The 115,343-nt window shown below is 59.5% G+C and carries 84 protein-coding genes and 1 pseudogene; 36 read left to right on the plus strand and 49 right to left on the minus strand.

Annotation, left to right across the window (positions count from 1 at the left end; genetic code table 11):
* Positions 1 to 158 precede the first annotated feature (158 nt).
* The 3 genes from H5P28_RS16965 to H5P28_RS16975 are packed head-to-tail and all read left to right on the plus strand — an operon-like array spanning position 159 to position 1,973.
* A complete protein-coding gene (locus H5P28_RS16965; protein WP_185676881.1) occupies positions 159 to 893 on the plus strand; it encodes a hypothetical protein in 735 nt (244 codons plus the stop codon).
* 1 nt (position 894) lies between these two features.
* A complete protein-coding gene (locus tag H5P28_RS16970; protein ID WP_185676882.1) occupies positions 895 to 1,389 on the plus strand; it encodes a paraquat-inducible protein A in 495 nt (164 codons plus the stop codon).
* Between the two features lie 32 nt (positions 1,390 to 1,421).
* Complete coding sequence (locus H5P28_RS16975) at positions 1,422 to 1,973, plus strand: hypothetical protein (RefSeq protein WP_185676883.1); 552 nt, start codon at positions 1,422 to 1,424, stop codon at positions 1,971 to 1,973.
* A 96-nt stretch (positions 1,974 to 2,069) separates the two neighbouring features.
* Here the strand turns inward: H5P28_RS16975 and H5P28_RS16980 are convergent, their stop codons facing one another.
* The 9 genes and pseudogenes from H5P28_RS16980 to H5P28_RS17015 all read right to left on the minus strand — a co-directional run bounded on the left by H5P28_RS16980 (position 2,070) and on the right by H5P28_RS17015 (position 15,463).
* Complete coding sequence (locus tag H5P28_RS16980) at positions 2,070 to 2,963, minus strand: primase-helicase family protein (RefSeq protein ID WP_425504486.1); 894 nt, start codon at positions 2,961 to 2,963, stop codon at positions 2,070 to 2,072.
* A 354-nt stretch (positions 2,964 to 3,317) separates the two neighbouring features.
* Positions 3,318 to 3,422, minus strand: a pseudogene (locus H5P28_RS20160) (IS1595 family transposase); the annotation flags it as partial.
* A gap of 477 nt (positions 3,423 to 3,899) precedes the next feature.
* On the minus strand, positions 3,900 to 5,291 hold the full coding sequence (locus H5P28_RS16985) for a tyrosine-type recombinase/integrase (protein WP_185676885.1): 1,392 nt from the start codon (positions 5,289 to 5,291) through the stop codon (positions 3,900 to 3,902).
* A gap of 541 nt (positions 5,292 to 5,832) precedes the next feature.
* Positions 5,833 to 6,570 carry a hypothetical protein gene (locus tag H5P28_RS16990; protein ID WP_185676886.1) on the minus strand — a complete coding sequence of 246 codons (738 nt, stop codon included), beginning with the start codon at positions 6,568 to 6,570 and terminating at the stop codon, positions 5,833 to 5,835.
* Between the two features lie 27 nt (positions 6,571 to 6,597).
* The gene (locus H5P28_RS16995; protein ID WP_185676887.1) at positions 6,598 to 9,945 is read right to left on the minus strand and encodes a hypothetical protein; all 3,348 of its coding nucleotides are present in this window, start codon (positions 9,943 to 9,945) and stop codon (positions 6,598 to 6,600) included.
* A gap of 7 nt (positions 9,946 to 9,952) precedes the next feature.
* Entirely contained in the window at positions 9,953 to 12,325 is a 2,373-nt protein-coding gene (locus tag H5P28_RS17000) for a heparinase II/III domain-containing protein (RefSeq protein WP_185676888.1), read from the minus strand.
* 60 nt (positions 12,326 to 12,385) lie between these two features.
* Entirely contained in the window at positions 12,386 to 13,018 is a 633-nt protein-coding gene (locus H5P28_RS17005) for a type II secretion system protein (RefSeq protein ID WP_425504484.1), read from the minus strand.
* 139 nt (positions 13,019 to 13,157) lie between these two features.
* Entirely contained in the window at positions 13,158 to 14,537 is a 1,380-nt protein-coding gene (locus H5P28_RS17010; RefSeq protein WP_185676890.1) for a family 20 glycosylhydrolase, read from the minus strand.
* Positions 14,538 to 14,545: 8 nt separating this feature from the next.
* Positions 14,546 to 15,463: a helix-turn-helix transcriptional regulator gene (locus H5P28_RS17015; RefSeq protein WP_185676891.1), complete on the minus strand. Its 918-nt coding sequence runs from the start codon at positions 15,461 to 15,463 to the stop codon at positions 14,546 to 14,548.
* Between the two features lie 154 nt (positions 15,464 to 15,617).
* Between H5P28_RS17015 and H5P28_RS17020 the strand changes: the two genes are divergently transcribed.
* From H5P28_RS17020 to H5P28_RS17030, 3 genes are all read left to right on the plus strand, one after another.
* Positions 15,618 to 16,253 carry a hypothetical protein gene (locus H5P28_RS17020; RefSeq protein WP_185676892.1) on the plus strand — a complete coding sequence of 212 codons (636 nt, stop codon included), beginning with the start codon at positions 15,618 to 15,620 and terminating at the stop codon, positions 16,251 to 16,253.
* Positions 16,254 to 16,321: 68 nt separating this feature from the next.
* Positions 16,322 to 17,038: a hypothetical protein gene (locus H5P28_RS17025; RefSeq protein WP_185676893.1), complete on the plus strand. Its 717-nt coding sequence runs from the start codon at positions 16,322 to 16,324 to the stop codon at positions 17,036 to 17,038.
* A 220-nt stretch (positions 17,039 to 17,258) separates the two neighbouring features.
* Complete coding sequence (locus H5P28_RS17030) at positions 17,259 to 18,983, plus strand: sodium:solute symporter family transporter (RefSeq protein ID WP_185676894.1); 1,725 nt, start codon at positions 17,259 to 17,261, stop codon at positions 18,981 to 18,983.
* A 53-nt stretch (positions 18,984 to 19,036) separates the two neighbouring features.
* Here H5P28_RS17030 and H5P28_RS17035 read toward each other — a convergent pair whose 3' ends face one another.
* From H5P28_RS17035 to H5P28_RS17065, 7 genes are all read right to left on the minus strand, one after another.
* Complete coding sequence (locus tag H5P28_RS17035; protein ID WP_221773467.1) at positions 19,037 to 20,386, minus strand: MFS transporter; 1,350 nt, start codon at positions 20,384 to 20,386, stop codon at positions 19,037 to 19,039.
* 116 nt (positions 20,387 to 20,502) lie between these two features.
* Positions 20,503 to 21,186 (minus strand): rhamnogalacturonan acetylesterase, encoded by a 684-nt coding sequence (locus tag H5P28_RS17040; RefSeq protein WP_221773468.1) that lies wholly within the window; start codon positions 21,184 to 21,186, stop codon positions 20,503 to 20,505.
* 139 nt (positions 21,187 to 21,325) lie between these two features.
* On the minus strand, positions 21,326 to 23,050 hold the full coding sequence (locus H5P28_RS17045) for a TolB-like translocation protein (protein ID WP_185676896.1): 1,725 nt from the start codon (positions 23,048 to 23,050) through the stop codon (positions 21,326 to 21,328).
* A gap of 265 nt (positions 23,051 to 23,315) precedes the next feature.
* Positions 23,316 to 24,086 carry a hypothetical protein gene (locus tag H5P28_RS17050; protein ID WP_185676897.1) on the minus strand — a complete coding sequence of 257 codons (771 nt, stop codon included), beginning with the start codon at positions 24,084 to 24,086 and terminating at the stop codon, positions 23,316 to 23,318.
* 54 nt (positions 24,087 to 24,140) lie between these two features.
* A complete protein-coding gene (locus tag H5P28_RS17055; RefSeq protein WP_185676898.1) occupies positions 24,141 to 24,797 on the minus strand; it encodes a helix-turn-helix domain-containing protein in 657 nt (218 codons plus the stop codon).
* A 206-nt stretch (positions 24,798 to 25,003) separates the two neighbouring features.
* Positions 25,004 to 26,239, minus strand: a complete 1,236-nt coding sequence (locus tag H5P28_RS17060) for a Gfo/Idh/MocA family protein (protein WP_185676899.1) — start codon at positions 26,237 to 26,239, stop codon at positions 25,004 to 25,006.
* A 127-nt stretch (positions 26,240 to 26,366) separates the two neighbouring features.
* Positions 26,367 to 28,304 carry an oligogalacturonate lyase family protein gene (locus H5P28_RS17065; protein ID WP_185676900.1) on the minus strand — a complete coding sequence of 646 codons (1,938 nt, stop codon included), beginning with the start codon at positions 28,302 to 28,304 and terminating at the stop codon, positions 26,367 to 26,369.
* 598 nt (positions 28,305 to 28,902) lie between these two features.
* Here H5P28_RS17065 and H5P28_RS17070 point away from each other — a divergent pair.
* The 4 genes from H5P28_RS17070 (at position 28,903) to H5P28_RS17085 (ending at position 30,668) form a co-directional block, all read left to right on the plus strand.
* Entirely contained in the window at positions 28,903 to 29,619 is a 717-nt protein-coding gene (locus H5P28_RS17070; protein ID WP_185676901.1) for a type II secretion system protein, read from the plus strand.
* An 83-nt stretch (positions 29,620 to 29,702) separates the two neighbouring features.
* Positions 29,703 to 29,957 (plus strand): IS3 family transposase, encoded by a 255-nt coding sequence (locus tag H5P28_RS20165; protein ID WP_185676902.1) that lies wholly within the window; start codon positions 29,703 to 29,705, stop codon positions 29,955 to 29,957.
* A gap of 206 nt (positions 29,958 to 30,163) precedes the next feature.
* Positions 30,164 to 30,439 carry a BrnT family toxin gene (locus H5P28_RS17080; RefSeq protein WP_185676903.1) on the plus strand — a complete coding sequence of 92 codons (276 nt, stop codon included), beginning with the start codon at positions 30,164 to 30,166 and terminating at the stop codon, positions 30,437 to 30,439.
* Complete coding sequence (locus tag H5P28_RS17085; RefSeq protein ID WP_185677044.1) at positions 30,414 to 30,668, plus strand: toxin-antitoxin system HicB family antitoxin; 255 nt, start codon at positions 30,414 to 30,416, stop codon at positions 30,666 to 30,668. Before H5P28_RS17080 ends, H5P28_RS17085 begins: the two co-directional genes overlap by 26 nt.
* Before the next feature lie 230 nt (positions 30,669 to 30,898).
* Here the strand turns inward: H5P28_RS17085 and H5P28_RS17090 are convergent, their stop codons facing one another.
* From H5P28_RS17090 to H5P28_RS17135, 10 genes are all read right to left on the minus strand, one after another.
* Entirely contained in the window at positions 30,899 to 31,279 is a 381-nt protein-coding gene (locus H5P28_RS17090; RefSeq protein ID WP_185676904.1) for a hypothetical protein, read from the minus strand.
* Between the two features lie 608 nt (positions 31,280 to 31,887).
* Entirely contained in the window at positions 31,888 to 33,447 is a 1,560-nt protein-coding gene (locus tag H5P28_RS17095; protein WP_185676905.1) for a sodium:solute symporter family transporter, read from the minus strand.
* Positions 33,448 to 33,563: 116 nt separating this feature from the next.
* On the minus strand, positions 33,564 to 34,694 hold the full coding sequence (locus H5P28_RS17100; protein ID WP_185676906.1) for a LacI family DNA-binding transcriptional regulator: 1,131 nt from the start codon (positions 34,692 to 34,694) through the stop codon (positions 33,564 to 33,566).
* Between the two features lie 105 nt (positions 34,695 to 34,799).
* Positions 34,800 to 35,471, minus strand: coding sequence for a type II secretion system protein (locus H5P28_RS17105; protein ID WP_185676907.1), 672 nt, complete (start codon positions 35,469 to 35,471; stop codon positions 34,800 to 34,802).
* A 43-nt stretch (positions 35,472 to 35,514) separates the two neighbouring features.
* The gene (locus H5P28_RS17110; RefSeq protein WP_185676908.1) at positions 35,515 to 36,333 is read right to left on the minus strand and encodes a type II secretion system protein; all 819 of its coding nucleotides are present in this window, start codon (positions 36,331 to 36,333) and stop codon (positions 35,515 to 35,517) included.
* A 42-nt stretch (positions 36,334 to 36,375) separates the two neighbouring features.
* Complete coding sequence (locus H5P28_RS17115) at positions 36,376 to 38,088, minus strand: arylsulfatase (RefSeq protein ID WP_185676909.1); 1,713 nt, start codon at positions 38,086 to 38,088, stop codon at positions 36,376 to 36,378.
* A 38-nt stretch (positions 38,089 to 38,126) separates the two neighbouring features.
* On the minus strand, positions 38,127 to 39,707 hold the full coding sequence (locus H5P28_RS17120; RefSeq protein WP_185676910.1) for an autotransporter-associated beta strand repeat-containing protein: 1,581 nt from the start codon (positions 39,705 to 39,707) through the stop codon (positions 38,127 to 38,129).
* A 50-nt stretch (positions 39,708 to 39,757) separates the two neighbouring features.
* On the minus strand, positions 39,758 to 40,783 hold the full coding sequence (locus H5P28_RS17125) for a dihydrodipicolinate synthase family protein (protein ID WP_185676911.1): 1,026 nt from the start codon (positions 40,781 to 40,783) through the stop codon (positions 39,758 to 39,760).
* A 90-nt stretch (positions 40,784 to 40,873) separates the two neighbouring features.
* Positions 40,874 to 43,984, minus strand: a complete 3,111-nt coding sequence (locus H5P28_RS17130) for an FG-GAP-like repeat-containing protein (protein ID WP_185676912.1) — start codon at positions 43,982 to 43,984, stop codon at positions 40,874 to 40,876.
* A 38-nt stretch (positions 43,985 to 44,022) separates the two neighbouring features.
* Positions 44,023 to 44,751 carry a LamG-like jellyroll fold domain-containing protein gene (locus H5P28_RS17135; RefSeq protein ID WP_185676913.1) on the minus strand — a complete coding sequence of 243 codons (729 nt, stop codon included), beginning with the start codon at positions 44,749 to 44,751 and terminating at the stop codon, positions 44,023 to 44,025.
* Between the two features lie 435 nt (positions 44,752 to 45,186).
* On the opposite strand from H5P28_RS17135, the gene H5P28_RS17140 reads away from it, so the two are divergent.
* Positions 45,187 to 47,313: a sialate O-acetylesterase gene (locus H5P28_RS17140; protein ID WP_185676914.1), complete on the plus strand. Its 2,127-nt coding sequence runs from the start codon at positions 45,187 to 45,189 to the stop codon at positions 47,311 to 47,313.
* 997 nt (positions 47,314 to 48,310) lie between these two features.
* Positions 48,311 to 49,603 carry a carbohydrate porin gene (locus H5P28_RS17145; protein ID WP_185676915.1) on the plus strand — a complete coding sequence of 431 codons (1,293 nt, stop codon included), beginning with the start codon at positions 48,311 to 48,313 and terminating at the stop codon, positions 49,601 to 49,603.
* A 91-nt stretch (positions 49,604 to 49,694) separates the two neighbouring features.
* Here the strand turns inward: H5P28_RS17145 and H5P28_RS17150 are convergent, their stop codons facing one another.
* The 4 genes from H5P28_RS17150 to H5P28_RS17165 all read right to left on the minus strand — a co-directional run bounded on the left by H5P28_RS17150 (position 49,695) and on the right by H5P28_RS17165 (position 57,630).
* Positions 49,695 to 50,000: a hypothetical protein gene (locus H5P28_RS17150; protein ID WP_185676916.1), complete on the minus strand. Its 306-nt coding sequence runs from the start codon at positions 49,998 to 50,000 to the stop codon at positions 49,695 to 49,697.
* A gap of 144 nt (positions 50,001 to 50,144) precedes the next feature.
* On the minus strand, positions 50,145 to 52,205 hold the full coding sequence (locus H5P28_RS17155; RefSeq protein WP_221773469.1) for an alpha-L-rhamnosidase-related protein: 2,061 nt from the start codon (positions 52,203 to 52,205) through the stop codon (positions 50,145 to 50,147).
* A gap of 52 nt (positions 52,206 to 52,257) precedes the next feature.
* Positions 52,258 to 54,777 (minus strand): sodium:solute symporter family transporter, encoded by a 2,520-nt coding sequence (locus H5P28_RS17160; RefSeq protein ID WP_185676917.1) that lies wholly within the window; start codon positions 54,775 to 54,777, stop codon positions 52,258 to 52,260.
* 24 nt (positions 54,778 to 54,801) lie between these two features.
* Positions 54,802 to 57,630: a heparinase II/III family protein gene (locus H5P28_RS17165; RefSeq protein WP_185676918.1), complete on the minus strand. Its 2,829-nt coding sequence runs from the start codon at positions 57,628 to 57,630 to the stop codon at positions 54,802 to 54,804.
* Positions 57,631 to 57,899: 269 nt separating this feature from the next.
* On the opposite strand from H5P28_RS17165, the gene H5P28_RS17170 reads away from it, so the two are divergent.
* Positions 57,900 to 58,787, plus strand: a complete 888-nt coding sequence (locus H5P28_RS17170) for an AraC family transcriptional regulator (protein ID WP_185676919.1) — start codon at positions 57,900 to 57,902, stop codon at positions 58,785 to 58,787.
* A 48-nt stretch (positions 58,788 to 58,835) separates the two neighbouring features.
* On the opposite strand, the gene H5P28_RS17175 is transcribed toward H5P28_RS17170, so the two are convergent.
* Positions 58,836 to 60,083 carry a Gfo/Idh/MocA family protein gene (locus H5P28_RS17175; protein ID WP_185676920.1) on the minus strand — a complete coding sequence of 416 codons (1,248 nt, stop codon included), beginning with the start codon at positions 60,081 to 60,083 and terminating at the stop codon, positions 58,836 to 58,838.
* Between the two features lie 256 nt (positions 60,084 to 60,339).
* Between H5P28_RS17175 and H5P28_RS17180 the strand changes: the two genes are divergently transcribed.
* The 3 genes from H5P28_RS17180 (at position 60,340) to H5P28_RS17190 (ending at position 64,085) form a co-directional block, all read left to right on the plus strand.
* A complete protein-coding gene (locus tag H5P28_RS17180; RefSeq protein WP_185676921.1) occupies positions 60,340 to 61,149 on the plus strand; it encodes a type II secretion system protein in 810 nt (269 codons plus the stop codon).
* Positions 61,150 to 61,230: 81 nt separating this feature from the next.
* Complete coding sequence (locus tag H5P28_RS17185) at positions 61,231 to 62,862, plus strand: sialate O-acetylesterase (RefSeq protein WP_185676922.1); 1,632 nt, start codon at positions 61,231 to 61,233, stop codon at positions 62,860 to 62,862.
* A 215-nt stretch (positions 62,863 to 63,077) separates the two neighbouring features.
* The gene (locus H5P28_RS17190) at positions 63,078 to 64,085 is read left to right on the plus strand and encodes a hypothetical protein (protein ID WP_185676923.1); all 1,008 of its coding nucleotides are present in this window, start codon (positions 63,078 to 63,080) and stop codon (positions 64,083 to 64,085) included.
* 465 nt (positions 64,086 to 64,550) lie between these two features.
* Here H5P28_RS17190 and H5P28_RS17195 read toward each other — a convergent pair whose 3' ends face one another.
* Entirely contained in the window at positions 64,551 to 65,972 is a 1,422-nt protein-coding gene (locus H5P28_RS17195; RefSeq protein WP_185676924.1) for a sulfatase-like hydrolase/transferase, read from the minus strand.
* Between the two features lie 52 nt (positions 65,973 to 66,024).
* Positions 66,025 to 67,365, minus strand: coding sequence for a BNR repeat-containing protein (locus H5P28_RS17200; RefSeq protein ID WP_185676925.1), 1,341 nt, complete (start codon positions 67,363 to 67,365; stop codon positions 66,025 to 66,027).
* Between the two features lie 481 nt (positions 67,366 to 67,846).
* Here H5P28_RS17200 and H5P28_RS17205 point away from each other — a divergent pair, with 481 nt between their 5' ends.
* From H5P28_RS17205 to H5P28_RS17225, 5 genes are all read left to right on the plus strand, one after another.
* Positions 67,847 to 68,641 (plus strand): hypothetical protein, encoded by a 795-nt coding sequence (locus H5P28_RS17205; protein WP_185676926.1) that lies wholly within the window; start codon positions 67,847 to 67,849, stop codon positions 68,639 to 68,641.
* A 154-nt stretch (positions 68,642 to 68,795) separates the two neighbouring features.
* Positions 68,796 to 70,202 (plus strand): sulfatase, encoded by a 1,407-nt coding sequence (locus H5P28_RS17210; RefSeq protein ID WP_185676927.1) that lies wholly within the window; start codon positions 68,796 to 68,798, stop codon positions 70,200 to 70,202.
* 130 nt (positions 70,203 to 70,332) lie between these two features.
* Positions 70,333 to 71,226 (plus strand): AraC family transcriptional regulator, encoded by an 894-nt coding sequence (locus tag H5P28_RS17215; RefSeq protein ID WP_185676928.1) that lies wholly within the window; start codon positions 70,333 to 70,335, stop codon positions 71,224 to 71,226.
* Positions 71,227 to 71,479: 253 nt separating this feature from the next.
* Entirely contained in the window at positions 71,480 to 75,109 is a 3,630-nt protein-coding gene (locus H5P28_RS17220; protein WP_185676929.1) for a hypothetical protein, read from the plus strand.
* Between the two features lie 23 nt (positions 75,110 to 75,132).
* On the plus strand, positions 75,133 to 75,933 hold the full coding sequence (locus tag H5P28_RS17225; RefSeq protein ID WP_185676930.1) for a hypothetical protein: 801 nt from the start codon (positions 75,133 to 75,135) through the stop codon (positions 75,931 to 75,933).
* 147 nt (positions 75,934 to 76,080) lie between these two features.
* Here H5P28_RS17225 and H5P28_RS17230 read toward each other — a convergent pair whose 3' ends face one another.
* From H5P28_RS17230 to H5P28_RS17240, 3 genes are all read right to left on the minus strand, one after another.
* Positions 76,081 to 78,210, minus strand: a complete 2,130-nt coding sequence (locus H5P28_RS17230) for a glycoside hydrolase family 36 protein (RefSeq protein WP_185676931.1) — start codon at positions 78,208 to 78,210, stop codon at positions 76,081 to 76,083.
* A gap of 93 nt (positions 78,211 to 78,303) precedes the next feature.
* Complete coding sequence (locus tag H5P28_RS17235; RefSeq protein ID WP_185676932.1) at positions 78,304 to 80,064, minus strand: exo-alpha-sialidase; 1,761 nt, start codon at positions 80,062 to 80,064, stop codon at positions 78,304 to 78,306.
* Between the two features lie 54 nt (positions 80,065 to 80,118).
* The gene (locus H5P28_RS17240) at positions 80,119 to 81,117 is read right to left on the minus strand and encodes a nucleoside hydrolase (RefSeq protein WP_185676933.1); all 999 of its coding nucleotides are present in this window, start codon (positions 81,115 to 81,117) and stop codon (positions 80,119 to 80,121) included.
* A gap of 355 nt (positions 81,118 to 81,472) precedes the next feature.
* Here H5P28_RS17240 and H5P28_RS17245 point away from each other — a divergent pair, with 355 nt between their 5' ends.
* From H5P28_RS17245 to H5P28_RS17275, 7 genes are all read left to right on the plus strand, one after another.
* Positions 81,473 to 82,237, plus strand: a complete 765-nt coding sequence (locus H5P28_RS17245; protein WP_185676934.1) for an AraC family transcriptional regulator — start codon at positions 81,473 to 81,475, stop codon at positions 82,235 to 82,237.
* 202 nt (positions 82,238 to 82,439) lie between these two features.
* Positions 82,440 to 83,387: a hypothetical protein gene (locus H5P28_RS17250; RefSeq protein WP_185676935.1), complete on the plus strand. Its 948-nt coding sequence runs from the start codon at positions 82,440 to 82,442 to the stop codon at positions 83,385 to 83,387.
* Positions 83,388 to 83,491: 104 nt separating this feature from the next.
* Positions 83,492 to 84,331 (plus strand): type II secretion system protein, encoded by an 840-nt coding sequence (locus tag H5P28_RS17255; protein ID WP_185676936.1) that lies wholly within the window; start codon positions 83,492 to 83,494, stop codon positions 84,329 to 84,331.
* A 327-nt stretch (positions 84,332 to 84,658) separates the two neighbouring features.
* Entirely contained in the window at positions 84,659 to 85,600 is a 942-nt protein-coding gene (gene rbsK, locus H5P28_RS17260; protein WP_185676937.1) for a ribokinase, read from the plus strand.
* A gap of 180 nt (positions 85,601 to 85,780) precedes the next feature.
* On the plus strand, positions 85,781 to 86,587 hold the full coding sequence (locus H5P28_RS17265) for a glucosamine-6-phosphate deaminase (protein WP_185676938.1): 807 nt from the start codon (positions 85,781 to 85,783) through the stop codon (positions 86,585 to 86,587).
* Between the two features lie 13 nt (positions 86,588 to 86,600).
* Entirely contained in the window at positions 86,601 to 87,512 is a 912-nt protein-coding gene (locus tag H5P28_RS17270) for an N-acetylglucosamine-6-phosphate deacetylase (protein WP_185676939.1), read from the plus strand.
* A gap of 109 nt (positions 87,513 to 87,621) precedes the next feature.
* Positions 87,622 to 88,740, plus strand: coding sequence for an ROK family transcriptional regulator (locus tag H5P28_RS17275; RefSeq protein ID WP_185676940.1), 1,119 nt, complete (start codon positions 87,622 to 87,624; stop codon positions 88,738 to 88,740).
* 54 nt (positions 88,741 to 88,794) lie between these two features.
* Here the strand turns inward: H5P28_RS17275 and H5P28_RS17280 are convergent, their stop codons facing one another.
* Both H5P28_RS17280 and H5P28_RS17285 read right to left on the minus strand, forming a co-directional pair.
* Entirely contained in the window at positions 88,795 to 89,181 is a 387-nt protein-coding gene (locus H5P28_RS17280; RefSeq protein WP_185676941.1) for a sensory rhodopsin transducer, read from the minus strand.
* 163 nt (positions 89,182 to 89,344) lie between these two features.
* Complete coding sequence (locus H5P28_RS17285; protein ID WP_185676942.1) at positions 89,345 to 90,250, minus strand: hypothetical protein; 906 nt, start codon at positions 90,248 to 90,250, stop codon at positions 89,345 to 89,347.
* Positions 90,251 to 90,794: 544 nt separating this feature from the next.
* Here H5P28_RS17285 and H5P28_RS17290 point away from each other — a divergent pair.
* The 4 genes from H5P28_RS17290 (at position 90,795) to H5P28_RS17305 (ending at position 97,470) form a co-directional block, all read left to right on the plus strand.
* A complete protein-coding gene (locus H5P28_RS17290; protein WP_185676943.1) occupies positions 90,795 to 94,181 on the plus strand; it encodes a beta-ketoacyl-ACP synthase 3 in 3,387 nt (1,128 codons plus the stop codon).
* Between the two features lie 112 nt (positions 94,182 to 94,293).
* A complete protein-coding gene (locus H5P28_RS17295; RefSeq protein WP_185676944.1) occupies positions 94,294 to 94,815 on the plus strand; it encodes a PEP-CTERM sorting domain-containing protein in 522 nt (173 codons plus the stop codon).
* Positions 94,816 to 95,185: 370 nt separating this feature from the next.
* Positions 95,186 to 96,793: an aspartate:alanine exchanger family transporter gene (locus H5P28_RS17300; protein ID WP_185676945.1), complete on the plus strand. Its 1,608-nt coding sequence runs from the start codon at positions 95,186 to 95,188 to the stop codon at positions 96,791 to 96,793.
* Between the two features lie 125 nt (positions 96,794 to 96,918).
* Positions 96,919 to 97,470 (plus strand): GNAT family N-acetyltransferase, encoded by a 552-nt coding sequence (locus H5P28_RS17305; RefSeq protein WP_185677040.1) that lies wholly within the window; start codon positions 96,919 to 96,921, stop codon positions 97,468 to 97,470.
* A gap of 55 nt (positions 97,471 to 97,525) precedes the next feature.
* Here the strand turns inward: H5P28_RS17305 and H5P28_RS17310 are convergent, their stop codons facing one another.
* Positions 97,526 to 98,344, minus strand: coding sequence for a helix-turn-helix domain-containing protein (locus tag H5P28_RS17310; protein ID WP_185676946.1), 819 nt, complete (start codon positions 98,342 to 98,344; stop codon positions 97,526 to 97,528).
* Positions 98,345 to 98,528: 184 nt separating this feature from the next.
* Here H5P28_RS17310 and H5P28_RS17315 point away from each other — a divergent pair, with 184 nt between their 5' ends.
* The gene (locus H5P28_RS17315; RefSeq protein ID WP_221773471.1) at positions 98,529 to 99,785 is read left to right on the plus strand and encodes a tagaturonate epimerase family protein; all 1,257 of its coding nucleotides are present in this window, start codon (positions 98,529 to 98,531) and stop codon (positions 99,783 to 99,785) included.
* Positions 99,786 to 99,902: 117 nt separating this feature from the next.
* On the opposite strand, the gene H5P28_RS17320 is transcribed toward H5P28_RS17315, so the two are convergent.
* The 5 genes from H5P28_RS17320 to H5P28_RS17340 all read right to left on the minus strand — a co-directional run bounded on the left by H5P28_RS17320 (position 99,903) and on the right by H5P28_RS17340 (position 104,665).
* Positions 99,903 to 100,073, minus strand: a complete 171-nt coding sequence (locus H5P28_RS17320) for a DUF1328 domain-containing protein (RefSeq protein WP_185676947.1) — start codon at positions 100,071 to 100,073, stop codon at positions 99,903 to 99,905.
* A 151-nt stretch (positions 100,074 to 100,224) separates the two neighbouring features.
* On the minus strand, positions 100,225 to 101,874 hold the full coding sequence (locus H5P28_RS17325; RefSeq protein ID WP_185676948.1) for a Na+/H+ antiporter NhaC family protein: 1,650 nt from the start codon (positions 101,872 to 101,874) through the stop codon (positions 100,225 to 100,227).
* A gap of 140 nt (positions 101,875 to 102,014) precedes the next feature.
* Entirely contained in the window at positions 102,015 to 102,269 is a 255-nt protein-coding gene (locus H5P28_RS17330) for a DUF3253 domain-containing protein (protein WP_185676949.1), read from the minus strand.
* A gap of 125 nt (positions 102,270 to 102,394) precedes the next feature.
* On the minus strand, positions 102,395 to 103,408 hold the full coding sequence (locus tag H5P28_RS17335) for a hypothetical protein (RefSeq protein ID WP_185676950.1): 1,014 nt from the start codon (positions 103,406 to 103,408) through the stop codon (positions 102,395 to 102,397).
* Between the two features lie 117 nt (positions 103,409 to 103,525).
* Positions 103,526 to 104,665, minus strand: coding sequence for a hypothetical protein (locus H5P28_RS17340; RefSeq protein ID WP_185676951.1), 1,140 nt, complete (start codon positions 104,663 to 104,665; stop codon positions 103,526 to 103,528).
* Between the two features lie 168 nt (positions 104,666 to 104,833).
* Here H5P28_RS17340 and gluQRS point away from each other — a divergent pair, with 168 nt between their 5' ends.
* Positions 104,834 to 105,709, plus strand: a complete 876-nt coding sequence (gluQRS, locus tag H5P28_RS17345; RefSeq protein WP_185676952.1) for a tRNA glutamyl-Q(34) synthetase GluQRS — start codon at positions 104,834 to 104,836, stop codon at positions 105,707 to 105,709.
* 420 nt (positions 105,710 to 106,129) lie between these two features.
* On the opposite strand, the gene H5P28_RS17350 is transcribed toward gluQRS, so the two are convergent.
* The 3 genes from H5P28_RS17350 to H5P28_RS17360 all read right to left on the minus strand — a co-directional run bounded on the left by H5P28_RS17350 (position 106,130) and on the right by H5P28_RS17360 (position 110,495).
* Positions 106,130 to 107,512, minus strand: coding sequence for a hypothetical protein (locus tag H5P28_RS17350; protein WP_185676953.1), 1,383 nt, complete (start codon positions 107,510 to 107,512; stop codon positions 106,130 to 106,132).
* Positions 107,513 to 107,759: 247 nt separating this feature from the next.
* Complete coding sequence (gene purU / locus H5P28_RS17355; RefSeq protein ID WP_185676954.1) at positions 107,760 to 108,611, minus strand: formyltetrahydrofolate deformylase; 852 nt, start codon at positions 108,609 to 108,611, stop codon at positions 107,760 to 107,762.
* A 132-nt stretch (positions 108,612 to 108,743) separates the two neighbouring features.
* Positions 108,744 to 110,495, minus strand: coding sequence for an ABC transporter ATP-binding protein (locus H5P28_RS17360; RefSeq protein WP_185676955.1), 1,752 nt, complete (start codon positions 110,493 to 110,495; stop codon positions 108,744 to 108,746).
* Positions 110,496 to 110,635: 140 nt separating this feature from the next.
* Between H5P28_RS17360 and H5P28_RS17365 the strand changes: the two genes are divergently transcribed.
* Both H5P28_RS17365 and H5P28_RS17370 read left to right on the plus strand, forming a co-directional pair.
* On the plus strand, positions 110,636 to 111,097 hold the full coding sequence (locus tag H5P28_RS17365) for a DUF5069 domain-containing protein (protein ID WP_185676956.1): 462 nt from the start codon (positions 110,636 to 110,638) through the stop codon (positions 111,095 to 111,097).
* Positions 111,098 to 111,200: 103 nt separating this feature from the next.
* Complete coding sequence (locus tag H5P28_RS17370; protein WP_185676957.1) at positions 111,201 to 112,061, plus strand: tetratricopeptide repeat protein; 861 nt, start codon at positions 111,201 to 111,203, stop codon at positions 112,059 to 112,061.
* A 243-nt stretch (positions 112,062 to 112,304) separates the two neighbouring features.
* On the opposite strand, the gene H5P28_RS17375 is transcribed toward H5P28_RS17370, so the two are convergent.
* Entirely contained in the window at positions 112,305 to 114,560 is a 2,256-nt protein-coding gene (locus H5P28_RS17375) for a hypothetical protein (RefSeq protein WP_185676958.1), read from the minus strand.
* Between the two features lie 246 nt (positions 114,561 to 114,806).
* A complete protein-coding gene (locus H5P28_RS17380) occupies positions 114,807 to 115,319 on the minus strand; it encodes a hypothetical protein (RefSeq protein ID WP_185676959.1) in 513 nt (170 codons plus the stop codon).
* Positions 115,320 to 115,343 lie beyond the last annotated feature (24 nt).

Below are 115,343 nucleotides of genomic sequence, written 5' to 3' on the forward strand. Positions count from 1 at the left end.
GCGGCCCAGACTGGCAGGCGTGCCGCGATCATCCTCATCATTGAGAAACCGTCCCACCAGAAATACCTCCAGCGCCTGGAGGGAGTCATCGAGAGCCATGCCTTGCCGATAGTGGTTCTGCCGTACCGGCAGGGGCATTGCTTCCCCTGCGACAATCCATGAACACGCCACCTCTTCAAGAACACGATCCATCGTCAGAGCCCGAAGCTCCGAACCCGGTAGAGTCAGGTACTTGGAACAAGCTCGCTGGGCTTTGGGAACACGAACGGCTTAAACGCTTCAGGGAGAGTGGCTGGTATATTCCGCTGCTGGTTGTGCTGGGGATTGCGCTCTTTGCCGGTCTGTGGGGAGACAACCACGATGAGGAAACCGGCTTCATCGCCGGGCAGCCCTTGAAATCAGGGGCAACCTATTACGTCTGGATCAGCGAGGTCAACCTGTTCTCCCGTCCGGGAGGCTGGGACCTGGATGGGAGTGCCCCGGATATCGCTTACGAACTCTATACCGGGCACGGCAATGAGCGCATTTTTAAGAGCGATGTACGCCATGATACCCTGCTGGCCCAATGGTCCGAGATCGGGCTGAGGTACTCGGGCGAGATACTCGGCTTTGCGACAAGCGGAGCGGGCACGGTATCGCCCGAGGAAATGATTCAGGCCGCGAGGCTATTGGCAACAGACGGGGCAAGCCTGACCATCAAGGTGCTTGATAAGGACCTGACGACAGACGAAGTCGCGGGTGCCTATACGCTGGCCCTGGATGAACTCCACACTGGCAGTAACGCCTACACCGGGCAGCGCATGGACGGGGTGAGCGAGGTCTCAAGCCTGAGCCTCGAAATCGTCCCCACCGAACTCCTGACCGATTACCTCAAGCAGAAGTATGCCCGCTGAGATGAGACGACGTAAGCTGGCCGGTATCCGCAGGCTACTCCTTTTGAGCGCGGTTACGCTTGGACTGGGGCTTGTTTTGCCGTGCCTGAGAATGAAGCCCGGCTTTTGGGGCGTGGAGAATTACCTCCCGGTCGGTGAGCCCGAGAGCAAGTCCATCCTCTCGGGCATCTGTCACCTGGCCCTCTCCGGGGATCTCTTTCTGGCCAGTCTTCTGCTGGGGTTCTCAGTGCTATTCCCTGTCTGGAAGCTCTGCGTATTTTACAGCGCTGTCTATCGACTGGAGCATGGGCTTCCGGCTACGCAGTCGCTCAAGTTTGCCGGGACGCTGGGGAAGTTCTCCATGCTGGATGTGATTGTCATGGGCATGCTCGTCCTGGCCTTTCAATCCTTCCCCGGCGGTACACGCATTCATATCGAATGGGGCATCGGATTTTTTCTGCTCTCCGTCATCCTGAGCATCGTCGCGTCTATCCAGATCAAGCCCCTGACGCATTAGGCTTCCCTTCATTAACCCTGACCGAACAGAACATGATCGTACAGCTCCTGACATCACTGGGCATCGCACTCGCGTGCTGGGCCATGAATACACCGTTGCATGCCGATGACACATTGGGAATCGACCCCACTTATGACGACGATCGCTACATCACTTCCTTCGAAATCACTCAGGGCGGGAAGACTATCCACACCATCCGTCCACGCTACGCTGATGTGCTGAAGGAAAGCACCTGTCTGGAGTTGCAGTATGAATGGATGTCCCACTTATCCCCGTTAAAGCCGTGGGATGCTATCACCTCACCGGCAGTTCCAGCGCTGGTCGTTATGGAACGCGAGCGGGAGTTTCCAGTCACAGGTGCCCCCGAGTGGGTCATGCGTATTTTCCTGCTCGAAGATGGCCAGATGCGTGAGCTTCCCCCCATACGCGGTGGGGGTGAGGTCTATTACTTCTGCGACTTTGACTCGGACGGCACGCTGGAGTTTGTCAACGAGGAAGGTCATTCCGTCAGGGCCGATGGCACTGTGCCGCAGTCAGAGAGGGTCTATAGGTTCGATGGGGAGCAGTACAGGCCGACGAGGTGAGTTCGTCGCGGATCGTATCGTGGGTTGTGGTATTTTGGGGGATAAAAAAACGAGCCCGAAATTAGCTGAGCTCGTTGGAATATGCGGGGATCTGCTTTAAACCCTTTGTGGGGATTGGCCGTTTTTGATGGCCTCGAAGGTTTCCTCTACGTCCACGCCGGGTTTAAGGTAGATCGTGATGTTGCGCTTCTCGCCTCCGCTCAGCCGAACAGAGCGCTTTTCTGATACGGTGTAGCCGAGCAGTTTTAAGTAGGTCCCGAGCTTTTTGTCGTTGGGCAGCGAAGCAAGCTGGGCAGCGGTATGTCGGGTGTGTGGGTCCGACTCGATCCCATGTTTTTCCTTCAGAGCCTGGAGGTACACAATGCGGTCGTTGATCCACGGCCCTTCCCACTCACTGATCCAATTCTGCAACTCAACGGCCCCGGCGGGTATTGCTTCCTCAATCATGCGGATCGTTCCACGGGTTCTGGGAGCTTCGTAGGTCTCCAGGAAGCTATCGCTCACCAAGTGTCCCATGAGGGCTGCGCGGAAGGCCGCTGGCTCTTCGCGAACCATCCGGTAGAGCCTGGGATAATAATCCGGGTTCTCCAGCACCCATGCCCGCAGTTCGTCCTTGTGGTTTACCCACTGGCTGGTCAGGACGCAGAAGCGACGTTCGTTATCCGAGACCGGCAGGCTGTCGGAGTGGTTGGTGGCCGCTAGGTAGTTCGCGGTAGCGCGGGCCTCGCGGGGGGCTTTACGCATTTCGCGCAGGCTGATACGACGGTTGCCGATCAGGCTCTTCAACCGTTCCAGCGTGTCGTACTTGCGGACGTTGTCCAGTTTCAGCTCCTCGACAAAGGTCAGGCACTTCCCGTAGGCGGGGGAGGCGAACTTGTCTTCAAGGTTGCTGGACTGGAGGACGCCGACATTGGGCTCCCCGAGTGCCGCCTCCATCAGCTCACGGAACCAGCTCTTTCCGTCGCCCTGGACCCCGTACAGGATTATCATCCAGGGCCTAAGCTGGCCGGGGTTCTGGACGCACCACGCGAGATAATCCAGCAGGAGCGCAGCCTCTTGCTCATCTGAAAACAGATGGTTGATGTGTCCGACAAGCAGTTCACGGGCGAGATCGACCCTGTCGGGAAGCGCGTCCTTGGGATACTGGACGGGCCGATACTGATTCAGTAGACGCTCCCCGTTCTCGTGCACGAAGACCGGGCGTGCTTCAGCCGGGGCATACTCCCTGCCAGCCACTTCTGGGCAACGTTCGATTGTATAGGTGCTCGGGGACTCGGTCGAAACCTTGTCCCCGTTACGGACGACCGGGCGGTCACTGGCATACTTGAGGTCGAAACCTCTGCGCGTGCGGGCAGTCCCGCTGTGGACATCGACGATCTCATCGGCCACAAAGTGCTCAATCAATCGCTGCTGCTTGTAAGAGCTGAGCCTGCTTTTTCTTTCATACATTGCTGATAAACTAAGAAGGTTTTACGTCCTTAGCTAGTGTCGTGTTAGCTAAGTTCTTAACAAATGTTAATGGCCACAAAAAGGCACAAGAAGCACAGAAAACTTCGTGGATACAGAGTTCGCTCTGCGTCTTTGCGCCTCTGCGGTGAAAATATTTTTATCAGGAACTAAGCTAACGGGACACTAGGTCAGCCCCTTTATTTTTTAGCTCATGTCCCCTCTGTCCCTTGATTGTCCCCTGATATTTTTCAGCAGGGGACATCCGATAACCATGATGAATAAAGGGATTAATGGCTTTTGTCCCCTTGTCCCCTCACAACACATCATTTAGAAAAAAACAGCAGACATACGAATGACAAGGGAGAGAGGGGAGAAGTAAACGAAGCTAAAATCATCGGGGGACAGGGGACAGAGGGGACAATACGGTTAAAGCAGAGATTCGGCTCTGACGCTCAGGGGGGCATACAAGAGAAAACATTACTTTCTCCTTTCTCGCTGCCAGTGCCCATTCTTTGGCAGCTCTATCCCGCGCTTGAGGCAGCGTTTGCGGATAGCCTGGTCTGACACCCCGAAATCATCGGCCAGGCGCGATAAGGGCTTTTCCCAGACCAGCACCTTAAGGTCATGGTCGGAGGGCCAGTTGTTGAGGCCCTGTCCCATTGGAAGATGGACTTTGATGGTTTTCAGCGATTCAGGAGAAATTTCCCAGTAGGCATCGACGGACTTGGGATCATCGATGACGTCGCGGTAATGGCGCTCGATCATCGTTCTGGATGTGCCATTGTTGAACGCCGTATAGGCGTCATCCTTGTCACGCTCCAGTTGAAAACTAATCGAGGTGTGCCGGATAATGTCCTGCACCCAATGCTCGGCTTGAGTGGCTACCTTGAGAATCTTCATCTTATATGCTGCGCCCTTGGGCTGACCTGTAAATGGAAACTTTTTCAGCCAGGCGGAAAGTATCTCTGGCTTGGGAACCCGCCTGTTCATCTGACGACGTAATTTTCCCCCTGTGACAACGATGTATTCGTCCTTAATGTTTTTGGTCTCCAGGTCGTCGATCTCACTGGGACGTAATCCCGCAAAGAGCCCAAGTGCAATGGCCGGGGCCATGGCTCCATCACTGTAGATCATGGACGCGCGGAGCAGGCGCTTAGTTTCATCGAGGGACAGGATTGAAACCTGGGAGTTGTCGGCTGGCAACTGGTCGAGCCTGGCACACGGGTTTTCAACCGCATAGTGATGACGAACACACCAGTTGAAGAAGGTGCTTAGGCTGCGCCTGTAGGTTCGCTGCGTGTTGTTATTCTTGTACTTGGACAGCAGTGGCTCAATGACTTTCAGTCCGATCTGATGCACCAGCGTATTCGGATCCATACGCTGGAGGAGTTTCAGGCCTGTCGTGTAGTAGGCGTGGGTCCTCTTACGATGTCCCTCTTTGCTTTTCAGAAAGCGTTCAATCGCAGCCCCGATGGCAATATCTTCGAGCTCAGGCTTATAGTGTTGGATGAGGAAATGAACAGCCCCGTCCAAAGATAATCCTGTTTTGTCGTGGACTATGGTTTCCAGCTTTCGGTAGTGGGCTACAATCTCAGCCACTGACGTCCCCGATCCTAAGTTGATAGCACTCTCTGCATCTGCCAACTGCTCACGGGATAAAGCAGTGCGTTGGAGTTGATAGTTGATGGCAGCCCCCTCAGCCTCGGTTTCTATGCGTGCTCTGTGTTCGACAGCATCGGCTTTGTAGCGGAAATTCTTCCGTTCTCGCTTCCCATCGGGCCAGTAACCAGACACTTTCCAAGATGTGGTGCCGCTATCGTTAGTGTACGCTTTGACCTGAAAACGCTCAACTCTCTTGGGCCGGGACATAATTCATACTGGTCAACTATTTGGACAACTGCCAATTGCATTACTATTGAGACCAATATAAGCTAAAGTAGAACAAAAAGTTACGCTTTAAATATTAACGTTTTACACCCAGTAGGTCTCAGGTTCGAGCCCTGCAGCGCCCACCATTACTTTTCAACACGTTACGCTGTGTTTGAGCAGCTTACGAAATTTAAGCGAACAAGCCCGAGTGTAGTCCATGCCTTGGAGGTTGGTTTCGAAGGGATCGGGTGCGATTTCTTTTGCAGCTCCTTGAGTTGCTTGGCCTGATTGATCTCAAGCATCCCGAGCTCGCGCTTCCAACGATAGAAAGTCTGCTCGCTGAGCCCTGCCTCCCGCAGACATCAAGGATGGGTTTGCCCGCATCGGTAGCCCGTAATATCCGGATTTTTCTGTACTGTATCGCTTGCCTTTCATACCCTGAGTCCTTCCCAGACGAACGACGCAAGCGGACCAGTTTATGTGGACACGGTCACCGTTGTTGACTCCGTTAAGACAAGCGAAGATGCCCGCCCGGCCTCATTCAGCTTTCTTGAGTAGAAGTGTTTCTCAGGAGATTAAGGTTGCGAAAAAAGCGCAGGCGGTAGTTTTCACGACGACCTTCATTTAGATACAATATGCCGATGTAGGGACGATCATCAGCGATACGTGTCGATGTGCTGTAAATCATTTTCCAGGCACCGCTATCCCAGGTGGCGATCTTGACGGGCAAGTTTGGCGTATCGCTTTTGGGGATTTTGAAGATCATCGACTGGGAAGGCTGCAGCATCTGCTGTGAGCCACGCAGCTCCGCTGCCATCTGACGAGATGTCAGATTAATGAGCATCACATCCCCGTCCGGGATATGCTGGGGAGAGGCATCGACCGCAATCGATCTCAAACCACCCTGCTCAGCGACGATAAAAATGATAAACTGCTGGCTAGCCTGCGGAATTTGGCAGTCCATAATGGGCCGGTACTGCGGCTGCCCGTCCAGTGCCGACATCTTGCGATAGATCGGCATGGGGTTGGGGCCGTTATAGCCTTGGGGCTCCCCCAGTTGGCAGACTCTGTACTTGAGCGGCACGTAGTCCGAACCATTTTTGTAATACAGGTCAACCGGCAGGCCCTTCTCAGGCAACGCCGCCGACGACGACTGATTCCACAGCATCGCCACAAAGCTGGCCTTGGCCGACGTGAGGGGTTCAGCAGCGGCAGATACCGCCACCGTCAGGGTCGAGGGCAACAGCAAAAGAGAGATAAGCCTGCATAGGTTTCGCATGATGTTTTGGTGTTGAGGATTGAGAGATTAAATTTCGCTGGGGTTCAGCCAACGGAAGCTCACGATCTCGAAGCGACGCCCGAACGCTTCATTTACCGCGCTGAGGGAGCTCGGCTCGGTATCGGGGCTTTGCGAGTCGTCCACATAGTCGGTGGTGCGCTGCACGACAGCCTCGGCGTAAGCAGTCCCCATGACCTTTCCATAGCGGTCTTCACTCTGTCCGGCCACGCGAATGACAAAGGTGTCGGAGCGCACCGTCATCGCCGAGCCAAGCGCGGATAGCACATCGACCTGGGAAAGATAGCCGGGGAGGTTCAGTCCGACCGGCGCGAGAAAGCCCTTGTTCTTGTCAAAGTCGGTCGAGACAAGGTCGCTGGCATCGACCAGCAGGCTGGCATCGGCGTAAAAAGGTTCGTTAACCTGCGAAAGCTCGAGCGCCGCAGCCAGTGCTCCGCGCAACTGCACCATGGTCCCAAGCGTGTACGCGCTGTCATGATAAACTGAATACGGGTCAGGCGCGCGGGAGGAAAGCCCGCCGCGATGATAAAGGCTGTCGGTGTCGAGCACGCGATTAACAAAGGCACTCATGGAGGGGAACGGCCCGCGCAGGCGTACCTGATCGACGATGCGCTCGGCCAGGTCTCGGATCTGATCGTCACTGATCCGGCGGTAGCCTTTGACCGATCCGCTCTCATCCGCCCCGAGGTCGCCGGTGTCGAGCGCCGAGCCCACGGCGGTATCCAGCCGGGTGTAGAGACTACCCTCCCCGCTTTCCCCGTCAAAATCGACCCCGCGCAAGCCCGCGAGAAAGGCCGCCCAGGCATCGACCGAAGTAGAGTTTACATTAAACCCGCCGACGAGTTGGAGGCCCTCCGCCGCCCGGTCATAGTTGCGAAGATCACCGGCCAGAGCATCCGCATCGACTGCCAGCAGCGGATTAAGCGGATCGGTATCGGCGCCGCTCTGCGGAATCGTGGAGAAGAAGTACCGGTCAAAGAGCACATCGTTAAGCAGGTAGGAGAAATCCCAGATGTACTGGTCAAAACGGGTTGTGCCAGAGGGTTGGCTGAAGTAGAGGGTGTCGCCTAAATTCCGGATATACGGGTTGGCGTAGGATGAACCGATCGCATAGGCGGGCGCGTGACCGTCTCCGGCCGCGTTCCAGGTCTCGGTGTTTCTGGGCAGCTTGACCGGGGCCGTGATGTTCGCCTGACTCAGTTGGGCGAGAGAAAAGAGCGGTCCGTGAGGCAGGTCGTAGAGGATAGCCTCGGTGGCTCCGCCCGCACTGGTGGTAGTCCCGACATAGCCGTTGGCACTGCCGGGCAGTTGAATCTGGTAGCTCTCGGCCTCGCTGTCGGCGAGAAATCCGCCCCGAAAAACAGCCTGGTTATCATAGCCCATCCCATAGGCCTGATCGAAGTAATCGTAATTGGGGGTAAAGGCCCGCGGGTTAAAGAGACCGGCCCAGGCGATGTTGGCGGAGTTGGGTAACTGGCCGCCCGCGAAAGGTAATCCCGCGACAAAAATGTATTTGGGATCCGGATACACGGCTCCGGGCAGGTCATAGGTCTGCACACCGGTAACCGGCCCAACATTGGAAGCGCGTATGATCGCCTGGTAATCGTCCTGACCGTCTCCTGCGAGAAAGATATCGTAATAGGGGTTGGTGGTGCTGTTGATCTTAAAGCTGATCGTGTATGCGACCGAGTTTGCGCCGGTGCTCGTATCGGCGGGCTCAGGCGGGATGATTTCGCCCTCGGTCCTGATACTGTAGTCGTTCACATTCGGACAGATAAAAGCAGCCCCCTGCCGGTAGCCCACTTCCAGCGTGTTGGGCGTGCTGGTATTGCCCCAGGCGGTGGTGGTGGACATCTGCGGGTAGCCGTCCGGCGCGCTAAAGGTTACGCTCTGGCCGGCGGGGATCAGCGTGGCCGGGAGGGTAAAGTTCGTCGCTCCGAGATAGAGCGTTCCGGTGTCGGACACATTGTCCTTACCCGTTATGGTAGCATCAATACGGATGCCGTTCTGACCGTTATTGAGCTTGGAGACCACCGTCATCGACGGGCATGACAGCGCAAAGGCATAGGGATTCCAAACCTGGACGACCGGCATATAGTACAACCGCACGGCCCCGGCAGAAACATCCGCATAGATACCGAGTTGATAATAGCTGATGACCGGGTGGACCCCCATCTGGTAGGGACTCCCCGAAGGGCGGTCCGGCCGGGCAGTCATGCTTCCGTTGGGAGAGCGCAGGTTATAAAAATCCCGCAAGACTCCCCACTGCGCGTAATTACGATTGACCGGATTATTTACGTCGAGCGCGGCGGCACCGCCCAACGTCGGGCTGACGATGAAGGTGGAATCACTGATACCTGAAGGGGCGGAGTTCCCCTCGTCCAGTCCGTAGGTGAGATCTTTTTTCAGACCACCGTTTTTTACATCCACCAGCACGCTTCGTGACTGATAGGTGAAATCGTGAAAGTGGTCGCGAGCCGTTGCATCGCTGATGGTCTGGTTGCTATCGGCCAAAGGCAAAGCGGTAGCCGACAAAACGCGGGCGAGCCTGGCCTGATCAAGCCCCTCGAAGTCCTCGTCGGTGGCCTGGGCCTTAAACGCCGCCTGACTGCGCCAATCATCGCCGCCGCCGATCTGCTGTTCGCTCAGGTTGATACGTGCCTTGATATTCTCATCGCCCACCCACCAGGCATAGCGCCCGGCATAGTCCCCCTCATCAAGCGTGACCCACTGCGCGCGCACCGGGTCGTCCGGGGCATCGCTGAGCGCCCCCACAAGCACCACTGAATTTTCATCGTCGAGTTCCGTCTCCTCGGTGATATAGCCCCCGGGATAGTCTCCGGTGCCGGTCAGATCGTGGACATAAAGCTCGTTACCGCTGACGAGGACGGCGGGGAGCTTGTCGAAATTATGTCCCGGCACTGCTCCGGGATCGGCATGCTCGGAGCCGCTCACATCCCACACCAGGGTGTAATAGGGATTCCCGGGCGTAGCGAAGACCATGTCAGCCGAGTTCGCCTGTGAGGAAAGCAACGAGCCCACAATATCGGCCCGCGCCGTCACGCGTTGATCAGGACCGGCCGCCTGCTGAAGCTGCCCCAACCCGACCCGCAAAGCGAACAAGGCGTTGGCGCGGGCTTCCTGCTGGTAGCGGCTCACGGCAGAGGTAGCGGTCTCCACCCGCACCATCGTCGAGAGGGATGTCACCAGCAACACACACAATCCCATCAAGAGGATAGCAATGATCAGCGCGAAACCTCCACGCTGCCGCCGCAAGGGAATGCGGCGCGTCCCGAACATCTCCGCCGCCGCAGCGGAAGAGCGCTGGCGCAAGTGCTGTTGTATGTGTTTTGACATCATGACCTCAATGTGGGTTTGCGGTGAACGTGCCGCCGAGGGGGACAAGCGTTGTCTCCCCCGGAATACTCAAAAGCGGAAAAGCAGTGCGTTGCATGCCCTGCGCGTCGATCGCCATCCCCGGATCAGCGGTGAGCACAAACGTCGTGGTCTGCGCCTCCGGGGGTTCCGTGCCTGTGAGTCGCACGGCGTGCGCGCTCCCGTCTGAGAAACGCAGGGCGGCCCACCCCTCCGGGGGCTGCGGCATCTTTCCGTCAACGGTCAACAGCCACTGTCCCTCCGCTCCGGCGGTAAGGCTCTGCACGCCAAAGGCCGATGCAGACTCGCCGCCAGCCAAGAGGACTCCGCCCTTGGTCAACTGGCTTCCGGCAGCAGCCCAAGTCCAGAGAATGCTTCCCCCTGACTGGGAAACCCCGGCGGCGCGTCCGCTCAGGTGGTAGCCATCGATGGTGACATCCGCCCCCGGCAGCCCCAGTATCCAGGTGTCGATACGGTTGGGCAACGTTACCCGTACGAGTATCCCGGCCCCATCGTCCGTGCGTTTCCACTCCACGTGCTGGATTAGTGAAGACTGACCGGCATCGACCGGCTCATAAAGCGCTCCCCAGAGCGTAACCTGCTCCGGGCTCACTGCGCGCTGGCGCATCAGATGCCAGCCCGGGAAATCGTTCTTTTTCGAAGCGTCCTGGTTGGTCGGGCGCAGGCGCGGCATCTGGCTGAGCCAACTGGTTGAGCCCGGCTGCGGTGCCAGGTACAAATCGAGCGCGACTTGACTGTCTTCGCCGGTCCAGGTGATGTTAAAACTCTTATCGCTCTGCACACGCTTCGGATTGCCCAGCATCTCCGTCCATGAGCTGCCCTTTCCCTGATCCTTTAGAACTTCCGCCAGGTTATCCTTACCGCTCGGGGTCAGCGGGACGCTGACTTCCTGATCGACCGGCTCGTCTTCGCTCTGCCGCAGAAATGAGCGGTGGAGCGTTCCGCCCTGAAGCCAGAAGGCGTCCACCACGTACCCAGTCCACTGCCCGGTCGCGACCTGTATGAGGGCGCGTTCGCAGAGTGTTGCCTGCTCGGCTTCGGGACCGGGTGAGGCGGCGGCCACGTAAGTGATCAACCCAGAGGAAGAGGTCCCATCGTCAAAGCCGAGAATAGCGCTCCTGGCCCACTGCCCTCCCCAAACGCCGTGAGGCCCCTTACCATAGCTGGCATTATCCGCGACCACGATCGAGGTGTTGTGGGCGTAGGGAGACATGTGAAAATAGCGGTTGTTGGCAGGCCGGAAGGGATAACCCGCGTCGGGAAGTAATTCCTCTCCGTGAGCCCATAGTTGCAGGCTCAAACGACTATCGTGATAATGTCCGCCGCCATAGCGCCCTCCCCCGGTGAGCGTGGGAACGGACAGATGCGTCTCCATATCCGGTCCCGGCACCGCGAAGTGCCCAAAGTCAGGAAAAACGATCACCTTGGGAGCGCGTGGGTAGGCATCCACCGGAACAGTCCAGTGGGTGTCATTCACGGTGATCGGATGGCCACTGGGCATGGAAAAGTCGGCCAACACTTCGTTAATGCGCTGAAGTCTTTCGCTGAGACGGTCCAACTCGTTATCCGGATCTTCGATCAGACCGGCGTCACCCCCCGCGCGGAGCATCGGCAGGAGCGCTTTCAAGTTACCGGTGACTTGTGTGCCATAGGAGACGGACCCCTCCTGCCACATGAGATCCGCGTGCCAGAATTCCGGGCTGTAGGCGAGCCTGTCAGCTACCTCCAGGCACAGTTGCATGAGGCTGGCATCATTGAGCACGAGAGCCAGCGAGGCCGCGTGCCGAAGTCCGTAGGGCGTGTAGTTCGTCACCTGCCCGGGCCGCTGCAAGATCTCTGCAAAGGAATCGGCATAATCCCAGAGCCAGTCCTCCACGTCATCGCGGATGGCTAAAATCTCGCCATCGGCGTTTTTCACGGGCCAGACCGGGGCATCCTTGACCAGCGCGTAGGCAATCACCGCCGGATAGGGAATCCACTGGCCCTCCGTATGAATCGGAGCCGGGGGAACAGGAGTCTGCCGGGAGGCGAGGCCCCCAAGAATGGCCGCAGCCTTTTCGGCATCCGCAACCTCTCCGCTCAGCCGATAAAGATGGGCCATCCGCCAGGCTGTCCACTCAATCGGTGGCCGCCCGTAGCTGACAAACTCTGCGCTGGAAGCAGCCTGCTCGTAAAGCTGTCCATCGCTGGAAGCCCGTGCCGCAGCCGTCGCCGCTTCCAGCTCCGGTACCTGGGCCTCCCCGGGAGATGCCGTACTCCACGCGGCTCCGTCCCAGGCCGGGTTCGCATAGGTGTACAGCGGCAGCAGGCACAGGAGACTGACTCTTGTGATCAAATTCATAACACTGAATAGTTGGGGTTGTTTTCAGGCCGAGCTCAGGCTCCTGACCGAGAGATACATTCATTCATTGAGGTAAAAGACCTCCGCGTAAGTGGGGTTTTCGATGTAGCGGACGCTGCCGTCCCAGTAGCATACGTTAACGCCGGCGCCGTGTCGCCACCCGTCGGCTCCCTTCACCTTGGAGATAAACCTGGCCTCGCTTTTGTAATCATTGGTTGCGGGTTGGTCCGCGTCGATAAATGCCGGCGAACGCGCCGGGTCGTCGATTTCATTGATCCGGCTCCACTCCTGATTCTCCTTTAACAGCAGATAGGAGAGCCGGGCCCACTCGGAGTTACCACTTGCGAGTTCTTTGATGGCTTCTTCGTCCTCCGGGCAGGTAAAGACTTTGGAGGTGCCGGAAGCCCTCTGTTTCACGTCCAGGTAGTGGTAAAGCTGCTGAAACCAGTAACCGCTTTGGATGTACGGGGTGGAAATCAGCTTCCCGCCATGCTCATTGGTGTAAAGTTTACTGGCCGTGCCCAGTTGGCGCATATTGGATGCGCAGATACTCTGGTTTGCCTTATGCCGGATCATCCCTGAGACCGGGATAAGGATGGCTGCCAGTATACCGATGATTACGACAACCGCCAGCAGTTCAATCAAGGTGAATCCTTTGGATAAGGCCTTGGGCTTACTACAAAAATTAAACATACTTAATTTATTTATATATTCCGATTTTTGCGAGACATGCCTAACTTTACTAATATCGGTCAAAAAATTGACTTATGTACTCTTAATTCCCGTCTGTCCCGAGTTTAGATCTATAAAGCAACTTGGATGCCAACAGGCATCAGGAGGCGGCTAAGGCCGCACACGAATTGAGAATATTATGATTTAAAAGCCGTTCCCTCGCCATCTTCAATGGCTCCAGGTGACAAGCCTGGTAGTAATGCGGAAGCGGGGAGACGACTTTGTCCTGTAGAAAGTTTTCCAGATCTTTGCCGGCCAGTTCACAGGCACGGATATCTCCATCAAAAAGGTCTAAAATCGTCTCCTCGATACCGCTGCTGGCACGATCCGGCTCCAGTTCGAGGTTAACGATCTGCTCCTCAAGCTGCCGGACCCAGCCCCAGCCGCGATCGGCATGATAAGTCAGACGCTGGAGAATCTCACGGATCTGACGGAACGCTTCCCCCTCGCCGATGCCGTCGAGAAGGCTCAGGCACGCATCCAGCCCCTCGGCCGGCGCGCAACCATTGTATAAAATCAGGGCCGTGTTCACGAGCGAATCAAGGGCACCGTCCACGGGAGATACCTGAATCCGGCCGCTGGCATAACGGCTCCATGCGGTCGCAAATACTCCTTGGAGCTGAAAACGCGGGGTCAGTTCCGCCCATCCCTGAGTCGCCTGGGCACGATCACGCGTCAGAGGCAAATTCGCAGCGGGTCCGTCCGCCCCTTTGTAAGCGGTCGCAGCCCACAAGCGGCAACCCAGCGCATGCAGCTTCTCGACGTGCGGCAAACGATAGTGATAGGTGGCATTGTCGCGGGGGTCCCCGGTGTAGCCCCACACCACCAGGTCAACCCGGTCAGCGATAGCAGAAATCTGGTCGGGTGCCCACTGGACAATTTCGTCGTGCCACAGCAGCGGACGCACATCACGGGATTCCAGCATTTTCAGGCTGGGCTCAAGTTGGCGCAGATAGAGCGCCGCGATGCCCTGTTCCTGGACAAAGGCCTCGCTGGCCGGATGCTTGCCCAGGGTGTAAACTTCGTCACCCCCAAGGTGGAAGCGTTTAACCTGAGGCAGCAGCTCGATCACATCCTGCACCATGGCCGCAACCAGTTCGGGCGACTGCGGATTGAGCGGGTGAAAGACATCCGTGCGGTTCGGTACTTCACGCAGCGCTTCATACTCGGGCAGGCGCAGGACATTCTCGGAGTGCCCGAGAGCCTGAACCAACGGGATGATCTCTAACTCCAACTCCTCGCACCGCCGGGCAAAACGGGCAACCTGTTCCGTTGTGTAGGCGTGCGGGGCACGCAGGCGCTCATTGCAGCGCCAGGGGAAGCAGTCCTCCCACTCGACCAGCACGGCCTGGAACCGAAGTTCGTGAAAGACTTCCAGCAGCTCCAGGAGTCTGGAAAAGGTGGGGACCAGCCCCTTCAGGTCAAGATGAACCCCACGAAACGGAACAGCGGGTGCGTCGGAATGGAATAGATCAGTCATAAAAAATGTCAGGAGGTCAGTGTGATGCGCAGCGGGGGACGGCCCTGCTCCAGGTGGCTGCGATAGGCCGAGGGGGACATGCCGATTGCCCGGCTGAAGGACTGGCTGAAGGAGTAGATGGACTCGAAGCCGCTGAGCTTGGCGATGTCGGAGACCGAGATGTCGCTGCGGTGCATGAGCTGCACCCCCCGCGTCAGGCGGGAGTAGCGCAGGTAGCTGCCGAGGCTCACCCCATAGCTCTCACGAAAAGTCTTGCGCAGGTTGCTCTCAGAGACGCCCAGGTACTCAGCGATATCGTCAATGCGCAACGCCTGCGACATATTCTCATCCACAAAGTGCGTGATCCGCCTCAGGGTCTGGCAAGTGTCGAGGTCTTCGGCGGAGACATCGTCGGCTTCGGCAACGACATCGCGTTTTCCCATTGCCTGGGCGAGGCGCCCCATGCGCAGAGCGGTCTCAAAGATATTGGATTCCGACTGGCCACTCAGGTAAACCCGCGTCGCGTCGGCAACCATCTCCATGTCGGCATCCTCCAGTCGTACCGGCTGATTAAGGGCACTCCCGAGGTTCAGATCAACCAGCAGCTCAAACGTGAAAAACAGCCACGAGAACTCTTTATGCGGGAAGCCGAAGTAGCGGTGGAAATTTCCCGGCTCCATGAGAATGGCCATCCCCGGATGGAAACGGTAGACTCTATCACCGCTGCATACACAGGCCTTGCCCGTGTAATTAATAACAAGCTCGTAGCGTCGGTGCAGGGTGTGGCTGACACCGGCAGGAATCATCTCCTTGCTCTTCGTGCGGTAGAAGAACAGGTAGTTATTCGGCATGACACCGTTACCCCAGACGTGCCCGTGGTAGTGATCGGCCAGATCACCGACTTGGGGCAACCAGGAGGGCTGGGGAATAGACTTAGCGTCTGTCATCGGTGGTAGATCTTTTACAGGCGATTCCATCGAAAAAATTAAAAGTTCCGGTTTTTATGTTGACGATCGATTAGATTAAACTTTTACAAGAAGCATAATGTCAACGATTTTATTGAAATTTCTCACCTCAGTCCTACTCCTCACTCCTATCCTTGTGAAAGCGGAAACCATTCTGGAGTGGGACTTTACCCAGGGCAGCCAGACGGCTGAGAGCTGGCTGACCCAATGGACTCCCGAGTCCGACGCCGCCAGACTTCCGGAAGCCGTGCGCGTGGCAGCCCCTCCCGGAAATGTCATCGGCGATCACAGCGCTCTGGTCATCGAAGACATCGACGATAGCAGTAACGGGAGTCGAAATGACGCCGCCGGCACCCCCACCTTTTCTTGTTCCTTTGCTCCGGTCGATAACGGCACGCTGAGCTTCCGGGCGGGAACGTCGGGCACGCAGAACCAGCATGCGATCTTCACCCTTCTCTCCGGCAAGCGCACGCTGCTGGTCATTAAACTCATCGGCAATACCACCGGAGAGATTGTCAGCGGCACCGGCAAGACCGAGTTCTCGGACGGCAAGAGCTGGTACAACCGGGCCCGTGACTTTGCCATCACCTGGACGGATAAGGGAGAGGTCAGCGTGAGCTTCACCCCCGAGCAGGGCGCCCCCCTCAAGCTTGATCATCTCAAGTTTATTTCACCGGGCCGCCCCGACTGCATTCAAATCCAAGTCGGCTACGGCAAGGCCACCGGCAAAGCCGTCCGCCTGGAATCTTTCTCACTCAAAACAAACGAATAACACACCGACCACACCGCATTATGAAAATCCTGAAACTCGCAATGCTGTTGTCACTGGCAGGCTTAAGCTTGGGCAGCGCACACGCACAGACAGCGCGCAACTACGGCTACACCTTTACGACTCCCGGAAACTTGGCCACCGATGTTGCCAGTTGGGACTACACATCGGGCACGGCGTACAGCGGCACCGGTACCTACGGCAACACCGAGAACACACTGGTCATCCGCGGCGAGAGTGGCTCCTCCGATCACTCCATCGTCACCATATCCGGCGAAACCGCCTATTACGTTCGCACCGTTAATACACAGAACACCAACTTTGGTTTCTATCTCCTGAATCTGGACTTCAGCGGCTTCGACAGCAGCACCTCATCACTGGTGACCTACAGCTTCAAGATCCTGGCCAACGATACCAACAATGCCATCAATCCGAATAACTGGACCGTACTGTATGCTCCCGGTAGCGTCGCTTCTGTAGGATCCGCCTATTTTCAGGACAATGTAGTGAAGACCTTTGACTTCCAGGATGACAACACGACGTGGACCACGGTCAGCGGAAGCTTTATCGTGGAGGACGGCAGCACGACCGGGGCCATTTTGATCAATGCCGGTACAAGCGGAAGCGGCTACACCTCTGCCGGCGGTTACTACCTCGCCGACCTGAATGTGGAGGTAACCGCTGTCCCCGAACCGGCAACCACGGCACTGTGTGGCGGCATCTTCATCCTGGCCGCCCTGGCATTGCGTCGCCGGTTCTCCGCCCGCTCATCAAAGAAGGCCGTGTGAGTGCCGAAGACGAGTTTTCGCAGAAATAATAAAAGCACCCGGCAACAGCGGGGAAGTGGAAGCACACGCCACGTTTAACCCGTTTAAGCACAGCAATAGAGCCGGGGCCAGGGGCTGAAAAAAAGCCCCAACTGAGAGTTAAAGGCAATCCGAGGGCCGTCCGTTATCCAACGATGCGGGCGGCCCTTTTGGTTCCGCTTTGCCGATTCATACGCACGTCATGAAAATTGAATACATCACGCTGGGAGCATACCTGCTCGTCCTGATGATTATCGGAGGGATGTTTTCCCGCCTCAACAGAAATATCAGCGACTTTGCCCGGGGCGGCGCGCAGGGAACATGGTGGATGGTCGGGTCAAGTATCTTCATGGCCGGGATCAGCGCCTTTACCTTTACGGGGAACGCCTCGGCTGCGTTCAGCTCGGGCCCGACATTTCTGGTTATCTATCTCGCCAATATCGTGGGGCTGGTTCTCTGCATATGGATTGGTCCGTGGTTCCGGCAGACCCGCGCGACGACTTGGGCTGACATCATGCGTGAGCGTTTTAATGTCGGTGTCGAGCAGATCAGCGCCTATATTTCGCTGATCATTCAGCCCGTCGGCGCAGCCACCCAACTCTACGCCCTGGCCGTTTTTACCAGTGCTATTCTTGAAATTCCGACCGCCTGGGTCGTCATCATTCTCGGGTTCATTGTGCTGTTCTACTCGATGACCGGGGGGCGCTGGGCAGTGATGGCAACGGACTTTATACAGGGGCTGATCCTCTTCGCCGTGACGGTACTGATGTTCTACCTGGCCATGCAAAAAATCGGCGGTATCTCAGAGTTCCTCGGCTATTTTCACGACCCCCGCTTCCAACAGGACTTTAAATTAATCAAAGATCCGGGGCAGTTCGCAGACAACAAGTTTACCTGGAAGTGGGTCATCGTGATCTTCGTCCTCCAGCTTCAAGGATACATAAATCTGGGGACAGCCGGCCGCTTCCTTTCCGTCAAGGACGGCAAGCATGCCAAATGGGCCGCCGCCTGGGCCGCCGTGCTGATGTTGATCGGAACAGTCGTATGGTTTGTTCCGCCCATGGTGGCACGCTTTCTCTACGAGCCAGAGATCATGGCCCTGAACATCAAGGAACCGGCCACCGCCAGCTATGCTTACCTCGCCCAGCAGCTCCTGCCCAACGGCCTTATGGGCCTCATGCTCGCATCCATGCTGGCAGCGACCATGAGCAGCATGGATACCGGACTCAATAACACCACCGGCGTCATCGTGAACAACATCATCCCCCGAATTCGCCAGTGGATCAACCTCCCTCCCCTGTCCGATGCCAAGGGCTTGCTCTTGTGCCGTATTCTGACCGTGGTGCTGGGGCTCTACATTATTGCGATCGGACTCATGCTCACCTACCAGAAGCAGCTCTCGCTCTTCGACGCCTACCTTATGATTGCGGCCGTTATCGGTCTTCCATTGGGGATGCCGGTTCTCCTCGCGCTTTGGATCAAGCACCTGCACTGGGGGGCATATTACCTGATCATCGCTCTGGCCCTGATCCCGTCTGTCTACTTCGTCGTGGCCAGCTCGGCCTACGGCCAGGAGTGGCCGATCCAGGACCGCCTGTTGTGGATCTACATCTTCAGTGCGGTGGGATGTGTGCTAAGCCTTCCCCTGTGGAAGCGCGCCAAGGCCGCCTATCGCGACAAGGTCAAAAACTTCTACGTCAAGATGCACACCCCCGTGGACTTTGCCAAGGAAATCGGCGAGTCCAATGACCGCTTCCAGTATCGTATGCTCGGAGGCACCAGCTTGATCCTCGGATCGCTCATCCTGCTGTTCCTGTTCATGCCGAACAGTGCGGCTGCCCGCTGGCAAATCGCTGCCCTGGCGGGTAGCATCATGGCGACCGGGGCGCTTCTGTTGGCCTTCAGCCGGGTTTCCCCCAAGCAATAACAGATACAGATGGTTAACTGAGAATCGGGCGATTGCTATTTTGCTTGGCCGAATCACCTGTTAAGTCCCTCATTCTCAGCTTCAGGTATCGGCGGTTCATAGTTGGCATCCCCGCCATGCCTGTAAAACCCCCGAAGCAAAAGCACATAAGCTCCCGCACTGCCAGCGGAAATGAGAAAGCCCAACAAAAAGGCATAGCGGTATTGATGGCCCATAACCTGGATGAATGTGCCTAGCATTGGTGGCAGAACCATTACGCATCCGGCTGTCACCAGTGAGGCCGCCGAGGCAAATTGCGCGAATTTCGCCTGGGGCAGCAAACGTGGGGCCAGCGAGGCCGTCCCGGTCAGGTAAATACCGGAGATCACCGTGTGGAGTAGAAATGTCACAAAGAAAACATTCCCTTCATTCGGCAGCACAAAACCGGCCAGCGTTACCCCGGCATAAATGATCGTGGCCCACAGCCCGACACGGATCGGGTGGAACCGGTCGGCGAGAGACCCCAGAGGATAAGTCAGGATGAGAGAAATGACGTAGGAGAGCGCCAGGCATTTACCGTAGAGATCGTCGCTCATCCCGACACTGCGCGCGTGGAAAATGCTGAATGCGTTAACGGGCGCGTTCGCAATCATGCCCAGCGTAAAAGCCAGAAAGAAACACAGATAATAGCGGTGGGTGAAGCATTCGCGCAGGTAGCGCACCAATGGCTCCAGTCGCTTTCCCTTTCGACTCACACGTTCCACGGGCTCGGGCGGCGGGTATTCGCCCTCTTTCACCTTCAGGCACATTAGAGTAAAACCGATCCCGTAAAACAACCCCAGCACGCCGAAAATCTCAATGGTGTGGGCCTGCGCCTTGCCCATCAGGAAGAAATTGAACAAGATACCTGCGATCAGGCTCACCGCCCGAAACAGAGCGAAAAAACGTCCGATGACTTGCTTGGGCACCACGTCATTAATGAGCGCGATAAAAAGCGTATTCACGATGATGCTGCCGATTTCAAACGCAGTCCAAAAGAACGTAAATACCAGGATACGCGTCCCCATCAGACCGGGTGAGTGCTCTCCCAGCGCCTGATGCAACCACTCCCCCAGAGCCGGTGTCACCGCCAGGCCGAACATCGCCAGCGCCACAAAAGGCGTCGGAATAAACAGGTATGGGATACGGCGCCCCCAACGCCCACGATGGCGGTCGGAACAGACACTCACCACTGGCCCGAGAATCATGCCAATGCCAGCGGGGATCGACCCGACCAGCAGTCCAACCAGCCAGTCGGGCGACTCAAACGAGCGCAGCATGATCTGGGCAACCGGCGTAATGGCCCGCTCCTTCATCATCCACGCAAAGTCACCCGCCAATAGCCAAAGGAACAGAGAAACAACTCCGGCCAGGGTGTAGGTCAAGGTTCCAGCCGTCCAGATTCGACGGCCGGGCGAAGCGGCGGGAGAGTTCATATTTGCCAAGGGGTACGCGTCAAACGGGAGATGCGAAATCTTCTTTGCGAACAACGACTTAAGGCTCAGGGCTCGCTTATCACCACAACGGATTCCAAGGATGGATCGATGGTTGCCAGATTCGTCGAAACCATCATGGCCAGACGCCGGGCACCCGCCTCGCTGAAATGCGTGCGGTCGTCCGCCCCCTTGCCATGAACGTTATAGAAGGCGCTCCCGTCTTCGCCCAGCGACTGGAACTCGTCTCCGCTCATGGCTTGCAGATCGACAAGCGGAACGCCCTCCTCGTCTGCCACCGCCTTCATCGCCTTGGCGTAGGGCAGTAGTTCATGGGTCACTTGCCCATTCTTGAACAGTCGCCGATGAGGCGGCGTGACCAAGATGGGCGCGATACCCGCCTGACGAGCTTCCCGGATGAAGCGCCGAAGGTAATCCTTGAAATCGCTATCCGCGTCCGTGGACTCGGGACGGCCTTTGGCATGGGAATCATTATGCCCGAACTGGATCAGCACGAAATCCGGGCGCGCGGCTAGTAGCTTTTGCCAACGCTCAGGCGGGAAAGTTTTCGTGCTGCATCCGGGCTTCGCCTCGTTGATGACGATAACGTCTTCGGCAAGGTAGTCTGGAAGCATTTGCCCCCACCCTCGCAGCGGGTTCTCCTCCGGATAGTCGCAAACCGTCGAGTCTCCGATAATCCCGATTGTCAACGGACCATAACCAGGGCTTCCGCCAAAGGCAGAAGCAGCCACCGCGTATCCAAAAACGGATACGAATAAAAACATTTTCCCCATAAACTTTTCCCTCTTTTTGAATTTTGGAGCTTCCCCCAAAGCGCTGTAGCAGCAAACAGGGAACGAGCATGAACGCCCCCGCCTGCACCGCCAATGGTCATTCCGTAGCGCCGGCAGCCCCCTTCCCTGCGGTTGTGTCAACCAGACGAATCACAGGGATGGTGAACACCCCCGAGTCGGCATCAGCCAAGGGTTTCACCTTGAGCTGCCGCAGCGTCCCCACCCAACCCGGCGTGGAAGCCAGGTCGGCAAAGTAGCTGTGAAATTCTCCGTCGGGTGCCGACAAGTCCACAACGGCGGACTTGTCCTCACTGAACCCAGGGCTTTGCTCCGTCGTGTAGTAAACCTTGCACTGCCTGGCCGCCCCCTGGTTGCTCAGGCGGACCAAGAGCTTGTCAAAATCGGCGCAGGCCAGGCCAATTCCCTCGGGGCTCAAGATCGCTGCATTCAGGCGGGTAACCGTCCCGGTGACGGCCGCGTCATCGGCTCCTCCGTCCGTCCACTCCAGGGTCAGACCGTCCCCGGCAGTCCACCCTTCTGCACTGGTAACAAAGTCCCAGCCGGTATTGTCTTCGCCATAGAAGGAAACGGCGAACACGTTCTGCATGACATCATTTCCCGAGGCGTAAAGCTTTGGCTCGGAGCTCTCCTCCCAGGAGCCCGTCTTAACCTGCTCAGGGGTGAGAAAATCCGGAGTATCGCCATCCAGGGTGCGAAACGAACTCCACACGACCAGTTCCTTACCCGGGATGTAGCGGGCGTTTGCCTCGTAGGTGCCGGATTTCCAGTAAGTACCGAGTTGGTCAGCCAGCGGGATCTGCTCCATTGTCTCGGTATCGTAGTCGTAGATCACCTTGTGGATATAAGGCTTACCAAAACCGGGCCGATGCCACCAATCGGCGGACATGCCGTCTCCGACCCATTCCTCGGCCGTCGGGCCGGGATTAAAGTGAGTCTGAAACTGCCCCATCTTGATCTGTGCCTTCCGGTGGCCGAGTATTTTACCCGGGTGGTCCTTGTCCGGCTCGATGATGATGTTATACTCATCGATGTAGGGGCTCGAAGTATCGACTGCGGTGATAACCGGATAGCCATCCGCATCCCAGTGTAGGTGGGACTGCACCAGTTGTTTGCTTGTCCGGTCGAAGAAATCGCCGCCGACGTCGAGGCTGGCGTTTTCCACCACGCCATTTTCCAGGTCAACCCATCCGATCCCGACCCGACGCCAGTCGCGGCCATAGTTCTGGTCGATGTACATATACAAGTCCGGATCGACCGGCCCGAACATAATGTGGCTCATCTTGCCCTGGGCAATTACCTGGGAGCTGCCATCGGCGACAAGCCCGCACAGCAGCTCGATTTCCGCCTTATTCCCCTTGGACGGACGCATAAAAAGTATCTTGGCTCCGTCCGGGCTGACGGTGAGGTTCGCGCTGTAAATGTACGACGTATCCAGATCGACCAACCGCTCCTGCTCTCCCGTTTTCAGGTTTGAGCGGATGATGTATGAATAGGAACGGTCCGAGCGCTTTGCTTTCTCCAGGCAGTACAAATACTCGCCGACGACATCCGCAATGCCTCCCACCAGTCCCCGGGGCGTCAGTTCGACTTCCTCGCCCGTCTCAAGGTTAATCGAGTAGTACGTCAGCCCCAGAGGAGTCTGATTCCGGTAGGCCAGATAGGGCACCCCATCGACCTCGCCCTCGTTCTTGAACAGGTAATAAAAGCTCGTATTATGACCCGGGCGATCCGTCAACTGGTAGACACGGCGGCCAGTCGTCTCGTCGATGCGCGAGGGCCACAGGTCTTTATCGCCAGACACAGATGTAATGCCATCCGCTGCCCAAAGAGGGTTCGCACAGGCCGCCAACACCAATGCGAACGAACTGCTTTTGCATATGCTACCAACAAGATTCATTAATAAAAAGTTTTTTACATTTTTTAAACAGATACGATTGCCACCATCAAGCGAGTCCGGACGCTCTCCTGCTACGATCAGAGAGTAACCCAATACTGAGAGTATAAACGCCGCTCAGAGGGGTCCCGGTCCGCCCATTATAGACGGACCGGGTGGACTCAAAATCCACTCAAGAGCAACGGGCGCGGCGCATGCGTTTGAACAACAGGACAAACACCGCCGCCATCAGGATAAGCCCGCTGGCAGCCGGTTCGGGAACCATCGTCAGCTCAAGTGTCGGGTAACTGCCTGACCCGGAACTCGAACGCTGCCCGGACAGAATCTGCAACTCCTCGTCGCGCCCGCTTCCTACTAAACGCGTTTCCAGTAGAAAAGTTACGCTTCCATTGCTGACAGAGTTGAGAAACTGAGCCAGTGCCTCTGTCGAGAGCGTAATGGTGCTCATGCTCGCAGTGCCACCTTCCACATCAATAGAGCCAAGCAGAGTCGCCTCGGCGGTATTGACCGACTGGTTCTGCAAGTTACCATCAGCCGTGTAGAGGCCAGGCATGGTATTATAGGTGATCGTGCTATCGCTCCAGTTGGCTTCGGTGACAGGGCCCTTCGACGCGCTTTCGCTCAAGCCATACACATAGACCGTCGTGGTCGCAGCCGCAGCTTTATACAGGCAGAAGGATAACGTGGCCTCCGTGACCTGAGCCGCTACCGACGAAGGAAGCTCGAATTTGAAGGCACCAATATTGTTACGCTCGCTGCCGGAAATGTTGCGACGACGTACGCTCACATAGTCAACCGAGCTCGTCACATCATTCGGGAGACTCTCCATCAGCGTGGAGCTATCTCCAGTGGTATTGTCCAGAACTATATTATCCGCCTGGCCGACGAGAGGCAGCGCCAGGACCGACATTAGCACAACGAACTTCCATGAACTCATTTTCATTTTAATCTCCTGTTTTGATTGGGGTTAAGTATGATTGATAAAAGAATCGGGGCCTCATGAACCGGAGCCCGTCTGCATCCCCTGCACATGGCTGAGGTATTGATTTCTCCATACACTGGCCGGCGTGCCCAGGTCGCGGTGAAACACCCGGGAAAAGTCTTCCACACTCCGGAATCCGCAGCGGTGGGCGATCTCCTCGACCGTCTTGGAGGTATTGGCCAACAAGTCCAGCGCTCGCTCCAGTTGGAGTTCCCTGAAGATAGTGTGCGGGGATCTTCCCCGCGCCTTGCGCGTCATACGTCGCAGGTGCGTGCTGGTCATGTGCATGGCATAGGCGACCTCCTCCACCGTCGGGTTGGACTCCATGTGCTCGACGTACCAGGCAATGGCCCGCTCGACTCGCTCCTCTGCCAAGAGGTGCAACGGCGTATTGTTCCTGGGTTGCTCGTCCCGCAGGATGAGAAGCGAAAGCGTCAGCAGCGCCCGCTCAAAATACAGGTGGCTGTACTGGTTGGGCTTGTGGAAGTGATCATTTAACTCCGCTGACAGGCTCTGAATGACGGCAACATCCTCCTCCCGCAACGCAACGCATAAGTAGGGACGCTCGCCCAGGCACAGCCGGACCTCTGACGGCACAGTGGCAAAGTGGAAGGCATAGCGATACGAACTCGTAAAGTCGCTGCTCCACCCATACCGCGAATGCGCCGGCATGAGCCACAACATATGCCCTGTGGGCTTAGGGGAAGGCTTGTCCACAAAACAGGGCGCGCAACGCCCCTGAGTGATCGCATAAAACTCCCAGTTCATCCGCACCGATGGTGGGACGGGCTCGACAGCATAATTACGGAATCCCTCTGCGATATAACGAAGCATACTCAAATTTTAATTAATCCGTTAGGCGTGAATCGACACATAGTTCAGGTAGGCATCCCCTCCGACGCATGCGGCGAAAGCTCCTCAACCAACTCCAGATCGAGGCGAGAGGATTCGCCGGATGCGCAAGGCAGGTCCAGCATCGCCCCCTCGCGGTAGGCGTCCAAAACGAGTTGGTCGATACCGCAGAGCCCGATACAGGGTCCATCCGTACACACAAAGCGATTGAGGGCGCCCGGATGAACGCTGGGGACACAGCCTTCGGAGCGGCTCAAGACTTGATAGAAAGCGGCATTTACAACTTCAGTAAAGGGACGTGTACACTCCAGCGGACAGGGAGTCATCACCTCTTCAAAAAGGCTCCGACAGAGCGTCTCCAGCATGTCCAGGCGGTTTTCCCGGGCAGAGGGAAAAGCTTCGATTTTCCCGTCGTGCCAGCAGATATCCATGTCCTGAAAATCGCGAAAAACAATATCAGCCTTCTCCGTCTCGATGGTCATCTCAGGCGCAACCATACGCTCGGAGCACAGCGTCATGTTAGTCACTATTTCAACATCCGTGTCGGTGATTATCCGCAGGCTGCTCGTATCCTCACTCTCAATGTCATTCGCGTGCCAGAGCCGGGCGCTCATCTTCACGGGCCGCGCCATGCTCACGGCTTCTGCCCCCCCGAAATAGAGGCAGTTGCACAGCAGGTGAGCCAAGGGGTTGTTGATCGTACCATCCAGCACCCAGTCCCCGTCCACGCGCAGATGCCCCGCCCAATCCGAACGCGTAAAATAACTCCGGGGCCGGGCCCACGCCCCCACCCCGCGAATGCGGTGCATGCGCCCGAATTCCCCCTGGAGCAGCCGGTCCTTGACCAGCCGCACGCTCGGCAGGTACAGCGCGTTGAAACAGACCTCCACCGGCTTGGCGTAAAAACGGGCAGCCTCCCGCAATTCGTCCCATTCATGCAGCGTGGCGACGGGAGGTTTTTCGACCCAGACCGGCAGCCCCGCCTGAAGGCAGCGGATGGAAATCTCCTTGTGCCGATGGATCGGCGTCGGATTCATCACCGCGTGCACGCGATGTTCGATGTACTCGATAAAACTGTCAAAATCGTCAATGACGCGCACGCCGCGCTGCTCGCACAGGGCGACCTCGGGCAGCGTCAGGTCCGGAGAAAAAGCCGCCACCAGCTCAATCTCGCCGCGGAACATCCAGATACGCTTGATTAATTCCATCGCGTAACCGCTACAGCCGACAATGGCCAGTTTAGCCACTTTGGGACGGCTCATCCCCTATCCTTTCCGTCAGAAGCAACCATGCTGATGGCCGGGCATATGGCTGCTCTCTCCTGTAAGGCTTCATGGAAAAGGTGACTATTCATAAAAGGCTCGGGGCTTAGAATTTCGAGGCAGGCGCTCACGGTTGGTGAGGGGCAATTTCCACCGCGTAGGTATGGGTGAGCGCTCGCTTGCCGGGACGGGGGCTGTCGAAATTACCGCTAAAGACCAGCCATTTACCGTCGGGCGTAAAGGTGGCGTTCGGCTCGACACCGGTCACCTTGTCGTAGTCGTGATCGCGCATATCAACAAGCCGCTCGGACTTCAGGTAACCCGCCCGGATCAGAGGATCTTCCGGCGAATCGAACGAATCCATCTGCGAAAGGACGGGCCGAAACAGATATATCCACTGGCCGTTACCACCGGGGACGGGCGTGCCGTCCATCTGCGTGGCCGCAACGCTCCGCTGATTCCCGCCGTCGCCGGAGAAGACGCTACCGTCGGGCGAAACGTTGTAATGGACGGACCACTCCTCGCGTTCGTGATTATACCAGGTGCGTTCTCCTGTCTCCAGATCCACGCTGGCGAGCCAGAACACGCCGCTAATGGGCGTTTGCAGATCGTACCAGACGGTCTTTCCGTCGGGGCTGAAGAACTCGTGCCCGGCGATTTCCCCGTGCATGATTCTCTTGTGCAGGTTTTGGGCGGGGCTGCCGTCGGCGCGGAGCGTCCAGATGCGATCGACATAGTGCCAAGGCCCCTCATGGCAAAAGAGTATCCGCTTCGGGTCCGTCGGTGACGCTTGCAAGTGGTTGGTCCAGTCGTTCTCGCGGTGAATGACCCGCACCTCGCCCGTCTTCACATCGAGCGCATAGATGAGCTTGGGGGTTCCGGCCGCCCAGTTTTTATAAAAACTGCCCGTGCCGGCCCCTCCCGTCGGTGGGTGCCGGGGCACCGTTTCACCATCAGGGTCGGACTTGACACCGAAAACCAGGGTCTCGTCACAGTTGAGAGCGACCTGCCGGGAGCGGGCTTCGGGTGGTATGCGCACCACTTCGCGCACCGCCTTGGTGTCGATATTTGCAGCGAGAATGCGGTCGTCTAAATTGATATACGCCTCCCGCGTCTTCCAGGCTGTGGCAAAGCTCTTACCGCCGGGGTAGATCAACTCGCTCGTGGGCGGGGAAACACCCAAGGTGGAAATGTCCACCGCGACAACGCCCTGCGGCGTATTGATGATAACCTTGTCGCCCTCGGGTGTATAAGCTCGCTGGTGAAAGTACAGGCTCTCGCCTCCGGTATCCGGGGACAGGCGAATGATGCGATGCCCGGTTTCCGGGTCGATCCAGTCGGAGCGCAGCGGCTCGACCTCTGGCAGCGCAACCGGAACCGGTTGCATACGCGCGGATGTGGGATGAATTGGCATGGCAAGCAGGCGGATATAGTCTATTTCGAAATTGCGCTCGATATTGTCACCCACCGGATCAATGCGGATTTCGCTGATGTTGCCGTCCCGGAGGCTCGGGGCGTCCTCGAACGTGACAGTATAAAGCTGCGCATATCCTGGCCCGTCAGGTTTGAGCGTCGAGTGGAAGCGGTCATTCGCCCAGGCACCCTTGCCGTTCCAGGTGCCGTCCCGGAGATGCCCGCTGGCGTTTTCGCTGCTTCCATTGAAAGTGACGACGGTCCCGGCGCTATCGAAGGGAGCCGGCTGCATCTCCCCGCTGCCGTCAGGGGCAAGCTGGCGAAACCGCACCTGCATGGAATCCCAACGATACCCGGCGGTAAGCGGCACCTCAGTCCGAAGAAAAAGACGGGGATCCGTGGAGACCAAGCCCGGGGAAGTCAACCAACCGGAATCTATCCGGACCAGCCCGGACATCCCGGTACTCATCCAGTCGCCCAAGTCCGCGTCATCCTGAAATTCCCAGGCACTTGACTGAGCAGCCACCAGATTGGTCGAAACCACCCCACCACAATAGACGGAAAGGCTGGCGCACAGGCAAATGGCCAACCACCGGCTGCGGACAAGGGGATGAACCCGATTCGTGTAAACATCAATGTGTTTATTTATCATGGGTTAGCCAAAGCTTGATGCGCAGGGGTATACTATGAAGGGGAGGTGCGATTGACCGGCGGGGTTAAAATCCAAACGAACCGGTGTTCTCACAAAGACGTTTAAGATGCGGACCACCGTACCAGTACAGGAGTTCGACATGGTCAAAAACGTAGAATTCCCGCCGGTGAGATGCAACGCCACTCGCAAGACGAGTATTTAACATTTTCAAACCACCACGGATGATGATTATGCCTGCCAGCCTTGGCTGCCTTCGTCAATCTCACCGCTCCCATCAACTGTAAAAGCCCGGGCGGGCGCAGACACTTTTTCGACGGCGAGGTCTCCCCGGTTTAACTGATTCACACACACGCAATGGATGCCCGGTCCAGACATACAAGCCCCCGCCTCTTCTCTGACCACCCGATCGGCCACGTCCAGACCGCACATTGGAGGTTCGTTTTCGTTAAGCAAACGTCCCCTCTGCGGTATTGTCATTGGATTCAGGAGGATGCCATAGTTGGCAACATCGGCATCGTATTACCTCACCGGCGCCGTGTTCGTTTCTCTTGCAGTATCTTTCGTTGGAAACCCCAACCTGTTGTTTTCCCATTTACCCATGAAACTCTCTTCGCATACCCCCGTCTGCGGGCGAAAGACCGCCTTTTCATTGATCGAACTACTGACCGTCATCGCCGTTGTCGGGATCCTCTCTGCCATTGTGGTTGCGATGGTCGGAGGCATCCGGGACAAGGCCACGCTCGTCAACGACTTGAGTAAGCTCAAGCAGATTCAATCGCTGGTCTCTCTGTACGCGGTGGACCACAACGGCGACCTGCCGGACGTGGACGGGCGAATAAGCAAAAGCACACTCAGGTGGCGCTGGTACGGCACCGAATACAGCCAGGGGCAGGAGACCACCCACCGCTCCCCTCTCATGGACTACGCCAACATAAACGACGTTCACGAGTTTAACAAAATAACGATCCCCACCCGCAACCTCAGCGACGCAATGGCAGCAGGCACCGAAACGGTGAATGCGACAGAAGGTGCTTACGGCTATCCCTTCGTCGTCAATTATCTGCTGATGTCCAACACCATCGGAACCCCCTCGGGTAATTACAACCTTATCCCGAATCCGAGCCGGACCTTGTTGATGACAGGCTCCAACCCGAACACCTGGGGGCCCGGTTTCTACAAAAACCAGGGACTGAACCGGATCGGAGGCATCAACGATTCGACCGTTCCTGTCGTCTGGGCCGACGGACACACCTCCGTTGTTACGCTTACGGATATAAAGGACAATGTAAATAACTGGATATTGCTGGAGCAATAAATTGTTCGGCGTCCGCTGACCGTGTCCACGCGAAGCCCTGCACACAAGCGCGAGTTGGTGCAAACGTTGGTGTCGCAGGGCAGATGTTCAGCGCGGGCGGCTTGCCGTCACTTTGGGTTGCACCGCAGCACGTTTGGCTACCAGGCGAGGGATGCCGCGCCTTGGTTGGTAAAGTTGCGTGGGGCTTTGCGTCGCAAGAGCAAGAGTATCCCGAGTTGGGCTACCCCAAGATCACGCGTCTGCTCAAACGTGACGGTTGGGACGTAGGCAAACGACTGGTGCAGCGTCTGCGCCAGGAGATGGGTGCCCATTCTTGGGCAGCTCTATCCCGCGCTTGAGGCAGCGTTTGCGGATAGCCTGGTCTGACACCCCGAGATCATCGGCCAGACGAGACAATGGCTTTTCCCAGACCAGCACCTTAAGGTCCGAGTCGGAGGGCCATACGACGCCGTGGATGATCCCTCGTCAGGTGCATTACCTGTACTGCGATATTAGCTTGAAAACAACGTTGCATTTCAAGTGGGTATGACTAGAGTACCCGGCAATGTTTGAATACGACCCCAACAAGAGCCAAGGCAACAAGCTCAAGCACGGCGTTGACTTTGCAGAGGCTCAAGCGTTGTGGGAAGACAGAGATGCAATTGTCGTTTCAACCTCTCATACGTCCGAACCTCGTAAGGCCCTGATTGCCCGACTGAAGGGTAAGGTGTGGATCGCGATTTTCACGATGAGAGGCCGAAAAATCCGCATTATCTCAGTACGCCGAGCCAGAACAAACGAAGAAAGACACTATCATGAAAGCCAAGAAAATCTCAGTTGAGGAGTTTGACCGCCGTTTTGATGACGGAGAAGACATCAGCGAACACCTGGATTGGTCAACCGCCCGTCGCCTGCATGGAGGCAAGCGCGAAGGGGCAGGACGTAAATCCAGTGGCCGTCACCCCTATACGATTCGATTGAAACCGCAGATTCACGCAAAATTCCAGCAACGGGCGAGGAAAAAGGGCATCAGCCTCTCGGAGTACATTGAGGAACTCGTAAAGGATTGAAGATTCAACCGGGAGTCGGTAGAAGTTAATCCAAGCTTGAAAACAGGGGTCGTTTCAAATCGAGAATTCTAGTAAAAATATAGTAACGTCGCACTCAATCCCAGATAAATACTAACTATAATCGAGCTTCCCAAGCTTGAGACGAGGGTTCGACTCCATCCGCCCGCACCACGCTTTTTAAGGTCAAAATCGCTGATTTAAAGGCACTTAAAGGTCATTTTGGGGATTTTTCAGAACAGTTCCTTGGTTTCTTCCGGGCTTGTGCGTCCGGCGACATCATACTCAACGGTGTTTCGCTTGCTGCGGCAACTGTCCAGATAACCCGCGTCATCCTTTCGGTCCGTTCCCAGCACCAGCTGCAATGCCTGTAGGGTGCGGTGGTGTGCCAGATACATTTCCGGGCGGTAGCCTTCTGCGTAGAGAAGGATCGTGCAGAGCTTCAAGGCCGCATTGTAGGCGATGCCGAACTGCCAGTCGGAACTGAGCCTTGCTGTTTGCGCGTCAGCCAGGTCACGCTCAACGATGGCCAATAAGTCCGCAATTTGCTGACGGTTTGTTGCATGAGGCCGCAACCACCCGTTTTTATGCCAATTTTGAGAGCTCGTCGTCACTGTCTATAATCCACCGCTTGGGCTTGGTTGTCACCTCCGTAATGTAGGCATCCCTCGCCCGCAACTTCTCTGGATAGGACTGAAGAGAGATCGCGTTGGGGTTGATTTCCCCACCGAGCGTTGCCGACAGTGGCCGGAGGCGGGGAGCCAGCCGGTTGTTTTCAGTGCAATGCTGTGTAATTCGGGGTACAGGGGATGCTCCGGGTTTGCCCTGAAATAGAGCCGATTGCCGTCTCTTTTCTAAAGCACAAGGCCAGCCTCCCGCATGTGGGCGATTTCCCGTTGAATGGTACCAACGGCTAAATGGCTCAATCGTGCGAGGTCACGCAAGTGCAGCGACTGGCCCGTGTCCGCAAAAAGCAGCCTCCGTAACTCAGCCCTGACTTTCGGAAAAATCTGTTAAACTCAATCCCTCAGATAAAAGGCTGCCTGTGGATCTTTGGGAGTACGTTGATCGGGCGGGGTATCAAACTGCCCCCAAACGGGCACTGGCAGCGGGTGCGGGGCAGGTAACGGTGTATTCATGGCCCAGCACGCGAGTGCGACGCCCAATAATGTCAGGAAGTGTACGATCATGTTCTGTTCAGTCAGCGTTCATGAAGGGAAGCCTAAGCCGTGTCTTCAAATTCCTTTCCGGGGCCATTCGTCTTGGGATTGGAAAAGATGGTCAACCCTTCGACGTTTTCCCGCCTTGAGCGCTGAATCAACGACAGCGCCACCGCAAAGCAGACCATGAAGCTCACCACGACCGCTGTCACCATGTAGGGGTGGATTTTAACCCCGAAGAGCGGCGGCACCACCTCCATCTGCACCAGCACCAGATAAACATTCAGCACCAGCGCACACCAGAACGCTTTCCAGAGGATGCGGCGGTTGACGCGTGGCGCGAAGAACCCCAGCAGGAAGAACCCCGGCACGACCCCGCCGATCATCCCCAACACCCGCTGCGAGTAGTCCATGAAACTCTCCTTGGTCGAGAAGGCGAAGACAAAGCCAAGCACGAACATGATAAGCGCGGCCAGCGCAGTCATCAGGCGTGCCGTGCGCTTGTAAAAGGCGTCGCTGCGGTTCTTGAGCAGATACGGACGGATAATGTCCGAAGTCGCTACCGTGGCAAAGGCGTTGAGTCCCGCGCTGAGCGACCCCATCGCCGCCGACAGGATGCCCGCGATGACGAAGCTGTTCAGCCCGGTCGGCATGCGCGTCAGGATAAAGTGCGGCAGCACTTCGTCCGCCGACAGCCCCGCCACTGCCGGGTCCGGCACGAGCTTGTAGAAAACGAACATCGTCGTGCCGATGAAAAAGAAAAAGGCCCAGGTCGGCAGGCACAGCAACGCGCTCAGCCAACCGGCGCGGCGGGCTTCCCGCAGGTCTTTGGCCGCGAGAAAGCGCTGGATCTGTACCTGGTCGGAGGTGTACATCGTGATCCAGCCAAAGGTGCCGATAATCATCATGCTCCAGAACGTGCGCTCGCTCACATCCCACTCAATCGCGCCGAGGCTGAACTTGTCATACTCCCCCGCTACACGGAAGACCTCCGGCAAGCCACCGGGGATGTCCAGCAGCATCACCACCAGCACAGCGAATCCCCCCAGATACAGGATAATTCCCTGCACCGCGTCCGTCCAGATAACCGCCTCAATACCGCCGAGAATGGTGTACACCGTACAAAAAGCCCCGGCCACAATAATGACCCAGGCAATCGGCACGCCCGTCATCATGTGCAGCGGAATCGACATCAGGTAAATGACCGCCCCCAGCCGGAACCCCTGCCCGACCAGCGACATGATGGCTCCGTAGAGCCGGGCGCTTCGCCCGAAGCGGGCGTTCAGGTACTCGTAGGCCGTGGTCTTGGTCGCCTTGCTGCGGAAGAAGGGAATGATCAGCCACACCGCCAGGGCAGCCACCACCAGGATCGACAGATTCGGCGTGAACTGCCGCCAGTCCAGCACGTAGGCCGCCGCCGGCATGGCCAGGAACGTGACCGAGCTGATCATGGCGGAAATCATCGACAGGCCCAGCACCCAGGTGGGGATGTTGCGGTTGCCGATGAAGTAGCCCATCGTGGTCTTTGTGCGTCGGGAGAAAAAGACACCGATTCCCAGCATGGAGACAAAGTACAGGACCATGATGGCCAGATTGACGGGTTCGAGCAGAAAACTGTTCATGAAAGCGGTTGGATAGAGGCTAAACGTTGGGAAGGGTTGGAAAAACTAGAAACAAGTGTCCTCTGCCGCACAGCTCACGCTGTCGGAAAAAAGATAGATGCCGGAAACCGGAGAGGTTAGGCCAGCGCGGTGGATTCGCGGAGGATGAGGTCGCCCTCACTCAGCAGGTGCATGCCGCTTTGGTACTTCATTCCGCGGTCAAGCGTGGCGATAATTTCGCTGGCTGCCTGGCGGGCCAGGTCGAAGAAAGGCAACTGCACGGTGGAGAGCGACGGGCGGCAGGTCTGGCTGATGACGGCGTCCCCGAAGCCCATCAGGCCGATGTCTTCGGGAATCTTCAGCCGGAGGTTCCTGGCCGCTTCCAGCACGGCCACGGCGACATCGTCGCTTGAGGCCATGATGGCCCGCGGCCGCCGTGCGGCGAGCACTTCTTCCAGCGCTTCGGGCGGCAGGCTGTCGTTCTCGATCGGCAGGCGATGGAAGCGGTTCTCGTCCGAGTCCAGCGCTTGCTGGCGCAGTGCCTGGGCAAAGCCTTCGCGCCGCAGCTTCATGCAGACCAGGCTGGAAAGGTTGCGGTTTTCGACGTAGATCACTTCACCGCCGAACTGCCGGATGAGGTACTCCCCGGCCAGGCAGGTGAGCCGGCGGTTGTCCGCGTCTATGGCGCGAAAGCGGATGTGCGAATCGTACGTCCCAAGCGCGATGACCGGCATTTTCTTCGCCATCGTTTCCAGGATTTTTTTCGCCTGCGCACCGGGGTCGATAAAGATCAGGCCGTCGAGGAGGTCCTCGTTAAAATTGACCGGCATCTGCGCCGATTCCGGCGACTGGTCGTATTTGTGAATGACCAGATCGTAACCCTGAAACTCCGGCAACGCGAAAATCCCCGAAAGCAGAATATGGGAAATGGAGGTAATGACAGACACCGGCGCCACCCCCTCGACCTGCCTCACCCGCCGCGCCGGGATGGCCAGCCCGATCAGCCGCGTGCGGCTGGAGGCGATGGCTCGCGCGAGGCGGTTGGGCTGGTAGCCCAGCAGTTGCGCCGCCGCCTGCACCCGCTCTCTTGTGGCAGGGCGGATGCTGTAGTTACCCGCGCTGTCCCCCAGGATGCGTGAGACGGTGGCCTTGCTCAGGCCGCAGTGCTCGGCCACATCGGAAATGGTCGCACGGGTGTGCTTGAGCGCACGGCGCTTGTCGCCGGTCTTGCCGGAGGCGGAGCGCCTGGTCGTTTTCTTCGCTGGCATGAATTCAGGTTGTCTGAAAATGTCGGAGGGTTGTGGATTAAACATGGTGAGATTGAGCCGGAGTTCAACGCATACCTAAGGCGGATTGATTTTTACCCAAAATTATCATGGCCCGTTCCTGAGGTAGCCTTCGACCGCGCCGGTGTAGGTGGTGGGGGAAGGTATCGTGCGCACGCTGCCGTCGCAGAAAAGCACCTTCATCATATCCTTGCCGTGGAACTGGCGCACCCCCGAGCCGATGGCGTAGGTGCCGCCGTTGTAAACGTTGTTGGTGTCGTAGGTCTCCACCAGCAAGGCAGTCTGGCCGGGATTGACGAGCTCGGACAAGCTGATGCCAGTGGCCGAGGGCAGGAAAATCCCCGTGTAATAACCGACCACCACCGGATTGATCGAGTAGGAGCGGACCTGCTTCCCGACCGGACGCTCGACCTCGTCCGACGGGTCGGCCACAATCGGGTTGTAGGTCGGGAAGCCGTCCACCCGCTCATCCGAAAGCATGCTCAGGGCAACCGCATCCCACTGCCAGGTGATCCCCCGCTCGGAGACGGTGAGCAGGTTCGGGAAATGCAGCTTGTTAGCCTCGGCGTAGAGGAAAATAGCGCTTCCCAACTGCCGCATGTTCGAAGCCCCGACCGTGTCGTTGACCGTCTTCTTTACCTTGCCCGCCACCACAAATACAATTGAGGCCACGACCGAGATGATCGCGATCACGACGAGAGATTCGAGCAGCGTGAATCCGTCGCGTCGGCGGGTGTTTTTTACAGGGCTTGGGAGCATGCGAATATGGGGCACATCGGGATAGACGAAAAAGCACCAGAAGTCAGTTTTTCAAATAGTTCGCCACGGCCTCGGAACGAGTTTTGGGAGCTTCGACATTACGCACGCTGCCGTCGCAGAAGAGGATGTTGACCGTCTCGCCGTGGGTCGCCAGCTCGCCCGCCCCCACGAAGTGCGACCCCGAGTTGTAGGTGTTCAACGTCTGGTGCTTCTCCACCAGCATGGCGGTACGGGCCGGGTTTATCAGCGAATCGATGCGCATGCCCTTGTTCGGCTCGGAGTCCGCGCCGTATCCGGAGAACTCCGGCGGCGCGCTGCCGGAGACGTAGTTGATGAGCACCGGGTTGAGCGAGTAGGAGCGCGGGATGTCCGCCTTCGCCGGGTCGCGCTCGTAGGCATCCGCCGGGCAGTAGAGAATGTCGCTGTAGGGCGGCAGCTCCTTGCTGTAGGACAGGCGTGTGCTTTCCGTCGCATCGCCCAGCATGCTGAGGATGCACGCATCCCAGAACCACGTGACCCCGGATTTCGGCTGATTGTGCGAGTCGGGAAAACGCCCGCTATTATCATTCACGTACAGGAACATCCCCCCACCAAGTTGTCTGAGATTTGAGGCACAGGTGGCTGTCTGCGCGGTCTGGCGGATGTGCCCGACGGCCGAAAAGATGATCGCCGCCAACACCGCGATCACGCTGATAACCGCCAGCAACTCGATCAGGCTGAACCCGCGCGCCCCCGCCCTGCCCATGCTCGCACCAGGTACAAACCAAGCGCTGTCGGTCAGGTTCGGGAACGCCTCGCCGTCCGGGCATACGGCCCCCGGGCGCAGGCTGGTGGTTAAATAACTGGGGGTTGGGGCAAACATCGGGGTGGTGAAATTCGGGGTAATCAGTGTGTCGAGAAAGCGCTAGGGTTTCTGAAGTGCGGGCACGGACTGGCGAGCCTGCGCGAGATAATCGTCTTCGTGTTTTTGCCAGAGGGCCGCCAGTTCGTGCAGCTTTTCCGGCTCGGTTCCGGCCAGGTCATGTTGCTCGCCCCGGTCGGTCTTCAGGTGGTAGAGTTCCCACGGGCTGCCCGCTCCCCTTGCGACCAGCTTCCAGTCGCCAACGCGGAGGGCGCGATTGTCCATATGATGAAAGTATATCTCCCGCTGCGCATCGCCGGAGTCATTCTCCAGCACCGGCAACAGGCTTTGCCCCGGCAGGGCCGGAGCGAGCAGGCCATTCCATTCCGGAATGGGCTCGGCACCGGCGATCTCAAGGATTGTCGGCAGCAGATCGACCAGATGGCCCGGCGTATTTCGCAGTCCGCCCCGGGCCTTTAACCCCGCTGGCCAGCGGACAATGAGCGGCGTGGCTACCCCGCCCTCATGGACGAAAGACTTGTGCAGACGGAAGGGCGTATTCGAGGCGCTGGCCCAACCCGGTCCCAGGCACAGGAATGTGCCCGGAGCCCCCATCCTGCGGTTCTTGTCGTGCGGCACCGGCAGGCGAAGCTCGGCGCTGGAGCCGTTGTCCGAAGCAAAGATCACCACGGTGTTTTCCTCCGCTCCCATGGCGCGCACCTGCTCCAGCACGCGGTCGATCTCGTGGTCCATCCGGGTAATCATGCCCGCGTAGATCTCCATCTTACGCGCCTGGAAGTCTCGTTGTTCCGCCGTCAATGATTCCCACGGCACAGCACGGGCAACCTCGCCGGGGCCGTATTCATCCAAAAGCTCTTCCTCCGACATATTCCACGCCGGGAAGGTGTCCGGCTCCAGCGGCGGCAAGTCATTGTCTGCGATCCCGAGCGCCCGCAAAGCTTGCAGGCGTTCCGTCCGCAACACATCCCAGCCCGCGTCATACCGTCCCCTGTACGGGGTGATGTCCTCCTCGGACGCGTGCAGCGGATGGTGCGGAGCGGTGAAACACAGGTAGAGAAAAAAAGGATCGGCGGGATGTTCGCGCTCATGCTCCTTGAGAAAACCGATGGCGGCATCGGCAACGGGAGCCGAGATGTGCGTCTGGTCGCCCTTCACAGGAGGAGCGGTCCGCTTGGGAGGTCCGAGGTTGTACGACAGGTCAAAGCCTCCATCATCGACCGGGTCCGGCGCTCCGATCACGTGCCATTTACCGGCATGGTAGCTACGATAGCCCAATGGCTTGAGATAGTGCGGCAGCAGGCGGGCCCAGGACGGGATATTCCCCTGCGGGGGATCGCTGCGGATTTCCTGCGCATAGTAGCCGCTCATCAGGGTCGCCCGCGAGGGCCAGCAACGTCCGTTGGAATAAAACTGCGTGAAGCGCACCCCCTCGTCGGCGAGCCCATCGATCGCTGGAGTAGAAATCTCACCGCCATAGCACCCCGCGTCCGAAAAGCCCATATCATCGACCAGAATGACGAGGAAGCTTGGCAACGCCGGTTCCTCACGGGCCGGAGTCAGCGCGCAGACCTGCTGCGCCGTCGTCACCCCGATTGCCAGCACGAGCAGCCACAGCATACCCGTGCCCCGGAAGCAGCCACTCACCTTGTCCGGAGCGGCAGCCCGCCCCTTCCGAAACCGCCCCCGGCGCGGCCTCCCGTCCGTCCAGAGGAAGAAGGGAAGCGCCAGGGAAACGGTGCGGAAGATCAGCGACATGGGAACAGGCATCAAGGTTAATACGGGCGGACGAGGGATCAGTTCCGGCCAGTCGCCGTCATCCGGCGACGGTAAACAAGCACCGCCAGCACGGCGAGGCTTCCCAGTATCCAGGCGGACGCGGCCTCGGGGATGGCGGACACGGCGAACTCGCCGTCATAGTCGATCACGGCCCAGACTTCGCCAGTCTCGGAATCGACGCCATAGGTTCCCAGCGCGTAGTGTTCACCGGGGTCGTAGGCACCCTCGACAAAAGTGGGTGTCCCGCCCGTGACGGAGACCGCCTTGACCCAGGAAGTCCCGTTCCAGTACACCAGGAAATTATCCGTCCCGGCACCGTTGATGATGAACTGAAGCACAAACGTGTCCGCCCCCGAGCCCGTGAGAGTCAGAATGTCGCTGAGCAGTTGCGGGTCCGAAGCGCTCCGGAACGAGCCCTTGATATTGCGCGTGGCCGAGGCCGTGCCGTCAATCAACTCCGCGGTGGTTGCGATCCCGCCGGTAAGGTCGGAGGTCAGCGAATAACCGGCAAACGACTGGCCCGCCGCGCGGATCAGCCCGTAGTAGGAGTCTGCGCTGCGCGTAATGACCTTGTTCGTGATGAGGTCTTCGCCATTGCGGATGTTGACTTGCAGGTTGCCTCCGGTCAGCAGGACATCGCCGCTGCCCAGCGGGGTGTTGCCCGAGGTGGCGCTGACCACCGCATTGAGCAGGCCGCCCTGCACTTCGGTACCTCCGGAGTAGGTGCTGCTGTGGAAAGTGAGAACCTGCGTGCCTTCGCCGCGCTTGACCAGCTTCATGACCCCGCCGACGCCGTCGGCCGCCTGCAGGTAAGCGGAGTAGGTCTTACCAGCGTCCGTGTCGATAACCAGCGTCGCCGTGTTTGTGCCGGAGGTCGGCGCAAAGGCCGACGCACGCATCTGACCGATGCTCGCGGTGTTGATCCCCTTGACATTGATGGTGCGGTCCTTGGCCTCCCCTCCCATCGACGCAATCAGATAGACGAACTGGTTATAGCCGGTGGTCACACCGTCGTAGGTAAGCTCGCCGAGGTTGGTTTCGCCCTCGACGTTCAGGAAGACGGAGCTGTTCCCAAGCCCCGCTCCACTGCCGTGGAGCGTCAGCCCGTTGCTAATGTTCAGCGACGACAGCGCCTGCGCATCCGACTGGTTGTAGCCAAAAAAGACCGAGTTCTGGCTCGCACCCGAAGCAAGCGCGGCACTGTTGAAAACAACCGTGTCAATGTTCAACGCCAACGTACCGGAGCCGCTGGTAAAGATCATGTCCCCCGAGCCGCTTTTGGTAAAAGTGTCGGTGACATTAAAAGTCTTGGCGCTGATTTCACCGTTTTTGGTCGCGGTGATTTTCCAGGCCGGATCGACGATCAGGTTCTCGATCGTGGTGACTTCGCTGACGAGGTTGATGTTGTAAGCCGTCGTCGTGGTGGCACTGGTCATCACCGTGTCACCCGCGCCGGGGACGCCATCGGGGTCCCAGTTGCCGTTATTAGAGGTGAGCCAGTTGGTGTTCGCCGTCTTGATGAACGTGTAGGTTTCCGCCTGGGTCACGAGCGCCAGCCCGGCGGAAAGGGCGAGAGCAAGGGATAACTTTTTCTTCATAGCTGGTAGGAGTTTGAGGTGTAAAAAATACGAGAACGCAGAGTGATACGTCAGGAGGATGGCAGCTCGACCGGCTCCTCGCGCATGGGGGTCGCGACAACACCGGGTACAGGCCCGAGCTCGCGCATGAACGTCTCCAGTTCCCGAACCGAGGGTAGCTGCCGCTCCTTCAGCCCCGGCGCGAGAACGTCGGCGCAATGTTTGCGTGCATGCAGTCCCAGCGGAACGCCGCGCAGCGCGAGGTAATGCTTGGCGGTGGACGGGTAAGCATCGCCCTCGATCAGTGAGGGCTCATGGCTCATAATAAAGTCCAGCACCCGCTGAGCCCGCACCGGGTCTGCCGCGTACCCCGCGCATAGCCACGAGTAAAGCTCGGGGAAGAAGTTCGAGCCGATCCCGCAGTACCCCGCGACGCCACGCTCCAGCGTCGAAAGCAGCGAGGGCATGTGCGCGTTGAAAATCGCCAGCGGCGTCCCTTCACTCAGGAGGACGCGCCGGGCCACGCGCTCGGCGTCGCAGCAAGTGTCCTTGAAAAACGTCACCTGACCACTATGCGCCAGACGCGCGAATGCCTCGTCCCCGATCAAACGGTGGTAAGGCAACGGAGCCTCGTAGAGCCCAACCGGTACCGGCAGCACCTCGGCCGTGGCCAGCGTGCGCTCGGCCAGCACATCATCCGATTCATCCTCAGACACCAGTGTCGAACAGGTAAAGACAACGACATCCACACCGAGCGCCGCCACCCGCCGGGCCCGCTCCTCATAGGCCGTGAGCGAATCGCACTTACCCAACGAAGCGACCACCGGCACCCGCCCTGCGGCCAGTTCCACCGCCTCCTTCACCAGCCGGAGTATCTCCGGCTCGCTCAGGTAGTCCATCTCGCTGGAGTGGCAAACCGCGAACAGTCCGGCCACGCCGCTATCCAGGTAAAAACGGAGCAGCGCACGGTAGGCCGTCCAATCCACCTCGCCTGCGGCGGTGAAAGGCGTCAGCACGACCGGCCAGTTCCCGCCAGGCAGGCGTTGCCGGGCACAGGCGCGGACTGGCCCGGGTGAGTCATTTGATTGGTTCGGCATATCAGTCTTTTCTGTCGCCGCCGCTGGAGCGGGAGGGCGGGTTTATTTTCAGCAAATGGTTAACGATCTGAAGGCTTCGCGGCGGGTTGTTCAGGGCTGGAGGCTCCCCGCTCCGGCAGATTTTTTTACGGGTGTGCCGTTGGAGACTTCGAGCGCGACTTTGGCCGTGGCCGTCTGCCCGTCGATGTAGGTCGCCACAGCAGCCAGCTCGTAGAGTCCGTCCGGCACCGTCCGCGAATCCCAGGTGGAGTCGTCTCCGAACGCCACGTACGGCGGCAGGCTCTCGGTCGCGAGGTATTCGCCGTTGAGGTAAAATTTGACCGTGGCCACGCCGCCCGTTCCGGCGTCCACTTCGATCCGCACCTCGCCACTCACCGGCTCGCCCGGTTTCGGCGATGTGAAGCGCACATACCGTGGCCCCTTGCGCCCCTTTTGCAGCAGCGTCTCCACCGGCAGCCATTGCAGCGGCAGCTTCGCATCCTCGACACGCACCGGAAGTTCCCCCGCCGGGAGTTGGCCGAAATTCAGCAGCGCAACCGCTTCGCCATCCTCGGCGCGGGCGGCGAATTCCTCCGCCGTAAAAATCGGAAACGTGCGGCGGTTAAGATAGTCATTCGCATAGTAGGCCACACGCCCCGACTCGACGCCGTGGAAAAGGTCGGGCTTACCGTCGCCGTTCCAGTCCACCAGACAGGGACCGCCGTTGTGCCACTGGTCGTGGCCGTCCGATCCGGTCCACTCCGCCATGCGCCCACCACCGGTACGCATCGGTGAGACCTCAAAACGCGGCGCATTCGCCTCGCCCACATTTTTCCCCAGCAAGAACGCGCCCCCGCCCTCGTAGTAACTGGAAAACCCGACCAGGATGTCCGCCTTACCGTCGCCGTCGATGTCTCCAACCGTGATGTTCGAGCGCCCGCTGACGCCCGCCGGTTTGGTCCGCGCGTTGATCTTCACCGGCTTGCCTCCGGCATCCAGCATGGGCTCGATGCGCGTCACCGCACCGGGTTTTTCTTTGGAAAGGTGCAGCATGACGAGGTTGCCCTCGGCATTGAGCACGAGCAGTTCGGGATAGCCGTCACCGGTCCAGTCATAGACGCCGGGCGCATTGCGCCAAGGGGTGGTGACCTCCTGCCCCTGGTAGGTGAACGCCTGCAACTCGTCCGCGAAAACGGGCTCGCCCGTTTCCCCGAAATTCTCAAACCACCCCAAGCGCCCCAGGCTGTCGTTCACGATCAGGTCCGCCTGGCCATTGCCGGTCAGATCCCAAGCCGCGCCGGAGAGGTAGCCCCAGTTCCATTCCGCCGGACCCTGCACCGGGTGCTCCGCCCCGACCGAACGCGCCGTCAGCAAAATCGGGTCGCCGCTCTCCGTCGTGACCGCGACCGGCGCCTGCCAACGCGGCTGCTCCGGCGTCCCGGTATTGCGGAAGAACAACAACCGTCCGTTGACATCGCCCATGAGCAAATCGGCCACGCCATCGCCGTCAAAGTCAGTCACCCACACCACCGGGCTGTCCGCCGCGACCAGCGGCCCGCCCTTTTGCGTCAAAACCTGCGGCGACGAAAAACGCAACACGCCACCCTCACCGGTCTCGTTGGTAAACAGCCAGCAGGCACCCGACCACGCCGTAACCAGCAGGTCAGGACGACCATCGCCATTCCAGTCCGTCACCGTCGGCTTGAGCCCCATGTCCCCGGAGCCCTGAGGGCGCTCCATAAAGATGTCGAACGGGACATAGAATGGCTCGACCACGCCCGCCCCGAGATCGGAGCGGTTGAGCAGGATGAGCAGGTCATCGCGGGCCGAGCCCACGACGAGATCCGGCAACCCGTTTCCGTTAAAATCCGCCAGCCCGAGGTGCGTCCACGTCGCGTCGTCAATGACCACGGGATGACCATCCGGGGTACTCAGCGTCTGCACTGCCTTGCCCGGCACACGCAAATCAACCGTCGCCGTCACCCCGTCCGTGTAGCCCCCGGCGGGCTTCTTGCGCACCGCCAGCACGGAGGTGTTTCCGCTGCCATCCCAGTCGCCGGAGACTTGCTGCATCAGCCCGGAGGCGGGCAGGTCGTCCGTGGGAAGTTCACGCATGCGCGGGATAAAGACCGGCTCCGTCATCGTGCCGATATTGCGGGCGATGAAGCGCCCGCCGTCTGTGCTGCTGACCATCAAGTCCTGCACGCCGTTACCGTCGGCGTCCACCGGGTCGATGGCGACGCCGGGCCACCCCGCCCACAGCGGAACCACCTGCTCATCATTGTAAGTAAGCAACTCGCCCACGCCCAGCATCCGCTCCAGCGCGAGCGGACGCGGCCCCTCCGGCCCGGCGGCGTTGAAGTAGATTTCATACACAACCGCACCGGGAGCGGAGCGCCACTTGAGCGTGCCGTTACGCAGGTAGCGATCCGCGAGCGTCCCGATTGGCTGGTCGAAGGCGACCGGACAGGCGACCTGCCCGCCATCGGCATCAATGGCCAACACAACCACACTCGACGGATCGACCGGCTCACGACAACCCGCCATCAGGAGCAGTCGTTGAAAGTCAAAATCGGCCCAGACCGGAGCATCTGCCTCATCCGTATCGATCACGCCGCGCAGGCGGTAGGCACGATCCTCTACCCGCCACGGCTCAACCGCCTCACCCGCTACCTCAACCGAAAAATCCTCCGGCACCAGCTCATCCGGCACGAGCCGAAGTTCCTTCACCCGACCAATCCCCGTGCGGCCGCCATAGTTGATGTGCACGATCACTTCGGCCATACCGTCTGGCAGGCGCAGCCGTTTTTCAAAATAAGTCCACTCCGAGTGCGGGTTAAACTCGCGCACGCTTTCGCGGATACCCGCCCCGCCCTGCAAGGCTATCGTCAGCATGGCGTCGCGCTGGTGGTTCCCGCCCTCGACGCGCATCCATCCGCTCAAGCGCCACAAGCCGCCGTTGCGCTCGCGGGGCAGGCGTACCGTACGCATTGCCCGCTTCGCGCCGTTGGAGCTGGTGCCGGACAGGCGGGCCTCCAAATTCACTTCAAGCGCGCCCGGGCCGCTCACCGTCCACAGTTCGCCCGGTTCCGTGCGCCAGCCATAGGGGGCGGCCAGTCCGTCGCCCGAGAGCAAATTCCCGTCATCCGCCCGCAAGGCAGTTGCGAGCATCGACGCGCTCAGCGCTATCAGGAGAAAAAGCGTTCGGCTGGTGATAAACATAAGGGCATACGTTCGGTAAAAATTGACTGCGCCATGATTCAACGTCCGCCACCGGCGGCCCCCGCCCCATTCGCCAACGCCTCCCGACCCTGCCGGTAAAGGAGGCCCAACTCTTCGGGGCTGAGCGCTTCGTCGTAGAGGCTGACCTCGTCCATCCAACCATTGACCCCGCGGCGAGAACCTTGCGCAACCGTGCCCACCGTCATTGTCTCATAGGACTGTGGCCCGGCGATCGGAAAGCTCCTGCGCGCATCGTTAAGTACAATACTCAGGCTATCACCCTCGACGACGACCGCGACAAAGACCCACTGCCCCACCGGCACCGCCAGGTTTCCCGCCTGGAGGTTGCGGGCCGGGTTCGTGTAGTAAACATCCATGACACCATCCCGGACCCGCAGGTCCAGCACGGCGGCCTGCCCCTCCGGCGTCTTCCCCCAGAAGCGCACGATGTTATGCGGGGCCGTGTCGGAAAAACCACCCTCCTGCGTGGTAAAGCGCACCCAGGCGGTAAAAGTCAGGTCCGTCGCAGTACGGAACTCACCGAGCACGACCCGCATGCCCTGCCCGCTCGCGGCATTGTCGAGACGCACGCACTTCCCCGACACCCCGGCATCATCGAAAGACGGCGTCCCCACCGGCCCCATCCGTAACGGCTGGGAACCACCGGCTGCATAAGAGCCATCCAGCTTCCAACTCGCGTAAGGCTCAGCCGCGCCAGCAACCACAGCTTGCAGTAAAAACAGACCCGCCAAAGACAACTTACTCAAAAAACAAAAAGGGGCATTCATCATGTTAAAAGCGCACAGTGCGCATGGGGTTTTCGCTCAACTGACTTTATGAAACCATAATCATTTAAAAACTGTCAACGCTTATTTTTCACAGCGATTTCCTTTAACAAAGCGCGAAACCCAAGCAGCATGCCAAGCGCCTTGATCCAACCTAAGCTCACCAATCCACGCCAATAGAAACCCTAAAACGACGATAAACCCAGATCCAAAATAAACCACAACCTACTCTTTAACATCTCATTAAGAATACAAGCTCATCAAAATATCAATCATCTGCAATCGCCTTACCACCATTTTTACGCGCACCCCCGAAAGCCAGAAGCTTATGCGTCGCCAGACGTTAATCACTTGACCTCAAGTCCGAAAATAACAAATGAAACCATTATCAAAACATCACCCCCATCACCACCCCAAATGAAAACCGCGACCCAAGCCCCTGGCATCCCTACGCCCGCCCGTCCCTGCCCAGCAGGCAAGGCGCTGCTCCTCGCAGTGGTTGCCACGTTGTCAACGCTCTACTCCCAAGCAGACAACCTGCGACTACCGGGCCCTTTTTCTGACCATATGGTCATCCAGCGCTCCAGAAAAACGCCGGTCTGGGGATGGGCCGAACCTGGGCAGAGGGTCAGCGTCACAATGGGCAATACCGCAGTCACCACCACGACGGGCCCGGATGGCCGCTGGACAGCCTGGCTCGACTTATCGCAGGCCGACAGCTCACCGCAGGAGATGCGCGTGGAGGCCGAGGGCGGGCCCTCCGTCACCGTCAAGGATGTCCTGATCGGAGAGGTCTGGCTCGCCTCGGGTCAGTCCAACATGGCGTTCGAGCTTGAACGCAGCGACATAACGCCTGGCGAAATCTCCGCCTCCACCAATCCGCACCTGCGCGAGTTCCACGTCCGCAATTCTCTCCAGCCAACGCCGGGCGAGGATTGCCACGGGTCGTGGGTAGTGGCAAGCCCGGCCAGCGTTGGCAAGTTTTCCGCCGTCGGGTGGTACTTTGGCCAGGCACTTGAACGGGGCCTGAAAACCCCGGTCGGTATCATCAACGCCTCCGTCGGCGGCACCCCGATCGAAGCGTGGCTGAGCACCGAGACGATGAGCGCCGACCCCGTACTGGCCGAGGGCAGCCAGCGCGCCATCAACGCCTATACGCACACCGATCAACTCGTGAGCGACTTTGCCACCGAGTACGGGGCCTGGCTGCGCGCCAACCAGCGCGAATGCCCTGCTCCGACAGAGCTTGAGCGCTTCGCCACTCCCCCTGCGGCTTCAGCTTCGGCCCCCGCATGGGCGGACGTCAATGTACCGGGCTTTCGTTTCCCGGCAGCGGGAGTGGGCTGGCTGCGCAAGGAGGTGACCCTCACACCGGAAAATGCCGGTAAGCCCTGGCCCATCGCCATCCAGACCGGCTACGGCTATCAGGAACTGTACTGGGATGGCGAAAAAGTCGGCGAGACCTCCTTCCGCGACAAGCCCGGCATCCCCATTCACACCATCCCGGCCCGGCTCATGAGCGCCGGCCAGCATACGCTCGCGCTGCGCATTTACTGCCCGGTGTATCCCGCCATGATCCACCAGATATCCGACCGGATGCGCATCGGCGAGGACCCGCACAACTTCATCGGCCAGTGGCAATTCGCCGAAGAGCTGCGCTACCCCACCCTCCCCGAGGCCGTCCTGGCCGAGGCCCCGAAGCCGCTCAAGCCCCTCCTGCCCAACAACGCCCCCGGCGTGCTTTACAACACCTTCATCGCCCCCCTCATCCCCTACGGGATTCGCGGCATCATCTGGTACCAGGGGGAGTCAAACCTCAGCCGCGCCGCCGAGTACACCCACGCCTTCCAACTGCTGATCAGCGACTGGCGCGAGCGCTGGGGGCAAGACGAGCTTGCCTTCTACTTCTGCCAACTGGCCGCGTTTTCCAAAAAGACGACAACTCCCGGCAACAGCCAGTGGGCCGAACTGCGCGAAGCCCAGGCAGCCGCGCTCGCCCTGCCCGAGACCGGCATGGCCGTCCTCAGCGACGCCGGTGAAGCCTCCGACATCCACCCGCGCAACAAACGAGTCGCCGGTGAACGGCTCGCCGCTCTGGCACTGAGCAACACCTACGGACAAGGTACCGTTTCCCAAGGGCCGCAATTCGAGTCAGCCGTGCTGGAGGGCAACTCCATTCGCGTCAAGTTCAGCCATACGGGCGACGGTCTGGTCGCCTACCCCCTCGCGGCGACCTACCCCGTCCGCACCCTGAAAAACGAATCCCTGCCGCTCATCCTCAACAGCCCCGGCAGCGAGCTGGAGGGCTTCGCCGTGTGCGGTGCCGACGGCCAATGGAGCTGGGCACAGGCCCGGATCGATGGTGACTCCGTCGTCGTCTGGTCCGACACGGTGGAAGCTCCACAGCACGTTCGCTACTCCTGGGCCGACAACCCTTCGGGCAATCTCTACAACGCGGAGGGCTTCCCCGCCATCGCCTTTCGCACCGATACCCAGGGCAGAATCAGCGAAGAAACTCGTTACGGTTTCGACGGCCAGCGTTAGACTGCACGGGAACAACACATCTGTTCGGTCACCAGCAGTATGCGCCCCTCCTCCAACACTACAAAGAACTCAGCAGTGGCAGCGACGGAGGTGGAGACTCCATTCCTTTCGAGATAGACAGTCATATAACGGAGAAGGATACCGGAAAGATCGATGCAAGCCGCACATTCCGCGACTACCTGAGCGATTATCAAGTTCGGGCCAAGAACCGTGAGATTGACGAGCTGGTGAATGTTCTGGCCCTGGACAAAGCAAAACTTTCCGCCCCGATGAACACAAGCGTCACAGAGGCCAACATCAACGATTGCTGTCGCTTGGATGACGCAAAGGCCACCGCCGAAAAGCAAAAGACAAAAATCCACTTTGAAAGCCTGGAAGGCGATGCCCGGTCGAGATCATCTCCGGACTCTCTGTGCTTTATAACAACATCCACACTTCCCGGAGTATCGAGCATGTCCAGAGCATGACACATTCCGACAAAGCACACGGTCATAACACAGGACATACTGTGATGGCCAATTATTGAGGCTGATAATCAGACTTCGAGACGAGGTCCATGACACGCAAACGGGCCCCACCCATAGACAGAAAAAATCTGATACCGCCCTCAGGGCCATTGGAGTTCAAAGGTCAATGCCTTGGGTTTAGTTGCGAAACCCAACTTGAATGCTTTTGAATGCCGTGTTTTCCCAGATATATAATCGAAATCAAGCGTAAGCTTGGAATACACAAGGTCATAAAATTACATAAGCAACTTCTAAGCAAAGACTTGCAATTAAAATAAATTCAATTACGTATAGTAACTATCCCACCCCTTTTTCGCACCCCGAACTACCTCAAGTCGATGGATGGATACCTCGCCGAGTACACAGAAACGGCAGCATTGATCCCCTTCGGCAACGCAGCTGGTACGTGCGCTCCTGAAATCTGGTACATTCTACTTTGAAAAGCCCTCCGTTCTCCTACCACTCGTAACCCCACTCAACCCACCCCACGTATGAAAAGATTCACCCTACCCTTCACCTGTCTCGCCCTGTGCGCAGCCAATGTGTATGCCGAGGATCCGGAAGCCCCAACTCCAATCCCCGAACCCGCCTCAGCCGACCAAAGTTTCTGGACACAGGAGTACCTGACCGGAGACTGGGGCGGTGTCCGTACCGAACTGGCCGACTATGGGGTCAGCTTCGAGTTTACCAATATCCTGGATTATTACGATGACATCTCCGGCGCGCTCTCCGGCGGTGGAACGGTATTCAACCGCGTCCGCGGCACGATGAACCTCGATCTGGACAAACTGATCGGGTTCACAAATGCCAAGTTCTCCGTCGGCGGCGTCTCGCAGTTTGGCAGCAATTACAACCGCTCCCACTTCGGCGTCTTGACCAACCCCAGCTCAATCGAGGGGGTCAATACCACCCGCTTCGCCCAGATATGGCTGGAGCAAACCCTCTTCGACAACATGCTGACCTACCGCATCGGTAAGGTCGATGGCGTCGGCGCCTTCGGGGCCCAGCCCTACGGCGGAACGTTTATGAACGATGAGTTGGCCTACATCCCCAACCTGCTCTTCGCCGCCGGGCTGCCCTTTGACCCGGCTCAGCAACTCGGAGCCATCATCACTCTGCGCCCCTTCGAAGACAGCCAGCTTGAGGGCACTTACGTCAAGGCCGGTGTCTTCAACACCAACAACAACAACGCGATCAACTTCGATAACATCGGGACGGATTTCAACACGGATGGCCCGGTCGCGGTTGCCGGCGAGATCGGCTATAACTTCGGAGCTACCCCCGCGGATATGCCGGGCTACGTCAAAGCCGGTATCCACCACAACTTCGGCTCGTTCGTCGAAGTTAATTCCCCCAACACCAGCCAGGGTAACACGCTCTTTTACGTCAATGTGGGCAAGACCATCTACAAGTTCGATGAAGACGGTGAGCGCCACCTGGACGCCTCACTTTCTTTCAGCTATGCTCCCAAGCAGAACGTGAACGTCTATCACTACGAAATGACGGCGCTGCTGCGCGCCATCGGCCCGTTTGCCTCGCGCCCGTTCGACGAAGCCGGTCTCGGCTTTATCGCCGCCTGGCTGACCGACGACTACTCGAACTCGACGCCTACCACCGGCACCGACCCCAGCGGTAATGAGTTCACGGTCGAACTGACCTACAAGGCACGCCTCACTCCGTGGTTCACGCTGCAGCCCGACTTCCAGGTCGTCGTGAATCCCAACGGCAACGGCAGCCGATCGCCGGTCTACATCGCCGGTATCCGCAACGTCATCAGCTTCTAAATCACCAGCACATCCAGCATCAACCGCAGGCCGGGAAGCTCAACATTTGCTTGTCAAATGGCCATCCCAAAGACGCTCGACGTGGCCTGATTCAGAAAGAAACCACGTCGAGACCGACGCCGCCTTCCTCAGACTCATCCTGGACGAAAACCAGGTAGCGGGAGGACTTGGGGCGGGGCAGGTTCACATCTGAGACAATCGTGAAGTCCTGTGCGTCACCAGTGGCCACACTGAGCGAATCGTAACGCTTTTCTCCCTGCGGTTCGATGTTTTTGGCACTACGGCTTTTGAGCAGGAAATTCTCCTCATTAAGCTTCACCGCCACGTCCTGATTGCTCAGGTTGATCATGGTGTAGCTGCCGGATGGAGCCTTGGAGGCATCGACGAACTCAGGCATACGCTGGACAATCGCCTCCGCATATTGTCATCACCGGCATAGCCGTGGTTCAACTGCGCGTGCTGCAACTCGGCCAGCGAATGCGGAGGCAGCTCCGGGTCGGGAATCTGGATGAGCACGAAGCGGTTGACGCCGTCCCTCCTGTTACCGGATGGATAAACGAGCGGCAGAAACCTCGCGACCAAACTCCGCCCGCACATTGGCCGGAACCTTGGCCTCACAATGAACACGTCCGGCCTCTTTCCACGCCTTTACCTTAATCGGACCACGCACCGTCGGCACCGTTCCCACGATCCGGTTCAGAGCGCCCAACTGGGGGTCGATCAGCACTTGACCGTAACCGACTTCGAGCGGACGTACCCCGAGCACATACCGGGCAATCATGGTGGCCGGCGCCGTTGCCCAGGCATGGTTCCAATCCAGATTTGGCTTCAAGCTCTCGTCCCACGCCTCCCAGGTCAGGGTGGCTCCGCGCTCCAGCATATGCTGCCAACTGCGCAGCCCCCTCCCCGCCATCAGTGTTATCGCATAGTCCGCTTCACGTGCTTCAAACAACCCCTCAAGCATGTAATACACAGCATAGACGGAGCAGGTAATGCCACGGCTTTTGATGAAATCGACAACTCGCCCGCTTCGCTCCGCAGGAACAAGCCCGCAGGCCAAAGGAAATATATTCGCGTGCAGAGAGCTGTGCGCGCTTCCCTCCCCGTCCATGTAGGCGCCAGCGATTTCATCGAACAAATGCGCATTGAAGGCCGCATGCACACGCCCGGCTTTTGCCGCATACATCGCCTGATCCTCATCCAATCCCAAAACACCGGCGATCCGCGCCATGATCAGCAGCGTACGGTAGTGCAAGGCGTTGACCACGGTGTTGACCTCGACAAAGTCGTAGTCATCCCGCTCCACCGGCGGCCAATCCACAATGTCCCCCGCGTCATCACCCCCGGGAACGCCGCGACTGAGGTGGCCGGTTTCGAGCAGGCCATCCTCGCGCGCATGGATCAGCAACAGCTTTTCACGCTTGAGCGTTTCATAGTGTCGCCGCAGGAGCCGGTCATCGCCCGTGGCCTCGTAATCGGTCCACGCGATCAGGATAGAGTGCTGCTTCCACTCCGTCGGCCAGGTCGGGCGCTTGAGCAAATACTCATGTGTGCGCCTCGCGAGCGAATATTCCCGGTCCAGCGCATAGTGGGCGCACTGGTTGATGTAGGCGTCCGCTTCGTACGGAATGCGCTCACGGTCACCATCCACGTAGTAGCCACAATAAGAAGTCGCCTGCACCGTGTATTTGCAAAGCTCCCACACCCGGTCGAGCTCCCGGGACGACGAACTAAAATCGGCGGCCTTATCGTCGAACACGTACTGCACGCGCTTTTGCGTAGCGGCGACGAGTGTCACCGCGTGGGCGCCCCCCTCGATCTGCACGTACCGAAATGGCAAGACAACACCCAACGCGTCATCGAGCTTGATCGCCTTGGGGCCGGTGTTCTGCGCTTCGGGCGAAGTCTCCACACGGACGATCCGGCGGCCGGGCGTTACCGACAGGTTGACTTCCTTATAGCGAACATTGCCGGGCGGGTTTCGGTCCACAGCACCCCCTCGGCAAGCTTCACCGACCCTGACCAGCAAGCTCGCCTCCGCCACGCATTCCAGCTCCAGTTCCAGCCAGCCAAATGCCTGCCGCCCGAAGTCGATAAAGCAACCTTGCCCCTCAATACGTCTGACAAGCACGGGCGAAACCGCTTCGATCTGAAGCGGATAGTGGCTGACAGCTTCGGCAACGGGAGTCTGTGCCGACGGGCTGATGCGAAAACACTGTTCCTCTGACCAAAGGCTCGGCAAGCCATCGCGAGCGGCCCAAGTGCGCACCCGCCACCGATAGCTCCCGCCGGGCTTGAGCGCTCTCCCCTCGTACGAAACGCCCACCGATTGCGCCGAGGAGACCGGACCGGACACCCAGGCAACGCGACTGCCAGAGGCGTCCATGACCAGCAATTCATACGCTTCCTGAGAGGGCCCCGGCAGCCCTGCGTTGACGATCCACCCGAACGTCGGTCGAGTCGTAGCCAGCTCAGCCAGCCCCGGAAACGCCAGCAGATCACACATCAGCCCGGACGGCTGGCAGTGGACAGGCAACCGCTCGTGCCCGTTTTTCCGCTTCACGTCAACTTCAGGCGCAACATTCGTCATCTCAGTCTGCATAAGATAAACAAGTTTTTTTTAACAAATCTAGACGTGCGCGCGACCAGGCGCATCAAGTTCCAGCCGTATCAAACACGGTCAAGCCCTTCAGATTCACCTTTCTGGTTTGTATCAATAAACTGAATACATAGCCGGAAACAAAACACGTCAGCAGCGCCACCAGAATGAAAAAGGACCAATGCAGATCCGTATAGGTCCTGACCCAGAGCGTACACACGATCGACAGACACACGCCGATGATTGCCCCGACCCAGTTGCCACGTCGGGTAAAAAGCCCCAGGATGTATATCCCTCCAATGCCCCCGCCCAGCAGCGCGATGATCTCGTTCCAGATCTTGAACATGGAAGTGATCTCCATCCCGGCCATATAGAGCGCCGCCCCTGTGCCAAACAGCCCGACAAAAACCGACAGCACTTTCAGGCTTATCAAGCGGGCGCGGTCGCTGATACCGGGCCGGAATTTGCGAAACCAGTCCTCGACCACGATGGTCGCCACCGAGTTCATACTGCTGGACAGCGTGGACATGGAGGCGGCGAAAAGCGCCGCAATAATCAGCCCCGCCAGCCCTACCGGAAGCCGCTGGATGATGAACAGCGGGACGATCTGGTCGTTATCCATCAGCGGGTCCAGCTCCTGCGGCCTGCTCCGGAAATAGGCGAAGGCAACGAGCCCGACTCCATGCACCAGCAGCGAAATGAGAATCCCGAAAAAGGCATAGGTTTTGGCCAACTTGCGCACATCCGCCAGACGGACCGAAAACACACGCTGCACCACCGGCTGGTCTCCCAGAAACGAAGCCTGCTGAAAGAGCCAGCTCAGAATCCCTATCCAGAGAATCGGCAGCGTGTAGTCCCACTTCAAATAGAACAGGTCAAATTTGTCATACTGCGCGGATACAGTGACGAATTCAGAAAACCCTCCCGGCAGACTGCAAATCCCCAACACCACCATAACAGCCGCTCCGCCCACCATCAGGCAGCCCTGAATAACATCGGTCCAGATAACTGCCTCGAAACCGCCCAGTGTCGAGTAAAGTGTGGTGACCAACCCCAGCAGGGCGACGCACAGATAGACGTTCAATCCCGTGACGGCAGAGATAGCCAGCGAAGGCAGCAGCAGCACCACACTCATTCGCCCCAGAAGCTGAAACAGGATGCACTGCGCACTGGCCACGTAGCGCAGTGCCGGATGGAACCGCAGCTCCAAGAATTCGTAGGTCGAGGTCAGCCTCAACTTCCTCAGCAGGGGAAAAAACAAATAGGCCTGCAGAAAATAGCCGGGGATCAGCAGCAAAACCAGGAAAAACCAGACCAGGTTTCCCACAAAGGCCTGCGCCGGAATCGCCATAAAACTGATGCTACTGGAGGCCGTGGCAAACATGCTGATACCCGCCGCCACGCCGGAGACGTTGCGACTGCCGAGGGCAAATTCCTCGCTGCTGTTTTGCTTGCGGGAAAAGCTCAGGCCCACCCATACGACCCCCATCAGGTAAGCGACCAAAACACCGTAATCCCACCCGGACAGGCTTTTAACCACCCGCAGTCCCGAGACGGAATATATCTCTGCCGTATCCAAGTCCGCCGCCAGGTAATCACCGTTCCGGTCCGCCACACCGACACGCCGCAAGGGCTGCGCCACACCGGTAGCCGTAATCCAGGTGTCTGTCACCGAATGATAAATAAATGCCTCTTGTTTGCCTGCGGCCCTCGTCAGTAATTCATCCAGCGAGGAGAAAGCTTCAGCGGAGTTGAAACCGCCGAGCACAACCAGGTGACTTTGCCCAAGCCCCGCGACCCCGCTCCCAGCCAGAGGAACTAACATGGGGGACAGTTCACGCCAGCCACGATGGTCCGTCGAATCGACCGGAAACTCGCGCCACCCGGCTCCTTCACCGCAAATGCGCAAGCCCTCCGCCCCCTCGCCGATACCACCGAAAACAATCAACTCGCCAAATCGACTGCCGACCTCAGGAAGTAAACGCCCGCCCATCGGCATAGGCGGAAGGCGTTCCCAGCCCGCCGCACGTTGCGCAAGGTTTAGCCGAAACACCGCGTCCGAAGGCGCTAGTCCCTCGAGCGTGGCACTGCCGCCCACCAGGTACAGATAGCCGTCGTGGACGACCGCGCTCGCATAGGCCCGCGCCTCCGGTAATGAGGGCAACGCCGTGATCTCCACGCGCCCGGTCTGCCAGGTCAGACGGCGGCATTCACGGCTAGTTTGCCCATTCTCCAAGCCGCCCAGAATGAAAAGCGAATCACCCGAAGCCGCGCTCGCGGCATACGCAGGTGCCTGTGCATCGAGCCGTTCCCATACTCCGTCAACACGCCACACATATATCTCCGACTGTCGCGCCCGCTCGTCCGCAAGCTCACCGCCAAACCACAGCGTGCCCCCGTCGCCGCAAAAGAACGCTCCGGCTCCCGCCGGGCCGGGCAGCCTGAGATCGGTGCCCGTGACCTGCAGGCTCTGCTGGTCTCCGGCCTCTGCGGAGGCGCAGCACAACGAGGCCACGCACAGCCCTAGCAAGAACCAGCGAACGACGCCATTGAGAGAGTTCCCTGAAAGTGGCATGTGTGGGTGAAGTTACCGGAGAGGCTACTTGTTATCCAGCGCAACTTCGATCCCGTCGAGGTCTCCGACTCTCCAGGTGATGACATCCTTGACTGCGCCATAGGTGATCTCCACGCGCTTGCGGTCTCCCTCCGTGGTGACGCTCATTGTGCCCTGCGGGCCATCCTTGAGCGAAGGAAGAATTCCCGTTACAAAACGCGGATCTTTCGCCCAGAAGTCAAAACTGAGCATCATGTTTTCGTAGTGTCGGCTTAGCTGCGTGTCGGCGCGCTGACCGTCCGCCTCGATGAAAAATCGCGCGTTGACCTCGGGAAGCATGGCCCCCTGCGTAGTGGCTGTCATGGGCGCTTCCAGCGTCATGGCAGCGGCATCCACAATCAGGGCACCCGCCCCGGCACCGAAACCGTTTTCGGAGGCCGCGTCAACCTCAGCGACCGGAAGCAACGCCGTCGCGTAGAGTTCCGAGCCGGGCTCGCGTCCGCCGATCTGGATGTTGTTCGTACCCTCATTCAAGCTGAATACACCCGGAACACGTTGCCAGGTTGGGAATGCCCGGCCAGCGAAATTCCAGTCGGTCGCCGGGGAACCGTTGACGCTCACGACGAAAGAATTGGTATCGCCGCCGCGCAGGGGGTCGCCAATCTTGACCTTGAGGAACAGCGCGTAATCACCCGCCTGCGGCACCTCGACGGACGCGGTGGCCTTGCCCGCCGATTTAACGGACGTCGCGACCCGCGTTGTCGGAGCGTAGAGCTCCATCGGCGGCACCAGGCGGAACGACGGCGCGAAGGACTGACCGCCATTGGCGGGGCTGAGTTGCGCAATGTCTTCACCGGCCTTAATCAGAGCCAGCGCGTAAAGACGCGTCCCCGGCTCGCGCCCGCCGACCTTTACCGCATTGGAACCGGCGTCCAGAGAAAAGCTCCCCGTGGTCGAATCGGGATTTTTCACCTGCTCCCAACGTACAACTGGCATGGCCCGGAAGTGCCAGTCAAAAACCTTCCCGCCGTTGACGGACATCTTGAACGAGTTGGCCCCGTCCAGGCAGACGCACATCGCGTACAGATCGTAGTCTCCTGCCTCCGGGACATGGATATCCGCTGTGGCCGAACCGGCCATCCCGCGCTTTGTCATGACGTAGGCATTACTCGGATCGCGCGGATTTAGCAGGGCGCCAAAGTCCGTGACCTCAGGCTGAAAACGCCCGTCGGTATGCAGCAGGTAGGTGTATTTGTGCTGATCATTATCCTGCCGAATCTGGTCGAACATGACAACGTAGGCCGGGCGGTCTTTATTTTCCCGGACGTACACGCCATAGCGCAGGGCCACTTCCGGCGAGGGACCGGGCTGGCCACTGAGCGTCTGGGTATAGGCATCGAGCATGTCAGCCACCACCCAGGTGTATTCCGGGCGTGCCTCGAAGCGAACGATCCGGGCCGACGTACCGTCCGTGTTATGACCGGGAGCCTGCCCCTGGCCGTCGATCAGGATGAGGTTGTGATCGACCGTAGTTTGGCGGCCGTAGCTGGAGTCCACTGCCCAGCGACGCCCGAGCGAATAGAAGTTATAGTGCCCCTTGTCACTCTGGCTGTGCGTCACGTGAAAATACGGTCCGGCCTCCAACGAGAACATCGAGTCCAGGATGTCCCAACCCGAGCGGGAAACCGTCAGCCCGCGGTCAGAAAAGAGAATACTCTCGGGCACGCCCGCCTCTTGCGGCGATTGCGGCTCGGGCGAGTAATCGGCACCGTAGATAACGATCTGCGGGAGGTTGTTTTTCTCGCTCGTGTTTTCGTAAAGCCACTTGGCCAGCGGGCTGTCTATGATGCTGGAAAGCGCGAGCATATTGACGTCGGAGCGTCCGAAGTTATCATCGTTGCGGTCCTCGACATACGGCTCGCCGGGCACAAGCATATCCGCCCAGAAGGTCGGAAACTCGGGCAGGTTCCCGAAGTCAATCTGTTCCAGCCCCAGCGTATCAATTGCCCGAAGGAATGGAACGGAACGGTCGAAACCGTAGAAGAAATACGCCTGCGCCTCCTTGTACGCGCCATCGGGGCCGATGCCGTTTGAGAGCCATTGCTCCAGTACCCAGCGTGCCTGTTTCTGCCAGTTTTGGGAGCGCTCCGGAAAGCGCTCGCGCAGGGTCAGCGAGGCAAGACCGACCGGCCCCATCGTCACGCCGCTGAAGTTATGCCAGGGCACGAACAGGGCTACATTACGCCACGCAGGCGAGTTACGGAAGACGAGATCGGGATTGATGTGAAGGTTCAGGTTGGGGTCCGAAAAGGAGTAGTCCGGCCCCTTGTCGCCGACCGCTTCAGCCACCATTTCATCGCAGTACTCCGCCGTAGTCTGGGCGACGGTCTCAAACTGCTCGGAGGTCATGCTATCGCCAAAGAACTCCAGACCCAGCGCGAGGAAGAAGATAATGTCGCCGCGTTTGCCGGACAACCCCTGAGAGGCGGGCGTGCCATAAGGGAAAGCCTTCGCGAAAGCCACGATCACCTCGGCACCCTGCTCGCCAAAGCGGCGGTCACGCGTCATCTGCCAGGCCAGACCGAGGTTCCACAACTGGGGAAGATTCGCCCGACCGGCCAATTGGAAGCCTTTGTGGTCGAGCGGGACGACCCCCATCTTTTCCGGGTCAAGATACAGGCTGTCCCCGGGGGTATTGATCCGCTCAGCGGTTTGGAGCACCTGATCCCAGTATGGCTTTACCTCGGGTTTGGTGAGCGTTTCCCGCACATGCCCGGGATTGAAAAACAGCGGGCCTTGAGTTTGCGCATGAAGCTCCCCGGCAACCGCGAGAAACACTAAACAGGCAGACAACAACGATAATAGAGACTTCATATTCGGATGGGTAATAGTAAGTATTTTCCAAGACTGGAAGCAGAGCAGGACCTTCTGCCAACTCACACCAAGGATAAGGCCGAGGCAGGATTGGCTCACAATGTTAAAAGACTTGCCATGCTCATTTCTGTTATATTTATACTGAGCATCCGAGCGTTGCTCTTGACCGGTGTTTTCAGTATGTATTTCCGGCGGCGGATAAACCAAACTCACGCAACAGCACTCGCCCGGCTGCGATTGATCAGGGCGCTCGAAACAGGTGACTCGGCATGATTCTCAGATACCTTTCCTGCGATATTCGTGATTTCAGCACGTTTCCCGACTTACCTTCCTGTCGCTATAACTGGGAGTTCTTTATCTCTTTTCGGGGAGAATGCCGCCCCGTTTTTGAGAACGAGTTTTCGACGAGTTTTCACGAGCGTTCCCTCTGGCTGCTTCGACCGCAGGAGATTTACCACTGGATTCCAAAAGGCACCCGCAGCCACCGGGCCGTGTTCCAGTTCGCGGATGTGCCCGACATTCTGAAGCAACTCGTCGGGAACAAGCTGTTTATCCGCAAAAGCATTACCGACGAGGAGGCCGCCCTCATCGAATCGCTGGCTCTCGAACTTCGCCACTACTACGATGAGCAAACGGACCGCCTCTATCTGGCTTCGCTCAAGGCGGTCGCCCAACTGTCGCTGATTCTGACCGCGGACATGAAGTTCGACCGCCAGATCCGGCTCGACACCATTGAGGCTAACCGCGTGCTGAAGGCGGAGAACTTTTACCGCGAACACCTGCGCGCCAATCCCAGCGTGAATGAAGTGGCGGCCCACGTCGGCATCTCCAGCAGCCAACTGCGGCGGCATTTTCGCGGTGTCCGCAATGAGTCACCGCACGAGGCTTTTACGCGCCTTCGTTTAATCGAGGCTAAACGTCTGCTGACCAATACGGATCTCACTCTGGACCAGATCGCCCTGCTGAGCGGGTTTGCCAGTCTGGTGGACTTTCACCGGATTTTTAAGACCAGCAATAAACTCACGCCCACGGCCTGGCGTCGAACCAGCGGCTATCACCTGAACTTCCAAGGCACAGAAGGAATAAAGACCAAAAAGTCGAAAACAAAAAAAGCTAGGCGCATCATCAAGGACGGTTTTCTCACCAATCCGGAATAACGCGTTCGTCGAGGCAGAAAATACCAGCCCGGCGGCAGCTTCACAAAGTCAGGTTCTCCCCGGAGAGTGAAACGCCAAGCTCTCACGCAAGCCGTCACAGGCTTCGTTCGCCTGTCCGCTTCTTGCCCATGAAGCAGAGGGACAGCGTGAAAACAGCCGAGCCCCGTTCATCAACTCGCGCAACACTACCGGGATATCGCGAATGCCGACACAACCGGGCATATTCTTTTCATCATACTCGAGGTGGTGCTTCCCCACTGTGCGAATGCCTTTCGCGACCGCATAGGCCGTTTCGAGCAAAGTGAGATACCCCCTCGTGTCTTCCAAGTTCGTATTGAAGTCTGTCCCGGATTGTGCCTGCACTCCCCGGCAGAAATTCTCATAGCAATCCACCAGTTGCGCATAATAAGAGCCCCCAAGGACATCTGTCAGCACCACACCGTTAACAGTGGAGAACCCCGAGTCCACGTCGATAATCCCCGTCGCCTCGTCTCCGCGGATTTCGATCGTGGCCGGAAGTTCCGTCAAACAGGCATGTGACAGTGCGATAATCATCTCCACCCCATCCTCCATACGTGCGGTCAGCGAAAGCGTATCGTAACTCTCGATCTCGTGCGCACGGTAAAACTCGGCCTCCAGATCAACAACCGAACAAGCCGGGCCGCACTGCGCAGCCAGCAGTTGAAACAACCCCATGACCAGATGCGCAAGGGCATTGCTGGCTGGCCCGTCAAAGACGGGAAGCCCATCGACGGCCAAACGTCCAGCCCAGGCAGCACGTTCATAATACGCGCGGGGCCTCGGCCACAAGGCACTGGCCCGCAGGCTGCGCAGTTTCCCCAGACGGCCTTGGCCGATGGCCGCTTTCATCTCCCGGAAACAGGGCCAGCAGGATCGGTTGAATCCGACCGCGATGCGGTCCGACTTCGGGTGTTTCAGCAGGAGTTCCAACTGCCTCACGGTAGCGACCGGAGGCTTCTCCAGATAAACAAACAAGTCCGCATCCACACAGGCGAGCGCCATCTCGAAATGGTAAGGAATTGGCGTAACGATCAAAACCGCATCCAGTTGCCCGGTCATCTGCCTGAGACACTCTCGCAGTTCACCGAAGCAGCGGGTGGAGCGCCTCTGCCATTCCTCGCGCAGGACAAGGTTCTTCTCAAGGTCAAGGGCGGGATCGACAGCCGCAGCCAGTCGCACCCACCCCCGCTCCTCCATCTGGAGAAGTGCCTGAGTGTGGTAATGTCCGAAACCTCCGACCCCGATTTGGGCCAGGCGTATGGGTTGATCATTCATCGCAAATATGTCTGGAAGCAGTTGTCAGACAGAATGGAAGTCCCCTCGACCGGCCAGTCAGGGAGAAATCTCCCTTGCCATGCCCACTTCACATGGATGGCCAGAGGTAACGATCGGCAGTCTCATCCTGCTCAACGCATCCCAACCTTCGCCATTTGAGTTAACAATACATGAATGAAAATCCGATTAGTATTGTTATATTCATGGCCATTAACGCCCATTGAGCGGAAAGGGAACTGCTGCTATGATAAAATCGATGCTGATTACCCCTTTCAACAAATCCGCCTCCACCTCTTTGTCTCAACGCGCAGGCTTTACATTGATAGAGCTACTATGCGTGATCGCGGTCATCGCCATCCTCGCGAGTCTCCTCATGGTAGGGACAAACGCGGTGCGGCGCATGGCCGACAACACCGAGACAACCTCACGCCTTCGCCAATGCGGGATAGGCATGTTCAACTACGCCGCCGATCACCACGGCAACGTACCCAGCAATGGTCTGATCGGTGCCGACGGCACAGACCGTTCCGGCCCAGGCAGACGCTGGCCGGACAAAGTGGCTCCCTACATGGGACTGAACCCTCCGTACCTCATTGCAAACAAAGATTGGAAAACGTACCAGCCCTACCGTTGTGTGAGCCAGGACGACTTCATTGAGCAGCAGAACCTGACCGGCCCCAATGCGGTCTTTGGGCTCAACGAGTACTTTTCTCTCGAATATGAAGGCGTGCCCGGCGAAAAAGGCTGGCGCAAGTTCAGTGATGCCATCGATCCCGCCACGACCCCCTTGCTCGTCACCCTCTCCGCCTACGATGAAAACGGAAGCCTGATCGGATCCGGCCATGTCGCAAATCCCCGCGGCGGCCCCTCGCCCCTCGCCCGTAAATATGGCTGGAGCCAGCGCACGAACGGCACCGGCCCCGCACCGACCCTCAACGGAGCCTACGGCATACTCTATATAGATGGCCATGTCGGGGTTGTGAGCAATAGCTGGCCTTTTTCTGCCATCAATGCCGGCATGGATTTCCATCCGAAAAAAGACGTGTCCATCACGCCTGCCGAGTAGCTGGTAAGTTTTTCCCTCAAATGGCGTTTAGACTTCTATCGCCCTCCTCCCGCTTTCTCCACACCGCAACCAACGCTCGTAATGATCCATAAACCGACCACTATCACCCGCCCTGTTTCACTCGCGCTGTGCCTTTGGCTCGCCCTCTTGCTCCTGCCCTTGCACACGTCCCTCGCCAAGCTCGAGGTGCCCTCCTTCTTCGGGGACCACATGGTACTGCAACGGGAGGCTCCGATCAAACTCTGGGGAAAGGGCGATAACGGCACAACCATCACCGTGCGGCTGGAGAACCAAAACGCGCAGACGACCGTGAAAAACGGACACTGGCAGTTGGAGCTTCCGCCCATGAAAGCTGGCGGGCCTTATCCAATGAAGATTTCCGACGGCACTACGACACTGACGTTTTCGGACGTCCAGGTCGGTGAGGTTATTTTACTGGCCGGCCAGTCCAATGCCCGCTGGCAGATCAGTCGGACGGCGGATGCCCCCGCCCGTATCGCAATGGCACGCGCAGGCAGCGGCACGATTCGTCAATTCTGCCACGACTATCGGGCTGCCAGTCAACCGCAATTCGATGTACTCAACGGCAAATGGATCGCCAACGACCCTCAACAGGTCGGTCTATTCTCTCTGCTGGGTTATTACTACGCACAAGCCCTGCAACGCAACAATCCCAACGTCCCCATCGGCATAATCGAAGTTGCTGTCGGCGGAACTCGCGTAAAAAGCTGGTTCACTCCACGCATGCTGGCGGAGCACCCCTCCGCCCACGAAGTCCTGGTACGCTACCAAGAAGCGATTCCCGCCGAACGGCAAAAATACGACAATCTCCTCAAGCAATACAATGCCAGCGCCGAAGCCGCGAAAGCTGCCGGTAAACCCACCCCGGCCAAACCTTCCGCCATCAAATACGGCCCCCTCGACGAGAACCACCCGCAGCGCCCCGGCGGTTACTACAACGGACGCGTAGCTCCTTTTCGCGGACTGTCGGCCCGCGCCGTGATCTGGTATCAGGGTGAAAGCGACGCCGCCGTCAACCTTCCGCCCAGCGACCGCGAGCACTATGCCGAACAACTTGAAGCCATGATCAGCGCGTGGCGGCAGGACTGGGACAACGACTCTCTGCCCTTCATGGTCGTACAGTTACCATCGTTCCAGAGCACAAGCTTTAACTACGTGCCCATCCGGGCCGCGCAGGCCGAAGCCGTTGAAGCCCTGAAGAACGCGGGATTGGTCGTAACGCTCGACACCGGTAATCCCGACGACATCCACCCCTACGGCAAGCAAGTCGTCGCCGAGCGTTTGGCAGACATGACCCAGGGCATCATCACCGGTAGCCGCTGGGAACAGCAGAGCCCGAACCTGATCAAGGCCGACCGGCAGGGCCGCGTCGTGCTGTTGGAATTCTCGTGTCCCGGAGACAGCGTGCTGCGCAATGCCTCTGCCAGCGTCGAGCTTCTGCTCGAAATGATCCGCGGCAAACAGCAGCAGGCGCTTCCGCTCAGCGGATTCGAACTCGTGGATGCGGAGGGACACGCCCACCCGGTCTCCGCCCAGTTGCTCGGCTCGAACAAAGTAAGACTCTGGAGTGAAGAAGTCAGCGAGCCAGTACGCGTGAACTACCTGCAAGCAGACAATGTATTATCAACGATCAGCCTTTACAATTCCGAAGGCTATCCGGTCGGCCCGTTCTCCGTCGATCTGACGCGGTAGAATAAACAACCATGCGCATCACCGCACCCGACAGGCACGAGCGCTCGGGGCTCCACTCGGCTTAAAATCAGCTTTCCGCAACAGGAAATAAGCAGGTCTATAACATAAACGCGCATCCACTGGCCCGTGCAATTGACACGTATATGGACAATTACAAACATTCCCATTATCAAGTTTACCACCTTGTTAATTAGAACCCCCAACGTTTACGCATTATGCAATCAAAGTATTCGATCCTGGCACTGACTTTGCTATCTTCGGCCTCGTGGATGAGCGCTCAAACAACCAATTGGACGAACACCGGAACAGGTGATTGGAGCACCGTCTCGAACTGGAGTTCAGGCCTTCCTTCTGCCACCGTGAATGCTCAAATCAACCTGGGAGAGGCGCAAGTAACCACAAGCGCGCAAGCCAAACTGGTAACAATCGGCGTAGCGACAAACGGGAAGCTCTCCGTCCAGACCGGCGCCGAACTCATCACGAGTGACCGCCTGAATCTTGGCCTCAACGGCGGCACCGGCACATATGAACAAAGCGGAGGGACGGTCAATGTCACAGAATTCCGCTTCAACACGAACGGCAGCAGCATGAAGATAACCGGCGGGTCATTCGTATCCAACGCCAAGAGCTATCTGGCCATCAGCACAAATACCAGCAAAGGAACAACCCTCAGCCTGGAAGGAGGCTCACTGACAATAAACGGCAACCTTGTGCTGGCACGAGACGGCAGTGGCATTTTTAAGGTTTCCGGCGGCTCGTTCAGCGGCACTTACCTGACCTCCGAAAACAACGGCTCGGGTGAAATGCAGATACTCGGGTCCGGCGCCTCCTCCATCTCATTCAGCACATCCATCATGGCGGGCGCACTCAATACCCTCATGTATTCCTTCGACAGTGGCGGCGTCACCACCGTCGAGGTGGGAGCCCACGCGGACTTGACAGGCGTTACTTTTGTCTTCGACGACATGCCCGGGTTCAGCGCGCAGATCGGTGACACCTTCACGCTGGTTCAGTCGCGTAATACAGCTGGCAATATCACGATTGATGAGAACCCGACAATCTCCTCGCTGGGCAACTACCAGTTCAGCTTGGCAGTGGTCGATGTCGACGGATACGATACCCTTCAGGCGACAGTCACCGCGATCCCGGAAGTCAACACCTACGGGGTGCTGATCGGTGCTCTCACGCTAGGCTGCCTGTACAGCCGCCGACACAGGAAGTAGCCATCTCCCCGTATAAATCAATAACAAGGCCCGGTTTCCGGCTTCTGTGTTGCCCAGGCAGCACAATGGCAAGAAAGCCGGGTCTTGTTGCGTGTCTGGATAAATGACGATGTGGAACTGGTGCCCTTCTTCGGCAAAACACCAAACCGACGGCTGTTCCGTTCCGTCCGACATCTGGCCATAACAGGCACACAGCAATACGGGTTTCCTGACACTCCTCTCAACTGACCGCGAGTAGATACCGATCCCCCCGGCGCTCCAACGAACTGACCAACATGCCCGCTAGCCATCGACGGCACGCCGCGCGGCATATGGCGCTACGTCATTTCTACATTAGGAATTTTCCGAACACGGGCTGAGGTTTTGAGACGAGTCGAAAAACGCCGATAGCGGGTCGAAAAAGACCATTCCCCTCCCGTTGAGCGCTGACCTGAGCAGGCCCTAAATCGACAGCCAGCGTCCGCCTCAAAGGCTCGATGTCTCAGGCTCCTCCAGCGGCACCCACTTGCCACCCGCCAATTTTGCATGCTGAGCACCCAGGCGTTTGAGGTATTCCGGGTCAAGCGTGGGATCGTCCGTTTCCAGGCGCCAGGCCGTCAGTTCCTCCTGTAATTTAAGCAGCGTATCGGCATAGGCAGGATCGTCGCTGAGATTGTGAAGCTCATATGGGTCCGCCTCCACGTCGTAGAGTTCGTAACGGGGAGGATAGAGGAAGACTTCCATCACCGCCCGCCACGGATCGCCCTCCGGCGGAGCCTTGTACTGTCCGGGAACAGCCGGATTTTTCCGCCCGGACTCAAGGTTGAGAATCAGCTTGTAACGCCCGTCTCGAATCGCCCGGCGCGGGTAGTAATGATCGACGCGGTGGGCCGTGTACTCGGTCGCAATCATTGTTCGCCATTTGGGGTCCGCGTCGTTCTCGAGCAGCGGCAACAGGCTGCGCCCGGCCAGACCCGGTGGAACCTCCAGCCCCGCCGCCTCCAGAATAGTCGGCATGATGTCAACGGTGCTGACGAAACGAGCATCGCGGGAACCGTTAGCCAACGCACCGGGCACGTAAACAAGGAATGGAATCCTCACACCGGCCTCGTAGCAGGTCGTCTTGGCGCGCGCAAAAGGCGCGCCATGATCGCCGACATAAATGATAAGCGTATCATCCAATAAGTTGCGGCGCTTCAAGTCTTCAATCAACAAACCAACGCCCCAGTCCACCCGTTCAAGCGCACTGTAGTAGCCAGCCACATCATGGCGCATCCCGGGGAAATCCAGGGCGACAAAAGGCAGCAGCTCGACCTCCTCCGCCGTATGCGGGTGGCTCGGGATCCCCTTGGTCTGAAAAGCTCCCGCATCGTAGGGACGATGCGGATCAAAGAAATTCACGTAGAGGAAGAACGGACGGCCGGCCTTTTCCGCCTCGCCCATAAAGGCGTCAGCCCGACGCGAGACCTCGGCCACATCCCGTGAGCCCAGCACGAACTTGGAATTGTCCAGATCGAAGGGGAACGCACTGGCGGGCTCGACATGAAGCTTGCCGATGATGCCCGTCATGTAGCCCGCGTTTTTCATCTCGACGGCCAGGTTGGGAAGCTCGGGGTTGATCGCGTAACCGACATGGGCCAGCCCCAACTGCCCGTTTTGGTGCGGGTACAGTCCGGTTAAAATACTGCTGCGCGAAGGCGAACACGAGGACTGCGTCACGTAGCCGCGCTCGAACAGCACGCCCATCTCACCGAGGCGGTTGAGATTCGGTGTATGCGCCTGATCGTCCCCGTAGGCATCCATCTCGACTCCGTGATCGTCCCCCGTGATCAACAGGACGTTCAGCGGGCGTCCGTACAGCGCACCACTCAGCAATGACAGGAGTAAGACGAGCGTTTTTATGTTCACGATAGTAGAGACGGAAGTTAGCAAGATAAAGGCGTTAAACGATTCTAGGCCCTCAAGGATTTTCATCCACACTGACTTTGAACAGGCGCAGCGGCGACGGTTCCGGCCACGGCTTGGGGCGGGCGACGTCGCGATTCGGCGGTAGCGTTTCCCACTGCAGGATGTATTTTTCACCCGGATTGAGATCCTCGCCCTGATCATAGGCGCGGACCGTCTTCATCCCGGGGAAGTCCGACTCGACCCGGTACAACTTCCGGTAAAAGGCTTGCTCTGCCGGGTCCGGCTTGAGGATATCAACCACTGAAAAGTCTTCTTCACTCAGCAGGTACTCGCCACTGGGATACTTGACGTGGCTGATCTGCTCTTTCAGCAGCCCCTTGCCGGCCGGAGCCACACTGCCGTGACGCACATCCGTGCTTTCGATGGAGCCGCCGCCGCTGAAATACCAGCGGTAGTCCCAGTCCGAGGTCTGATAAAACTGCCAGTGGTCATCCTCCCAACGGGCATGGTAGAGCTGCGTGTTGCCCTGCTCGTCGAACTTGTGGTAGGTGAGGACCACCCTTCCCTTTGAGTCGAAGCCGATCTTCCCCGAGCCGTTGATGATCCCACCCTCGACCGGGATCGGGTCCACGATGAGGCCGGGAGTTTCAATGGTCAGGGGTAGCTTCAGCGGCTCGCCCGCGGCCGTTTCCCAATGGACGAGATCGCGGCTGCGCGCATAGGAAAGGTCGTGGTTAGTCTCGCAGTCAACGGTGTCGCGCCATACCCAGGACATATGGTAGTAGCCGTCCGGCCCCAAGGTCGGTCCCAGGGGATAGGCGTTCATCATAGATTCGCCGTCGAGAATGGAACGGTCTATCAGGCGTTTCCACTTTTGGGTGTCCGTATCATAAATGTTATAGTAGTTCACGCCGTTACCGCTGGAACCATCGCGGTAATAAAAGACAAGATCGCCGTCCGCGTTTTTCATGAAACGCGGATAGGTCACTCGCTGCTCGTCCCGGCCGGTCATGGGAGCCGCCTCCAGCGTCGTGACGTCGTAAGGCTGTGTGGAGCGGAAATAGACCAGCGGGTTGACATGCATGTTGCCGCTGACGTGTATGTACCCCTCCTTGTCGAGGGCCATGACGATGTAGTTATGGCTATCCCATCCGAGCTTCGAGGGGAGCCTCTTATAGGTCCAATCCGAGGAATCCAGTCGCCGCTGAGCAATCGTCATCTGCCGGTCAGCGTCGTAATAGGCCACGTACTGGTACGGAGGAACCGTCAGCAGGTAAAAGCCAACCCGATGCCCCGACCAAACATTGTCAAGCTCCTGCGCATCGAGCAGTTGGGGCGGAGTAGGCTTGGATTCGTCACTGTCCACAACTGGGCCAGCATGACTGAAATTCATAGCAAACAAAGTGCAGCTCAAGCCAATAACTGCAAGTCTCATGTGGGGGATGATAGGCATAAGGGTATACGAAATTTGATAGTTTCGGGCGGTGCAAAATCCCGCCTTATACTACCAGAGAGATACGCTCGATCTATATCCCGAACAACCCGAAAAGACCTGCAGAATACTAACCTTATCAGCCAATTAATAAAATCACGGCGGGATCCCGGTAGCAAATACCCACGGGGGCCCCTCTTTCATTCAAGACACAGGCTCGACCCTCATCACCCAAAAGAAAGACACGCTTCATCAATAAGTCTGTCCGTTCGCGTACCTGCAGATTAGTGGGGCCTCGCCCCGTCAACCCGCCTACCCCAACCCCGTCTTGAGCGAATTTGTTATAAATGTGACGAGCCATCCCACTTGCAGGAGACTGACAGTAACACGATCCTTAATCGTGTCCTTATTTCGAACCAATCAATCCCTAGCGATACCCGTTATGAAAAACACCCCCCGATTCCTCCTACTCCTCGCAGCCTCCGCGCTGGGCATCACTTCGCTTCACGCAAGCACAGTGGTGTTCTCCGATGATTTCAACCGGGCGAATGTCGGCCCGACCAATAATGATACCCTCATAGGCAACGGCTGGGTCTGGCCGCAAGCTGATGGCGAATGGGCGATCAACGATGGCACCCTCGTCACTGACAAAACCACCCCTCCGGCCCCCCCGACCGGTGCTCCTCGTATCCTCAATCAGTCAGTCTCCCTTTCAGACACCCAGTCGTTCACCTACTCGGTGGACATTTTCGCTGCCGATGCATCCACCGGATGGATCGGGCTGATGTTTGATGTCCATAGCATGAACAATTTCGAAATCGTGCGCTTCAAGATCGGATCAAATTCCTACCAGGCCCTTCGCATGGAAGGCGGCAGCCCTGTGACATCAACACTGGTCACGAAAAGCGACGCCACCGAAACCTTCACCGCAAACACTTGGTACACGATCACGGTGACGACCTATGTCGAAGATGTCGAAGGAAGCATCGAGTTCTCCATCACCCGGCGCGGCAGTGAAGAGAATCTGAACGTGGCCAACACCGCCAACTTCGGAGCAGACCCCGAAAGCTGGACCAACAACGGTTTCGGCTTATTCGCCGAAAGCAACGGCAAACCCACCTTCGACAACATGCTGGTCACCACGGTCCCCGAGCCGGGCGAAACCTCCCTGTGCCTGCTCGCGCTTGCTGGGGCCTTCACCCTCCTGGGTCGCCGCTACCTGCGCTCGCGCAAGTAACAAACCCCATTACCCAAGCGCATCAGCACTTTTCTGTCGGACCGGGGTCGCACGGCCCCGGTCCACCGCAGAAGACCGTCTCGTTTCCAAGCCTCTTGCCGGATAACTTGTCAAGCGGCTGAAAAGGCTTAATCCAGTTACAGGAAGCCCCACTATGTCTAATAACAGATTTCTCGGGATCATCCCCTCGGTGGCCACGATCCTCTGCGCAGCCCCGATAGCCCTGCTGCAGGCACAGGGCAATGAGCAGACTGCCCCCAACGTGCTCTTCATCGCCATCGACGATCTCCGGCCCGAGTTGGGAGCCTATGGCAACAAGGAGATACAGTCACCCAACATTGATCGGCTGGCCGCCGATGCGACGCTGTTCAATCAGGCCTACAGCCAGGTGCCGGTCTGCGGAGCCTCACGCTCAAGCATGCTGAGCGGAATGCTTCCAACGGCAAAGCGCTTCACTGCTTTCGACTCGCGCGCCGACGAGGACGCCCCCGGCATGCCCACGCTTCCGGCATGGTTCAAGGAGCATGGCTACACCACGTACAGCAACGGGAAAATTTTTCACAACAGGAACGATTCAACCGACGGCTGGTCACGGCCCGCCTGGATGCCCTCCATCAGCCACGGCGCCATGCTCAATCCCGAGAGCAAGAAGCACCTCGGCGGAGTCCGTAATCGCGGCCCGTTTTACGAACGCGCCGAAGTCGAGGACTCGGCCTACTTCGACGGACAAGTTTTGGACAAATCCCTCGCGGACCTCAAGGAACTCTCCGCCGCCGGGAAACCCTTCTTCCTCGCAGTCGGCTTCATCCGTCCGCACCTCCCCTTCTACGCTCCCGCACAGGATTGGGATGCCTTTGACGAGGGCTCGATTTCACTGGCCGTCAACCGGGAGCTACCCGCCGGCTCACCTGAATCCCTTACTCCCTCGAACGAAATCCAGTTCTACGGCGACCACGGCATCCCCTACAACAGTGAGCTGTGGCACCAGACGGCCAAGCACGGCTACTACGCCTGCGTCCGCTACGTGGACCGGCTGGTCGGCAAACTCCTCGACGCACTCGAAGCAACCGGACAGGCCGACAACACAATCATCGTGCTCTGGGGTGACCACGGATGGCTCCTCGGCGAGCATAATGTCTGGGGCAAGCTCATCCTACTCCCCGAGGCGTTGCGGGTTCCGCTTCTCATCCGCGCCCCCGGGCGCGCCCCGGCCCAGTCAGATGAGGTCGTGGAGGCGGTCGATATTTACCCGACCCTCTGCGGGTTGGCCGGGCTTCCCGTCCCGCAGCACCTTCAGGGGCAGGACCTCTTTGGGCCGAGCGCGAATACCGGACGCCAGGATTCCGGATACGCCTATTCGCGCATGTTCAACGGGGACGCCGTCTCAACCGAACGTTATGTCTACGCCCGTTACAACAAGGCTGGCAAGGTCGAGGAACTACTGCTCGACCGGGAGCAAGATCCCCTCGGACGCAAGAACCTGACAACCGACTCTGCTTACGCAGCCGAGCTGAATACTCTGCGCCAGGCACTCGACGACCAAATGCAACGGGCCAAATAGCACCCGCGAAACCGACGTCCAAACAGTTTCCTCAAGGGACCATCCATACCGGATGGTCCTTTTGGAACACCCGCACCCGGACAACGTTCATTTGACGACTCCCCCCTGACCGCTTTATTCTCAGTCTGTTATGTTACGGTACTTAGCCTGCGGTCAGCGAAATTTCAAAAACGACGTGGACCCGCTGGCCGTACGCTACAGTTGGGAATTCTACGCCATCCTCAAGGGCAAGGGCGCTCCCTTGATAGAGGGCACCACCCCGCTGGAGCCACGCGGGAATTGCCTCTGGCTCATGCGTCCGGGAATCGTTTACCAGTGGACGACCCGCCCCTCACGCATTACCCGTTTCGCTTTTCACTTCAGCTACGTTCCCGAGCCGCTGCGTAACATGTTCGATGACCAGGACTGGCTCTGCCGCGATCTCGATGAAAAGGAGGCCGACACCATCCGGCAACTCGCCGACGACCTGCTGCCGCACTACCATAACCCGACCGAATTACTCGACCTGCACGGTAACAAGGCTCTCCTGACCCTGTCCCTCTACTTTCTGGACGATTGCAACTTCAAGCGCCAACGCCCGATCTTCCGTCGTGAGTACGAGCGTGTACGCCGGGCCGAAGAGTGGTACCTCGATCACATCCGCCAGCGTCCGACCATGGAGCAGGTCGCCGAGCAGGCCGGGGTCTCCACCAGCCAAATGCGCCGAGATTTCCAAACCATGTACAATGTCTCCCCGCTGGTGGTCTTCCGGCGACTTCGCCTGTATGAAGCGACCCGCCTGCTCATGAACACCGACCTGAAGATCGACAATATCTATCCGCTGGCAGGCTTCTCCAACGCCGTGGATTTCCACCGCAACTTCAAGCGCGAGTATGGCCTTTCCCCCTATCAGTGGCGGCGACGGCTGACCACCTATAAGGCGGACTCCTCCTCATGGTATTTCGGCCAGAGCTCGCCCGGTGCCCCCATCAGCCTGGCCAACAAATCCCGCTCAAAAGATCCGTTCTCCAAGGACCACAAATAAAGAGCGCTACCCGCCTTTCAATGCGCCGGCAGTATAGGCTGGATCAATGTCCCCCCAGCCCTGTGGAGATGAGAAAAATCACTCATCTTATAAAGGTTACCCGACTTTATGCCGATGATCGACACGGTTACTATTGCGCATGCCCCTGCCCATTGACTGACGGTTTACAAAGCACGAATATATAGGCGACAAGAGAACCCCTGCAAACCCACCCTGAGCCTGGCTCATTTGTTCTCCTCTGACCATACCCCGCATGAACCTTGATACGACAACTCAAGCTGTCTCGTGTCGCCACCCCAAGAGCCGGCAGTCCGGTTTCGCCTTGATCGTGGCGATCTCACTCATGGCGTTCATCCTGTTGCTGATGATCGCTATGTCCACCTTCTCACGGGTCGAGATCTCGACCCAGGTGATGTCGAAGGCAAGGGAACAAGCCCGGCAAAACGCCATCCTGGGTGCCACACAAGCACTGGCCGAATTGCAGAAAATGACCGGCCCCGACCAGCGCGTAACCGTGTCTGCCGCGATCCTCGACACGACCCCGGCCGACACGGACATGACCGGCGTCGCCAATCCGGCCTGGATCGGCGTCTGGGACGTGGACCCCGGAGCGGACCTGCTCAATTCCGACTTCAACCCGACCTCTGATTACTATGATTACGAAAACCGTCGCGAAACGCGTTTTCTGGGCTGGCTGGTTTCCGCTTCCAATCATTCGTCACTTACCAACCTGGACCACGCCTCCGCTGAAGTCAGCGCCAGCAACCTTGTGACGCTGGCCGGAGAAAATCTTCCGCAGGGAAACCCGTCACGGGTGGATGTCGAAGTCGTCGATGTGGACTCAAATGACAAGGCCAAAGGTCGCTATGCCTATTGGGTCGGTGCCGAAGGAACCAAGGCCAAGGCAAACCTGCTGGATAGGGGACGCGACGATATGCTGGCGGACATGACGCGTAAGAAGGCCAGCTTCATGGTCAACCAGCGCAACGCGGTCGAAGCCATCCAGAGCGAAGTCAGCGGGCTTGCCAATTTCCCCCAGTACAGCGATGAGTTTCCGAACCTCATCTCCAACGAACACATCGCCAACCTCAGCTCCCTCGGCGGAAGTGTCTCCCGTCAGGAGATGGGCGAGGTGCTCAACGATGTCACAACCTATGGATACGGGCTGGTCACTGACACGCTGCGGGGCGGGTTCCGGACCGACCTGAGCACGCTCCTGCGCCAGGATGACTCCGGCGCGATGGCCTTCAGCACCGGGCTGCCCCGCTATACACAGGCCGGCGGCTCCCATAGCTTTGTCAAATACCCCAACGGCACAGCCACGCACCCCATGCCCGCTGCCCCCACCTGGGAGCAGATGCGCTCTTACTTTCACCTGGCGGACGACGACGGCCATCTCGAAGTACGCAAGCATACCGACAGCACCTACGGGCTCTACCCGGTCATCACCCGCTACTGGCTAAAAATCACCCCCGTCCTCAGACGCAACAACGTACTCGGGGATGTCATGATCTATAAAATCGCCCCCATCGTGGTCTTGTGGAACCCCTATAACGTGCCGTTGAGCATCAATGACGACCTCTGGGTGGACTTTGCGCTGGAGCGTCGCTCCTCGGACCGTAAATCAGGCGTCTATCTCGGTAACGACTGGATCAAGCTGTATGATCCGGGCAAACTCTTGGTGGAGTGCTTCGACCCGAGCGGATGGGGCGGCAACAGCCTTCCCTTTGGCAACACCAGCGCGCCGAACATTCTCGATAACGGCGACTTGTTCCGGTTCACCGATACGGTGGGCACCGAGTATACTGGTTTTTCCTTCCGCCTGCCAAGCGTCACCCTTGAACCCGGGCAGGTCCGCTCGTTCGGCGTGTCGGTTGACGGGGCTGATTACACCGGTAACAATCTACTGGCGACAGAGCCCGCCATGGTCTCGCCAAGCAGCGTGATTATGGAGAACAAGGACAGCACTGGAAGCCTCATCCGGGCCAGCGTGGAATGGTCCCAGGCGGACAACTCCCCTGAACAGCGCGAGATTTATTCTCCGAATTCGAATGCAAATCCGAATGCAATCTACCGGGAGCAGGGAGCCATCCATTTCAATACCGACGTCAAGTCGACAAACATGGACCAGCGTATCAACTCGTTCTACCTCACGCTGGGACTGCGCGATAATGGAGGTGACTCCCCCCAGATCGACGACTACGTCCAGCTCATCGAGCATGTAGAAGTCGCCAATCCCAATGCCCAGATGCAATATAACGCCCCGGGCCGCACTGGGGAATGGCCGCGCAGTGAACGTAACACGGTGGCAGACACGAATAGCCGCGATACCGCCATCCTGCCCTACTTTGGTTTCTCAGATGAGAGCGGGATGGACAAGCACAGCATCATCTTTGATGCTGTCGCTGCCACTGGGATGACCTATCCGGACAACGACCTGGCCACCCCCGCCCAGACCGGACTCAAGGCTGGCTACCGGATCAGCAAGCGCTGGCTGGTCGGCGAGAACTTCCGCGCCCCCCGGCAGATGAAAAACGCCGCCGACCCCGCTGGCAGTTCCAACGTCACCGCAGGCGCGCTCGGGGTTTACACCAAGTACGCCAATAACGGGCTATTCGGGCTTCCCTCACCAAACATCCAACTCGACCCGAGCACACTGGAGCCGATGTTCGGCCCGGGGATCGTGCAGGGAACGGGCTTGTCCAAGCTGTCTTTCTTTGACGTACCCCGCGACGGTACCGGCATCCTCTCCCTCGGTGCGCTCCAGCACATGCTCACCTCGGAGACAAACGCCAGCCATGCCTACGGGATCGGCAGCGGTACCGCCGATCCCCGCCTGCGGGACACCGCGAACTTTTACCTGACCAATGGATTCACCGGCGCACTCGACAATGAGCTTTCCCCGCTCGACGAGGCTTTTCTCCAAAACCATGCGCTCTGGGACGGCTTCTTTTTTTCCGGGCTAAACACCGCCCCCTCTCCCACCGAGGTACAGGCCGGAGAGCCGCTGCCCCTGAACTCCCGCTACTTCTACACCAGTAAACCGGACAACATCACCGATCTTTCGGACCCCGCCCTGACCGCCGAGTACCTCGGCGTGGACGGGATGTTCGACATCAACAGCACTTCGGTCAGCGCCTGGAAAGCCGTCCTGGGCGGGCTCAACCAGCTCAGCTACGACCCGGTCAGCAACACCATCGCCGCTGGCCTGGAGTACCCGGTCTCGCGCTTCAGCGATCCGCTGGCCGGAGTGGGCGGCACGACATCCGAGGTCTGGAACGGCTTCCGGCAGTTGAGTGACGCCGAACTCGAAAGCCTCGCCGAAGCGATCGTCGAACAGGTCAAGCGCAGGGGGCCGTTCTTCTCCCTGAGCGATTTCGTCAACCGCCGCCTCGTCACCGGCAACACGGAAGAGGGCCTCTACGGCCCGCTGGAAGCTGCCATCCGCAACTCCGGCATCAACAACGCCATCGCTTCAGATCACTTCGACAACGGCAGTCTGCCCAATGGTGTAACTATCGGGGCCAATACGATTCCGCAGGTTTTCGAGGGAAGTATGAGCGACGGCATTGCCCAGTGGGTCAAGCAGGGCGACATACTCCAGGCCATCGCCCCGGTCATCTCGGCCCGCAGCGATGTCTTCCGGATCAGGAGCTATGGCGAGGTGCTCAACCCCGCGACCGGCGAAATCATGGCGACCGCCAGGTGCGAGCTGGTTGTGCAACGCCTGCCCGAGTACTTTGACAAGGACGCGAACGTTGACAGCGACAGGCCCTACACGTTCAACTCTACCACTGAAGAGTATGAGGAGACTCCCCTCTCCAGCGAAAACCGAACCTTCGGCCGACGTTACCAAGTCGTCGCTTTTCAATGGATCAACTGAACATGGAACCTCGTTTGACGAACATGTCACCCTCGTCTTGTTTCGCCCGTCCGGCACTTCTGGTCTTTCTCGCCGGCCTGCTCGGGACTTTGGCGGCCCACGCCGAAGAACCGGAACAGATCTCGGTCGAATTCCGAACGCTGGGCTGGGGCTTGCAGGACTCAAACCTCGTCGCTGGCAGCAACGACTCCCGCTTCAGTATTTTAAATTCCCAAGTCAGCGGCCCTTACCGCTACGTGGGCCAACCGACGATGTACATCTACCGGGGCAGCGCCCTCCCCCCCAAAGATGACATGCTGGACCAGGGACTCGAATCCGCCGAAGCAGACGCCCCCACGGCCACCCCGCCGGGAACGCCCCTGCCCCCACCCAAGCCGATCGCGCGCATCCCCAACCTGAAAAACCGGCAAAAACTCCTGATATTTTTCCTCCCGAACACCGACCGGAGCAACGGGCAGGCGTATAAAATCCTCACCTTTGACGACTCAGGGGTAGACCGCAAAGAACCGGGAATCGAATTCTACAACTTCTCCGGGCAGCAACTCGCGCTCAAGATACTGGACGATGTCCATAGCGTGGCGAACGGCCGAGTCACCTACATCAAGGTCAAGCGCGAGGTCAGCAAATCCGTGATCGCTGTCGCCGTCACCACCCCCAAGCCCGAAATGGTTTATGTCTCGCGTTTCCGGCTGAAACAGGACCAACGGATGATGTTCCTCGCCATCCCGGACAGCTCCGGCAGCAACGGTGGGGTCAAAATTGTTTCGATGCTCCAGTCGCTTGAGCCATCCTATTCCGGCCCCCAGGATCTTCCCATTAATTGATCCCGGAATCAGTCTCCGGCAATCTTCAGGAAAGAGAGCCCGAGGTCAGCCTGGGAGTAAAGTGAGCCCGGCTCGCCCTCGCCACCGGGCTCCAGCAGCGATGAGCAGCTCCCACCGGAGGACAACCTCCGGCAGGACGAGGGTACACTATTTTCCAAAGAGGAAAGCGTACCCCCGGTAGGCGGGACCGTTTGGCAGAATCAGCCTTCCGCCTGTCAAAACCGGTTCGCCACAACTGGTGTCAGCGAGGCTGAGGGCCAGCGTCCGGCAGGCGCTCGCGGGGAGTTCGATTACGAGTTCTTCCTCCGGCAGACCGTCAAAGGCATGCACAACCAGCAGGGCGCGTTCGCCCTTTTCATCTTCGCGCCAGATGCCCTGCCAACCCGTCGGATTATTCCAGTTATCGGGCGTCTGGCCGAGGAAGCGGGTATGCCCGTCCTTGATAATCGGGGCAGCCGACTGGTAGAAGGCCACCGCCTCCTTAATCAGGTCCATCTGCCCATCCGACAAATCATGGACCGGTCCCGAAAGACACATCCTCCCGTAGAGCGCAGCCGTTAGCGAGTAGATCAAACGCTGGTCGTCGTCCTCCGGGTACAACACTGCCCAGATCTGGGATTGGCGGGGCGGGATAAGGTAGTGCATCTGCCGCGCGATCACCGGGATGTTGCGGGACTCGTGCGCGTCCGAGAAAGAGCTCATGCTGGTGAGCGCCATCATGGAAGGCTCCAGCCGGTGTCCCCCCGAGGAGCAGTTCTCAATCACCAGGTCTTTGACGGATTCGCGAATTCGCTTAAAAGTGGCATGAATGCCGTTCACGTGCTGCCGCAAGCCTTCGCCGATTGAGTCCGGATGGTCGCAACCGATACCGATGGTATCGTTGTAATCGACCTTCAAATACCCCAGTTGGTTCTCGTTGAGGAAGTCGATAAGTTTTTTCCCCAGATAGTCCTGCACCCAGGCATCGTTGAGATTCCAGAAACGGCGGCTGCCAACCCGGAGTGGCTTGCCCTCGCGCTGCAAATGATGGGCGCTTTCCTCAAATGCTTTCGAGCCGGGGTTGCAGACCTCGAACTCGAACCAGATGCCGGGCGTGAATCCCATCTCACGTAATTGCCGGCAGGTCGCCCCGATGCCGTCGGGAAACTTCTGCCTGTCCACGATCCAGTCGCCATTCGACTGCATGGTCGCTTCGGCCGGGCGCACCGCCCAGCCGTCGTCGATGACCAGGTAGCGGATGCCAGTGCCGAGCAGTCGCCGAGCCAGCGCCAGGGTCTTGTCATGGCTGGGCGAGCCCCAGTTCGTGCACCATTCATTAAAAATCACGGGCAAATCCGCCTCGGAGGGCGGAGGCTCTGGCAGCAGCAGCTCCTGCATCCGTACCAGCTTACCGGTCAGGTCGCTTAGTTCGCCCTGCACGCAGGCCAGATGTGCGACCGGTGTGCTCATTCGCTCTCCGGGCTGGAGAACTTTTTTCCAGTGCCCGAACTCGTAGTCCGCCAGCCCGCCGGAGAGGGACAGTTGGTCACCGCGTCGGGAGACCTCCATCTGCCAGGAGCCGGCCCAGGCCAGTTGCGCCCCCCAGAGCACCCCCGCCCCGGTGTCTTCAACCGCGACGAAGGGGAAGAACTTCCGAACCGGCATCGTGCCAACCTGGCCGAAGCGCTCCGAAACCAGGTTGAACCCCGACCAACTGCGCTCCAGGTGAAGAGCCTCCACCGATTCACTGCACAAGCGGCCTTCATTGCTCCACCAGGAGCGGAAACGATGGACTTTCAAGCGCCCGGGCGCATCGTCGCTGACAAAAGGCGTGATACCGGACAATACAAAGCTCGACAGCATTTCGAGCGTGAGCGGGCTTTCGCCTTGATTGATAACGGTGCTCCAGGCGAGCAAGGTACCCTCGACGGGACCCGCTTCGAGGTGTTGCTCGACCACCAGCCCATGCCGCTCATCCTGAAAACGCGTGACGATGCCAGTCGCCCCGACCTCCTCCCCCACAAAGGCCAGATTCTCCACGCTGGCGCTGTCCTGCATGGTCATTCCGCCCGTGAAGTTGACCTGCAAGTGGTCGCTTGCCAGCTTGAGTTGCACCATGCTGTCCGGCACCTCCACAATCGGTTTGATGACCTTGCATTCGGGTCGCCCCGTGATGCTCTTGCGATGTTCGACCTTCCGGCTTTCCGCCTCGGCCGGGCACAGGTGCAATTCGGTCTTCCCGGATTCGTGGGTGACCCGCTCAATCAGCAGGCCGTTTAAGGTCAGGCGTCTATTCATATCGCGATAGGACACGACATTTGTCCTGTCGCACAGAAATGTCAGCGGAAAAAGCGACCATCGAGATACGTCTTTTTCCGCGCACGCCGCGCCTCAACCGTCCGCGCCCGTCGGCCAGACTCCGTCTTTAATCTCACGCAGAACCAGCGCCCCGGGGTCGATTTCCGCATGCTTCATACGGACACGGTTCCAGGTGTAGAGCGCGTGGACAATGCCGTCCTCATCCTGAATGACAACGGGGTAGGAGAATTCCCCTGGCTCATCCTCCAGTACAAGCGCCGCGTACCAGGTATTACCGTCTTCGGAGACCGCGATGTTCAGTGGTGTGCGGGGGCCGCCCCACTTCCCCTTGGGGATGCCGCTGTGGTTATAAATGAGCAGGTGGCGGCCGTCCTTAAGCGTTACGGCGTCGATGCCGGAATAGTTGTTGGGCAGGCTCGTTTTTTCCGGTGCCGACCAGGTCACACCGTTGTCGTTCGACCAGCTTTGTACAATCACTCCTGTGTGAGAGCGCGCCAGCGCCTGAAGCCGGCCGTCACGGTGAGTCAGAATGGTCGGCTGAATCGCGTCGATCTCACTCTTCGGTGTCATGGCGGCAGGCAGCCAGGTTTTTCCGAAATCTTTTGTCCGGTCAAAGCTCATCCGGTTGCCGGAATTATCCGGGCAAATCAGCGTTCCGTCCTGAAGCAAAACGGGTTTGTTCTTGCTGGCTCCACGCACGCCCGGCGGCAGACGCTGCGGCTCGCTCCAGCTCTCGCCGCCATCCTCGCTCGTCATTAAAAAGCTCATATCGAACTTTCCCCCCAGATAAAAAAGCAGCATTGGCCCTCCATCCGGATACTGGAACAGGACGGGGTTGAAACTCGCGCTGAGGGTGTTGTTCGGATAAGTGGCATGGGCGACTTCGCGCGGCTGACTCCATTCCATCCCGTCAAATTCGCTCTGCCAGATGCCGGAGTCGATATGGCCTTCGCGTGTTCCTCCGAACCAGGCCGCCACGACCGTGCCATCCTCCCGCTGCGCGAGTGTCCCGGCATGGCATTCCGGAGTCGGCGCGTTATCATAGACGAACTCAGCGGACAGCAATCCCGGCTGGTCCAGCAAGTGTTCGCCGGTCTCGCTGCCAATGTCGGTATTCGGACGGCCACTGACTTTGAAACGCTCGGGTTGGTTAACGTAAAGCCGGACATTATCAAGCTTGCCATCAAAGCGCTGCCCGATGTTTCCCTCCGCGCGGTAATACCCGCCAATCGTCAGGGGGGCTGCGGTATCGGTCAGCGTTCCCATCTCGGGAGCGGAAGCCCACGAAACCACGCCATCCACCGCGAGTTGCGCATTGTAGAGCCATTGACTCTTGTCCCACATCGCCTCAATGTGGTGCCACTCTCCGTCGGCCGGGATCTTGTTTTTACTTGTCAGGCGCATCGAGCCTTTTGGCGTCCGGATCATAAATCCGACCTTGCCGTCCTCACGCAAGTAAAGCTGGTATCCGATCTCGCCATCGGTTTTGCGCACGAGCTGAGCTTGCTTCCCACTGCTGCCGAGCAGGACATCGGCTTCGATAATCAACGACCCGTAGCCACTTCCATCGTTGTCATGCCCGGTCAATACAGGCGCATCAGCGATAACCAGAGCCACGCCCCGGGAATCCGAAAGCCCCTCATTGTCCAGGTGAAGTACGCCGCCGCTGATGTCCAGTTCGGATGGCGCTGAGCCAGCTTGCACCGGAAGCCCGGAAACCTCGCCTTCAAAATCCCAGGACGCGACCTCCCCGCTTCGGGGATTGGCTGCGGCCACACTCAGGCAAGGCAACAGACCGGCCAGGACAAACGACAGGGGACAAGCATGGATCATATCAATATCGGGAAAGATGAGGTCAGGTTTTCAGCAAAAACGCGATAGCGCGATTCAGGCAAAGGCGGAAGAAAGGACAGAGCGGACAGGCTGCGAGACCAGTTGCTTCTGGACTTCGCAGACGCGCTCGCGCTGACGTTCGTCCAGGGTCAGGTGAAAATGCTGACCGTCGCTGCGCTCCTCAAAACGAACAATCCCCTCCCGGTCAATCCGGGCGATCCCCGGACGGGAGAGCCCGAAGTACCCCTGCTCGGGGCGCACCGCGTAGAGCACCGCAGTCAAGTCCCAGGTGGGACGATCGTAGGGCATGGGCAAGTAACGTCCATAGGCGTGCACGAGCGGATGCTCCGCACACCAGTTGAAATCATGTACCAGCGATGCCGCCGGATACAGCACCTGTAAGCCGATTTCGAGGCCGGAGAAGTAAATCGGGCGGGGGCAGGCTCCAATAAACGAGCAGGCACTGGCCACATCACAGCGGATATTGTACTCCCGGTTTTTCATGCTGAGGTTGGCCTGCACAGACTCGGAAAAATCCGCTGCCATCATGACGACATGCTTTACCTTGCGAGCAAAAAGCTCCAGCCCGTCAAGCGCGCTGAACTCGTCCTCCCCGCTTTTGAAAAGATGTGCAAGGTTGGTCGAAAAACCGATCATCACAATGACCACGGACCGGTCTTCCGCCGCCGCCAGACGAGAGCGCAAAACGCTCACGGCATCCGGGTAACCACTCTGGGAGGGAACCGTGGTGGAAAACATCGCCGTGCCGTCTTCGCCCTTGAGGCCGACAACTTCCTCGATGAAATTTCCCTTCTCCGGCAGCGGAGTCACCCCGTCACGCACCTTCCCGACAGGGATGTGACCGTAACCATAAAATGTGTTAAAGAGGTCAACGAACGCTGGCGCATAAGGGTTGTCCTTGCTGACCACTACACCGATAAGCTCGCACTCTCCCCTGCTCTGGAATGCGTGCAGCATGGCCAACGCCAGAGCGTCGTCGATGTCGTTACCCATGTCGGTATCGAGAATTATTTGCACCGGGGCTTTTATCATGGTCGGCAATTCAGGGAAGTGTGTGTGCGCCCGAACCGAGGCAAGGGGCGCGAAGCGGATGGGTTATCCAGCAGGCTTTCGGCATCACCAAGCCTGGCTGATCGCGGGTTCGCATAGATAATATCATGAACCCGAAAATAAACAATATGACAGATCTGCTATGCGTAGTACATTCCTGCGCGCGCCGCGCCTCACCCGGCGCGGAACGACCGGCCAAAGAAAAACGACCGCCCTTGCCACCCCCTGCCCACGAATAGCATATGCATTCAAAAAACGTCCCCAATCGCCTATTAATTTGACTCTCATTGAGATCATTCTACGGCTTACTGCTGTGCTGACTCCCCATTTTTCCGTCTTGAAAGACTTCGACACCAAGTCGGCCAAACTGGTCTTCGCAGGTATCCACCGCAAGGCAGACAACGTGCGGGAACACGCGCACGACTGCCTGGAACTGATCCTGATAAACAAAGGATCGTGCGTCGTCACCACAGGTGGCAACAGCCTGCACGCGCGCGAGGGCGACATGCTCATGATACCCGCCCGCCTCGTCCATGACCAGGTCTCCGACGGGTACATTGATACGGTTTACTGCGGCTTGCATGAACCGCGCGCGCTCGGCCTGTCCGAGCCCCAGGTCGTCCATCTGGACAACACCTCCTTCATCGCCGCCAGCATGCAGTTGCTAGCCTCGATATCCCTCACCCAGATGGACGCCTCCCCCCCGGCCACCGAGCACCTGCTCGCAGCCATGCTGGAGGAGTTGAACCATCAGCGGGCGATGAGCCAGTTCCTCGTCCAGATGCCGGCCCGCCTGCGGGCCGCGCTTCGATTCATTCAGGAGAACCTGGATCAGCCGCTCACAATCGACTCACTGGCCGGCGAAGTCTGCGTCAGCCCCGGAAACCTGCACATGATGTTCCGCAAGCATCTTAACACCAGCCCGATGAACTACATACTCGACCTGCGCATGCAGACCGCGCGCACGATCCTGCAAACGCCTTATCTGTCGGTCAAAGAAGTCTCGGCTATTTGCGGCTACGCTGACGTCAACCACTTCGTGAGAACGTTTCGCCGGGTACACGGAGCCCCTCCCGGGCAATGGCGGGACAGCCAGAACTAACGGCTCGGCGGCACGGCCCAAGGCCCCATACACAGTCACGCAAAGAAGCCGTGAATCCAGCGCAGGGGGTGCTTTGGTGCTAGTAATTGCTGGAATGTCATATTGCGCTCTTTTGCCGAAAAAGGTAATCTCAAGGGGTACCCAGCCGAATGTCAGACGGCATTCGCAACAGCACCCAAGCACAATAACCCCGGCACTTGTTATGAATTATCATCACCTCATCCCTCTGGTGGCTTTTGCCTCGACCGGAATCGTCACCCAACTCAACGCGCAATCGCAAGTCTTCGGAGAAAACTTCGACGGGCTCACCAGCGGCGTCACCATCACCACCGAAAACACGGACTTCACCTACGTGCGCACGGCCGGAGCCGCGCCCTACAACGGCACGCTCACGACGCAAAACAGCAGCTTTGGCTCCGGCACCAGCCTGCGCCTGCTCAGTTCCGGCTACGGCAGCACGCCCAATTTCGTCGGCGTCGGCGCCAACGACCTGGCCAAGTCTTCGGTCTATTCGCTCTCCGTCGATCTCACCACCAACCTCTGGCAGACCGGCAGTTCCAGCTACATCATGATGGGCGACTGGACCACCGGGTCGGCCAATCAGGTCTATAACCCGAACACCACCATCACCACCAACGGTGTTTCCCATACCACCATCGGCCAGCAGTCCCTCTTTGCCCTCCGCATCGTCGGCAGCACTGCGCTCAGCGGTGGCTACCTGCAAACGATCAACCAGGACGGCAGCACCACAAACATTGTGGACGGCAACAGCAACCAGATCGTCCTCTCCAACACCGGGAAATACAGCCTGCACATCGTTGCCAACGGCAGCAGCAGCGCGATTGAGCTGGACGGCCAGACCATCGGCGCCTCCACCATGGGGATCTACCTGAACAACGTGCTTCTCGGCTTTGCCTCAATCGCCGAAGGGGTCGAGGAGGCCAGCGCCTTCCGCATCTTCTCCTCCGGCAACAGCAGCGGCAATCTTCAGAATATCATCGAGCTGGACAATTTTAACCTCTGGGACGGCGCGGTGTCCCCCATCCCCGAAAGCTCCTCCTACGGAATTTTCGCGGGTCTTGCTGCTCTCTGTCTGTTGGGAGTCATGCGCCGCAAAAAGTCCTGCCTGCCTGCTTCGCGCCAGTCCTGAGTTTGATCGTCTAATCTGGGTCGCGCTTGCGTTATTTAATCCGCCGGCAGGGTCGGAAACTCCGGCCCTGCCCCGCGAAATCAGCCCCATTCACGGATGTATGTATGATGAAAATACCCCGCATAGAGAACGACTCCCATCCGCTTGACCGGAACGCCCCTTCCGGCTTTTCCCTCATTGAGCTACTGGTTGTCATCGTCGTGATCGGCATCCTCGGCTCACTCATCATCGGTGCCGTGCAACACGTGCGCACCATGTCCAAGCGCGTGGCATCGACCAGCAACCTGCGCTCGATCGGCCAGGGCTTCGGTTTTTACCTGGCTGACAACAACAACACCTACTTCGGAGCCGGCCCCGGCTCGGGGGCCTCTGGCCCGACCTACGAAGCCCGCGGCTACTACCGGTGGCCGCAACGCCTGGGGCCGTACATGAATCTGGAAGGGGAGATTCTCAACCTGACGACCTCGGAAGGTGACACCGTGCAGGTGCTTGCGAACGCCTACCGCCACGCCGTCTTTCACACCCCCTTTACTGACGAGAGACACTGGAAGCAGGGCGATGATATCGGAAAAAATTCGACGATGGGTATTTACGGCATCAACACGAAAATCGCCATCGGCGCCAACAGAGACGGCCTGAACATCACCGGCGTCCATGCGCTCGATATCCGTAACCCTTCGCGAACAATCCTGATGGGCGAACACTTTGCCGGGCCGGAATACACGGGCGAATCAGTCAGCACCGCGGGCGTCGAACTCCACCGTTCCGGCCCCTATCCCGACAGAAGCAACGGACTTGCCTCAAACACCCTCGGGGGCAGCAGCGACACCGGACCGACCATGATTCTGTTCGCGGATGGCCATGTCGAAAGCATTGAAATTTCCGAGTTGGACCCCTGGCCAGATACTGAAGCTAACCGGACCGGCATCACCTTCCTGCCCTGAGTTTAGCTCAGCACACCGTCCCGGCCTTCCGCTTTTGTCCCTCGCCAACCTTCTTACACTCGATGCGCTTCCGGCTGAACATTGCCTGTAGAGCGTAATCTTTCTTTTCCCACGTCTTCATGTCCGACGCTAGCCTTGGTCCTCTGGACTATGTGGTGATGACCCTGTACTTCATCGCCATCATCCCAATCGGTACTGGATATCGACGCTGATGACCTTCGGCATGATTTTCCTGGCTTACGCATTGGCCAAGATCCGGCGCAGCCAACCCGAAATAGGCAACGGCCTGACCATTTTTGCCCCAGCCTCCACCCACGCGAACAAGTCATGAATACCCATCCGGCAATCGTCGTTTACGGCAGTATAAACATCGACATGATCGTCGAAGCGGCCCACCTCCCGCGTCCGGGCGAAACCGTACTTGGCAATGACTTTCGCATGTCCTGTGGCGGCAAAGGAGCCAACCAGGCGGTCGCCGCCGCCAAGGCCGGAGCAGACGTCGCTTTCATCGGGCGCATCGGTCAGGACGGCTTCGGCGGGCGCGCGCTGGAAAGCCTTAGCAAGGTGGGCATCGACACGAGCCGGATCGGAATCGACCCGACCAGCCACACAGGAGTCGCGCTCATCAGCGTCGCTCCCTCTGGCGAGAACCAGATAACCGTCTCCTCCGGCGCTAACGCGTTTCTGAGCAAAACGGACATCCGCCGCTCAGCCCCCGCACTGGCGCAAGCCCGGATCGCTCTCGCCCAACTCGAAATCCCTCTATCAGCAGTCTGCGAGGCGGCAATGCTAGCCGCAGAAAACGGCATCCCCTTCATCCTCAATCCAGCTCCGGCCTTCGCCCTCCCCCGCGACCTGCTTGAACTCACGAGCTTCATCACCCCCAACGAGAGCGAATGCGAAATTTTAACCGGCATCAGGCCGGACAGTAAATCCGCCCTCGGCAAGGCCGCTGAGCAACTCATGGCTCAAGGGGTCAAGGGTGTCCTCATAACACTGGGCAAGCGGGGGACCTACTTCGCCACCGCCGAACGGCACCTGCTGATCGAAGCCTTCCCGGTGCAGGCCCGCGACACGACCGGGGCCGGAGACACCTTTAACGGTGCCTTCGCGGTCGCCCTGGCCGACGGGTTAGCCCCCGAGGAAGCCATCCGTTTCGCCAACGCGGCTGCGGCCCTCTCCGTCACCCGCACCGGTACCCATGACGCCGCTCCGCTCCGCAGCGAAATCCAGAGCCATCTCGCCAAAGCAAGTCCTCAAACTGCCTGATCGACGATTCCGGAGCGGCCCAGGGAGGACATTCGCCCCGGATAAATAGCATCACCCCGTTTCTGAAGAACAAAACCACGACCCCCATAGCGCTCGGTACGAATTCACGCATTGACACGGGCTCCCATTTATTTTTTCATTGAAAAAATAAATAACCCCAACCGCAAACTTACCGTAGCAATGACCACATCCAATAAAAGTCCTCGCCTATCCATCCACAACACACGGGCATCCATGGGCAACCTCGCCGCCCGCCTCGTGAACGACGAAATTACCCACCTGGTGAAATCGAAGGGACGCGCCCGCATCATGATGGCCTGTGCTCCCTCTCAGGACGATTATTTCGAGGCACTGGTCCCCCTCGCCCGCCAACAACCCGAGATCTGGAAAAAGGTCACGGTCTTCCACATGGACGACTATGTCGGGCTCTCTGCCGACCAGCCGCAGAGTTTCCGCTTTTACCTGCGCAGTCACTTCCTCGATCACGTCGAGGTGGCGGAGTTTCACCCGCTCGGGGCCGATGCGGCCTCCCCTGAGGAGGAAGCCCGCCGCTATGGGGAAATGCTCACCGCTGAGCCGATTGACATCATCAGCATGGGCATTGGCGAGAACGGCCACATCGCCTTCAACGATCCGCCCGTGGCCGATTTTAATGACTCTCAGGCCGTGAAAGTCGTTGAAATGGACGCCGTCTGCCGTCAGCAGCAAGTCAACGACGGCTGCTTCCCGAACATCGACGCCGTCCCCCGCCACGCGCTCAGCGTCACCTTGCCGGTCTTCGCCAGCGCCGGGTTGCTGTGCTGCATCGCCCCGACCGAGCGCAAGGCCGCCGCCGTGCGTGACACACTCACCGCCCCCGTCGGCACAGAGTGTCCCGCCACCCTTCTGCGCACGCATCCGCGCTCCACCCTGCTGGTGGATGAGCCCGCCGCCTCGCTGCTTTCGCCCGAGGTGCGCAAGGCGTTCTCCTGCTCCTGCCAACACTGACCTTCGCGCCACCATGTTCACCGACTTGACGGACCTCCAGGTCAACGGCTTCGCCGGAGTAGATTTCCAGCAGGACGACCTCCCGCTCGCAGAGGTTCAGCGGGCCGTGCACACCCTTCACGCGCACGGCACCGCCCGCATCCTCTGCACCCTGATTACGGACCGGGTGGACGCTCTTTGCCGACGGCTGGAGCACCTGGAAAAACTCCGCAGCCAGTGCCCCGAGGTAGCCGCAACCATCGTCGGCTATCACCTCGAAGGCCCCTGGCTCTCGTCCGAACCCGGCTACCACGGTGCCCATGAGCCGGACAAAATGGTCCCGCCCACCTCGCAGGATGCCGACCGGCTGATCGCCGCTTCGGGCGGTCTCGTCCGGCTCGTCACCCTCGCCCCGGAAGTCCCCGGCGCGGACGTCGTGACGGCGCACCTGTGCTCACGCGGCGTACGGGTCTCCGCCGGCCACACCAACGCTGACGAAGCCTCCATCGACCGCTGTATTTCCGCCGGAATGAGCCTGTGTACCCACTTGGGCAATGCCGTTCCCCCGAGCCTCCACCGCCACGATAACATTATCCAGCGCCTGCTGGCCCGGGACGAGTTGACGGCGGTCTTTATCCCCGACGGGATTCACCTGCCGCCACCCGTCCTGAAAAACCTCGTGCGCGCCAAGCCGGCGGGGCGCGTGCTGTTCACGACGGACTGCATGTCCGCCGCAGGCGGTCCTCCCGGACAATACATCTTCGGGCGGCACACGCTCGAAGTCGGTGCCGACGGGGTCGTTCGTGAACCGGGGAAGCCGAATTTCGCGGGCTCGTCGCTGACCATGGACCGCGCCGTAGAAAATGTCGTCCGCTTCCTCGGCTGGTCTCCCGAAGAGGCCCACGCCGCCTGCTCAAGCCACGTCAACGAAGTGCTCGGCCTGTAAGCACTCTTCCCCACGGCCTCGGGCTATCCGCCTCGTATTGCCGCCCCGAGCGCTTTCAACGGCACGGTTGACATTTCAACGTCGCCGGTGGACGCTCAATTATTCAGTGATGGAAGCTTTTGACAACGCCTGGCCGTTTCACGCCCCCGAGCAGGGCGTTTACAACCAGAAAACCGCCGCCGAGAACAACCGGCGCAACATTCTGGGCCTGATCGCGCGCCGGCGTTGCCTGACCCAGCGGGAGCTCCGGCAAACCACCGGCCTGCAAGCCTCCACCATCTACAACATTGTCACCGCCCTGAAGAAGCAGGGGCTGGTCCGCGAAGGTGCCCAGATCATCGCGGACCGCGTCGGACCGAAAGAGACCGAGCTGGAAATCGTCCCCGACTGCCTCTGGAGCGCGGGCATCGCGCTCGACCGGCAGGGGCACCGTCTCACCCTGCTTAACGCCTGCGGCCACACCCTCGCCTCTGAAGACCTGCCGCCCGGCCTGCCCAATGAGAGGCTCATCCCCACCCTCGCCGAGCGTATCCGCCGTTGCGCCGGTGCCGCCGGGCTCACGCTGGAAACTTTCGGCGGAGCCGGTATCAGTGTGCCGGGCGTCGTTGACCCGGTCAGCGGGACCGTGCGGATATCCCGCTCCCTGGGCATGAAGGATTTCGCCCTCAGCCAGCCGCTCTCGCAAGCTCTGGACGGGCCCGTCTGGGTGGAGCGCAATGTCTCCTGCGGCGCCTACGCCGAGCAAACCGTCGGCACCGCCCGCGAACAAAATTCGTTCATCTACTTCAGCCTGCGCCTGGGCACGGATCGCAAGCCCCAGATGGGGATGGCGCTGGTCATGGCAGAAAAACTCTTCCGGGGAGAAAACTCCGCCGCCGGTGAAATCGAAAGCCTCTTCACCCGCACCCCGGACGGGGCAACCCCTTCCGAAGCCCCTTTGACAACAGACAACACGGAGGCGTTTTACCAAACCCTCGCCCGGCGCTTGACCGCTATCGTGGATATTCTCGACATCAATTGCGTCGTCTTCGCCTGCAATGACGAGAGCCTGAGCGTCGAGCGCTTCCGGCAACTCGAACACAACCTGAGCGAGGGGCTTGTCCCTGTCCCCACACGCCGCGTCCAACTCCTGCGCTCCAGCATCGGAAGCAACGGCATCCTCATCGGCAGCGCGCTGCTCGCCCTCCACCGGGGGCTGGAACTCTACCGCGCCGGGCAGGCCGAATAATCCCGGCCCCGGACACGCCCCCCACTCCACCGGTAAGACCGCCGCCTTCCCCGCCTACTCGGCGTAAGGGATCGTCGTCATCAGCGTAAAGTTCGGCTGGGTCACATCCAGCCGCGAGTACTGCACGATGACCGGTTGGTCACTGGCCACTTCGATCCCGTAGGGGACATCCCGCGGCACCTCGACTCCGCCCAGCATCTCGGGCTTGTGCATGCCGATGTGGCGGTTGCTGCGGGCAGGCAGCTTCAAGCCCTTGATTTCGATGGGCTCGCGACCGTCAAAGTACAGGATAAAATCCAGCGTGGCGTCTGCCGCCCCCACATTCAGGACGCAGACCGACTCATGGCCCTCCCAGGTTTCACCCCGCCCGCAACTGGGCAGGTACGCATCCGCGATGTACCAGCGTGTTTTGCCGGCGGAGGAGGTCGAGGTATTGCTCATAAGGGTGTTCGATAAAAGGGTGTGTTTCTTACCGGATAATGAAATCCTGCTCGTTGCGCGTCAGCCACATTTTTCCGTTCTGGGACAGGGGGCAGCGGCCTCATGAACCTTTTGACGGCAACAATACAGGCAGGCTGATTGCTGCCATAAGTGAAAATGAATCCTACCGCGCCGCCTCAGCCGAAGCAGCCTCACTGACGGAGATATTCGCGTAAGTGGCGGCGCGAGTCCACATATGGCGCAGCCCGATTCGGCCCTTGTTTACGGGTGGTTTTTGCGAGAGGTCCCAGCGGAACAGCCGCTGCTCGTCCGCATTGCTGACGTTCATGAATAGCTCGTCGCCCTTGCGCACCAGCGTGATGTGATGCGGCACACCGGGCTGGAACAGCCCCGTGCCGGAAAAGTCCGGCTCCAGCGCCATCTGCGCGAACGGATTCGGCCCGGAGTAGATCGAAGTCGGGTAACGCCGGGCGCGGACGTAGGAAGAGGCATCAGTCGCTCCCGGCTCATTCGTGTAGGCCGCAAAGCTGATGTGGAGCAGGTTCATGTGGTTGAAGTAAGTCTTCATGTAGGGAATCGTCCTCAAGTCGCTCCACTCGACGATATCCTCGACGTACGGCTCGGGCCCCGCCCCCGTCGCATAGAGGAATAGGATGTTCACGTAGTTATACACCGTGTCCATCCGGGTGTAATCGAACTCCAGCTTGAGGTCGCCCTCGAAGCTATCCTTGGTCCAGAGCACCGCGTGGGAGGCATTGTCGTCGGGAATCGGCCCGGCAGCGAAAAACATCCCGTCCTCGTGGTTCTCCAGCGTGGCCTTGCGCCCATCAAGGAACCATTTTTCGCTCCAGTCGCCCTGCCCGGAGTCTTCAAAAACCACTTCCCACGGCTCCGCCAGGGCGGCCTCGTAAGCCTCACGGTAGCTTTCCTGACCCTCGCAAGCCAGCGGCAAAGCCAGCGCGCAGGCGGCGGCAACCGTCCGCCCAAGTTGCGAAGACCGCCGGGGAAGAGATTTCGCGGCCAGGTTCTGTGGCACGGGAGTCTCCGCTCCCAAGTTTCTTTTATTCATGGTGGTCGGTTGGTCAGGGTTCGAGAAGTGAGCGGGGCGATCAGCGGTCTTGAACCGGAATGCCCCTGATTCCGGCACTCCCGCAAACTCCAAGACCAGCACGAGCTACCCCATTAACATCCGGGCCCGTCCACCTCGCTTCAAGCCCAATAAGCAGCCAAATCATTATCAAAATCGCCCACCGCAAAGAACGCCCCGGGGTCACCTGTCGGCAAACCGGGAACATTCTCGCCGTTCTGTACGTCGCAGGAAGCATACAAGCGCCGGAAGACGAATCATCCGCAATACCGGCCCCGAAACGGGCTTCGCCGGAGGCGGCAAGAAAAGACTGGTTTCGCCGGGGCAAAACCTCTATCAGTAACCGTCTTGGCTCTATCTGCCCACTCGGCAGAGGGAGCCCTTTGGTGGGCAACCGCTAAAGTACGCCTCAACGGCGAAGTTCATGGATCATTTGCCAATTCGAGTCATCTTACCAATAAGTACCTAGAAGCACCGGCACCAACAAGGACCTGACGGCAACGAACGTCTAACCAGGAAAATTTGCTTGAAGCAGCCACTGCATACATCTTCCCACATCGCAGAGGGGGCAGACGCCACCAGCGTTGACGCTGCCCTGGCGCTCTACCGCTGGATGCGCCTCTCGCGTGAAATCGAACGCCTCGAAGCCCGCCTGATCAAGCGCGGCGAAGCCTTCTTCCACGTCGAATGCGCCGGGCACGAGGCCATGGCCGCGCTGGCGGAGTTTCTCGGCCCGCAGGACTGGCTCCACTGCCACTACCGCGACCGCGCCCTCCAGCTCGCCCGCGGGGTGAAGCCCGAGGCCATCTTCGACGCGCTCTTCGGCAACGCCCGCTCCAGTTCCAAGGGACGGCAGCTCAACACCATGCACTCCGACCGCGAGCTGCATGTGATGACCATGCCCACCGCCGTCTCCAACAACCTCCTGCCCGCCGTCGGCGTGGCTGCCGAGGTCAGGGACCAGCCCGAAAAGCCGCTCGTTTACTGCTCCGTCGGCGATGGCGGCACCCAGCAGGGGGATTTCTTCGAGGCTGTGGCCGAGGCCGTTCGCAATAACCTGCCCGTCCTCTTCGTCGTGCAGGACAACCACTTCGCCCTCTCCACCGTGACCGAGGGCAAGACCTTTTACTCCCTGCCCGGCGGCAAGCACTACGAGCTTTTCGGCCTGGAGATGACCCGCCTCGACGGGCGCGACGCCCTCGCCGTGCGCGACGGCTTCAAGCAGGTCTGCGCCAAAATGCGCGAAGACCGCGGCCCGGCCCTCGTGCTGCTGGAGGCCGAGCGCCTCGGCAGCCACTCCAACGCCGACGACCAGAGCCTTTACCGCACGCCTGAGCAAATCGACCAACTCGCCCGCGAGGCAGACCCGGTCGCCCTCCTCGCCGGAAAACTGGCCGAACTCGGCGTCTCCGAGGACGACATCAAGCGCATCGACGAGGAATGCCGCCGCTGCGCCGAAGAGGCCGCCGACGATTCCCGCAAGGTGCCCGCGCCCGCCCTCGCCCCTGAGGTCAAGCGCCCGCTCTCCTCGCACTACCTTTCCAACAAGGAATACACCGGCAAGGCCGGAAAGGCCGAGCTGTCCATGCGCGAGTCCATCCTGGAAGTCTTGCGCCAGGAACTGGAAACGAACCCCGCCGTTAGCCTCTACGGGGAGGACATCGAAGACCCCAAGGGCGACGCCTTCGGCGTGACCAAGGGCCTCTCCACCGCCTATCCCGGCCGCGTGTGCAACTCCCCGCTGGCCGAGTCCACCATCATCGGCACCGCCATCGGCCGCGCCATGGCCGGGGGCCAGCCCGTTGCCTTCGTCCAGTTCGCGGACTTCTTCCCGCTCGTTTACAACCAGTTCCACAGCGAGCTGGCCATCACCTACTGGCGCAGCGCCGGGGAGTGGGAATGCCCGGTCATTCTCATGGTCTCCTGCGGCGGCTATCGCCCCGGCACCGGCCCGACCCACACCCAGACGATGGAGGCCATCGCCGCCCACAGTCCGGGCGTGGATGTCTTCATGCCCTCGAATGCCGGGGATGCCGCCGGAATGCTCCGCGCGGCCTTCGCCTCGCGCCGCCCCGCCGTCTTCTTTTACCCGAAAAACCTCCTCAACAACCGCGGCCTGGGCACTTCCACCGACATCGACCGGCACTGGGTCCCCGCTGGACGCGCCCGGCTGAGCCGTGAGGGGACGGACCTCACGCTCGTCGGCTGGGGCAACACCCTCCCGCTGTGCGAAGAAGCCGCCGAGGCCCTCGACACGCTCGGGGTTTCCAGCACCGTGATTGACCTGCGCAGCCTCAGCCCCTGGGACAAACCGCTCGTGACCAAATGGGCGGAAAAGACCGGCAGGCTCGTGGTTGTGCACGAAGATTCGCTTTCCTACGGGCCGGGCGCGGAAATCTGCGCCGGGGTCGTCGAGGCCGCCCAAAGCCCCGTGGCCGTCCGCCGCGTGGCCCGGCCCGACACCTACGTGCCCTTCCACTTCCCCAGCCACCTGGAGACGCTGCCCTCGGTGCGCAGCATCGTCACCGCCGCCGCCGACCTGCTCAAGCTTGAGCTCGGCTGGAAGCGCGAAGCCGGGGACGACGACCAACTCTTTACCATTGAGGCGCTCGGCGTCTCCGCCTCCGACGACTCGGTGACCGTGGCCGAATGGCTGGTCGAGCCGGGCAAGGAGGTCAAGGTGGACGACGTGCTCGGCGTCTTCGAGTCCGACAAGGCCGCCGCCGACCTGCTCTCCCCGCAGAGTGGCACGGTTGAGGAAATCCTCGTCGAGGCCGGGGGCACCGTCCGCGTGGGCACACCGATCCTGCGCCTGCGCGTGGCCAACGAAATTGCCGCTGCTGCCGACTCCGCCCGCCGCGTCAAGGAAACCCCGTACCTGCTTTCCGAACCGGAAAAGCCCGCCGCCGAGGCCGCTTCCACCGTCGAAGCGCCCGCCATTGTCAGCCCGAAGACGCACTTCGTGGGCATCTCCGGCATCGCCTCGTCGACGGGCACGCGGCAGATTTCCAACGCCGAGTTGTTAAAACTCTTCCCCGACAGCACGGAGGAAAAACTCATCCGTCAGTGCGGCATCCACTCGCGCCCGTGGGTCTCCAAGGGCGAGAACGTCCTCACCCTGGCCGTGGACGCCGCCACCCGCCTGCTGAGCAAGACCGACCTGCCCGTCGAAAAGCTCGACCTGATTATCTGCTCGACCACCACCCCGGACATCGCGACGCCTTCGCTCGCCTGTCGCCTGCTGCACGCCATCGGCGGCGACTACGAATGCCCGGCCTTTGACATCAGCGCGGCCTGCTCGGGCTATATTTACGGCCTCGGGCTGGCCCACGACTTCCTGCGCGGTCGCCCGGACGCCCGCGTGCTTATGGTCACCTCCGAGGTGATGAGCCCCCTGCTCGACATGGAGGACTACGACACGGCCATCCTCTTCGGCGACGCCGCCACCGCCACCCTGCTCGAAGGCCCCGCCGTCGCGGACAAGCCCAAGCTCTGGCTACACCGGCCCGCCCTCGCCGCCGAAGGCGAGACGGGCGAGTTCCTCTCTGTGCCGCTGCCCGACCCGAAGACCAAGATCTCCATGAGCGGAGGCAGGGTCTTCCAGAAGGCCGTGCGCAAGATGCGCTACATGCTCGAAACCGTCTGCGAGCAGTGCGACACGCCTCCGACTTCGCTGGAGGGGATCATCCCCCACCAGGCCAACGACCGCATCCTCGACGCGGTCGCACGCCAGCTCCACATTGAGCCCGAGCGCGTCTGGCGCAACGTCAAGCTGACCGGTAACACCTCCTCCAGCTCCATCCCGCTATGCCTGGAAGAGAACCTGCACCGCATCAGCCCCGGAGCCAAGTACGGGCTGGTCGCCTTTGGCGGCGGCTACACCTACGCAGGCGCTATCGCCCACGGGGCCTGAGCTTATACCGGTACAGACAAAAGCTTATATTTACTATCCACTGCGTCTGTGATACAGAAGGCCTGCTCATAATTCATTGACTTATCCCAAGTAATAGTGCTTGTATGAAATCATGCATTTACCCCCCAGACGCATACTTTGTCTCTACCTTGCACTAGCCCTCTGCACCGGAGCTCAGGCTGCGATTACCATCAACTTCGTTCTCAGCGGCTCAAGCACTGACTTTACTGCGGTTTTTACCGTCGATAGCGCTGCCGTCAGCCCCAGCGACCACAGTTCAATATTGTCCATCTCAGTTGAAGGGGCAGGTTCATTCGAACCCGTCCAATACTACGCAGGTACTTCGGGCTCGATCGGTTACTACAACGCATCTTTTACCAGTGGGTTCTACTTTGATTCTCTCGATTTTTACGAATCCATACAGTCAGGCAACACATGGGAGGAAATGGACGGCCAGAGCTACGCGATAAACAACGGTGGCAGCACTACTATGTATGCCGAAGGCGGCAGCGCCATCTCGGCGACCGGCGGAAGTATCGCCATCAATATCGTCCCTGAGCCCGCTACCTACGCTGTCGGGTTCGGTCTGGCCGCTCTCGCTCTGCTCTGGTTGCGCAAGAGGCGGCACACCTAGTTGAATCGCAACAATCGTTCATTTTCATCTTTCGCGCCCGGAAATCATTTGTTTCCGGGCGTTTTTGCGTACCGCCCAACAAACGCGCAATCAAATTAACTAATTCAAGGACATCTCTATATAAATTTTACTTGACACATTTTCGTCTCGCCCCTACGACTGCGCCCGCTACATTCAACAGCCAACAGCATCGGGGAAATCCTGTGAGAAACAGGAGCTGACGCGCAACTGTGACCGGACCCCAGTCCCGGGAGCCAGAATGCCCGACAAACAGACATCTTCGCGCTAGGGATGTCGGTCGCACGGCGTGCCGCCAGTCAATGGAGGCAGGTTGGGGGCCGGTATTCCGGGCTCTCACCAGACAACCAACATGCCGAGCGACTTTTTCCAAACCATCCTGAGCAATCCGCTGCTGGCCCTCTTTGGGCTCATCGGCCTCGGGCTCGCCTTGGGCAGCATCCAGATCAAAGGAATCACCCTGGGCTCCTCCGGCGTGATTTTCACGGCCCTGCTGGCCGGGCACCTGGGCTGCACCATCCCGGCCGGGATCGGTAGCGTCGGCCTGGCGCTCTTTGTCTACTGCGTCGGGATCAGCGCCGGTAACCGTTTTTTCGGGGCGCTCAAGCGAGAAGGCAGCCAGTTGGCCAAGCTCGCGCTCGTCGTTGTCGGCTCAGGGGCACTCACGACCTGGGCGCTGGCCAAGTTCTTCCACATTGATGCGGCCATGGCCGCCGGGGCCTTCGCCGGGGCCATGACCAGCACCCCCGCGCTCGCCGCCGCCACCGAGGGCAGCGGAGCCGCCGGAACCGATGTCGTCGTCGGCTACGGGATCGCCTATCCCTTCGGCGTCATTGGCGTGGTGCTCTTCGTCCAGCTCATCCCGAAGCTACTCAAGCTCAAGATCGAGGAAGACTCCGCCGAAACCAAAGGCGACTCCGCCGCTGCCATTGAGCGCCGCCTGGTCGAAGTCCGCAACGAGAACCTCTTTGGCAAACGCCTCGGGGACAGTAGTCTTGCCGACCTCGGCGGCTGCCAGGTCTCCCGCATCTGGCGTCACAACCGCCTCGAACCCGTCAGCTACGAGGATGTCTTCGATGCCGGGCAGCTCGTGCTGCTGGTCGGCGCGCCCAAGGCGGTCAAAATCGCCACGGAGCTGATCGGCCGGGTCAGCGACCGCAACATCGTCCTCGACGCCGATAACGAGCGCCGCCAACTCGTTGTGACCCAAAAAGAGCTGATCGGAAAAACCCTGGCCGAGATCGACCCGCTGCGTAACCACGGGGTCGTCGTCACTCGCATCAGCCGCCTGGACTTCACCTTCGTGCCCGACATGAAGACCCGCCTGGAAAAAGGTGACATCCTCACCGCCGTCGGCGCGCAGGACAAGCTGGCCGCTTTCGGCGAAGCCATCGGCCATCACACACAGGCGTTTTCCGAGACCTCCCTCGCCTCGCTCGCCATCGGACTCGCCCTCGGCGTGGCGTTGGGCAAGCTGAGTGTCCCCCTGCCCTGGGGTGACACCTTCTCGCTCGGCCTGGCCGGGGGACCGCTGCTCGTGGCGCTCCTGCTCGGGCACTTCGGACGTGTGGGCGGCGTCGTCGGCTACATTCCCCGGCCCACCCGCGTCCTGCTTCAGGAGATGGGACTGGTGTTCTTCCTGGCCGATGCCGGGATCAAGGGCGGTGCTTCTATGGGACAAGCGATTCAGACGCAGGGGGCGGAGATTTTCCTCGTCGGCGCGCTCATCAGCATCGTGCCGATGGTCGTCGGCTACATCACTGCCCGCAAGATCATGAAACTGACCGTGGCCCAGAGCCTCGGCGGGATCTGCGGCGGGATGACCAGTACTCCCGCGCTCGGCGCCATCGTGTCAAAGACCCACCAGCAGGCCCCGATCGTCAGCTACGCGACGGTCTATCCGGTCGCCGTCATCATGATGGCGTTGCTGGCCAAGTTCCTGATCAAACTCATCGGCTAGGTGTGGCGCGCAAGCAGTCATCCTAACCCGCCGCGACAGTTCTGTTCTGAAACCACGTGGACAAGAGTCTTCCGTCAACCTCCGTGAGTGACAACGCCCCCGCCGCCCAGCCTTCATCCGCACCGGTGCCCACCGCAACAGAGCGTCTCCGGCTGCGCCACTGGCGCGAGGATGACTTCCCGGCGCTGGCCACGCTCTGCGCCGACCCCGCCGTTATGCGCTACTTTCCCGCCCCCCTGAGCGAGGAGGAAACCCGTACGCTGTTCGCCCGTATTCGCGGGCACTTCGAGGAACACGGATTCGGCCTTTACGCGGTCGAGAAAAAGGCCGACGCCCGCTGGGTCGGCTTTGTCGGGCTGCTCGAAGTCGGCGCCGACCTGCCCTTCGCGCCCGCCACCGAAATCGCCTGGCGTCTGAGCCCCGAGCACTGGTACAACGGCTACGCCACAGAGGCCGCCCGCGCGGTGCTCGATTTTGGATTCAACTCCCTCGGGCGAGAGGAAATCGTCGCCTTCACAACCGAGAGCAATACGCCCTCCCAGCGCGTCATGCGACGACTGGGTATGCAGACCTGTACCGACGAGGACTTTAACCACCCGCGCCTGCCCGCTGACCACCCGCTTCGACTCCACCGGCTGTATCGACTTCGCCGTCCAGAAGGTCACGCCACCACTTAGCCTTATCGCTCACAATCGGCCCGCATTTTGTCCGGTCCGGAGATACCGGTCACCGTCAATGCCCCTCCAATGGATGCCCGACCGGCACCATCCGCGCGCCAGACCTTAACTCACGAGCACTGGAACCGAAGCGCCGTTTGAACGCGCGGGAAAACGAACTCAGCTCCTCGAACCCGCAGGCCAAAGCGATTTCCCCGACCGGCAGGTCTGTATCGGTCAGTAGTTGCATCGCCCGCTGGAATCGCAGTTGGTCGAAAATCTCCCGCGGGCTATTTTGGAAAGACTCGTGAAACAGCCGCCTCAGGTGGGCGGGGGAAACGTGGATCGCCCGCGCCACCTCATCCAGTCCGGGGTTGTCACGCATGCGGGCGCTGAACCACGAGAGCGCCCCCTGCACGCGGGCATGAACCCGTTGGCCAGTCCGGTGCCCGTCCCGCCCCAGCGATTCGTAAACCAGCAGCGACAGCTCCATCAGCGCATGCTCATAGCAAAGCATCATGCCCGGCGCCGGATGATCCCAATAAGAGCGCACCTGCCCCGCCAAGCGACGCAGCCGGCGACAATCCTCCCCCGTGAGCGAAATCCTGGCCTCACGCCCGCCTCCCAGGCACTGAGCCAAAACCTCAGGGATGTAGCGAAAATGAAAGACCACGATCGTCGCTGGCTGCCTGGGCTTACCGCTCCATCCGTGCGTCGAGCCGGGCGGAGAAAGCCACAGCGTACTCTCCTGTAGCAGCGCAGCGCCCGAGCCATCCGAAAGCGTACGTCGGATGGCCCCCTGCACCACCGCCTGAAACTCCCAGAACAGCCGGACCTGCCCCCGGATCGGTTCCTCAAAATACCGGCGTCGGCCGTAACTGAAGTAAACCAGCACATATCTACGCTTTCAAAAATGAGCGATAGAGTCAAATCATTGAGCGCCCGGGGCATGGACTTTTTCGCGCATATTCGGTATTCTATTGTTGCAGCAATGCTTCCGCTCAACGGCGAAAGATACCTTTGCAATCTCCGAACCACAAAGCCTCCCCCATCCGCCAAAACATCCAGCACACCTTATCATGATCCAGACTATCGAACGTTTCACTTTCGGCATGGGCGACCGCTTCGGACTCCAGGGCAAAGCCCAACTCCAGGCCGTCCTCAACGCGCACGCCAAGGGCATCGACCTTTACCCGGTTTGGAACAAGTCCCACCGTGAGCACACGATAGTCGGCACACGTCCGGACTCGTTGCGGGCCGAGGCTGACGACGCCGTAAGCGCCCTCAAGTGGAACGGCAGCTACTACGTGGACGCCGATCACATCCGGCTCGAAACCGTCGATGCCTTTCTGGCGGGCAGCAACTTCTTCACCCTCGACGTGGCCGACTATGTTGGCGAAACGCCCGCCACCGAAGATGTCTCAGACTGGCTGAAATCCGTCGAACCGTATTTTGGCCAGCAACAAATTGAGGGGCTCGCCCAGCCGCTCGTTCTTTCGCGCGAATCCGCCGAGGTCGCCGCTGCCAAATACCTCACAGCCATCGCCAAGGCGGGTGAGCTGTATCGACATATTGATACACAAAAAGCCGATTCTTCCTTCGTAACCGAAGTCTCCATCGACGAGACCGATCAGCCGCAGGGCCCGGCCGACATTTTTTATCTTCTCAGCATGATGGCCTGGCAAAAAATCCCTGCCCAGACCGTCGCCCCAAAGTTTACCGGACGCTTCAACAAGGGGGTGGACTATGTGGGAAATCTTGCCCGCTTCGAAGAGGAGTTCCACGCCGACCTGTGCATCATTCGCTTTGCGGTGAATAACTTCGGACTGCCCGCCAGCCTGAAAATCAGCGTCCACTCCGGCAGCGACAAGTTCTCACTCTATCCGGTCATCAGGCGGCTTATTCGCGAGCACGGGGCCGGGCTCCACGTCAAAACGGCTGGCACGACCTGGCTTGAGGAAGTCATCGGCCTGGCCCGAGCCGGTGGCGAAGGCCTCGCCATCGCCAAGGAAATCTACGCCGAAAGCCTGGCCCACTACGCCGAGCTGACAGCCCCCTACAGCACCGTCATCGACATCGACACCGACCGCCTGCCCGCCGCCGAGAGCGTCGCGCAGTGGAGTTCGGAGCAGTTCGTGGCGGCGCTCGAACATGACGTATCCAACTCTGAATACAATCAACATCTCCGGCAGTTGATCCACGTCGGGTTCAAGATCGCCGCGAAAATGGGCGACCGCTACCTCAACGCGCTTGATGAGCACGCCGCCATCATCAACCAGGGTGTGACCGACAATCTTTACCGTCGTCACATCCTGCCCATCTTTGGCCAGATATAAAAAAATCCCGGCCGGGATCACCCGGCCGGGAAATCTGAATTTATCGTATTACCCACAGGCCTCGGCCTGCATCAGCGGGCCCGGCAATCGGAGTCGGGCCCGTCTTGTCCGTCAACCCTATGGGGTTCGTCCGCGCACGGCGGCGGAAATAGCTGCCACGATCAGCAGCACAAGGAAGATGAAGAAGAGAATTTTTGCGATGCCAGCAGCAGCGCCGGCAATACCGCCAAAGCCAAGAACTCCAGCGATGATAGCTACGATAAGGAAGACAAGTGCCCATCCTAACATAGGAGATTCCTTTCCAGTTTTTAGTGTTATTTCATCAGCAGTGTTTGCTGACTAACAATATAACGCATAGCCACAAAACGTCAACTAATCGACGCATTTAGATCCCCTTATGAGGCTAAAAGCGGCAAAAAACAGGACGAGCCTTTCCCCCTTAAAGCGCTAAAAACACAGCCGCCGTCCACCCGATTCCAGCCAGCACTGCGGCAATTGTCGCCGGCCCGATTTGCGTCCTGACGTGGTCCATCAGGTCGCACCCCGTGGCCATGCTGCTAAGCACGGTCGTGTCGGAAATCGGGGAGCACTGATCGCCGTAAACGCTGCCGTTGATGACGGCGGCAAAGCAGATACTCAGGTAGAGCACCGGGTGCTCCATCCCGAGCGAGAGCGCCGTGGCCCAGGCCAGCGGCATGACCAGCGGAAGGGCCACCGCGAAGGTGCCAAAGCTCGTCCCGGTGGAAAAAGCGATAAACATCGTCAGCACTTGGAACAGGACCGGCAGCATCCAGAACGGCAACTCCCCGGCGAAAACATCCATCAGGTAAATGCCTCCACCCGCATTGCGACTGATGCTGCCGATGATGACAGCCAGCAGTAGCACGACCGAGCCATAGACGACGCCCTTGAGTCCGTTGGTCAGGCCACCCACTGCATCCTCCAGGCTCATGCCCCGCGCCAGTGTCACGCCAAAGGCGACCAGCAGGGCGATCCCGAAGGCCGAGTGCACATCGGGGGAGCCGAACCAGAAAGCCGTCCCCAGCGCCACGCCCACGATCAGGCCCAGCGGGACAAAGAACTCCCACACGCTCGGGCGGTAGCCCTCGGGCGGATCGCTCGTTTCCAGTTCACGGGCCAGCATCGGTTGGGCTCCCGGACGGTCGAGTTGGCCGGTTTCACGCGAGCGACGGATCGCCTCGCGCATCCCCGCGCCGAGAAAGGGCAGTTTGTCAAAGCACAGCAGCAGGGTAAAGAGCACTGCAAGCATGGCGTAAAACGACAGCGGGACCGATGTAATGAAAAAACGGATACGGTCAGTTTCGGTTGCCAGAAAGCCCGCGCCGGAAACGAAGATCAGCCCTTGCAGATAAAAGGCCCAGGCATTGAAAGGGATCAGGATGGCAATGGGCGAAGCCGTCGAGTCCACGATGTAGGAAAGCTCCTCGTGACTGATTTTCTCCTTGTCCGCCACCGGACGCACCGTCGTGCCGACCAGCACGGTGCTGAGCGTACCGCCCTGGAAAAAGAGTACTCCGAGGAACCAGGCGACCAGTCGCGCCGTCACCGGCCCGCGCACGAAGCGCCGCGTCATCAGCTCAGCGAAGGCGAGAGCCGCGCCATTGCGCGACCAGATCCCCATGATTCCCCCGAGGAACCACAGGTAAAGCACGAGAATCCCGGCCCCGCTGCGCGTTGCCAGTGCCGGGATGAGCACGTCGCCAGCCACGTCGTACTGGTGCATGAGCAGCGCCCCCGCGAGGATGCCGCCGGTCAGTGCCGTGATCGGCTCGCGGGTGACAAAGCACAGCGCCACTGCCATGACTGCGGGCAGGAACGACCAGTAGCCCCAGTGCTTGCGCGGCGTCAGGGAAAAAATCTCGAAAGTCCCGTCTTCCTGGTCCACGCGCACCCACTCGGGTTCCTCAGTGGGCACCGTTTGCGATGAACTCCCCTGGCTCGCCCACAGCAGGGAGTCATCTGCCGGTATTGCCCGCTGGACATTTTCCTCGTTGGCCTTGTCGAGCGAAACCTTCTGCACGTACCAGGACGGGGAAATCGACTGCCCCACAAATAAGGACAACGCCATCCCAACCGCAAAAACCCAGAATCCCACGGACCCGAATATCCGCACGGCAAAATGCTTGTCGGCAGCAACCATGCCCGCAGTAAGAGCACGAGCAGGACCGCAGTCAAGGCCGCGCAACGCACCGAATCATCTTGGCTCGGCTAAAACTTGCCCGGCGGCAGGCGCAGGCGAAAGGCTCCCTTGGCTGTGGCGGGATCGACCGGCTGGCCGTTTTGCACCATGACGATTTCGCCATCGGCGGCCATACGGCGGGCCGCACCGATAATTTGCGGCATGAGCGCACGCCACTTGTAAGGGGAGATTTTCCGGGCCGCATCGGACGGGCAGGCCGTACCGCTCTCGCCACGCTCACGCGTCACCCCAAAAATCACCCGCCGCATTTTCGCTTCATCCATCCTGCGGCAATCTAGCGCCTGCCCCGCAGCCGGCAAGCCCCATTAGCGCCCCTGCAGGGCACAGGACACTATCGCTAAACAGAAACGGAACCGGGCTGCGAATCTCTCAGGCCATCGACGAGGTGCTAATCAAAGATCGCAAGGTAGCCCGGCTCGCTGGCGCCAAAGGTGTAGTTAAAACCAATCCGGAAGCGCACCAGTTGCTCAGCCACGTCCGTATTCACAAACCATCTCCAGTCCTTCACCAGCGCCTCGCCGCCGAAGTTGATACTCAGCCGGTGGCCGAGCGTGAAAAAGTCATCCGAAAGCTCGCCGCGCAGGCCGAAGTTCGGGTTGATGTAGGTGTAGGCGACCCCGACGGTGACCGGGGAGGTTCGCAGGCGGGCAGCAGCAGCCCAGGCCCAGGTCGGCGTGGTAAAGTTGTGCAGGGCTTCGAGCGCGCCGGTCAAGGTCATGCCCTCGTCGAGCGTCCACTGGCGCGCGATCTCGGCACCGACATAGTTCTGGTCGGCGAGGTACTCGTAGGAGAGCCCGCCCCGCAGTTCCCACCACGGCAGCGGCTGTTCGAGGATCGCGCCGAAGTAGTTCCACTCGTTCCAGGTCTGGAAGGCGTTCGGGTCGCTCAGGTGGTCGATGGCCCCGGTAACCAGTTGCAGGCGGCCCTCGCCGAGCGGGGCCGTCACCCGGCCCCCGCGCACCCAGCCGTCCACATCGTAGCCGAGGGTCGGGATATTGTCGCCGTTGGGCGGGATAACGCCGATCTGCCCCGTCCAGCCCTCGAAATTATCCTGCAGGTAAATCTGCCGCATGTTGAAGACCTGGTCGGGCACGGTCTGCCCCACGGTCGAGACGAAGCTGTTCCAGGACGAGGTGTAGGAGCGCCCCGTCCCGGCGATCCCGCGCAGGGTAAAGTCCCCCGCCGGCGAGCTAAGCAGCCCCAGCGCGTAGCTGATCTGCCCGCGGTACTGGAGCCAGCCCGTCCGCTGGTCCATCGTGTCCTTGTCGAACTGCGTATTGTAGCGCATGCCGATCCTGAAACTGATCGAGCTGGGTTCGAGTTCTGCGGCCACCGGCAGGGTGAAGCTTACCAGCAGGCCAACCAACAGGCCCACGGTGAGAGTAAGTGTACGGACAGACATAGCGAAGGGTCGCCCCGAGGGGGGCTGGGTCGGTGACAATTGTGGCAATTGTCACGATTGTTACGCAACGCATAGACTGGCAGGGCCGGGGCAATCAAGCCTAAGTCTCGCCCGCCCTCAATCGAAACGGGCCAGATAGCCGGGCGTGCTCGCGCCAAAACCGTAATTAAAGCCTGCGCGCACCCGCAACCGCTGCTCGGTCAGGTCCGTCATGACGAACCAGTTGAGCCCGTCCACCAGCGGGATGTCGCCGTTGAACTCCACATCGAGGCGGTGCCCAAATCCGAAAAAGTCCTCCGAAAGCATGCCCCGCAGACCGAAATCGCGGTTGATGTAGGTGTACTCGACGATGACGTTGACCACCTCGGTCTGGAGACGGCCCGAAACACCCCAGGCCCAACTCGGGGTCGTGAAATTATAAATCGCCTCGACCTGACCCAGGAAGTCGATCCCCTCGTCCAGCTCCCAGGTCCGCTGCAATTGCATGTCCACGTAGTTCTGGTCCTCCAGGTACTCGTAGGAGAGGTAGCCCTTTAGTTCGTACCAAGGCAGCGGCTGAACCAGCTTGGCCCCGAAATAGTTCCACTCCCCCCACTCCTGAAAGGCGCTCGGGTCGGTCAGGTGGTCAATGATCCCGGTGACCAGTTCCAGGCGGCCTTCGCCCAGCGGGGCAGACACCCGCCCGCCATCAATCCAGCCGTCCGTGTCGTAGCCCAGGTCGGTAATGTCGCCGCCGTTGGGCGGGATGACCCCGGCCTGGAATTGCCAGCCCGCGTAGTCGTTCTGGAGGTAAATCTGGCGCATGTAGAAATCCTTCTTCGGCACTGTCTGGCCCATCGTGCTGGCCACGCTCATCCACGAGGAAATGAACTGGTTCCCGGTTCCGGCCAGGCCCTTGACCTTGAAGTTCCCGGCCGGGGTCGCCGCCACCCCGAGTGAGTAGTGAATTCGCGCCCGCAGTTGGAACCAACTGCTAAGGGCGTCCAGACTGTCCCGATCAAAAGTCCCGCAGTACTCGGCTCCAAGGGAGAAACGCACGTAATTCGCGTCCGGTTCGGCGGGCACCTCGGGGGCATCGGAGGCATTCCCAACGCCCTCGATGAAAAGATCGTCCTCCCCGGCCACAACCACCGGACCCACCCCCGCCGCCTCCACCGCAACCGCAACCGCTGGCTCAACCGCGTCAACGGGCTTCGAGGCACCATCTTGGGCCGCCCTGACGGAAATCCCCACTCCCGTCAGGCTTACCAGCATCATAAGATATTCTTTTTTAAAAAATCCCAACATAAGAATCGTTTACACTGCCGCGTTACGATTAGATGACAAACCCAAACTTTTACGGACCGGAAATAAAATCCCACGGACAAGCTTCCCGCCGGGTAAAAAGCATTGCCGCCTCCGGCCCCGAAAAGACAGGCTGACCGGGTGTTGGATAAAAACAGCGGCAGCGCCTACCGGGGACGGCTCGCCCCCACCCCCACCGGCTGGCTCCACCTGGGGCACGCGGCCACCTTCCTGCGCGCACAGGAGCGCTGCCGGGCGGCGGGCGGAACGCTCATCCTCCGCAACGAGGACCTCGACCCCCAGCGATGCCGTCCGCAGTACGCCCACGACGCGCTCGAAGACCTCCGCTGGCTCGGCCTTGACTGGGCGGAAGGTCCGGACGTGGGCGGCCCGCACGCCCCCTACAACCAGAGCGAACGCCTGCCCCACTACCTCGCCGCCTGGGAAAAACTCCGCGACGCCGGAGCCATCTACCCCTGCGAACGCTCCCGGCGCGAACTGCGCGAGCGCGTGGCCGCCCCCCATGAGGAGGACGAGGAGGCCGAGCCGATTTACCCGCCGCAGTGGCGCCCCGCCCCCGGCACCGGCCGCGATGCCCGCTCGCCGGAAGGCGTCAACTGGCGCTTCCGCGTCCCCGACGGCGAAGTTATCGGCTTCCGGGACAAACTGGCGGGCGAGCAATCCTTTGTCGCGGGCGAGGATTTCGGGGATTTTCTCATCTGGCGCCGCGACGGTGTGCCCGCCTACGAACTGGCCGTTGTGGTGGATGACCTGGCCATGCGCATTACCGAAGTCGTGCGCGGAGCCGACCTGCTCAAGTCCACCGCCCGCCAGCTTTTAATCTACCGGGCGCTCGGGGCTACCGCACAGGTGCCCGCCTTCGCCCACTGCCCGCTCGTCCGCGACACTCATGGCAAACGGCTGGCCAAGCGTAGCGATGCCCTCAGCCTGCGCACCCTCCGCGCCAGAGGCACGCCCCCGGAGGAAGTCCGCCACCTCGCGGCGCAGATGAGCTAGTGTCCCGTTAGCTTAGTTCCTGATAAAAATATTTTCACCGCAGAGGCGCAAAGACGCAGAGCGAACTCTGTATCCACGAAGTTTTTTGTGCTTCTTGTGCCTTTTTGTGGCCATTAACATTTATTAAGAACTTAGAGCGTTTCAAAAAATACTGTAGCCACAAACTTTGAATAGCTAAATGGCTAATTGTTAATTGTTGGATGCCGAACATAGGAAATAACAATTAACCATTTAATCATTTAGACATTCGGCCCTTTTGTGACGGCTACGACTTTATTGGAAACGCTCTAGCTAACACGACACTAGGGCCTCAAGTTCCGGGCATACTCACCGAGGGATTACGCAGCCCGCACCCGCGACAGGCAGATTACTGGTCCAGACGGACCCTGCACATTCTGCTGCTCCCAGCACCGCCAAGGATCAGCGCGGCGGACGTCCACCCCAGAAAAAGCCGCCGCGGCGGTTGCTGCCGCTGGGCTGGACGTTTTCCAGCTCGGCTTTCAGGGTGTCGGGAATGTCAGCGCTCTTGAGATACTCGGCGAAGGCTTCGGGATCCTGGGCTTTCCACTCGCTGGCCACACGGTTCATCAGGCGGCCCTTCATCTGGTCGGAGGTGATGGATTCGGCCCAGGTCATGGCTCCGGCGGGGTCTTCGGAAGCCGCCTGAAAGGTGAACATGGCCACCGCACGGTCGGTTTCTTCATTCGCGGGCTGGCTGTTGAGCCATTCCCCGGCGGCGGCGAGGTCGTAGCGGCCCCACTCGGCGACCAGCATCGTGGTCAGGCGGCCCACGTCGGGGTCTTCCGCATCCATGCCCGAAATATAATCCGCCACCGAGGCCGGATCGCTACGCGTCCACGAGCGAAGCATACTGTTGCGCAACTCGCTGTAATCGTCGCGCCCGGAAAGCGTTTCCAGGTAAGCGGAGGCGGCATCGGGGTCGTAACGGGTCCAGTCCTCAAGGATTTCCGAAAGCGCGGCAGTCTGAGTCTCGCCTGCCGGAAGCTGCGAGGTCCAGGCCAGCGCATCGGTCAGCCGGCCCTGCTCCAGCATGGAATCCACCACCGTCTCGATGGCGCGGTTTTTCAGGCGACGCCCCTCGACCGAATCCTCGGACATGGCCGAGACGTACTGGAACGCGCCGAAGGGGTCGAGTTCGGAGTAACCGCGCAGGATGGAGTCAAGCTGGCGGTTACCCTCCCGACCGGAGACGGTGTTCGCATCGGAGGACCACCAGGCGAGGGCGTTCTGCGGGTCCACCCGCGCCCAGCCCTGAAGCGCCTCGTTCAGCGCGAAGTTAGACAGCTGCATGCTGGGCAGGCTCTGGGCATAGACGATGGCGGCCTGCGGGTCGTAGGTCGCCCATTGACCGACCAGTTCGGCCAGCAGGCGGTCGCGGTTGGAGCCGGCGGGCATTTCCTCGATCATGGCAAGCGCGCCACTGATCTCGTCCGCGCCGAGCGACTGGATCATCAGGCTCAACTGCTGACGCGCCAGGCGGCTGCCGGGATTGGCCAGGTAGGCGGCCACGGCCTGATTGAGCGTGACGCCCCCAGCGCCACCGGACAACTCCCCGGACTCGTCCGCACCAGCGGAACCGAGGATGGCGGCGGTCTTGTCCGCCTGCGAGGAGTCGATGATAAAGGTCTTGGCTCCGCCGGAGGAGGTCCCCGGTCGAGCCGTGGCGGCGGCGGTTGTTCCCTCTCCGGACTCCGTGAGGGAAGAACCCGCGAAATAGGCGACGCCGACAGTCACGCACCAGGCGCCTGCCAGCAGGAGGACTTTCTTGGAAGACAGGGACATGGCATTAAAAACCCCGGCGAAGCGGGTTGGTTGCGAGGGTGGAGATTTTGGTGAAAAAGAGTTTTTGGGGAAATACGGTCACGAAGGACACCAAGGAGACACGAAGAGCACGAAGCGCTGCTCAGGCAATAGCCTTTGCCTGCGGACGGTAAACCTGTGGATAAAAGAAATGAGACATAAAGGAACTTTGTGTTCTTCGTGTCTCCTTGGTGTCCTTCGTGACCAGTTTTCCTCTCGTCGGGAAAGCTTAGTCAAAGACCACAGTCTTGTTATGATAGACGAGGATGCGGTTCTCCAGGTGCCAGCGGACGGCCTGGGCGAAGACGGTCTTCTCCAGATCACGGCCCCGGCGCACGAGGTCGGGCGGGCCGTGGCGATGGGTGACGCGGGCCACGTCCTGCGCGATGATCGGCCCCTCGTCCAGATCGGCGGTGGCGTAGTGGGCGGTCGCCCCGATGAGCTTGACCCCGCGCTCGTAAGCCTGATGGTAGGGCTTGCCCCCGGCGAAGGCGGGCAGGAAGCTATGGTGAATGTTAATCACCGGGCAGCCCACGTTTTTCAAAAACGACTCGCTGAGCACCTGCATGTAGCGGGCCATGATAACCAGCTCGGCCCCGGTCTCGCGGAGGATTTTCACCTGCTCGGCTTCGGCCTCGGCCTTGTTCGCGCGGGTAACGGGGATGTGGTAAAACGGCAGCCCGTAGGCGGCAGTGGCGGCGGCCAGAGTCTCATGGTTCGAGACGACGGCCACGAGTTCGCCCGGCAACTCGCCCGAGCGAAAGCGCAGGATAATATCGTGGAAACAGTGCTCGATCTTTGAGACCATGATGGCGACCTTCGGCTGGTCGCTGGAGAGCATGACGCGGGCGCTCATACCCAGTTCGCGCTCGGCCAACTCGCGGAAAGCGGCTTGCTCCTCTTTAATATCACCGGCAGGCACCCACTCCACGCGTTGGAAAAACACCTCGGCCTCGCTGTCGCGGTGCTGGTCGGCGTGGATGATGTTACCGTGGCGCTCGTAGATCCAACCCGCCACGCGGGCGACGAGGCCCGGCTGGTCCGGGCCTGAGAGCAAGGCGATAATACTGGGCGGCTTCATGGAAAGCCCCACCCTAAGCCGACCGTACCCGAAAGGTAAAGCCCGCGTTTGGGGTGGCGTAAGGGCAGCCTCATTGTCCTGTGCGGCCACGCACCGCGGGGGCGGGCTGCGCAAGCCCGCAATCACAGCCACTTAATTCACCGAGTTCTCGAAGTCCTCCTGAATCACGTCCACCTGGTGGAGCCAGAGGTTGGCGTAGCGGCCCTGTTCGAGCAGAAGCTCGTCGTGGGTGCCCATCTCGATGATGCGGCCTTTTTCGAGGACGACGATCTTGTCCGCCTTGCGCACGGTGGAGAGCCGGTGGGCGATAATCAGCACCGTGCGGTCGGCCATGAGATTGTCCAGTGCGCTCTGGATCTGGCGCTCCGTGATCGTGTCCACCGAGGCGGTGGCCTCGTCGAGGATGACCAGCGGCGGGTTTTTCAAAAGCACACGGGCAATGGTCAACCGCTGCTTCTCGCCCTGGGAGAGCCGGACGCCCTTCTCGCCGATGTTGGTGTCCATCTTCTCCGGCAGGCGGTCCACAAAGTCCCACGCGCTCGCCCCTTCAAGCGCGGCCACCAGTTGCTCCTCGGTGGCGTCCTCGCGGGCCAGCAAGAGGTTCTCGCGGACCGACCCCTCGAACAAAAACGGCTCCTGCGCGACATGCCCGATCTGCCCGTGTACCTCGTGCAGGGAAAGCTCGCGGATGTCGATGCCGTTGACCAGCACGGCCCCGGCAGTGGCGTCGTAGGCGCGCATGGCGAGGTTGGCCACGGTGGACTTGCCCGCGCCGGTGTGGCCGACCAGGGCGGTGACTTTACCGGCTTCGAGCGTGAGATTAAAATCCTCCAGCACGGCGGGGCGACCGGGATAGCGGAAGTCCACCCGGTCAAACTTCACTTCGATGTTACCGGCTGGGAAGGGCTTGGGCGCGGGCGGCTCGTCCACCTCGACCTCGGCGTCGATGATTTCGAATACCCGGTCCCCGGAGGCCTTGCCGGAGGCGAGCATCTGGTTGAGCATGGTCAGCCGCCACAGCGGCATGTAGAGCATCTGCGCCAGCAGGAAGAAGGCGAAAAACTCCCCGATGGTGAACGCCTGCTCGGTGATAATCAGGTACCCCCCGGCGGCGAAGACGGCCACCGTCCCCAGGCTGGCCACGAACTGGCTGCCGGGCATGTAAAAAGACCACAGGAACATCGTTTTGAGGCTCTTCTTGCGCAAATCCTGCGCCATCGCATCGAAGCGGCGCGACTCGCGCTCCTGCAAGGCAAAGGTCTGGATCATGCGGTTGCCCTGGATATCCTCGACCAGTAAGGCATTGAGGGCGGCGGCGGACTTGCGAACCGCGCTCCAGTGCTTGCGGGAGGTTTTGGCGTAGCGGAAGGCCCACCACAGCACCACCGGCAGCGGCAGGATGACCCAGAAAGCCAGAAACGGCTGCATCAGGAACATCATCACCGTGATGCCCACGATCTGCACCACCACCGTCGTTCCCTGCTCGGTGCCGTCGAGCAGGGCGCGTTCGACGTTGTTGACGTCGTCCACCACGCGCGAGGCGATTTCCCCGCTCTTGCGCTGGTCGTAGAAAGAAACCGGCAGGCGCAGGAGCTTGGCGTGGATCTCGCGGCGCATGTCCACCAGCACCTTTTGCTCCAGGATGTTATTTACCCGGATACGGAAAAAATTAAACAGCTCCCGCCCGAAGTAGCACCCAAGGATGACCCCGATCCCCAGCCACAGGCTCGTCAAGTCACTGTCGGAGAGGCTGTTGATGAGCCACTCCAGCGCGCGCGGGATGGCCAGCGTAAAAGCAATCGAGAGCACGGCGAACAGAATCGTCAGCCAGTACAGCAGTCGGTAGCGGAAAAGGTATTGCGCGACGCGCCAGATCGTTTTCATGGGATCAGTCAACAAAGCAGCTTTTCCGCCTTTGTCCAAACATAGATTAGATTATTGAGAATTAGGCTCAACCGCTCCGCGGTATGCCCTGGGCAGCATTTGCGATTGTCAAACGGAAGTGGAGCCCTTGTCTTGAGCGCATGAAATCCCGGCCCATCCCCGGCTCGACCGGCGAAGTCCTCACCTGCCTGCCCTCCCCCTACGAGGCGCACCCGGCCACCGGTCTGCTCTACCTGCCGCGCTTTATCGCGAAGATCCGCTACGTCAAGGCCCACGGCGAACTGCCCAAGAGCTACCGCAAAAACTACAAGCGCGGGCTCGACCGCTTCCTCAGCCAGCACCTCGGGGTGGAACCCGACGCGGTCGAGGAGGCCATTGCCGGAGCGGCGGACGAGGCCGACGCCGAGGCCCGCTTGCGGGCCGTCCTGCCCGCCGACGTGCGCGCCCCGGCCTGGAATCGCGACCTGGTGCAAAAAGGCATGACCGAGGCCGGACGGGAATTTCTGGCCGAGGCGCTGGAGAAAATGGGCTGCGCCGATCGCGTGGGCGAAATCAAGTCCGTGCCCGACCTGATCGACTTCGACGAAGGCCGGATCGAATAATACCCCGTTAATCCTGACATTTTCGCCCCTGCCGATCCGCCCTGCAACCGAGTATTGACTTGCACCGCCGGGCAGGCAAGAGTGCGCCCCTTTTCCAGTCACCATGAACCGGCCCCCGAAAAAGCACAAGAAGACCAAGGACGACATCCTCAACGATCCGCGTTTTGACCGCAAGGACCTTGAGGAGGCCGACCGCCGCCTGCACAGCAAGGACGCGCTCCAGGGCGACGACCGCAATCTCGTTCACGTCGATGACGCCTTCAAGGAAGCCGACATTGAGGACCAGGTCTGGCTCTTCTGGAACAAGTACAAAAAGAGCATCATTTACCTGATCATCGCGATCTTCCTCGGCGTCATCGCGGTGGAGGGCTACCGGATGTATCAACGCAGTGCCGTCCGCTCCATGCAGGCCGCCTACGGCCAGGCCGACACTCCCGAAGCCCTGACCGCCTTCGGTGAGAAGTACGCCGGAAACCCGCTGGCCGGGTTCGCGCTGCTCCAGTCCGCCGACAGCCAGTACGAGCAGGGCAATTACACCGCCGCCGCGCCGCTTTACAAGTCCGCCGCCGCCTCCCTTGCCAACACTTACGTGCAGGGCCGCGCCCGCCTCGGTGAAGCCATGTCACAGATTCAGGCCGGGCAAACGGAGCTGGGCAAAAACCTGCTCAGCCAGATCAGCGCCGACCAGACGGCCCTCCTCTCGATTCGCGCCGAAGCCACCTTCGACCTGGGCGTCATTGCCCTGGCCGCCAGTGACTACGCCAACGCCCGCCGCTACTTCGAGCAGGCCAGCGCCCTCGACAAGGACGGCCCCTGGGGCACTCAGGCCGACCGCCAGCTCCAGCAGACGCCCGAACTGGCCGAAGCCGCCTCTGCTCCTGCGCAGGCTGAAGCGCCCGCCGCTGCTCAACCAGCCACGGACGCCGAAGCGACCACCACGGACGCCAGCGACGCCGCCGAGTAATCTTCCCCGATTCGGCCTCCGGGTCCAGGACGACTCTGCACTTCCAACGCCGTCATTCATTTCCACAAAAGCCGCGCTCACCGCGCGGCTTTTTTCGTGGGCCACCCAAGGGGTCGTTGAAGGTTCCCGCTCTGGCCAAGGAACGAAGTTCCGTCACAAAAGTTTTTTGGGGAGAGCGAGAGAGGGTGTTTATTTGAAAAAAACACCCTCTCGCATACCCCTCAAAGCGACTTCGAATGAGTCTTACTCAATCGCCTTCATCAACTGCTCACGCTCCTCGGCGGAAAAGCCGTTGCTGATCACGAATTGCCGGGCGGCGAATTTGTTCTGCTTGCCCCACTCTTTCAGACTCTGCCTAAGGAGTTCCTTACGCTGGCCGTCGTTTTTCACCCGCAGTGACCACTCGGCGGCATAGCCCGGTTCGTACTGGCCGACTTGCTGCACGAGGCTGCGGATGGCTGAGTCGCGGTTATCGCCAGGCGGCATATCCGTCATGTAGGTGGCGGCAGCGGCGAGGTCCGCCCGCAGCCAGGTCTGCACGAGATCGCGCTGGGCGTCATTATAAAGATCGCCTTCGGGGAGGTTTTCAATCCACGCGGCAGTACTGGCCGGATCGGATTGCGCCCAGGCGGAGGCCAGTTCTTTGATCTGGCTGTTGCGCTCATCGCCCTTGGGCTGGCGGATAACCCAGTCGGCGGCGGCTTGCGGATCGGATTCTCCCCAGGTGCGGATAGCGGCCTGAACCGCAGACGCGCGCATCTCCCCCTCTTCAATGCCAGAGGCCCAGTCCAGTGTGGCCTCCGGTTCGTAGCGGGACCAGTTATAGGCGATATTGCGGACCAGATCTGTCTGGACCTGCCCTTTCTCAATTTGCAGCGCCACCTCTGCGGCCGCAACCGGATCGTCCGAAGCCAACCGGTTATAGTAAGCCGAAAGGGCTTGTTCACGCTCGCCGGGGTTTTTCAGGGACTGGGCCCAGTCAAGCGCCGCTTCGGGGTCGTACCTGCTCCAACTGTTGGCCAGGCTCCAGATCATATTGCGGCGGCCCTCACCCAACGGGGATTGATCGACGAGCCGGATCGCCATCTGCGGATCATTCTCCGCCAACTGGAAAATCAGGCTCCGGCTGAGATTCTGGCGCGCCTGCCCACTGGTGTTGGCCATCATAAAGGCGAGGGCCGCCTGCGGATCTTCGCGGGCCAGGCTCTGGGCCACATTCTGCATCGCCCAGTTGCGCCGGTTGCCCAGAGGCATCAGCTCCAGCAAGTCGTAGGCCTTGTCCAGCTTCCCGTTTTGCGCGGCGGAGTTGACGAGCCCCTCGTAAATCTCGCCCTTGAGACTCGACTCCGGCATCGCCTCCAGCCAGGCCAGAGCCGCCGCCTCATCCTGCTCGTACCAGCTCTGCACAATGTTGTTGCTGGCCTGCTGGCGCAGGCTCAAGTTCCTCACATTGGTGCTGAGATGCTCGATCGCAGCCTGCGGATCCTCTTCGCCCCAACGCCGGTAGATACTGCTCAAGGCCCATTCACCGGCCCCACCGGCGGGCAGCTCGTGGTAAATCTCCAACGCCCGCAAGGGCTCGTCTTTAGCCATTTCGTAAAGAATCCCCTGCACCATGCTCTGGCGTGTCTGCCGGTCCGGGAACTGCAAGGCAACCTCCAGCGCAACGTCCGGCTCCTTTTCCGCCCAGATGCCGACCACCCGGCGCAGGGCATCCCGGCGAGCCTCGGAATCCTCCAGGCCGGAAGCCACCTGGTATGCTGCCTGCGGATCTTCCCGCGCCCAGTTCGAGAAGACCGAATTATAACGCCAGCGCTCCGGGCTGGCATCCGGATACTTGGTCAGGAGCTGGTAGGCACGGAGGTAATCCCGCCCTGACACCGAGTTGATAACGTTCCGAATCGCCGTTTGCCGTTGTTTCGGATTCTCCAGTCCGGCGGCAGCGGCCATCGCGGCCTCGTCATTGAACGAACTCCATACATTCAAAACCTTGTAGATTAATTGCGGCGACGAATCTTCCTTCCGGCCCAGCGCCCAACGCAACGCGGCCCGCGGAGAAGCCTCGGCCCAGCGCTCCATCAGGGCCCATTGAGCCGCGTCCCGCTCCCGGGTCTGCGGATGATTCTCTAACGACTCCAGCACAACCGGCAATTCGGCGATAGGGATATCCTGCGCAACCGCGTAAAGCTTGAGCGTGCGGACAAAGGGGCTGCGTGTCTCCGTCGCCTCGACCAGCGCCTGCCGGATTGTCTCCACCCGCTCGGCCTGGTCGGGCGAGACAATGGCCGGTTCGCCTGTTCTCGAAATCTCTCCGCTAGCGGCGGCAACCCCATCATCCGACTCGCTCGCAGCAGGCGCGTCCCGCACGACCACCTCGACCCGCTCCAGGGACGGTACCCCGCCAAAATCATTGCCCGCCTCCCGCGAGCTAAGGCGACCGGCGATAAACGCCGCCACGAGCGCGGCGACAACGGAGAGGGCGAGCAGCGTTTTTTTCATGGCGACGGAAACAAACAATGATGAACCAGGATCGCCAGCAACCTCACCCGCTACGCGGCAAGGCCCGGCGGGGCGCGATGACCAGACTCTAGTACCCTCTCCGACACGGTGGCAATCCCTCTCGTTCCGACGGGATTGTTTTTCATCGGTGTAAAGCGGGAGACATCCCGCCGCACTGAGCGTTTACCTGAACAGCCCCGAAGTAAAACCGGAAGCAATCTACCTGCACAGACTTCCTGCCAGGGTCTAAAACGTCCGCCCGTAGAGGCGCTTAACCGACTCCCGGGAGAGCACGATGATGGTAAAAACACCCAAGATCGTCCCCAGTGGGACCGAAAGGCACATCAGGCAGGCAACGACGAAGCTGTAGATGTAGTTGCGTTGCTGGCGCAGAAAGCGTCCCGAAAGGATGATCCCGACGCCGATGGCGGCGTTGAACAGTGCGGCCAGCCCGAAAATAACCATGAAGAAACCGCCCAGCGCGGCGGGGACCAGGGCGAACTGGGCCGGGTCGGCGCCCATGCCCCCGTGGGCATGGCGGGCAGCTTCACTGGCCGCCGCTGCCGCCCCTCCGGTCACAAGTATCGTCCCAAGCAAGAGGTAAAGCAGGGGAAGACAGGAGATAAAAACAAAAATCCCGCCGACCACATAATGCACAACCGCCAGCGTATCGAGGTGGCTAATATCCTCCCGGCGGGGCATGCCCGACGGAGGCGGTGGCGGTGGATCATAACGGGGCGGAGATTCGTAGAGATTCATGGCGACGACAACTCTCAGCCTGCC

Origin of the sequence: Ruficoccus amylovorans (assembly GCF_014230085.1) — a bacterium.
Taxonomy (GTDB): Bacteria; Verrucomicrobiota; Verrucomicrobiia; order Opitutales; family Cerasicoccaceae; genus Ruficoccus; species Ruficoccus amylovorans.

Coding starts and splice junctions, on each gene's coding strand:
- H5P28_RS17170 (WP_185676919.1), top strand. CDS start 57,900: ATGATTCTCAGATACCTTTCCTGCGATATTCGTGATTTCAGCACGTTT.
- H5P28_RS17080 (WP_185676903.1), top strand. CDS start 30,164: ATGTTTGAATACGACCCCAACAAGAGCCAAGGCAACAAGCTCAAGCAC.
- H5P28_RS17375 (WP_185676958.1), bottom strand. CDS start 114,560: ATGAAAAAAACGCTGCTCGCCCTCTCCGTTGTCGCCGCGCTCGTGGCG.
- H5P28_RS17030 (WP_185676894.1), top strand. CDS start 17,259: ATGAAAATTGAATACATCACGCTGGGAGCATACCTGCTCGTCCTGATG.
- H5P28_RS17300 (WP_185676945.1), top strand. CDS start 95,186: ATGCCGAGCGACTTTTTCCAAACCATCCTGAGCAATCCGCTGCTGGCC.
- H5P28_RS17060 (WP_185676899.1), bottom strand. CDS start 26,239: ATGAGCCGTCCCAAAGTGGCTAAACTGGCCATTGTCGGCTGTAGCGGT.
- H5P28_RS17225 (WP_185676930.1), top strand. CDS start 75,133: ATGTCACCCTCGTCTTGTTTCGCCCGTCCGGCACTTCTGGTCTTTCTC.
- H5P28_RS17370 (WP_185676957.1), top strand. CDS start 111,201: ATGAACCGGCCCCCGAAAAAGCACAAGAAGACCAAGGACGACATCCTC.
- H5P28_RS17005 (WP_425504484.1), bottom strand. CDS start 13,018: ATGTTTAATTTTTGTAGTAAGCCCAAGGCCTTATCCAAAGGATTCACC.
- H5P28_RS17145 (WP_185676915.1), top strand. CDS start 48,311: ATGAAAAGATTCACCCTACCCTTCACCTGTCTCGCCCTGTGCGCAGCC.
- H5P28_RS16995 (WP_185676887.1), bottom strand. CDS start 9,945: ATGTCAAAACACATACAACAGCACTTGCGCCAGCGCTCTTCCGCTGCG.
- H5P28_RS16965 (WP_185676881.1), top strand. CDS start 159: ATGAACACGCCACCTCTTCAAGAACACGATCCATCGTCAGAGCCCGAA.
- H5P28_RS17015 (WP_185676891.1), bottom strand. CDS start 15,463: ATGACAGACGCTAAGTCTATTCCCCAGCCCTCCTGGTTGCCCCAAGTC.
- H5P28_RS17185 (WP_185676922.1), top strand. CDS start 61,231: ATGATCCATAAACCGACCACTATCACCCGCCCTGTTTCACTCGCGCTG.
- H5P28_RS17210 (WP_185676927.1), top strand. CDS start 68,796: ATGTCTAATAACAGATTTCTCGGGATCATCCCCTCGGTGGCCACGATC.
- H5P28_RS17340 (WP_185676951.1), bottom strand. CDS start 104,665: ATGATGCTGGTAAGCCTGACGGGAGTGGGGATTTCCGTCAGGGCGGCC.
- H5P28_RS17065 (WP_185676900.1), bottom strand. CDS start 28,304: ATGATAAATAAACACATTGATGTTTACACGAATCGGGTTCATCCCCTT.
- H5P28_RS17190 (WP_185676923.1), top strand. CDS start 63,078: ATGCAATCAAAGTATTCGATCCTGGCACTGACTTTGCTATCTTCGGCC.
- H5P28_RS17335 (WP_185676950.1), bottom strand. CDS start 103,408: ATGTCTGTCCGTACACTTACTCTCACCGTGGGCCTGTTGGTTGGCCTG.
- H5P28_RS17140 (WP_185676914.1), top strand. CDS start 45,187: ATGAAAACCGCGACCCAAGCCCCTGGCATCCCTACGCCCGCCCGTCCC.
- H5P28_RS17105 (WP_185676907.1), bottom strand. CDS start 35,471: ATGCTCCCAAGCCCTGTAAAAAACACCCGCCGACGCGACGGATTCACG.
- H5P28_RS17160 (WP_185676917.1), bottom strand. CDS start 54,777: ATGCCACTTTCAGGGAACTCTCTCAATGGCGTCGTTCGCTGGTTCTTG.
- H5P28_RS17095 (WP_185676905.1), bottom strand. CDS start 33,447: ATGAACAGTTTTCTGCTCGAACCCGTCAATCTGGCCATCATGGTCCTG.
- H5P28_RS17175 (WP_185676920.1), bottom strand. CDS start 60,083: ATGAATGATCAACCCATACGCCTGGCCCAAATCGGGGTCGGAGGTTTC.
- H5P28_RS16975 (WP_185676883.1), top strand. CDS start 1,422: ATGATCGTACAGCTCCTGACATCACTGGGCATCGCACTCGCGTGCTGG.
- H5P28_RS17205 (WP_185676926.1), top strand. CDS start 67,847: ATGAAAAACACCCCCCGATTCCTCCTACTCCTCGCAGCCTCCGCGCTG.
- H5P28_RS17285 (WP_185676942.1), bottom strand. CDS start 90,250: ATGAATAAAAGAAACTTGGGAGCGGAGACTCCCGTGCCACAGAACCTG.
- H5P28_RS17115 (WP_185676909.1), bottom strand. CDS start 38,088: ATGTCGCTGATCTTCCGCACCGTTTCCCTGGCGCTTCCCTTCTTCCTC.
- H5P28_RS17365 (WP_185676956.1), top strand. CDS start 110,636: ATGAAATCCCGGCCCATCCCCGGCTCGACCGGCGAAGTCCTCACCTGC.
- H5P28_RS17350 (WP_185676953.1), bottom strand. CDS start 107,512: ATGTCCCTGTCTTCCAAGAAAGTCCTCCTGCTGGCAGGCGCCTGGTGC.
- H5P28_RS17255 (WP_185676936.1), top strand. CDS start 83,492: ATGATGAAAATACCCCGCATAGAGAACGACTCCCATCCGCTTGACCGG.
- H5P28_RS17120 (WP_185676910.1), bottom strand. CDS start 39,707: ATGAAGAAAAAGTTATCCCTTGCTCTCGCCCTTTCCGCCGGGCTGGCG.
- purU (WP_185676954.1), bottom strand. CDS start 108,611: ATGAAGCCGCCCAGTATTATCGCCTTGCTCTCAGGCCCGGACCAGCCG.
- H5P28_RS17050 (WP_185676897.1), bottom strand. CDS start 24,086: ATGAAAATGAGTTCATGGAAGTTCGTTGTGCTAATGTCGGTCCTGGCG.
- H5P28_RS17125 (WP_185676911.1), bottom strand. CDS start 40,783: ATGCCGAACCAATCAAATGACTCACCCGGGCCAGTCCGCGCCTGTGCC.
- H5P28_RS17230 (WP_185676931.1), bottom strand. CDS start 78,210: ATGAATAGACGCCTGACCTTAAACGGCCTGCTGATTGAGCGGGTCACC.
- H5P28_RS17295 (WP_185676944.1), top strand. CDS start 94,294: ATGCATTTACCCCCCAGACGCATACTTTGTCTCTACCTTGCACTAGCC.
- H5P28_RS17155 (WP_221773469.1), bottom strand. CDS start 52,205: ATGCAGACTGAGATGACGAATGTTGCGCCTGAAGTTGACGTGAAGCGG.
- H5P28_RS17010 (WP_185676890.1), bottom strand. CDS start 14,537: ATGACTGATCTATTCCATTCCGACGCACCCGCTGTTCCGTTTCGTGGG.
- H5P28_RS16990 (WP_185676886.1), bottom strand. CDS start 6,570: ATGCGAAACCTATGCAGGCTTATCTCTCTTTTGCTGTTGCCCTCGACC.
- H5P28_RS17265 (WP_185676938.1), top strand. CDS start 85,781: ATGACCACATCCAATAAAAGTCCTCGCCTATCCATCCACAACACACGG.
- H5P28_RS17085 (WP_185677044.1), top strand. CDS start 30,414: ATGAAAGCCAAGAAAATCTCAGTTGAGGAGTTTGACCGCCGTTTTGAT.
- H5P28_RS17360 (WP_185676955.1), bottom strand. CDS start 110,495: ATGAAAACGATCTGGCGCGTCGCGCAATACCTTTTCCGCTACCGACTG.
- H5P28_RS17280 (WP_185676941.1), bottom strand. CDS start 89,181: ATGAGCAATACCTCGACCTCCTCCGCCGGCAAAACACGCTGGTACATC.
- H5P28_RS17200 (WP_185676925.1), bottom strand. CDS start 67,365: ATGAATTTCAGTCATGCTGGCCCAGTTGTGGACAGTGACGAATCCAAG.
- H5P28_RS17110 (WP_185676908.1), bottom strand. CDS start 36,333: ATGTTTGCCCCAACCCCCAGTTATTTAACCACCAGCCTGCGCCCGGGG.
- H5P28_RS17320 (WP_185676947.1), bottom strand. CDS start 100,073: ATGTTAGGATGGGCACTTGTCTTCCTTATCGTAGCTATCATCGCTGGA.
- H5P28_RS17215 (WP_185676928.1), top strand. CDS start 70,333: ATGTTACGGTACTTAGCCTGCGGTCAGCGAAATTTCAAAAACGACGTG.
- H5P28_RS20165 (WP_185676902.1), top strand. CDS start 29,703: ATGTTCAGCGCGGGCGGCTTGCCGTCACTTTGGGTTGCACCGCAGCAC.
- H5P28_RS17315 (WP_221773471.1), top strand. CDS start 98,529: ATGATCCAGACTATCGAACGTTTCACTTTCGGCATGGGCGACCGCTTC.
- H5P28_RS17130 (WP_185676912.1), bottom strand. CDS start 43,984: ATGTTTATCACCAGCCGAACGCTTTTTCTCCTGATAGCGCTGAGCGCG.
- H5P28_RS17070 (WP_185676901.1), top strand. CDS start 28,903: ATGAAACTCTCTTCGCATACCCCCGTCTGCGGGCGAAAGACCGCCTTT.
- H5P28_RS17165 (WP_185676918.1), bottom strand. CDS start 57,630: ATGAAGTCTCTATTATCGTTGTTGTCTGCCTGTTTAGTGTTTCTCGCG.
- H5P28_RS17180 (WP_185676921.1), top strand. CDS start 60,340: ATGCTGATTACCCCTTTCAACAAATCCGCCTCCACCTCTTTGTCTCAA.
- H5P28_RS17055 (WP_185676898.1), bottom strand. CDS start 24,797: ATGCCGGCGCATTCGCGGTATGGGTGGAGCAGCGACTTTACGAGTTCG.
- H5P28_RS17150 (WP_185676916.1), bottom strand. CDS start 50,000: ATGCCTGAGTTCGTCGATGCCTCCAAGGCTCCATCCGGCAGCTACACC.
- H5P28_RS17250 (WP_185676935.1), top strand. CDS start 82,440: ATGAATTATCATCACCTCATCCCTCTGGTGGCTTTTGCCTCGACCGGA.
- H5P28_RS17380 (WP_185676959.1), bottom strand. CDS start 115,319: ATGAATCTCTACGAATCTCCGCCCCGTTATGATCCACCGCCACCGCCT.
- H5P28_RS17330 (WP_185676949.1), bottom strand. CDS start 102,269: ATGGATGAAGCGAAAATGCGGCGGGTGATTTTTGGGGTGACGCGTGAG.
- H5P28_RS16970 (WP_185676882.1), top strand. CDS start 895: ATGAGACGACGTAAGCTGGCCGGTATCCGCAGGCTACTCCTTTTGAGC.
- H5P28_RS17270 (WP_185676939.1), top strand. CDS start 86,601: ATGTTCACCGACTTGACGGACCTCCAGGTCAACGGCTTCGCCGGAGTA.
- H5P28_RS17235 (WP_185676932.1), bottom strand. CDS start 80,064: ATGATCCATGCTTGTCCCCTGTCGTTTGTCCTGGCCGGTCTGTTGCCT.
- H5P28_RS17220 (WP_185676929.1), top strand. CDS start 71,480: ATGAACCTTGATACGACAACTCAAGCTGTCTCGTGTCGCCACCCCAAG.
- H5P28_RS17325 (WP_185676948.1), bottom strand. CDS start 101,874: ATGGCGTTGTCCTTATTTGTGGGGCAGTCGATTTCCCCGTCCTGGTAC.
- H5P28_RS17100 (WP_185676906.1), bottom strand. CDS start 34,694: ATGCCAGCGAAGAAAACGACCAGGCGCTCCGCCTCCGGCAAGACCGGC.
- H5P28_RS17240 (WP_185676933.1), bottom strand. CDS start 81,117: ATGATAAAAGCCCCGGTGCAAATAATTCTCGATACCGACATGGGTAAC.
- H5P28_RS16985 (WP_185676885.1), bottom strand. CDS start 5,291: ATGTCCCGGCCCAAGAGAGTTGAGCGTTTTCAGGTCAAAGCGTACACT.
- rbsK (WP_185676937.1), top strand. CDS start 84,659: ATGAATACCCATCCGGCAATCGTCGTTTACGGCAGTATAAACATCGAC.
- H5P28_RS17000 (WP_185676888.1), bottom strand. CDS start 12,325: ATGAATTTGATCACAAGAGTCAGTCTCCTGTGCCTGCTGCCGCTGTAC.
- H5P28_RS16980 (WP_425504486.1), bottom strand. CDS start 2,963: ATGATAATCCTGTACGGGGTCCAGGGCGACGGAAAGAGCTGGTTCCGT.
- H5P28_RS17275 (WP_185676940.1), top strand. CDS start 87,622: ATGGAAGCTTTTGACAACGCCTGGCCGTTTCACGCCCCCGAGCAGGGC.